The 115,343-nt window shown below is 71.2% G+C and carries 94 protein-coding genes, 3 rRNA genes, 1 pseudogene and 1 riboswitch (2 of these 99 only partly in view); of the genes and pseudogenes, 60 read left to right on the top strand and 38 right to left on the bottom strand.

Features of this window, described 5'->3' with window-relative positions; translation table 11 throughout:
• The 3 genes in view from GSY65_RS05445 to yczE are tightly spaced (at most 43 nt apart) and all read right to left on the bottom strand, a layout consistent with a single transcriptional unit that may run on beyond the window.
• A protein-coding gene (locus GSY65_RS05445) for an MFS transporter (protein WP_159766226.1) crosses the window boundary here: on the bottom strand, window positions 1-676 show its 5' end (the start). It extends 680 nt beyond the left edge of the window; the window shows 676 of its 1,356 coding nt (coding positions 1-676); it begins with the start codon at window positions 674-676; its stop codon lies beyond the left edge, outside the window.
• Window positions 677-719: 43 nt separating this feature from the next.
• Window positions 720-1,487, bottom strand: a complete 768-nt coding sequence (locus GSY65_RS05440) for a glycerophosphodiester phosphodiesterase (RefSeq protein ID WP_159766225.1) — start codon at window positions 1,485-1,487, stop codon at window positions 720-722.
• On the bottom strand, window positions 1,484-2,134 hold the full coding sequence (yczE, locus tag GSY65_RS05435; protein WP_159766224.1) for a membrane protein YczE: 651 nt from the start codon (window positions 2,132-2,134) through the stop codon (window positions 1,484-1,486). The genes GSY65_RS05440 and yczE overlap by 4 nt, the downstream gene beginning before the upstream one ends.
• 101 nt (window positions 2,135-2,235) lie before the next feature.
• On the opposite strand from yczE, the gene GSY65_RS05430 reads away from it, so the two are divergent.
• The gene (locus GSY65_RS05430; RefSeq protein WP_159766223.1) at window positions 2,236-3,735 is read left to right on the top strand and encodes an SCO1417 family MocR-like transcription factor; all 1,500 of its coding nucleotides are present in this window, start codon (window positions 2,236-2,238) and stop codon (window positions 3,733-3,735) included.
• Window positions 3,736-3,834: 99 nt separating this feature from the next.
• Here the strand turns inward: GSY65_RS05430 and GSY65_RS05425 are convergent, their stop codons facing one another.
• On the bottom strand, window positions 3,835-5,385 hold the full coding sequence (locus GSY65_RS05425) for an ATP-binding protein (protein WP_159766222.1): 1,551 nt from the start codon (window positions 5,383-5,385) through the stop codon (window positions 3,835-3,837).
• A 37-nt stretch (window positions 5,386-5,422) separates the two neighbouring features.
• The gene (locus GSY65_RS05420) at window positions 5,423-5,617 is read right to left on the bottom strand and encodes a hypothetical protein (protein ID WP_055540730.1); all 195 of its coding nucleotides are present in this window, start codon (window positions 5,615-5,617) and stop codon (window positions 5,423-5,425) included.
• Between the two features lie 311 nt (window positions 5,618-5,928).
• On the opposite strand from GSY65_RS05420, the gene GSY65_RS05415 reads away from it, so the two are divergent.
• The 5 genes and pseudogenes from GSY65_RS05415 (at window position 5,929) to GSY65_RS05395 (ending at window position 11,339) form a co-directional block, all read left to right on the top strand.
• Window positions 5,929-6,321 (top strand): ankyrin repeat domain-containing protein, encoded by a 393-nt coding sequence (locus GSY65_RS05415; RefSeq protein ID WP_159766221.1) that lies wholly within the window; start codon window positions 5,929-5,931, stop codon window positions 6,319-6,321.
• Between the two features lie 301 nt (window positions 6,322-6,622).
• Window positions 6,623-8,041 (top strand): HEAT repeat domain-containing protein, encoded by a 1,419-nt coding sequence (locus GSY65_RS05410; protein ID WP_159766220.1) that lies wholly within the window; start codon window positions 6,623-6,625, stop codon window positions 8,039-8,041.
• A 139-nt stretch (window positions 8,042-8,180) separates the two neighbouring features.
• Window positions 8,181-9,311, top strand: coding sequence for a glycosyltransferase family 4 protein (locus GSY65_RS05405; protein ID WP_159766219.1), 1,131 nt, complete (start codon window positions 8,181-8,183; stop codon window positions 9,309-9,311).
• On the top strand, window positions 9,308-10,495 hold the full coding sequence (locus GSY65_RS05400; RefSeq protein ID WP_159766218.1) for a glycosyltransferase: 1,188 nt from the start codon (window positions 9,308-9,310) through the stop codon (window positions 10,493-10,495). The genes GSY65_RS05405 and GSY65_RS05400 overlap by 4 nt, the downstream gene beginning before the upstream one ends.
• Window positions 10,492-11,339, top strand: a pseudogene (locus GSY65_RS05395) (SGNH/GDSL hydrolase family protein). Before GSY65_RS05400 ends, GSY65_RS05395 begins: the two are co-directional and overlap by 4 nt.
• A gap of 154 nt (window positions 11,340-11,493) precedes the next feature.
• Here GSY65_RS05395 and GSY65_RS05390 read toward each other — a convergent pair.
• The 5 genes from GSY65_RS05390 to GSY65_RS05370 all read right to left on the bottom strand — a co-directional run bounded on the left by GSY65_RS05390 (window position 11,494) and on the right by GSY65_RS05370 (window position 16,051).
• Complete coding sequence (locus GSY65_RS05390) at window positions 11,494-12,366, bottom strand: biotin-dependent carboxyltransferase family protein (RefSeq protein ID WP_159766216.1); 873 nt, start codon at window positions 12,364-12,366, stop codon at window positions 11,494-11,496.
• The gene (locus GSY65_RS05385) at window positions 12,363-12,977 is read right to left on the bottom strand and encodes a 5-oxoprolinase subunit B family protein (protein WP_159766215.1); all 615 of its coding nucleotides are present in this window, start codon (window positions 12,975-12,977) and stop codon (window positions 12,363-12,365) included. Before GSY65_RS05385 ends, GSY65_RS05390 begins: the two co-directional genes overlap by 4 nt.
• Window positions 12,974-13,732, bottom strand: coding sequence for a LamB/YcsF family protein (locus GSY65_RS05380; RefSeq protein WP_159766214.1), 759 nt, complete (start codon window positions 13,730-13,732; stop codon window positions 12,974-12,976). The genes GSY65_RS05385 and GSY65_RS05380 overlap by 4 nt, the downstream gene beginning before the upstream one ends.
• 169 nt (window positions 13,733-13,901) lie before the next feature.
• The gene (locus GSY65_RS05375; protein ID WP_159766213.1) at window positions 13,902-14,729 is read right to left on the bottom strand and encodes a putative hydro-lyase; all 828 of its coding nucleotides are present in this window, start codon (window positions 14,727-14,729) and stop codon (window positions 13,902-13,904) included.
• Window positions 14,726-16,051, bottom strand: coding sequence for an MFS transporter (locus GSY65_RS05370; RefSeq protein ID WP_159766212.1), 1,326 nt, complete (start codon window positions 16,049-16,051; stop codon window positions 14,726-14,728). Before GSY65_RS05370 ends, GSY65_RS05375 begins: the two co-directional genes overlap by 4 nt.
• Before the next feature lie 241 nt (window positions 16,052-16,292).
• Between GSY65_RS05370 and GSY65_RS05365 the strand changes: the two genes are divergently transcribed.
• The 5 genes from GSY65_RS05365 (at window position 16,293) to GSY65_RS05345 (ending at window position 24,662) form a co-directional block, all read left to right on the top strand.
• Window positions 16,293-16,988 (top strand): GntR family transcriptional regulator, encoded by a 696-nt coding sequence (locus GSY65_RS05365; protein WP_159766211.1) that lies wholly within the window; start codon window positions 16,293-16,295, stop codon window positions 16,986-16,988.
• A gap of 26 nt (window positions 16,989-17,014) precedes the next feature.
• The gene (locus GSY65_RS05360; RefSeq protein WP_159766210.1) at window positions 17,015-17,152 is read left to right on the top strand and encodes a hypothetical protein; all 138 of its coding nucleotides are present in this window, start codon (window positions 17,015-17,017) and stop codon (window positions 17,150-17,152) included.
• Window positions 17,149-18,675, top strand: coding sequence for a hypothetical protein (locus GSY65_RS05355; RefSeq protein WP_159766209.1), 1,527 nt, complete (start codon window positions 17,149-17,151; stop codon window positions 18,673-18,675). The genes GSY65_RS05360 and GSY65_RS05355 overlap by 4 nt, the downstream gene beginning before the upstream one ends.
• A 199-nt stretch (window positions 18,676-18,874) precedes the next feature.
• Window positions 18,875-19,753, top strand: coding sequence for a hypothetical protein (locus GSY65_RS05350; protein WP_159766208.1), 879 nt, complete (start codon window positions 18,875-18,877; stop codon window positions 19,751-19,753).
• A gap of 157 nt (window positions 19,754-19,910) precedes the next feature.
• Window positions 19,911-24,662, top strand: a complete 4,752-nt coding sequence (locus tag GSY65_RS05345; RefSeq protein ID WP_159766207.1) for a hypothetical protein — start codon at window positions 19,911-19,913, stop codon at window positions 24,660-24,662.
• Between the two features lie 94 nt (window positions 24,663-24,756).
• Here the strand turns inward: GSY65_RS05345 and GSY65_RS05340 are convergent, their stop codons facing one another.
• From GSY65_RS05340 to GSY65_RS05325, 4 genes are all read right to left on the bottom strand, one after another.
• Complete coding sequence (locus GSY65_RS05340) at window positions 24,757-26,313, bottom strand: GMC family oxidoreductase (protein WP_159766206.1); 1,557 nt, start codon at window positions 26,311-26,313, stop codon at window positions 24,757-24,759.
• Between the two features lie 130 nt (window positions 26,314-26,443).
• Complete coding sequence (locus GSY65_RS05335; RefSeq protein ID WP_159766205.1) at window positions 26,444-28,048, bottom strand: APC family permease; 1,605 nt, start codon at window positions 28,046-28,048, stop codon at window positions 26,444-26,446.
• A 175-nt stretch (window positions 28,049-28,223) separates the two neighbouring features.
• The gene (locus tag GSY65_RS05330; RefSeq protein WP_159766204.1) at window positions 28,224-29,690 is read right to left on the bottom strand and encodes an aldehyde dehydrogenase family protein; all 1,467 of its coding nucleotides are present in this window, start codon (window positions 29,688-29,690) and stop codon (window positions 28,224-28,226) included.
• 241 nt (window positions 29,691-29,931) lie between these two features.
• Window positions 29,932-30,498: a hypothetical protein gene (locus GSY65_RS05325; protein WP_380967303.1), complete on the bottom strand. Its 567-nt coding sequence runs from the start codon at window positions 30,496-30,498 to the stop codon at window positions 29,932-29,934.
• A 402-nt stretch (window positions 30,499-30,900) separates the two neighbouring features.
• Here GSY65_RS05325 and GSY65_RS05320 point away from each other — a divergent pair, with 402 nt between their 5' ends.
• Genes GSY65_RS05320 through GSY65_RS05305 form a run of 4 tightly spaced genes read left to right on the top strand, consistent with a single transcriptional unit; the run spans window position 30,901 to window position 35,238 of the window.
• A complete protein-coding gene (locus GSY65_RS05320) occupies window positions 30,901-33,741 on the top strand; it encodes a nitrate- and nitrite sensing domain-containing protein (protein ID WP_159766203.1) in 2,841 nt (946 codons plus the stop codon).
• On the top strand, window positions 33,738-34,175 hold the full coding sequence (locus tag GSY65_RS05315) for a roadblock/LC7 domain-containing protein (protein ID WP_159766202.1): 438 nt from the start codon (window positions 33,738-33,740) through the stop codon (window positions 34,173-34,175). The genes GSY65_RS05320 and GSY65_RS05315 overlap by 4 nt, the downstream gene beginning before the upstream one ends.
• Before the next feature lie 9 nt (window positions 34,176-34,184).
• Window positions 34,185-34,580 (top strand): DUF742 domain-containing protein, encoded by a 396-nt coding sequence (locus GSY65_RS05310; protein ID WP_159766201.1) that lies wholly within the window; start codon window positions 34,185-34,187, stop codon window positions 34,578-34,580.
• A gap of 52 nt (window positions 34,581-34,632) precedes the next feature.
• Window positions 34,633-35,238, top strand: a complete 606-nt coding sequence (locus GSY65_RS05305) for a GTP-binding protein (RefSeq protein ID WP_159766200.1) — start codon at window positions 34,633-34,635, stop codon at window positions 35,236-35,238.
• A 55-nt stretch (window positions 35,239-35,293) separates the two neighbouring features.
• Here the strand turns inward: GSY65_RS05305 and glpK are convergent, their stop codons facing one another.
• From glpK to GSY65_RS05285, 4 genes are all read right to left on the bottom strand, one after another.
• Window positions 35,294-36,814 carry a glycerol kinase GlpK gene (gene glpK, locus GSY65_RS05300; protein ID WP_159766199.1) on the bottom strand — a complete coding sequence of 507 codons (1,521 nt, stop codon included), beginning with the start codon at window positions 36,812-36,814 and terminating at the stop codon, window positions 35,294-35,296.
• A 153-nt stretch (window positions 36,815-36,967) separates the two neighbouring features.
• Complete coding sequence (locus GSY65_RS05295) at window positions 36,968-37,753, bottom strand: MIP/aquaporin family protein (protein ID WP_159766198.1); 786 nt, start codon at window positions 37,751-37,753, stop codon at window positions 36,968-36,970.
• A gap of 449 nt (window positions 37,754-38,202) precedes the next feature.
• Complete coding sequence (locus tag GSY65_RS05290) at window positions 38,203-39,393, bottom strand: lipid-transfer protein (RefSeq protein WP_159766197.1); 1,191 nt, start codon at window positions 39,391-39,393, stop codon at window positions 38,203-38,205.
• A complete protein-coding gene (locus GSY65_RS05285; protein ID WP_159775635.1) occupies window positions 39,390-39,815 on the bottom strand; it encodes a Zn-ribbon domain-containing OB-fold protein in 426 nt (141 codons plus the stop codon). The genes GSY65_RS05290 and GSY65_RS05285 overlap by 4 nt, the downstream gene beginning before the upstream one ends.
• A 274-nt stretch (window positions 39,816-40,089) precedes the next feature.
• Between GSY65_RS05285 and GSY65_RS05280 the strand changes: the two genes are divergently transcribed.
• Window positions 40,090-40,626, top strand: coding sequence for an NUDIX domain-containing protein (locus GSY65_RS05280; protein WP_159766196.1), 537 nt, complete (start codon window positions 40,090-40,092; stop codon window positions 40,624-40,626).
• A 9-nt stretch (window positions 40,627-40,635) separates the two neighbouring features.
• Here the strand turns inward: GSY65_RS05280 and GSY65_RS05275 are convergent, their stop codons facing one another.
• Window positions 40,636-43,002, bottom strand: a complete 2,367-nt coding sequence (locus GSY65_RS05275) for a glycoside hydrolase family 31 protein (protein ID WP_159766195.1) — start codon at window positions 43,000-43,002, stop codon at window positions 40,636-40,638.
• A 223-nt stretch (window positions 43,003-43,225) separates the two neighbouring features.
• On the opposite strand from GSY65_RS05275, the gene GSY65_RS05270 reads away from it, so the two are divergent.
• Window positions 43,226-45,193 carry an acetoacetate--CoA ligase gene (locus GSY65_RS05270; protein WP_159766194.1) on the top strand — a complete coding sequence of 656 codons (1,968 nt, stop codon included), beginning with the start codon at window positions 43,226-43,228 and terminating at the stop codon, window positions 45,191-45,193.
• A 104-nt stretch (window positions 45,194-45,297) separates the two neighbouring features.
• Window positions 45,298-46,206 (top strand): hypothetical protein, encoded by a 909-nt coding sequence (locus tag GSY65_RS05265; RefSeq protein WP_159766193.1) that lies wholly within the window; start codon window positions 45,298-45,300, stop codon window positions 46,204-46,206.
• Window positions 46,207-46,267: 61 nt separating this feature from the next.
• On the opposite strand, the gene ptsP is transcribed toward GSY65_RS05265, so the two are convergent.
• Both ptsP and GSY65_RS05255 read right to left on the bottom strand, forming a co-directional pair.
• Window positions 46,268-47,938, bottom strand: coding sequence for a phosphoenolpyruvate--protein phosphotransferase (gene ptsP / locus GSY65_RS05260; protein ID WP_159766192.1), 1,671 nt, complete (start codon window positions 47,936-47,938; stop codon window positions 46,268-46,270).
• Window positions 47,939-48,015: 77 nt separating this feature from the next.
• Complete coding sequence (locus tag GSY65_RS05255; protein ID WP_159766191.1) at window positions 48,016-48,465, bottom strand: PTS sugar transporter subunit IIA; 450 nt, start codon at window positions 48,463-48,465, stop codon at window positions 48,016-48,018.
• Between the two features lie 558 nt (window positions 48,466-49,023).
• Between GSY65_RS05255 and GSY65_RS05250 the strand changes: the two genes are divergently transcribed.
• The 13 genes from GSY65_RS05250 to GSY65_RS05190 all read left to right on the top strand — a co-directional run bounded on the left by GSY65_RS05250 (window position 49,024) and on the right by GSY65_RS05190 (window position 64,704).
• Window positions 49,024-50,550: ribosomal RNA gene (locus GSY65_RS05250) — 16S ribosomal RNA — on the top strand.
• A 305-nt stretch (window positions 50,551-50,855) separates the two neighbouring features.
• A 23S ribosomal RNA gene (locus GSY65_RS05245) occupies window positions 50,856-53,977 on the top strand.
• 89 nt (window positions 53,978-54,066) lie between these two features.
• Window positions 54,067-54,183, top strand: a 5S ribosomal RNA gene (gene rrf, locus GSY65_RS05240).
• Together the 16S, 23S and 5S rRNA genes form the textbook arrangement of a ribosomal RNA operon.
• A 109-nt stretch (window positions 54,184-54,292) precedes the next feature.
• Entirely contained in the window at window positions 54,293-54,901 is a 609-nt protein-coding gene (locus GSY65_RS05235; protein ID WP_055715902.1) for a CDP-alcohol phosphatidyltransferase family protein, read from the top strand.
• 114 nt (window positions 54,902-55,015) lie between these two features.
• Entirely contained in the window at window positions 55,016-57,511 is a 2,496-nt protein-coding gene (locus tag GSY65_RS05230; RefSeq protein ID WP_159766190.1) for a mannose-1-phosphate guanyltransferase, read from the top strand.
• Window positions 57,512-57,609: 98 nt separating this feature from the next.
• The gene (locus GSY65_RS05225) at window positions 57,610-58,509 is read left to right on the top strand and encodes a DUF881 domain-containing protein (protein ID WP_159766189.1); all 900 of its coding nucleotides are present in this window, start codon (window positions 57,610-57,612) and stop codon (window positions 58,507-58,509) included.
• Entirely contained in the window at window positions 58,509-58,841 is a 333-nt protein-coding gene (locus GSY65_RS05220; RefSeq protein ID WP_009343209.1) for a small basic family protein, read from the top strand. The genes GSY65_RS05225 and GSY65_RS05220 overlap by 1 nt, the downstream gene beginning before the upstream one ends.
• 5 nt (window positions 58,842-58,846) lie before the next feature.
• Entirely contained in the window at window positions 58,847-59,716 is an 870-nt protein-coding gene (locus GSY65_RS05215; protein ID WP_159766188.1) for a DUF881 domain-containing protein, read from the top strand.
• 61 nt (window positions 59,717-59,777) lie between these two features.
• Window positions 59,778-60,749, top strand: coding sequence for an FHA domain-containing protein (locus tag GSY65_RS05210; RefSeq protein ID WP_159766187.1), 972 nt, complete (start codon window positions 59,778-59,780; stop codon window positions 60,747-60,749).
• Window positions 60,750-60,793: 44 nt separating this feature from the next.
• Window positions 60,794-61,549 carry a transcriptional regulator FtsR gene (gene ftsR / locus GSY65_RS05205; protein WP_159766186.1) on the top strand — a complete coding sequence of 252 codons (756 nt, stop codon included), beginning with the start codon at window positions 60,794-60,796 and terminating at the stop codon, window positions 61,547-61,549.
• Between the two features lie 84 nt (window positions 61,550-61,633).
• Window positions 61,634-62,107 (top strand): bifunctional nuclease family protein, encoded by a 474-nt coding sequence (locus GSY65_RS05200; RefSeq protein ID WP_028797289.1) that lies wholly within the window; start codon window positions 61,634-61,636, stop codon window positions 62,105-62,107.
• A gap of 364 nt (window positions 62,108-62,471) precedes the next feature.
• Window positions 62,472-63,155: a MerR family transcriptional regulator gene (locus GSY65_RS05195; RefSeq protein WP_201452454.1), complete on the top strand. Its 684-nt coding sequence runs from the start codon at window positions 62,472-62,474 to the stop codon at window positions 63,153-63,155.
• 130 nt (window positions 63,156-63,285) lie between these two features.
• Entirely contained in the window at window positions 63,286-64,704 is a 1,419-nt protein-coding gene (locus tag GSY65_RS05190) for a DNA polymerase IV (RefSeq protein ID WP_159766185.1), read from the top strand.
• A 112-nt stretch (window positions 64,705-64,816) separates the two neighbouring features.
• On the opposite strand, the gene GSY65_RS05185 is transcribed toward GSY65_RS05190, so the two are convergent.
• On the bottom strand, window positions 64,817-65,185 hold the full coding sequence (locus tag GSY65_RS05185) for a PRC-barrel domain-containing protein (RefSeq protein ID WP_159766184.1): 369 nt from the start codon (window positions 65,183-65,185) through the stop codon (window positions 64,817-64,819).
• 125 nt (window positions 65,186-65,310) lie between these two features.
• A riboswitch (glycine riboswitch) is annotated at window positions 65,311-65,407 on the top strand.
• A gap of 172 nt (window positions 65,408-65,579) precedes the next feature.
• Here GSY65_RS05185 and gcvP point away from each other — a divergent pair.
• Window positions 65,580-68,465, top strand: a complete 2,886-nt coding sequence (gcvP, locus tag GSY65_RS05180) for an aminomethyl-transferring glycine dehydrogenase (RefSeq protein ID WP_159766183.1) — start codon at window positions 65,580-65,582, stop codon at window positions 68,463-68,465.
• Window positions 68,466-68,593: 128 nt separating this feature from the next.
• On the opposite strand, the gene GSY65_RS05175 is transcribed toward gcvP, so the two are convergent.
• On the bottom strand, window positions 68,594-68,785 hold the full coding sequence (locus GSY65_RS05175) for a DUF5999 family protein (RefSeq protein WP_159766182.1): 192 nt from the start codon (window positions 68,783-68,785) through the stop codon (window positions 68,594-68,596).
• Between the two features lie 401 nt (window positions 68,786-69,186).
• Complete coding sequence (locus tag GSY65_RS05170) at window positions 69,187-69,771, bottom strand: hypothetical protein (protein WP_159766181.1); 585 nt, start codon at window positions 69,769-69,771, stop codon at window positions 69,187-69,189.
• A gap of 568 nt (window positions 69,772-70,339) precedes the next feature.
• Here GSY65_RS05170 and GSY65_RS05165 point away from each other — a divergent pair.
• Window positions 70,340-71,857, top strand: a complete 1,518-nt coding sequence (locus GSY65_RS05165) for a glutamate--cysteine ligase (protein ID WP_159766180.1) — start codon at window positions 70,340-70,342, stop codon at window positions 71,855-71,857.
• A gap of 123 nt (window positions 71,858-71,980) precedes the next feature.
• Window positions 71,981-72,781, top strand: a complete 801-nt coding sequence (locus GSY65_RS05160; RefSeq protein ID WP_159766179.1) for a CPBP family intramembrane glutamic endopeptidase — start codon at window positions 71,981-71,983, stop codon at window positions 72,779-72,781.
• Window positions 72,782-72,907: 126 nt separating this feature from the next.
• Here the strand turns inward: GSY65_RS05160 and GSY65_RS05155 are convergent, their stop codons facing one another.
• Together GSY65_RS05155 and GSY65_RS05150 are read right to left on the bottom strand one after the other, a co-directional pair.
• A complete protein-coding gene (locus tag GSY65_RS05155) occupies window positions 72,908-73,717 on the bottom strand; it encodes a PhzF family phenazine biosynthesis protein (RefSeq protein WP_159766178.1) in 810 nt (269 codons plus the stop codon).
• Between the two features lie 125 nt (window positions 73,718-73,842).
• Window positions 73,843-74,742 (bottom strand): aminoglycoside phosphotransferase family protein, encoded by a 900-nt coding sequence (locus GSY65_RS05150; RefSeq protein ID WP_159766177.1) that lies wholly within the window; start codon window positions 74,740-74,742, stop codon window positions 73,843-73,845.
• 196 nt (window positions 74,743-74,938) lie between these two features.
• Here GSY65_RS05150 and GSY65_RS05145 point away from each other — a divergent pair, with 196 nt between their 5' ends.
• On the top strand, window positions 74,939-75,589 hold the full coding sequence (locus GSY65_RS05145) for a PadR family transcriptional regulator (RefSeq protein WP_079049566.1): 651 nt from the start codon (window positions 74,939-74,941) through the stop codon (window positions 75,587-75,589).
• 163 nt (window positions 75,590-75,752) lie between these two features.
• On the opposite strand, the gene GSY65_RS05140 is transcribed toward GSY65_RS05145, so the two are convergent.
• Window positions 75,753-76,181 (bottom strand): type II toxin-antitoxin system Rv0910 family toxin, encoded by a 429-nt coding sequence (locus GSY65_RS05140; protein ID WP_159766176.1) that lies wholly within the window; start codon window positions 76,179-76,181, stop codon window positions 75,753-75,755.
• Window positions 76,182-76,410: 229 nt separating this feature from the next.
• Here GSY65_RS05140 and GSY65_RS05135 point away from each other — a divergent pair, with 229 nt between their 5' ends.
• Both GSY65_RS05135 and GSY65_RS05130 read left to right on the top strand, forming a co-directional pair.
• Window positions 76,411-76,935: a Clp protease N-terminal domain-containing protein gene (locus GSY65_RS05135; protein WP_159766175.1), complete on the top strand. Its 525-nt coding sequence runs from the start codon at window positions 76,411-76,413 to the stop codon at window positions 76,933-76,935.
• A 99-nt stretch (window positions 76,936-77,034) separates the two neighbouring features.
• On the top strand, window positions 77,035-78,048 hold the full coding sequence (locus tag GSY65_RS05130) for an EamA family transporter (protein ID WP_159766174.1): 1,014 nt from the start codon (window positions 77,035-77,037) through the stop codon (window positions 78,046-78,048).
• 270 nt (window positions 78,049-78,318) lie between these two features.
• Here the strand turns inward: GSY65_RS05130 and GSY65_RS05125 are convergent, their stop codons facing one another.
• Complete coding sequence (locus GSY65_RS05125; protein WP_159766173.1) at window positions 78,319-78,975, bottom strand: FMN-binding negative transcriptional regulator; 657 nt, start codon at window positions 78,973-78,975, stop codon at window positions 78,319-78,321.
• Window positions 78,975-79,661: a pyridoxamine 5'-phosphate oxidase family protein gene (locus GSY65_RS05120; protein ID WP_159766172.1), complete on the bottom strand. Its 687-nt coding sequence runs from the start codon at window positions 79,659-79,661 to the stop codon at window positions 78,975-78,977. Before GSY65_RS05120 ends, GSY65_RS05125 begins: the two co-directional genes overlap by 1 nt.
• A 35-nt stretch (window positions 79,662-79,696) precedes the next feature.
• Here GSY65_RS05120 and GSY65_RS05115 point away from each other — a divergent pair, with 35 nt between their 5' ends.
• Window positions 79,697-81,028, top strand: a complete 1,332-nt coding sequence (locus GSY65_RS05115) for an aminotransferase class I/II-fold pyridoxal phosphate-dependent enzyme (protein ID WP_159766171.1) — start codon at window positions 79,697-79,699, stop codon at window positions 81,026-81,028.
• A 162-nt stretch (window positions 81,029-81,190) separates the two neighbouring features.
• Here the strand turns inward: GSY65_RS05115 and GSY65_RS05110 are convergent, their stop codons facing one another.
• The gene (locus GSY65_RS05110) at window positions 81,191-82,120 is read right to left on the bottom strand and encodes a DMT family transporter (protein WP_159766170.1); all 930 of its coding nucleotides are present in this window, start codon (window positions 82,118-82,120) and stop codon (window positions 81,191-81,193) included.
• Between the two features lie 75 nt (window positions 82,121-82,195).
• Here GSY65_RS05110 and GSY65_RS05105 point away from each other — a divergent pair, with 75 nt between their 5' ends.
• Window positions 82,196-83,101, top strand: a complete 906-nt coding sequence (locus tag GSY65_RS05105; protein WP_159766169.1) for a LysR family transcriptional regulator — start codon at window positions 82,196-82,198, stop codon at window positions 83,099-83,101.
• A 167-nt stretch (window positions 83,102-83,268) separates the two neighbouring features.
• On the opposite strand, the gene GSY65_RS05100 is transcribed toward GSY65_RS05105, so the two are convergent.
• A complete protein-coding gene (locus GSY65_RS05100) occupies window positions 83,269-83,736 on the bottom strand; it encodes a pyridoxamine 5'-phosphate oxidase family protein (protein WP_159766168.1) in 468 nt (155 codons plus the stop codon).
• Window positions 83,737-83,890: 154 nt separating this feature from the next.
• On the opposite strand from GSY65_RS05100, the gene GSY65_RS05095 reads away from it, so the two are divergent.
• Window positions 83,891-84,556 (top strand): cysteine hydrolase, encoded by a 666-nt coding sequence (locus GSY65_RS05095; RefSeq protein ID WP_159766167.1) that lies wholly within the window; start codon window positions 83,891-83,893, stop codon window positions 84,554-84,556.
• A gap of 14 nt (window positions 84,557-84,570) precedes the next feature.
• Here GSY65_RS05095 and GSY65_RS05090 read toward each other — a convergent pair whose 3' ends face one another.
• The 3 genes from GSY65_RS05090 to GSY65_RS05080 all read right to left on the bottom strand — a co-directional run bounded on the left by GSY65_RS05090 (window position 84,571) and on the right by GSY65_RS05080 (window position 88,227).
• Window positions 84,571-85,071 (bottom strand): Rieske (2Fe-2S) protein, encoded by a 501-nt coding sequence (locus GSY65_RS05090; RefSeq protein WP_159766166.1) that lies wholly within the window; start codon window positions 85,069-85,071, stop codon window positions 84,571-84,573.
• Window positions 85,072-85,603: 532 nt separating this feature from the next.
• Entirely contained in the window at window positions 85,604-86,890 is a 1,287-nt protein-coding gene (locus tag GSY65_RS05085) for a cytochrome P450 (RefSeq protein ID WP_159766165.1), read from the bottom strand.
• Between the two features lie 17 nt (window positions 86,891-86,907).
• On the bottom strand, window positions 86,908-88,227 hold the full coding sequence (locus GSY65_RS05080) for a glutamine synthetase family protein (protein WP_443043286.1): 1,320 nt from the start codon (window positions 88,225-88,227) through the stop codon (window positions 86,908-86,910).
• A gap of 348 nt (window positions 88,228-88,575) precedes the next feature.
• Between GSY65_RS05080 and GSY65_RS05075 the strand changes: the two genes are divergently transcribed.
• The 14 genes from GSY65_RS05075 (at window position 88,576) to GSY65_RS05010 (ending at window position 101,675) form a co-directional block, all read left to right on the top strand.
• Window positions 88,576-88,764, top strand: coding sequence for a ferredoxin (locus GSY65_RS05075; protein WP_126396150.1), 189 nt, complete (start codon window positions 88,576-88,578; stop codon window positions 88,762-88,764).
• A gap of 2 nt (window positions 88,765-88,766) precedes the next feature.
• Window positions 88,767-89,987 carry an NAD(P)/FAD-dependent oxidoreductase gene (locus tag GSY65_RS05070; RefSeq protein WP_159775631.1) on the top strand — a complete coding sequence of 407 codons (1,221 nt, stop codon included), beginning with the start codon at window positions 88,767-88,769 and terminating at the stop codon, window positions 89,985-89,987.
• A 2-nt stretch (window positions 89,988-89,989) separates the two neighbouring features.
• A complete protein-coding gene (locus GSY65_RS05065; RefSeq protein WP_159766163.1) occupies window positions 89,990-90,796 on the top strand; it encodes an acetoacetate decarboxylase family protein in 807 nt (268 codons plus the stop codon).
• Window positions 90,797-90,831: 35 nt separating this feature from the next.
• A complete protein-coding gene (locus GSY65_RS05060) occupies window positions 90,832-92,295 on the top strand; it encodes an aldehyde dehydrogenase (protein WP_159766162.1) in 1,464 nt (487 codons plus the stop codon).
• On the top strand, window positions 92,288-93,211 hold the full coding sequence (locus GSY65_RS05055; protein ID WP_159766161.1) for a 3,4-dihydroxyphenylacetate 2,3-dioxygenase: 924 nt from the start codon (window positions 92,288-92,290) through the stop codon (window positions 93,209-93,211). Before GSY65_RS05060 ends, GSY65_RS05055 begins: the two co-directional genes overlap by 8 nt.
• Window positions 93,204-94,049 (top strand): fumarylacetoacetate hydrolase family protein, encoded by an 846-nt coding sequence (locus tag GSY65_RS05050; RefSeq protein WP_159766160.1) that lies wholly within the window; start codon window positions 93,204-93,206, stop codon window positions 94,047-94,049. Before GSY65_RS05055 ends, GSY65_RS05050 begins: the two co-directional genes overlap by 8 nt.
• A 47-nt stretch (window positions 94,050-94,096) precedes the next feature.
• Entirely contained in the window at window positions 94,097-94,699 is a 603-nt protein-coding gene (locus GSY65_RS05045; protein WP_159766159.1) for a TetR/AcrR family transcriptional regulator, read from the top strand.
• Window positions 94,700-94,937: 238 nt separating this feature from the next.
• A complete protein-coding gene (locus GSY65_RS05040; protein WP_159766158.1) occupies window positions 94,938-96,134 on the top strand; it encodes a cytochrome P450 in 1,197 nt (398 codons plus the stop codon).
• A 31-nt stretch (window positions 96,135-96,165) separates the two neighbouring features.
• Window positions 96,166-96,378, top strand: coding sequence for a ferredoxin (locus GSY65_RS05035; protein ID WP_159766157.1), 213 nt, complete (start codon window positions 96,166-96,168; stop codon window positions 96,376-96,378).
• Between the two features lie 66 nt (window positions 96,379-96,444).
• Window positions 96,445-96,822 carry a hypothetical protein gene (locus GSY65_RS34635; protein ID WP_159766156.1) on the top strand — a complete coding sequence of 126 codons (378 nt, stop codon included), beginning with the start codon at window positions 96,445-96,447 and terminating at the stop codon, window positions 96,820-96,822.
• 195 nt (window positions 96,823-97,017) lie between these two features.
• Window positions 97,018-98,427: an APC family permease gene (locus tag GSY65_RS05025; RefSeq protein WP_159766155.1), complete on the top strand. Its 1,410-nt coding sequence runs from the start codon at window positions 97,018-97,020 to the stop codon at window positions 98,425-98,427.
• Window positions 98,428-98,534: 107 nt separating this feature from the next.
• Window positions 98,535-100,025, top strand: coding sequence for an aldehyde dehydrogenase (locus GSY65_RS05020; protein WP_159766154.1), 1,491 nt, complete (start codon window positions 98,535-98,537; stop codon window positions 100,023-100,025).
• Window positions 100,022-100,762 (top strand): gamma-glutamyl-gamma-aminobutyrate hydrolase family protein, encoded by a 741-nt coding sequence (locus GSY65_RS05015; protein WP_236579704.1) that lies wholly within the window; start codon window positions 100,022-100,024, stop codon window positions 100,760-100,762. The genes GSY65_RS05020 and GSY65_RS05015 overlap by 4 nt, the downstream gene beginning before the upstream one ends.
• A 7-nt stretch (window positions 100,763-100,769) precedes the next feature.
• Window positions 100,770-101,675 (top strand): hypothetical protein, encoded by a 906-nt coding sequence (locus tag GSY65_RS05010; protein WP_159766153.1) that lies wholly within the window; start codon window positions 100,770-100,772, stop codon window positions 101,673-101,675.
• A 223-nt stretch (window positions 101,676-101,898) separates the two neighbouring features.
• On the opposite strand, the gene GSY65_RS05005 is transcribed toward GSY65_RS05010, so the two are convergent.
• The 3 genes from GSY65_RS05005 to GSY65_RS04995 are packed head-to-tail and all read right to left on the bottom strand — an operon-like array spanning window position 101,899 to window position 104,757.
• Window positions 101,899-102,747 carry a bifunctional methylenetetrahydrofolate dehydrogenase/methenyltetrahydrofolate cyclohydrolase gene (locus GSY65_RS05005; RefSeq protein ID WP_159766152.1) on the bottom strand — a complete coding sequence of 283 codons (849 nt, stop codon included), beginning with the start codon at window positions 102,745-102,747 and terminating at the stop codon, window positions 101,899-101,901.
• A 26-nt stretch (window positions 102,748-102,773) separates the two neighbouring features.
• On the bottom strand, window positions 102,774-103,616 hold the full coding sequence (gene purU / locus GSY65_RS05000; protein ID WP_159766151.1) for a formyltetrahydrofolate deformylase: 843 nt from the start codon (window positions 103,614-103,616) through the stop codon (window positions 102,774-102,776).
• 19 nt (window positions 103,617-103,635) lie between these two features.
• Window positions 103,636-104,757, bottom strand: a complete 1,122-nt coding sequence (locus GSY65_RS04995) for an aminomethyltransferase family protein (RefSeq protein ID WP_159766150.1) — start codon at window positions 104,755-104,757, stop codon at window positions 103,636-103,638.
• 113 nt (window positions 104,758-104,870) lie between these two features.
• On the opposite strand from GSY65_RS04995, the gene GSY65_RS04990 reads away from it, so the two are divergent.
• The 6 genes from GSY65_RS04990 to GSY65_RS04965 all read left to right on the top strand — a co-directional run bounded on the left by GSY65_RS04990 (window position 104,871) and on the right by GSY65_RS04965 (window position 112,742).
• Window positions 104,871-105,554 carry a TetR/AcrR family transcriptional regulator gene (locus GSY65_RS04990; RefSeq protein WP_159766149.1) on the top strand — a complete coding sequence of 228 codons (684 nt, stop codon included), beginning with the start codon at window positions 104,871-104,873 and terminating at the stop codon, window positions 105,552-105,554.
• Window positions 105,551-106,237: a SpoIIE family protein phosphatase gene (locus GSY65_RS33630; RefSeq protein WP_236579703.1), complete on the top strand. Its 687-nt coding sequence runs from the start codon at window positions 105,551-105,553 to the stop codon at window positions 106,235-106,237. The genes GSY65_RS04990 and GSY65_RS33630 overlap by 4 nt, the downstream gene beginning before the upstream one ends.
• A 303-nt stretch (window positions 106,238-106,540) precedes the next feature.
• Window positions 106,541-107,608, top strand: coding sequence for a PEP/pyruvate-binding domain-containing protein (locus GSY65_RS04980; RefSeq protein ID WP_159766148.1), 1,068 nt, complete (start codon window positions 106,541-106,543; stop codon window positions 107,606-107,608).
• A gap of 25 nt (window positions 107,609-107,633) precedes the next feature.
• The gene (locus tag GSY65_RS04975) at window positions 107,634-109,454 is read left to right on the top strand and encodes a PEP-utilizing enzyme (protein ID WP_159766147.1); all 1,821 of its coding nucleotides are present in this window, start codon (window positions 107,634-107,636) and stop codon (window positions 109,452-109,454) included.
• 70 nt (window positions 109,455-109,524) lie between these two features.
• Window positions 109,525-110,214, top strand: a complete 690-nt coding sequence (locus GSY65_RS04970; protein WP_159766146.1) for an HD domain-containing protein — start codon at window positions 109,525-109,527, stop codon at window positions 110,212-110,214.
• A gap of 32 nt (window positions 110,215-110,246) precedes the next feature.
• Entirely contained in the window at window positions 110,247-112,742 is a 2,496-nt protein-coding gene (locus GSY65_RS04965; RefSeq protein ID WP_159766145.1) for a SpoIIE family protein phosphatase, read from the top strand.
• A 505-nt stretch (window positions 112,743-113,247) separates the two neighbouring features.
• Here the strand turns inward: GSY65_RS04965 and GSY65_RS04960 are convergent.
• A protein-coding gene (locus tag GSY65_RS04960) for a glycoside hydrolase family 3 C-terminal domain-containing protein (RefSeq protein WP_159766144.1) crosses the window boundary here: on the bottom strand, window positions 113,248-115,343 show its 3' portion. 391 nt of this gene lie beyond the right edge of the window; the window shows 2,096 of its 2,487 coding nt (coding positions 392-2,487); its start codon lies beyond the right edge, outside the window; the stop codon is at window positions 113,248-113,250.

Here is a 115,343-nt window from a genome sequence, read left to right as displayed (position 1 = left end):
CCCGCAGCCGGCGCAGCGGGATCAGGGCGAAGGCGCCCCACCACAGGCCCGCCGAGGCCAGGCAGATACGGACGGCCATGCCCTCCGAGAGACCGAAGCTGTCGTGCGAGGTGAACAGGATCAGGTTGGCGACGAGGACCAGGGAGCCCGACGCGTAGCCGAAGGCCCAGCCCCGCGAGGAGACGGCGTCGCGTTCCTCGGGGGGCGCGATCTGGGGGAGGTAGGAGTTGTAGAGCATCATCGCGACGGACTGCGCCGCGTTCGCGACGACCAGGAGCACCCCGCCGAGGAGGTAGCGGTCGCCGTCCAGGAAGAACATGCCGGCCGTCGCGGTGGCGCCCAGGTAGGCGGCCGCTCCCAGGAGGGGCTTCTTGCGGCCGGTTCGGTCGGCGGCGGCGCCCACCAGGGGCATGACCACCACGGCGACGATCACCGACAGGGACACCGAGTACGCGAAGAACGAGCCGGCGCGGACCGGGATGCCCAGCGGGTGGACGTAACCGTCCGGGTCGGCGGCCGACTTGGCGACCTCGGTCAGATAGGGGCCGAGGAACACGGTCAGGACGCTGGTCGAGTAGACGGAACATGCCCAGTCGTAGAAGTACCAGCCGCGCTGCTCGCGCCGCCGGTCCGCGGCCTCGCCGGCCTCGTCCGTCCGCACGGTGTCGGTGCCCACCCGCGCCCCCCTCGCTTCCCCGGGAAGACGCCGCGCGACGGCCTCAGACCCAGGTCCCCCGGTCTTCGAGCACCATGCGCAGCGTGTCGATGTGATCGGTCATGATGCCATCGACGCCGAGGTCGAGGAGACGGTGCATGCGTTGCGGTTCGTTCACGGTCCACACGTGGACCTGGAGCCCGCGCGCGTGGGCGGCCCGCACGAACCGCTCGTCGACGACCGGCACCCCCGACTGCGACTCCGGCACCTGCGCCGCGATCGCCGAGCGGCGCAGCGGAGCCGGGACCCCCCAGGAGCGCAGCCGCAGCCCGAGGACGCCGCCGGTGCCGAACGAGGTGGCCAGGCGCGGACCGGCCAGACGCTGGGCGCGGGCCACGCGCGGCTCGGAGAAGGAGCCGACGCAGACGCGGTCCCAGGAACCTGTGCGCGCGATCAGGTTGAGCAGGGGGTGGAGCGCGGACTCCGCCTTGACGTCCACGTTCCAGTGGACGCCGGGGAAGGTCTCCAGGAGCTCCTCGAAGAGGGGGACGGGTTCGGCGCCCGCCACGCGCGCGTGCCGCACCTCCTTCCAGGGCAGGTCCGCTATCCGGCCCGCCCCGTCGGTCACCCGGTCCAGCGTGGCGTCGTGGAAGGCGACGAGCTTGCCGTCGCGCGTCGCGTGCACGTCGGTCTCGATGTACCGGTAGCCCGAGTCCACCGCGCGCCGGAACTGGGCGGTGGTGTTCTCCAGGCCGTCCGCCGCCCCGCCCCGGTGGGCGAAGGCGATCGGGCCCGGATGGTCGAGGTAGGGGTGGCGGGTCTGGGCGGTCACCGGGGAAGTATGGCCCGCTCCGATGGACCGGTGGCAACGACCGTGCTGCCGGACGCCGAGGGAACGGCGAACACACGCAGGAACACCTGGGCGAGCGGGCCGATGGACACGGCGTACAGCAGGGTGCCGACGCCGACCGTGCCGCCGAGGACGAAGCCGGTCGCCACCACCGTCAGTTCGATGCCCGTGCGGACGAGACGGATCGACAGGCCGGTCACCCGGTTCAGGCCGGTCATCAGACCGTCGCGGGGACCGGGGCCGAAGCGGGCGGCGATGTAGAGGCCGGTGGCGGCGCCGTTCAGGACGATCCCGACGGCCATCAGGGCGACGCGGGCCGCCCAGGTGCGGGCGTCGGGGGTCAGGGCGAGCGTCGCGTCCATGGCGGCGCCGATCACCAGGACGTTGGAGACCGTGCCGAGGCCCGGGCGCTGGCGCAGCGGTATCCACAGCAGCAGGATCGCGGCGCCCACGAGGGTGAGGACGATCCCCATCGACAGGCCGGTCCGCTCGGAGAGCCCCTGGTGGAGCACGTTCCAGGGCTCCAGCCCGAGACCCGACCGGACGAGGAGGGCAGAGCTCAAGCCGTAGAGGGTGAGGCCGAGGTAGAGCTGAAGCAGGCGCCGCGTGAGATGCCCGGGAGCGGACACGAGAGGTCCCCCTTGTTGGTGGTAGTGGCCCGTCGCATGTCACCCTGTGGCTTGAGGAGTGATGTCCTCCATGGCCAATTCGGGGAAGGTGGACTGGAAAAGTGTCTCAGTGGACCTCCGCGGTCGGGGCCGCGCAGCTCGCTCGTATGCTCAACTCCCAGCAGGACCGCCCCAGCGGGCCCGGCAGCAAGCGTCCGCCCGCCTACCGCGCCCTCGCCGACGGGGTGCGGCTGCTTGTCCTGGAGGGCCGGGTCCCGGTGGCGGCCCGGCTGCCCGCCGAGCGGGAGCTGGCGCTCGCGCTCTCCGTCTCCCGTACGACCGTCGCGGCGGCCTACGAGGCGCTGCGCACCGAGGGGTTCCTGGAGTCCCGGCGCGGGGCGGGCAGCTGGACCGCGGTACCGGCCGGGAAGCCGCTGCCGGCGCGCGGTCTGGAGCCCCTGCCCCCGGAGGCGCTCGGTTCCATGATCGACCTGGGGTGCGCGGCGCTGCCCGCGCCCGAGCCCTGGCTGACCCGGGCCGTGCAGGGTGCCCTGGAGGAGCTTCCGCCGTACGCGCACACGCACGGCGACTACCCCGCCGGGCTGCCCGCGCTCCGCTCGATGCTCGCCGACCGGTACACCGCGCGCGGCATCCCGACGATGCCCGAGCAGATCATGGTGACCACGGGGGCCATGGGCGCCATGGACGCGATCTGCCATCTCTTCGCGGGACGCGGCGAACGGATCGCCGTGGAGTCGCCGTCGTACGCCAACATCCTCCAGCTGATGCGGGAGGCCGGGGCGCGGCTGGTGCCGGTGGCCATGGCCGAGGGGCTCGCCGGATGGGACATGGACCGCTGGCGGCAGGTGCTGCGGGAGGCGGCGCCGCGGCTCGCGTACGTCGTCGCCGACTTCCACAACCCGACGGGGGCGCTCGCCGACGAGGACCGGCGACGGGGGCTCGTCGACGCGGCCAGGGCCGCCGGCACGGTGCTGGTGGTGGACGAGACCATGGCCGAGCTGTACCTCGACCCGCAGGTGCGGATGCCGCGGCCGGTCTGCGGGTTCGATCCGGCGGGGTCCACGGTGATCACGGTGGGGTCGGCCAGCAAGGCGTTCTGGGCGGGCATGCGGATCGGGTGGGTGCGGGCCGCGCCCGAGGTGATCCGCAGTCTCGTGGCGGCACGGGCGTACGCGGATCTGGGGACGCCGGTGCTGGAGCAGCTGGCCGTGAACTGGCTGATGGGGTCGGGCGGCTGGGAGCAGGCCGTGGGGATGCGGCGGGAGCAGGCCCGGGAGAACCGGGACGCGCTCGTCGCCGCCGTGCGCAGGGAGCTGCCGGACTGGGAGTTCACCGAGCCGCGGGGCGGACTCACGCTGTGGGTCCGTACGGGTGGCCTGTCCGGGTCGCGGCTCGCGGAGGTGGGGGAGCGGGTCGGCGTCCGGGTGCCGTCCGGGCCGCGGTTCGGGGTCGACGGGGCGTTCGAGGGGTATGTGCGGCTGCCGTTCACTGTGGGCGGGGCGGTCGCGGAGGAGGCGGCGGTGCGGTTGGCCGCGGCGGCGCGGCTGGTCCGGAACGGGGCGTCCGGGGGGAGCGACGGGCCGCGGACGTTCGTGGCGTGAGGGGACGCGGACGGCCGGGGCGGTAGCGGCGCAGGACGGTGTCGCTGGGGGACGGTGCCGCTGGGGGACGTGGGAGCGCGCGGCGGTCGCCGCGCGCTCTCAGCTGTCCGCTGCCGCCAGGTCCTTCATCGCGTCCGCCGGGGTCGTGAGCGGTGGGAGGAGGGCCAGGACGGACTCCCGGTGCGGCTCGGGGGTGTCGGGGTCGTGGGGGTCGGGCGTTGCGGGGACCTGGAGACGCAGGACGGGCGCGGTGCCCAGGCGGGCGTAGCCGCGGCCCGCGGGGACGTCGGGGGTCGGGGTCGTGGGGGGTGGGGCCCCCAGGACGGACTGCAGCTGCTCGGCGGTGGCGGGGCCGAGGACCACGCGGGCACGGGTGTGACGCAGCACCGCCTCGCCGAGGGCGTCCAGGTGGTCGAACTGCTCGGCCACGACGACCGTGACGTTCGCGGCCCGGCCGTGGCGCAGGGGGACCTGGAGGAGGGACTGCGGGTCGCGCCCGCCGTCCGCCGCCGCCAGATGCGCCAGTACGGTCGGGCGGTCGAGCAGCAGCCAGAGCGGGCGCTGGGTGTCGTCCGGGGCCGGCTGCCCCGCCTGACGGGCGCGGTTCGTGGCGATCAGCCGGCGTTCCGTCTCCTGGGACGCCCACTCCAGACTGGCCAGCGCCCCGGAGAGCCCGCTCTCCACGGCGAGGACGCCGTCCCGGCCGGTCAGACAGGCGTGGTCGCCGCTGCCGGCGCCGTCGACGATGACGACGTCACCGTGCTGCAGCGCCTGGAGGGCGATGGAGCGCAGCAGCGTCGTCGTACCGCTGCCCGGTTCGCCCACGGCCAGCAGATGGGGTTCGGTGGAGCGGGCGCCGGTGCGCCAGACGACCGGCGGTACGTCGCGCCGCTCCTCCCCGAAGGAGAGGGGCAGCGTGCGCTGCACCTGGGCCGCGTCGGTGAAGCCGAGGACCGTCTCGCCCGGAGCCGTCACGAAGCGCTGGGCGGCGATGTCGGTGGCGAGCGGGGGCAGGACGCTGACGGACAGGGTGTTGCCCTCCTCGTCCCAGTCGAAGCGGTACTCGCGGCCGCGGCCGGCCTTGGCGTGCAGCAGGTGCTCGACACGCGCCCGGGACTCGGGCTCGCCGTCGGCGAAGTACGCCGGGTAGTGGATCAGCAGTTGGCTGATCCGTCCGGTGCCGTCGAACGCGTAGGTGGGGAAGGCCTTGTCCCAGGCACCGCCGTGCGCGTAGAGCGGCTCAGGGTCCTCGGCGGCCGAGAAACACGGGACCAGGGCCTCGTAGAGGGAGCGCAGCCGCTGGGTCTGCGACTCGTCGGGACCGGTGGGTTCGGGCGTCGCGCCGTCGCGGCCCGCCCAGGCTGCCGCCGCCATCAGGGCGATGACGGCGAGCAGCGCTCCGTACGGCACGAGGGTCACCACCAGGACCACCGAGGTGGCGAGGAACAGCAGTGACCCGCGCCGGTCCTTCGGTGTCTCCACCCATCTGCGCCGGCCGGCCGCGGCCAGCCGGCGCAGTCCACGGGTGATCGTGATCAGCGGATGGAGGACGTCGGTGGCGCCGTCGGCCGCCGTCCGGGCCAGCTCCCGGCTCTTGGCGAGATGTGCGCCACCGCTGGTCAGAATGCGGGGGAGGGGGACCCGGGCCACGGCTGTCTCCTGGAGGTGCGTACGGATGGGGACGGGGTCAGAACTTGATCCCGCCGAGGAGGCTCGCGAGGCTCTCGCCGCCCGCCGTGATGCTCGGGGCGATACCCGTACTGGCCAGGTAGAAGCCGAACAGCGTGACGACGATGGCGTGCGAGGCCTTGAGGCCGTCCTTGCGGAAGAAGAGGAAGACGATGACGCCGAGCAGGACGACGCCGGAGATGTTCAGGATCATGTGGGTTCTCCTGGTAGGTGGGGACAGTCACCATGAGTTCTTCCAAGGTCACAGCATGTATCCATACGATAAAAGGTGCAAATGAAGGAAATTCCGGCTTTTTCACCTGGGCGGGCGAGTGGGCGTTCGGCCGTCCGAGCTGGGCTGTTGCGCCGCGTCCGACTCGATGTGATCTTTGCCTCGGCCACCACCGCTCATGTGCGCGAGAAGCCAGTACCCTGGCGATTCACCCGTACGGCGGCGCCGCCGTCGTACGCTCCAGAAGCACACGTGCTCGTGGCGGCAACGCGAAGTGAGAGGTGGACCCGGCGATGAGCGAAGCCCCCGACCCCGAGGTCGTGGAGCTGGCGACCAAGGTCTTCGATCTGGCCCGACGGGGCGAGACGGAGGCGCTCGTGGCGTACGTCGACGCCGGCGTCCCGGCCGAACTCACCAATGACCGCGGTGACTCGCTCGTGATGCTGGCCGCCTACCACGGCCACGCCGACGCGGTACGGGAGTTGCTGGCCCGGGGCGCCGAGGCGGGCCGCGTCAACGACCGGGGGCAGACCCCCCTCGCGGGGGCGGTCTTCAAGGGGGAGTCCGATGTCATCCGGGTGCTCCTTGAGGGCGGGGCCGACCCGCTGGAGGGCACGCCGAACGCCGTCGACACGGCCCGCATGTTCGGCAGGACCGAGCTGCTGGAACTGTTCGGCGCACGCTGATCCACATGTTCTGACCAGGTAGAACACAAAAGACGGGGGAGGCGGTACAGGGCCGCCGGAAATATCGGTCGCGGCAGGAAGAACCGCCGGGTCATCATGACGTCGTGATTCACGGACGCGATGGCTGGGCAGGTGTTGCCGCACCACGTGGACCGTGATGCGGTCCGCATGGGCCACTGACGAGAGGCAGAGGAAGATGGTCTACAGCAAGCAGGAAACGGCGGGCGCCCCGACGTGTTGTCACGCGGCCAGGTAGAGCAAGATCCCGGTTGCGTCGACGCTTGATGTGAGGCTGTTTCCCATGTTCGAACCGTTCATAGCGCCCAGCGGTACGCTGCTCGGCCTGCTGCAGCGGGGCCGTGGCGACGGCACCCTGCACGCGCTCACCGCCCCGCGGGCCGAGGCGCTCGCGGCACTGAACACCTGTGTGCTGAGCGACCCCCGCCACGACTGGCAGGTGGAGAACCGCTCGCTCTACTACGCCCGGCTCTACCTCGACCTGCACGGCGAACTCGACGAGATCGAACGGCATCTCTTCGACGCCGACGACGTCCTCGACGCCGAGGAGTCACGCACCGGGCTGGCCCTCGCGGTCCTCGGGCACCTCGCCTCGTACGGCAGGCGGGACGCGCTCGAACTGCTGCGCAGGTACGCCGCCACGGGCACCAACTGGTCCTGGGCCCTGGACGAACTGGCCCTCAGGGACGACGACGAAGGGCTGCGCGCCCTCGCCGAACCCGTCCTCGCCCGCTTCACCACCGACCCTGAGGGCGAGGCGGAACTCGCCGCGACCGTCCGGGACGCCTTCGAACCCAGGCCCTGGCGGCTGTGGGCCGACGACCCCCGCGAAGCCGTCGCCGCACGCGTGCGTGCCGCCCAGGAGGCCGGCTGCTTCGACCGCTGGCAGCGGCAGATGCGGCCCAGCGGACCCCGCCCCGGCTGGAGCGTCGGTGCCGTCTTCGAATGGGCCCGGCAAGGCATCGAACGCGGAGCCGTCCTCCATGTGCCGGCCGCCCGCTGCCTCATGGCCGTCGCCGGCCCCGAGGACCGGCCGGAGATCGTCGAGGCCGCCCGCTCCGGCGACGACGGCGCGCGCTGTACCGCCCTGCGCTATCTCGCCGACGGCAACGATCCCGACGCCCTCGACCTGATCGAGGGCGCGGCCACCGACGGCACGACGATGGTCGTGGAAGCGGCCGTCGACGCCTTCGAACGGATGCGCAGCGTGGCCGCCGTCGACCGGGCGCGCGGCTGGGTGCACCGGCCCGACGCGCTGGGCGCGGCCGCCGGGCGCGTCCTCGCCTGCCGGGGCGGCGCCCAGGACAAGGACCTGGTGCTGGGCGCCCTGCGCGAGGCCGTGCGCGGCGAGGGCCCCGACGCGCTCACCCTGTGGACGCTCGTCGACGGCGCCGGACGCCTCGGCATCGCCTGCGCAGCACCCGTGCTGCGCCACATCTACCGGGAGACCGCCTCCTCCCACCTCCGCGGCCGCGCCGCCCGCGCCCTGGCCGCCACCGATCCCTCCTTCCCGGCGGGCTTCGCCGTCGAGTGCCTCTGGGACTGCGAGGAGACCACCCGCGAGATCGCCGCCCGGCACGCCGAGACGGGCGACACGCGCGTCGTCGACCAACTGCGCCGGCTGGCCGCCGACCCGGCCGAGGAGGCCGAGGTCCAGACAGCCGTACGCAGCCGAATCGGCCCTGACATGCCCGCGATGTGAACACCCCGTGGCCCGGAGGTCAGGAGGGCATGGACACGGTCTGACCTGGACATGTGCGCAGCGCAACGCTCATGGGACGTTCCTCGTCCGGAAAGATCCACGTTGACGTGGCCACGTCCGGTACGACGACAACACCGGTATGCGTGTCGTCATCGTGACCGAGTCCTTTCCCCCCGATGTGAACGGCGTGGCCCACTGCGCCCTGCAGACCGCGCGGCACCTCGTCGCGCGCGGCCACGCGCCGCTCGTCGTGGCCCCGGCCACCGCCCCGGGCACGGCGGCGGGCGCCGACCTCCAGTCGCCGTGCCCCGTCGTCCGTGTCCCCTCCCTCCCGCTCCCGGGCTACCCCCAGGTCCGTGTCGCCCTGCCCAGCCGCCGGGTGGCCGGGGCGATCGTCGAGCACCGGGCCGACATCGTCCACCTGGCCAGCCCCTTCGTCCTCGGGGTGCGCGGCATGGCCGCCGCCGTGCGTCTCGGGGTCCCCGCCGTCGCCGTCTACCAGACCGACCTCGCCGGCTACGCCCGCACCTATGTGCACGCCGGCGAGGCGGCCGCCTGGCGGCGCATCCGCTCCGTGCACGCCGCCGCCGACCTCACCCTCGCCCCGTCCAGTGTCGCCCTGCGTGACCTGGAGGAACACGGGGTGCCCCGGGTGAAGCTGTGGCGGCGCGGCGTGGACACCGTCCGCTTCCGGCCCGCCCTGCGCGACGAGGCGCTGCGCCGCGCACTGGCGCCGAACGGCGAGCTGATCGTCGGCTACGTCGGCCGCCTCGCCCCCGAGAAGCAGGTCGAACTGCTGGCCGGGGTGTGCGGGCTGGACGGCGTACGCGTCGTCGTCGTGGGCGACGGCCCCAGCGAACCGGCACTGCGCGAGGCCCTGCCCGGCGCCGTCCTCCTCGGCCGCCGCACCGGCGACGACCTCGCCCGGATCTTCGCCTCCCTCGACGTCTTCGTCCACACCGGCCCCTTCGAGACGTTCTGCCAGACCGTGCAGGAGGCCATGGCCAGCGGCGTGCCCGTCGTCGCCCCCGCCGCGGGCGGACCGCTGGACCTCGTGGCTCACGGACGCACCGGGCTGCTGGTGCCGCCGCGCGACGCCGTCGCCGTACGGGACGCCGTGGTGTCGCTGGCCGGTGATCCGGCGCTCCGCGCGGCCTACGGGGCCGCCGGGCGGGCCATGGTCGAGGGGCGCACCTGGGCGGCGGTCGGCGACCAGCTCATCGGGCACTACGCCGACGTGCTCGCGGCGCGGACGGCGGTGGCGGCATGAACGCGGCCGCCTCCGGCGGAACACGCGACGACGCCGTCCGCCCGGGACTGCGGATCGTACGGCTCGCCAACTTCGTCGCGCCCGCCTCGGGCGGACTGCGGACCGCCCTGCGGGAACTGGGCCGGGGCTACCGGGCGGCGGGCCACCACCCCGTGCTCCTCGTGCCCGGCGAGCGGTACACCGACCGCGCCACCGGGCAGGGCCGCGTCATCACCCTCCCCGGCCCCCTGCTGCCCGGCACCGGCGGCTACCGCGTCCTCATGGACAGGCGGCGGGTCGCGTCCCTCCTGGAGTCCCTCGGCCCCGACCGGCTGGAGGTCTCCGACCGCACCACCCTGCGCTGGACCGGGGCGTGGGCCCGCCGCGCCCGGGTGCCCGCCGTGATGGTCTCCCACGAGACCGCCGACGGGGTGCTGCGGACCTGGGGGCTGTCCGACGCGATGGCCCGGAGGGCCGCCGACGCCCTCAACGCCCGTACCGCACACACCTACGCGCGCGTGGTGTGCACCACCGAGTTCGCCGAGCGGGAGTTCGTACGGATCGGCGCCCGGAACGTCGTCCGCGCCCCGCTGGGCGTCGACCTCGTCGGACGGCACCCCGCGCTCTTGGACCCGGCGCTGCGCGAGCGGCACGCGCGCGTGGACGAGGTGCTGCTGGTGATGTGCTCCCGGCTCTCGGTGGAGAAACGTCCCGGCACGGCGCTCGACGCGCTGGAGGCGCTGCTCCGGCGCGGACGGCGCGCGGCGCTGGTGGTCGCCGGGGACGGACCGCTGCGAGGCCGCCTCGAACAGCGGGCCCGCGGGCTCCCCGTGACCTTCCTCGGCCATGTCGCCGACCGCCACCTGCTCGGCGCCCTCCAGGCATCCGCCGACGTGTGCCTGGCGCCCGGACCCGCCGAGACGTTCGGGCTGGCCGCGCTGGAGGCGATGGCCTGCGGGACGCCCGTCGTGGCCAGCTCCTCCTCGGCGCTGCCCGAGGTCGTCGGCTCGGCCGGGGCCACGGCGGCGGACAGCGGCGCGTCCTTCGCGGACGCCGTCGAGTCGCTGCTCGACCGACCCGAGCGGGAACGGCGGGACGCGGCACGCGCGCGTGCGGAGCGCTTCGGCTGGCAGACCGCCGTGGACGCCTTCCTCGCCGCCCACGACGCGCACGCCGGCCGCCCGGCACGGGAGGGCGTCGGATGAGACCCGTGCGGTTCACGGCCCTCGGCGACTCCCTCACCGAAGGCGTCGGGGACCCCGTCGCGGGCGGCCGGCGGGGCTGGGCCGCGCTGCTCGCCGACGGCCTCGCCCCCGAAGTGGAGTTCACCAACCTCGCCGTCAGCGGCTCACAGACGCGCGACGTCCAAGAACGCCAGTTGTCCGCCGCGCTCGCGCTCCGCCCGGACATCGCCTCCGTCGTCGTCGGCGTCAACGACACCCTGCGCTGCACCTTCGACATCCACGCCGTGGCCGCCCGCCTCGACGAGGTGTACGGGGCCTTCCGGGACCAGGGCGCCGAGCTGCTCACCGCCTGCCTGCCCGACCCCGGCGCCATGCTCGGCCTGCCCGGGGCCCTCGCCAGGCCGCTCGCCCGGCGGCAGCGAGCCGTCAACACCGTCGTGCACGCCCTGTCCGAGCGCCATGGAGCGGTCCACCTGCACGCCTGCGAGGGCGCCTGGCTGACGGACCGCGCGCTGTGGAGCGCGGACCGGCTGCACCCCGGCGAGCGCGGACATCGGCGGCTCGCGGTCCGCTTCCACGCGCTGCTCACGGAGGCCGGACTCGCGACGGGCCCGGCGCCCTCGCCGGAGCCCGACTCCCCCACGCCGACCCGCGCCGCCGGTCTGTGGTGGCTGGCCACGGCGGGCACGGGATGGGTCGCCCGGCGGTGCACCGACCTGCTGCCGCAGCTCCTCACCCTCGCCGTCGCCGAGATGCGTCACGAGGCACGCGGCACCAGCGCCCGCCTCGACCTGACCGCGTCCCACGCGGTGGCATCGGCCCTCGCGGCGCTGACGGGGCCGAGCAGCGCCCGGAGGTGGCGTGAGGCCACCGCCGACAGAGGTCTGCCGACAGGGTGACCCCGCCGTGGAAGCGGAGTGGAGCGGGAGCGTGCAGCCGACGGCTGACCCGGGTCGTGGAGCCGGCATGGTGGACCCGGGGCGCACACCTGACGTCGTGCAACCGGGCCGTGCAGCCGGTCAGCGGCGGTGTCGTACGGCCGCGAACCGCACCGGTGTGCCCGGTGTTGCCTGGGCCGCGGCCGGGAGGTCCGCCGGGTCGACGACCGCGATCACCGGATAGCCGCCGGTGGTCGGGTGGTCGGCCAGGAAGACGACCGGGCGGCCGTCCGGCGGCACCTGGACGGCTCCCAGCACCATGCCCTCGCTGGGCAGCTCACCCGGCCGCGCGCGCTCCAGCGTGGGCCCCTCCGTGCGCAGCCCGATGCGGTTGCTCGCCGACGACACGACATAGGGGCGGGCGGTGAGCGCGGTGAGCGCCGCGTCCGTGAACCAGTCGTGGCGGGGGCCCAGGGCGACCCGCAGGACCAGCTCCGTCGGCGGCGCCGGATGCGGAACGGCGTCCACGCACGCGTGCGGCCCCGCCGGGCGTCCCAGGGGGAGCACGATGCCGTCCGTCAGCGGGGCAGGGCCCAGACCGGACAGCAGGTCGGTGGAGCGGCTGCCGAGCACCGGCTCGACGGTCACACCGCCGGAGACGGCGAGATAGCTGCGCACCCCCGCGCGTGCCGCCCCGATGTCCAGCAGCGCGCCGCCGGGAACCCGCACGGGCGCCCCCCAGGCCGCCGGGCGGCCGTCCACGGTGACCGCGCAGGGCGCGCCCCCGACGGCGACGGTGACCGTCGCGCGGGGCCGTACGGAGCAGCCGTTGAGGGTGGTCTCCAGGACGGCCGCCTCCGGGGCGTTGCCCACCAGACGGTTGACCAGGGCGGCGGCGGGCGCGTCCAGCGCCCCCGAGCGGGGGACGCCGAGGTGCGCGTGACCGGGGCGGCCCTGGTCCTGGACGGTGGTGAGGGCACCGGCCCGGACGACGGCGAGGGCACGGTCGCTCACGGGGCCGCCGCCGTCGGTGTGAAGCGGACCCGGGTACCCGGAGCCAGCAGCGCGGCCGGCACGCGCGCGGGGTCCCACAGGACGGTGTCGGTCGTGCCGATCAACTGCCAGCCGCCGGGGGAGGAACGCGGATAGACACCGGTGTACGGGCCGGCCAGGGCGACGGAGCCCGCCGGGACGGCCGTGCGGGGCGTCGCCCGGCGCGGCACCTCGCGGGGCAGGCCCGTCAGATAGCCGAAGCCGGGGGCGAACCCGCAGAAGGCGACGCGGAACTCGGCCGCCGCGTGGAGGCGGACCACCTCGGCCTCGTCCACACCCCAGTGGGCGGCGACGTCGGCCAGATCGGGTCCGTCGTACCGGACGGGGATCTCGACGACCTCCTCGGCGCGGGCCGGGGCGGGCGGCACGTCCCAGGAGACGAGGTGCTCGGCGAGACGCAGGGGTGCCTCCAGGCCGTCCAGGAGGACCGTACGGGCCGCCGGGACGATCTCGGCCACCGCGAGGTCGCCCGTGGCGCGGCGGCGCAGCAGTTCGGCGTGCAGTGCCTCGGCCTCCTCGCCCGAGTCCAGTTCGACGAGGAGCGCGTGGGCGCCGACCGGCATGGCCCTCATACGAACGCCTCCACACGGACCCCCGACGCGGTCAGCTCGGCACGCACCCGCCGCGCCAGCTCCACCGCGCCCGGCGTGTCGCCGTGCAGGCACAGGGAGCGGGCGCGCACGGCGACGTGCTCGCCGGAGTGGGAGACGACCGTGCCGGAGCGGGCCAGCGTCACCGACCGCTCGATGACCGCGGCGGCGTCCGTGATCACCGCGCCGTCCTGGCTCCGCGGCACCAGGGTGCCGCGCTCGGTGTACGCGCGGTCGGCGAACGCCTCGGTGACCACGGGCAGTCCGGCCTGCTCCGCCACCTTGAGCAGGTGAGATCCGGGCAGACCGAGCACCGGCAGCGTGGCGTCGGCGAGCACCACCCCCTCGACGACCGCCGCTGCCTGCTCGGCGTCGTGGACGACGCGGTTGTAGAGCGCGCCGTGCGGCTTCACGTACGACACGCGCGTGCCCGCCGCGCGTGCGAAGACCTCCAGGGCACCGACCTGGTAGGCCACCTCGGCCGCCAGCTCGGAGGCCGGCACGTCCATCGCGCGGCGCCCGAAGCCCGCGAGGTCGTGGTACGAGACCTGGGCGCCGATCCGCACCCCGCGTTCCGCCGCCAGCTCGCAGACCCGGCGCATGGTGACCGCGTCCCCGGCGTGGAAGCCGCAGGCCACGTTGGCGCTGGTGACGACGGACAGCAGTTCCTCGTCGTCGGTCAGCTGCCAGCGGCCGAAGCCCTCGCCGAGGTCGGCGTTGAGGTCGATCGACGTCATGGTTCCCATTCTCCTCTTTCAGCGGTGTCCGCCGGACCACGCGGTGCTGCTCGTCCGCACCACGTGGTGCCACTTGTCCGGACGGCGTGGTAGTGCTCGTCCGGACGGCGTGGTAGTGCTCGTCCGGACGGCGTGGTATCGCTCGTCCGGACGGCGACGTGCCGCTCGTCTAGACCACGCGGTACTGCTCGTCGCGGGCGTCGGTCAGGAACATCCGCCCCGGCGCGTGGGTGATCGCGAACGGTGGGCGTGACGCCATCACGGCGGCCTGCGGGGTGACCCCGCAGGCCCAGAACACCGGGATGTCGTCCGGTTCTGCGGTCACGGCCTCGCCGAAGTCCGGGCGGGACAGGTCGGCGATGCCCAGGCCGGCGGCCTCCCCGCAGTGCACCGGGGCGCCGTGCACCGCCGGGAGCAGAGCGCTCTCCCGGATCGCGGTGGCGAGGTGCTCGGGCGGGACCGGGCGCATCGACACCACCATCGGCCCCTGCAGCCGGCCCGCGGGCCGGCACTGCCGGCCGGTGACGTACATGGGGACGTTGCGGCCCTGCTCGATGTGGCGCAGCGGGACGCCCGCCTCGGCGAGCGCCCACTCGAAGGTGAAGCTGCAGCCGATGAGGAACGACACCAGGTCGTCCCGCCAGACGTCGACCACGTCCGTCGGTTCGGCCACCAGCGCGCCGTGCTCCCACACCCGGTAGCGGGGGAGATCGGTGCGCAGGTCGGCGCCCTCGGCGAGCGGGGTGGTCCAGGCGCCCGCGTCCGTCACGTCGAGCACCGGACAGGGCTTCGGGTTGCGCTGGCAGAACAGCAGCATGTCGTACGCCCAGTCGGCGGGCACCGAGATCAGGTTCGCCTGGGTGTGCCCGGCGGCGACCCCGGCGGTGGGACCCGACAGCCCGGCGCGGAACCGGGCACGGGCCTCACCGGGGCTCCACGCGTGCGCGTGCGGCTCGACCAGGGTCACGGGGCGGTCCTGAGCGGTCGCGGGGCTCATACCAGCTCCTTCCCGCGCGTCTCCGGCAGGCCGAGGAGGGCGACGGCCGCCAGGGCGTAGCCGATCGCGCCGAAGACCAGCGCGCCGCCCACACCCCAGCTGTCCGCCAGGAAGCCGACCGTCGTGGGGAAAACGGCGCCCACGGCGCGCCCGGTGTTGTACGTGAAGCCCTGCCCGGTGCCGCGCACGGCCGCCGGGTACAGCTCGCTCAGGTACGACCCGAAGCCGCTGAAGATCGCCGACATGCAGAACCCGAGCGGGAAGCCGAGCACCAGCAGCAGGCCGTTGGCGCCGCTCGGTATGTTCGCGTACGCCAGGATGCACAGCGCCGACAGCACCGCGAACAGCCAGATGTTGCGCCGGCGGCCCAGACGGTCGGTGAGGTACCCGCCGGTGAGGTAGCCGATGAAGGCACCGGAGATCAGGAACGTGAGATAGCCGCCGGTGCCGACGACGGACAGGTCGCGCTCGGTCTTGAGATACGTCGGCACCCAGGTCGCCAGCGTGTAGTAGCCGCCCTGGACGCCCGTGGACAGCAGCACGGCGAAGAGCGTCGTGCGCAGCAGGCCGGGAGCGGCTGCGGTGCCGGGCCGGAAGATCGCGGCGAACGAGCCCTTCTCGGCGCTCCGCTCCCGCGCGGCGGCCGCCTCCGGGGCGTCCTCGACCGAGCGGCGCACCCAGACGACGAGCAGCGCGGGCAGGGCGCCCGTCCAGAACATCACGCGCCAGGCGAGGTCGTCGCCGAAGAGGGAGAAGACCACCGTGTAGACGATCACGGCCAGTCCCCAGCCGACGGCCCAGGAGCTCTGGATCGCGCCGAGCGTGCGCCCCCGGTGCTTGGCGCTCGCGTACTCGGCGACGAGGATCGCGCCGACCGCCCACTCGCCGCCGAAGCCGAGTCCCTGGAGGGCCCGGAAGACCAGCAGGGTCTCGTAGTTGGGGGCGAAGCCGCAGGCCACGGTGAAGACCGCGTAGGTGATCACGGTGATCATCAGGGCCTTCACCCGGCCGATCCGGTCGGCGAGGACGCCCGCGGCGGCGCCGCCGATCGCCGAGACGACCAGCGTGACCGTGGTGAACAGGCCGGTCTGGCCGCTGTCCAGCCCGAAGTAGGCCGCGAGCGCGACCATGCTCAGCGGCAGCGTGAAGTAGTCGTACGAGTCGAGGGCGTAGCCGCCGAACGCGCCGCCGAAGGCGCGGCGGCCGCGCGGACCGAGGGCGCGCAGCCAGCCGAACGCGCCGTCGTCGGCGGCGGCCTGTGCGTCTGCCGGGGGCCGACCGGTGGTCGAGGGGGCCGGGGAGGAGGGAGGGGTCGAGCTCATGAGCACCTCGCAATGAGGGACGGAGGATGCGTGAGGGGTGAGCCATGGCGTCGGACTGGGTCGTCGTGCCGTAGTGCCGTAGTGCCGTGCGGTTGTGCCGTGCCCGCGTGCGGGCGGCCGGCGCCGGGTGGGTCGAACCGTGGCGTGGTGCGGGGCGCCTGTCCAGCAAGGTAGAGGATCGTTGAACGATCCTTCAATACCCATGTTGTCTCGTTCTGATGACTGCGATTGAATGCGGCGCATGGCCGCCGAACTCACGGGACTTGCCGACGACCGGGCCCTGCTGGGTCGCACCAGCACCGCCGAGCGGGTTTCGGACATCCTCCGGAGCCGGATCGCCGAAGGCTTCTTCCCGCCGGGCACCCGCCTGTCCGAGGACAGCATCGGCGGCGCCCTCGGGGTCTCCCGCAACACCCTCCGGGAGGCGTTCCGCCTGCTCACCCATGAACGGCTCCTCGTGCACGAGCTCAACCGCGGGGTGTTCGTGCGGGTCCTCACCGTCCAGGACGTCGAGGACATCTACCGCACCCGCCGGATCGTCGAGTGCGCCGTCGTCCGGGGGCTCGGCGAACCGCCGTACGCCCTGGACGGGCTCGTCGAGGCCGTCGCCGACGGTCAGCGGCTGGCGCGGGAGGGCGACTGGAAGGGCGTCTCCACCGCCAACATCCACTTCCACCGGGAACTGGTCGCCCTCGCCGGCAGCGACCGCACCGACGAACTCATGCGCAGCGTCTTCGCCGAACTGCGGCTCGCGTTCCACGTGGTGGACAACCCGCGCAAGCTCTACGAGCCGTACCTGGCGCGCAACCAGCTGATCCTCCGGACGCTCCAGCGGGGCGAACGCGACCGGGCCGAGGAGATGCTGGCCGAGTACCTCGACGACTCGCTGCAGGGCCTGGTCGAGGTCTACGGCCGCCGGGTGGCCGACGCCCCCTGAGCGGCCTCCGGCCGAGCCGGGCGACCGTGGTGCTGGTGCTGGTGCTGGTGCTGGTGCTGGTGCTGGTGCTGGTGCTGGTGTCGATGCCGGTGCCTGCGCGGGCCCCGGCACGGCGCAGCGATTTGGGTCGCTGTCGGACCCAGGACCTAATCTGTGCACCGTGACTTCACCCGTATCGACGGACAGCGTTCCGCCCCAGCTCAGCGCGGGGTCGCGCCCGGCTCCGGGCCCGGCCGCCGACGAGGGCCTGGCGCGGCGGCTGCGCGCGCTCGCCTGCACAGCGCCGCTGCACGACCTCGACGCGCGCAAGGCCAACCTCGCGGGTGAGTACTCGGTGTACGGCATGGCGGAGGTCGCCCTCGCCGCCATCGACCTGGTCACGCTCAACATGGACTTCGACACCGGCGCCGACCACGACCAGATCGTCGCCCGGCTCGTCCCCCGCATCTCCGCCCAGGCCCCGCAGCGCCCCGTCGAGGAGCACGAGCGGGTCGCCCGCTGGGTCCTGGAGAACCTGATCAACGTCGGCAGCGTCGACCGCGGGTTCCGCGCCGTCTACGGCACCTTCGCCTCCGACGGCACCTATGTGCGCCGCGACTACGACTTCAAGCTGATCGAGGAGGTTCCCGGCTACGGCGGCGGTGTCTACCTCCGCACCACCGACGAGGCCGTCAACGTCCTCGTGGGTGCCCTCGACACCGACGTCACCAGCGCGCAGATCGCCGCCGAGGTCAAGCTGGAGGTCCTCATCAGCCGGGGCCGGCTCGCCGACGCCCAGCTCGCCGCCGAACAGGCGCGCTACCGGACGGTGCAGTACTCGGAGACGCTCCGCAAGGCCCTGGACGCCACCCGGCGCAACGTCCGCGCGGTCGACTGGCTCCAGGCCGTCCCCGACATGATCGCCGAGGCGCTCGACCACGTCGCCGACCGCTACCGCCACGAGAACGCGATCCTCACCAACATCCGCAAGGCCCGCGACGAGTCCGAGGACCCCGAGCACAAGCGGCGCGCCGCCGAACTCGTCGACATCGTCAAGGACTGCATCCGGCGGCACACCCAGTTGCAGTCCCGGCTGCTGGAGGCCGGCCCGTTGTTCCGCGCGGAGCAGGACCGGCAGGCGTTCGCCACCCCCATGACGACCTCGGGGACCGACCTCTACGGCCATCTGCTCGCACCGCTGCTGCCGCTGCCCGTGGAGCAGGCGCGGCGGGTGACCGACGCGTTCTTCGCCCGGGGGACGGGGCTGCGTACGCCCGGGTCCCCGCGCCTCGGCGACCTCGTCGACCTCCTGTTCACGCCGCCGGTGGAGCGGGAGCACCTGGGCGCGGAGATGCCGGAGCCGGACCTGATCGCCACTCCGGACGACAGCCGGTTCAGCGAGGAGCAGCTGGCCGCGGCGATGCGGCTGCTGGACCTGCCCGCGGACGCGCCCCGACGACTGTCGGGACTGCTCGCGGAGGCCCGGCGGTCCGACCCCGAACTGCCCTATCTGGTCGCGCTGCTGGCCGTGCACGCGGCCAGCCCGCCGGTCGGCACGGCCTACCGGCAGGGGGAGGAGAAGCTGCTCTTCGCCGTGGACGACGGGACGGAACTGGACGACCCCGAGTTCGGCGGGGCCGATCTCATCGTGGGGACGGCGCTGCTGGACGCGGCCGGGATGGCGGCGGACCGCTCGGAGGCGGCATGAGAACGCCACCGGGCCACCGGACGGGCCCCGCCCGCGGATGGCTCCCCGCCGGACGCGGCCTCGCCCTCGCCCCCGCTGCCGCTGCTCCCGGTTCCGGGACCTGCTCGGAGACTCGCTCCGTGACCCGGTCCGAGCCATGTTCCGAGCCCAGTCCCGACACCCGTTCCGAGCCCTGTTCCGAGATCGAGGAGTTCCAGCTGTGAGCGAGCACGTCGAGTGGAGTGAGCCGGAGGCCGCCGCCGCTCCGGTGGCAGCCGCCGTCACCCCCGCCGACGCCGCCGACGCGGCGCGGCTCGTCGCCTTCGGGCTCCAGCCCAAGCTCCAGCCCGCCCGTGACCAGGAGTACGGCGATCTGCTGCGCCGCTACCGCGAGGACCCCGCCTTCGCCCGGCTCGCCGACGCCGTCGCCACCGGGCTCGGACTGGTCGTGCTGGAGGTGTCACCGAGAGCCGGGATGGCGGTGACGGCCGCCGAGGACTCCGTGTTCGCCGTGCGGATGGGGGACTACGCGCGGCGCACCTCGGCCGACTCCGTGGACCGCTTCCTGCACGGGCTCGCCCACCTCGCGGTCGCCGCGATGGCGTTCCCCCGCCCCGAGGACCTCGCGGACGACGGATACATCGGGCGCGTGTCGGTCAACGGGGTCGACTCGTTCGTACGGCAGGCCTGCCGGCGGCTGGAGGAGCGCGCCGAGGAGCAGGGAGAGAACACCGACCCGGCGACCGACGCGCCCGGACTGGAGGCCGCCTGGCGGATCTGGGCCAGACGCAGCTCCACCGGGGCCACCAAGGACGCCCGCCGGCTCGCCGGTTCCACCACCGGAATCGTCGGCAAGGCGGTGGGCTTCCTCACCGACTCCGGGTTCCTCCAGCGCACGGGCGACGACAACGGCGGTACGTACCGCACGACGGCCCGTTACCAGCTCCAGGTGCGGGACATGGCGGGCAGCGCCGCGATGGCCGAGCTGCTCGACCTGGGGATCGTCCCGGTCACCGACGGCACGGCCACCCTGCTGCCCCCCGACGACACCGACGACCTGGAACTGGTGGCCGACGCCGGGCTGCCGTTCCACTCCTGACCGCCCGCACCTGCCCCGCCGCCTGCCTCGCCGACACCGCACCACCCGCCTCTCCGACACCCCACCCACCCCGCCGCGTCGGCACCGCCCGCACCCGCCCCCGACCCGCACCACGTCTCCGCACGAACCACCCTCACGACCGCGAAAGTCCCCCACCATGTACGAGCTGTCCCGGGTCCGCCTCTACTCCATCGGGCCGGCCGGTGCGCGCTACGCCGACACCGTGCTGGACCTGAGGGGTGTCGGCGAGCCCGTGCCCGACCCCGCGCCGCAGCAGGCGGAGTTCTTCGAGGAGGAGCCGACCGGGCCGCCCCGCCGGCCGGCGCCCGCGGGCGTGCTCTTCCTGGAGAACGGCGGCGGCAAGTCGGTCCTGCTCAAGCTGATCTTCTCGGTGATGCTGCCGGGACACCGCAACACCCTCGGCGGCGCCAGCTCCGGCGTGCTGCGCAAGTTCCTGCTCGCCGACGACTGCGGGCACGTCGCGCTGGAGTGGCAGCACACCCTCACCGGTGAGTGCGTCGTCGTGGGCAAGGTGAGCGAGTGGCGCGGACGCCAGGTCTCCAACGACCCCCGCAAGTTCGCCGAGGCCTGGTACTCCTTCCGGCCCGGCCCCGGCCTCAGCCTCGACAACCTCCCCGTCGCCGAGTCCACCGCCGTACGGCCGCCCGTCGAGGGCGCCTCCGGCGCACAGGGGCGGCGGCGGACCATGAAGGGGTTCCGGGACGCCCTCACCGAGGCGGGCAAGGCGTACCCGCACCTCGAAGTGCACTGGGAGGAGATCCACGACCGCTGGAACGAGCATCTGACGGACCTCGGACTCGACCCCGAACTCTTCCGCTACCAGCGGGAGATGAACGCCGACGAGGGCGAGGCAGCCGGCCTCTTCGCCGTGAAGAAGGACTCCGACTTCACCGACCTGCTGCTCCGCGCGGTCACGGACACCCGGGACACCGACGGGCTCGCCGACCTCGTCGGCGGTTTCGGCAACAAGCTCGGACGCCGGGCCGAACTGATCGCCGAACGCGACTTCACCGCCGGTTCCGTGGACCTCCTCGGCCGGATCGTGGAGGCCGCAGAGGCACGGTCGCGGGCACGTGACATCCACACGGCCGCCGAGCGGCGGACCCGCATCCTCGCCCGGCGGCTCTCCGCCCGGGCCACCCGGGAACGGGTCAGGGGCACCGATCTCGCCCAGCGGGTCACGGCCGCCGCGTACGCGGTCACCCACGCCGAGGGCGCACGCGAGCGCAGCGCGCTGATCGCGGCCGAACTCGCCTACCGGCACGCCTCGCTCGCGCTGGCCGCCGCCGAGAAGTCCGCCGCCGCCCAGAAACGGGAACTGGCTGACGCCCGCACCCTGCACTCCGCCTGGCAGGCCGCCGAGGCCGTGCTCAGGCACCGCGCCGCCGCCGACCGCGTCGCGCGCGTGGCCGTCGCGATCCAGGAGGCCGAGCGGGACGCGGCCCCCGCGCTCGCCGCCCGCGCCAGGGCCGCCGTCGATCTCGTACGGGCCCTGCACGCGGCCGCCCAGAGCGCCGAGAACCTCGCCAACGAGGGCGAGGAACGCTCGGCGGCCCTGCAGGAGGTCGGCGAGACCGCCCACCGGGACTCCACGGCCGCCGCCACCGAGGCGCAGCGGGCCCGCAGCGAGATCGGACACCTGAAGCAGCGGCTCGCCGAGGTCGAGCAGGAGACCGCCGAGGCGGTCCGGGCCGGCTGGCTCGACGACAGCGCGCCCGACGCCGACCCGGCCCGCGCCGCCCTCGCCGCGAGTGACGCCGAGAAGACCGCCGTCGCCGCCTGGGACACCGCCCGCGAGGCCGCACGGCGCGCCTCCGAGCATGCCAGGGAGGCGGCCTCCGCCGAGTCCCGCGCCGAGCTGACCGCGGCCCGCGCGGCCGACGCCGCCGTCGCGGCCGAGCGCGCGTACGACGGGGAACGGCGCACCGCGGAAGCCCTCGCGGCGGAGGAACGCCTCGCCGAACTGCTGAGCCTGCCGGGCGCCGCCCGCAGGAGCCGGGCCGGGGTGCCCGTACCCCGTGCCGCCGGTGACGGCCCCGGCGGCATCCCGACCGAGAGGTCCACCCAGCCGCAGCGGACGGGCCCGGCGGCCGGCGCCGCCGACGGCCCCGGCGCAGACGCCTCCGGTTCCCCCGGCGACGGCCCCCTCACCCCCGAGGAACTGGACCGCTTCGCGGACGAACTGCGTGAGTTGCTCGACGAGAACGTGTCCTCCGCGGAGCGCACCCTCTTCGAACTGCGCACCGCCGCGGCCGACGACTCCCGCATCCTCGGCGCCCTCGGCGACGGCGGACTGCTGCCGCCGGGCCCTGACGTCCTGGCCACCGTCGAGTTCCTCGGCGAGCACGGCATCCCCGCGCTGCCCGGCTGGCGCTACCTCGCCCAGGCGGTGGACCCCGCCGACCACGCGCGCGTGCTCGCCGCGCGCCCCGAGCTGGTCGACGGCGTCATCATCACCGACCCCGACTCCCACGTCCGCGCCCGTGCGGCGCTGAGCGACGCGGCCCTGCTCCCCCGGTCCGCCGTCGCCGTCGGCACGGCGGCCGCGCTGCTCGCGCCGACACCGCCCCTGGACGCGGCCGACGGCGCCCTGTCCGAGGTGTTCCTCGTCCCGCCGAACCCGGCCATGCACGACGAGGGCGCCGCCGACGAGGAGCGCCAGGCACTGCGCGCCCGCGCGACCGCGCGCGACGAGGAGATCCGCGCGCTCGCGGCACGGCTCGGCAAGGACCGGGAGCTCGCGGCGCGGCTCGCCTCCTGGCGCACCGGCTGCCCGGCGGGCCGGCTCACCGAGCTGGCCCTGTCGGCGGCGGAGACCCGCGCGTTCGCGGAGGAGGCCGAGGCGGAACTCGCCGAGGCCCGGACCGTGCGGGCGGAGGCCGAGGAGGCGGCGGCCGAGGCCGCCCAGGTGCGGGACGAACGGCAGGAGGCCGCGCAGAAGGCCCGGCGCGCCGCCGACGCCCTCGCCGGACTCGCCTTCCGGCTGCGGGAACGCGCCGGCTGGCAGGCCAAGCTCCGTGAACTCGCCGACGAGGCCGCCGAGTCCGAGGCCCGCGCCCAGGTGTGTCTGGAGCGGGCCCGCGCCGCCGACGAGGACCGCCGCGCCACCCAGCGCGCCGCCGACGACGCCCGCCGCACCGCACGCGCGCTGCGCGCCGAACGCGCGGAGATCGCGGGCGCCCCCGACGACGTACCCGAAGCGGACAGCGACACGCCCAGGCAGCCCCTCGCGGCCCTCCGCGAGGCCTACCGCGCGGCCTCCCAGGTGTACGAGAAGGTCGGCGTGGGCGCCGACCTGCGCGCCGAACAGGCCCGGGCCGAGAGCGACGAGAGCGCCGCCCGCGCGGAACTGGACCGGCTCAGCAACAAGGTCCGCAACCGTGCCGAGCAGCTCCTGCAGTCGCCCGACGGCTCCGACGGCCCCTCCCGGCAGGCCGCGTCGGCCCGTGCCGAGGAGCTGGTGCAGCTCCTGGAGACCCGTATGTCGACCGCGAGCGAACAGCTCGGACGGCTGCGCGGCGAGGCCGAACGGCACGCCCCCGAGGACGGCGAGACCCACACCGAGCTGCCCGAGGAAAGGGTCCCGCGCGACGCCGAGCACGCCCAGGCCCTGCTGCGCACCGCCACCACCGAACTCGCCTCCCGCACCGAGGCGCTGGCCCAGGCGCGAGAGGCCCACGCCGAGCTGCTGGCGGCCCACCGCGCCGCCGAGGACGCGGCCGGCGGCTTCGACGAGACGGCCGCCCTGCTCAGGGACCTCCTGCGCGACCACACCCCGGACGACGACCAGGAGGAGCCCGACCCCTACCCGGGCGGCCTGGAGGAGTCCCGCAAGGCCGCCGCCGAGGCCCGCCGCTCCCTGCGCGGCTGCGCCGCCGACCTCTCCGCCGCCGAGGGCGCGGTGCGCGAGGCCTGCGACATCCTCGTACGGCACGCCAACTCCACCCGCTACGAGCAGGTGCGCACCCCGGCCCGCCAGCAGATCCGTGAGCTGCCCGCCTCCGCGCTGCCCGAGCACGCCCAGAAGTGGGCGGACGCCTTCGCGCCCCGGCTTCGGGTCCTCACCGACGAGCTGGCCCAGCTGGAGCGCAACCGCGACTCGATCGTGGACCGGCTGCGGGGACTCGTGGAGTCCGCGCTCGCCACCCTGCGCTCGGCGCAGCGGCTGTCCAGGCTTCCCGAGGGCCTGGGGGAGTGGTCCGGCCAGGAGTTCCTCCGCATCCGCTTCGAGGAACCCGACCAGGCCACGCTCACCGAGCGACTCGGCGAGGTCATCGACGAGGCGACCCGCGCGGCCGTGAAGAAGAACTCCGACATGCGGCGCGACGGCATGTCCCTGCTGCTGCGCGGCGTCAGCGCCGCCCTCCAGCCCAAGGGGGTCGCCGTCGAGATCCTCAAGCCCGACGCCGTGCTCCGCGCCGAGCGCGTCCCCGTGGGCCAGATGGGCGACGTCTTCTCCGGCGGCCAGCTGCTCACCGCGGCCATCGCCCTGTACTGCACCATGGCGGCGCTGCGCAGCAACGACCGGGGCCGCGACAGGCACCGCCACGCCGGCACCCTCTTCCTCGACAACCCCATCGGCCGGGCCAACGCGACCTACCTGCTGGAGTTGCAGCGGGCCGTGTCGGACGCCCTCGGCGTCCAGCTCCTCTACACCACCGGACTCTTCGACACGACCGCCCTGGCCGAGTTCCCCCTGGTCATCCGCCTCCGCAATGACGCCGACCTGCGCGCCGGCCTGAAGTACATCAGCGTCGAGGAACACCTCCGCCCGGGACTGCCGCAGCAGCCCCGGGCGGGAGAGGCGGTGCACAGCGAGATCACCGCGACGAGGATGTACAAGCGCCCGACATCGACCCCCGCCCGAGAAGGGGCCGCGCCCCGGTGAGGGGCGCCGGTGAGGGGCGCGGCCCCCTCACCGGGGCGCGGGCAACGGCGTGGGCGGCCACGACGGACGCGCGGTCGCCCCGCGCCCCCGGCGGCTACCCCTCGGCGTCGGCCTTCAGCAGGTCCGCGCACTTCTCGCCGATCATCATCGTCGTGATGCACGGATTGACCGTCACCAGGTCCGGCATCACCGACCCGTCGGCCACCCGCACCCCCTCGACGCCCTTGACCCGCAGCCGCGCGTCCAGCGGTGCCATGGGGTCGTCGTCCGCGCCCATCTTCACGGTGCAGGCCGGGTGGTAGACGGTGTTGTGCGTCTTGCGGATGTAGTCGAACAGCTCGTCGTCGGTCTGCACGTCGGGGCCCGGCGCCAGTTCCGCCCCCGCCCAGCCGCTCAGCGCCGGCTGCGCGGCGATCCGCCGGGCCAGCCGCAGACCGTACGTCATCACCCGCACGTCGTGCTCGTGGGTGAAGTACCGCGGGTCGACCTTCGGCTTGTCCCGGTAGTCGCGGGTGCGCAGCCGCACCGTGCCGCGGGACTTCGCCCGGGTCACGTTCGGCGTGAGGCAGAACGCGTTCTCGGCCGTGGGGTAGCCGTGCCGGGCGGTGTTCATGTCGAACGGCACGGACCCGTAGTGGAACATCAGGTCGGGGCGGTCCAGACCGGGCTCGGTGTCGTAGAAGATGCCCGCCTCCCACCACTGGCTGGACGTGGTGGTCATCGGCTGCGCGGCCTCCCACATGATGACGCCCTCGGGGTGGTCCTGGAGGTTCTCGCCGACGCCCGCCGAGTCCACGACCACGTCCACGCCCACCTCGCGCAGGTGCTCGGCGGGGCCGATGCCGGAGAGCATCAGGAGCTTCGGCGTGTCGATGGACCCGCAGGAGACGATGACCTCGCGCCGGGCCCGGACGGTACGGGTGTGGATCTGGTCCGGGTCGAGGTACTCGGCGCCGACGCAGCGCCGCCCCTCCAGCACCAGCTTCTTCGCGCGGACGCCCGTGCGGACCTCCAGGTTGGGCCGCCTGCCCATGATCGGGTGTAGATAGGCCACCGAGGAGGACTGCCGGATGTTGTTCTCGTCGGAGTTGATCTGGAACCAGTTGGCGCCCCGGATCACCGTCGTACCGGAGTTGAAGGGCGTCGTCGGTATACCGGCCTGGGCGCACGCCTCCAGCAGGGCCGTCCCGCACGGGTCGTCGCTCTTCAGGGTGCGGAGCTTGACCGGGCCGCTGCGGCCGTGGTGGTCACCGGGGGCGTCGTTGTTCTCGAGCCGCTGGTAGAGCGGGAAGAGGTCGGCCGCGGACCAGCCCGTGCAGCCGGCCGCCGCCCAGTCGTCCAGGTCCTCCGCGGGGGCCCAGAAGGCGATGCAGGAGTTGTGGGAGGAGCAGCCGCCGAGGACCTTGGCGCGGGCGTGCCGCATGAAGCTGTTGCCGCTGGTCTGCGGTTCGACGGGGTAGTCCCAGTCGTAGCCGGACTCCAGCAGGCCCATCCAGCGCTCCAGCTTCAGGACGGCGTCGTCGCCGACGTCACTGGGTCCCGCCTCCAGGACGCACACGGTGACCGACGGGTCCTCGGACAGCCGGGCCGCGACCACGTTTCCCGCGGTGCCGCCGCCGACCACGACGTAATCGAACTCTTCTGCGCTCATGGGGAGTTGTCCTCCTTGCGTTGCATGCGTCCCCGGCGGATCGGCGCCGGGGGACCGCGCGGTGCGTGCTGTGCCCGGTCCCGGTGGCCGGGCCCCGTCGAGGGCCCGGTGCCTCCGTGACCGGGTCCGGTCAGTCGGCCGCCTGGGAGGCGACGCGCGAGGCGGGGGGAGTCGTCGGGCCGGACGGCTCGGTGCCGGTCCGGGGGGCCGTCATCGCGTGCTCGGCGAGCACCCCGGTCTTGTGCCGCTGGACGAACCAGTAGTAGGCGAAGCCGCCGCCCGCGATGAGCCCGACGAAGAGGACCGCGCCCCAGCGCAGGTACCAGTGGAACGGCTCGGTCGCGTTGTAGACGGAGGCCCGCGGCCAGATCAGGTTGAGGGTCATGCCGGCGCCCCACAGGACGGCCAGGGCGTTGACCAGGACGCCCCAGCGGCCCAGGGAGAACCTGCCGTCACCGGCCGGCTGCCACTTCCCGCGCAGCCGGGCCACCAGCATCGGCACGGTGACGCCGAGGTAGGCGAGGTAGATCATGATGATGCCGATGCTGGTCACCACGGTGAAGATCTGCGGCTGGCGGATGTTGACGACCAGGATCGAGAGGGCCAGCACGCCGATGATCACGGCGGGCAGGACCGGGGTCTGGAAGCGCGGGCTGACCTTGGCCAGCAGCGAGGACGCGGGCAGGTTGTTGTCGCGGGCCATCGCGAAGGCCAGGCGGATCGCCGCCGTGTGGACGGCGAGCGCGCACACCGTGACCGCGATCAGCACGCACCAGAGCATCGCCTTGCCGGCTGTCGGGCCGAGGACGTCGAGCACCACGTACTGCAGACCGTCCGTGGACAGCTTCTCGCCCTTCAGGCTGGAGACGCTCATCAGCGCCAGCAGCAGGATCAGACCGCCGAGGACGAAGGAGGCGACGATGGCCCGGATGATGGCGCGCGGCGCGTTCCGCGACGGGTCCAGCGACTCCTCGCCGAGCGAGGCGGCCGTGTCGAAGCCGTACATGACGTAGGCCGACGCCAGCGAGGCCACGAGGAACGCGCCCAGGTACCCGGCGCCGCCGTACCCCTCGCCCGTGCCGTTCGTCTCCAGCACGACCTGCGGGCCACGCGTGATGTGCACCGCGAACAGGACGATCAGCACGACGGTGGCGATCAGCTCGATGAACACGCCCGCCGTGTTGATCGTGGCCATCAGCTTCACGCCGAAGGCGTTCACCAGCGTGGTGAACAGGATCAGCACCCCGGCCAGGATGACGGCGTTGGTCGCCACGTCGTACGTGCCGGTGCCGTCCCCGACGAACTGGAACACGTCGGAGATCTGCGGCAGCGTCAGCTGGTAGGCGAGCGACACCGCCGCGATCGACACGATCGACGCGGTCAGCATCATCCAGCCGGCGAGCCAGCCCAGATGCGGATTTCCTATCTTCTTCGACCAGTTGTAGACGGAGCCCGCCACCGGGTAGCGCGCCGCCAGCTCGGCGAAGCAGAGCGCGACCATGAACTGGCCGACGAACACCATGGGCCACGACCACCAGTAGGCGGGCCCGCCGCTGCTGTAGCCGAAGTAGAACAGCTGGAAGGTGCCGGTGAGGATCGAGATGTAGCTGATCCCGGCGGCGAAGGTGTGGAAGTTGCCGAGGGTGCGCTTGAGTTCGGGCTTGTAGCCGAACTCGGCGAGTCCGGCGTCGTCGTTCGGTTTCTGTGGTCCGGTCGGTTGCTCGATGGTCGTCATGAGCGGACTCCTGGTGGCCTCGGGGAAAGGGGGAGCGGCTCTCACGGGTGCCGGGACGAGGTGCCGGGACGAGGTGCCCGTGGGCACGTGCGGGGAGGGGGACCGCGTCCGCCGTCCGCAGGAAACGGCAGAAGGATCAGGTCCCGCGCCTCAACTGCTGTACCTCACAGGAGGGTTACGCGAACCAGCCCTGCGGTGCGGGATCCGTGTTGCGCCAGATGTGCTTCGCCTCGCGGTACTCGGCGAGCCCTGCGGGCCCCAGCTCACGGCCGAAGCCGGACTGCTTGTAACCGCCCCACTCCGCCTGCGGGACGTACGGGTGGTAGTCGTTGATCCACACCGTGCCGAGCCGTAGCCGGGCGGCCACCCGCCGGGCCCTGGCCTCGTCCGTCGTCCAGACGGCGCCGGCCAGGCCGTAGATCGTGTCGTTGGCGAGCCGCACGGCCTCCGCCTCGTCGCTGAACCGCTCCACGGTCAGCACGGGCCCGAACGACTCGTCCTGGACGACGGACATCGTGCTCGCACACTCGTCCAGGACGGTCGGCAGATAGTAGAAGCCCTGGTCGTACGCCTCGCCCGTCGGCCGTTCACCCCCGCAGCGCAGGACCGCGCCCTCCGCGAGGCCCTTGGCGACGTACTCCTCGACCTTCGCGCGGTGCGCCGCCGAGATCAGCGGTCCTGTCTGCGCCCGCTCGTCGAAGGGGCCGCCCAGCCGGATCCGCTCCGCCCGGCGCACGAGCTCGTCGACGAACCGGTCGTGCAGCGTGTCCTCGACGAGCAGCCGGGCGCCTGCGGAGCACACCTGGCCGGAGTGCAGGAAGACGGCAGTGAGAGCCATGTCGACGGCGGCGTCGAAGTCGGCGTCGGCGAAGACGATGTTCGGGTTCTTGCCGCCGAGCTCCAGCGCGACCTTCTTCACGCTCGCGGCGGCGTTGGCCATCAACCGCCGACCGGTCTGGAGCCCGCCGGTGAACGAGACGAGGTCGACGTCCGGGTGCTCGGAGAGCGGGGCGCCCGCCTCGGGACCGGCGCCGAGGATCAGGTTCGCCGTGCCCGGCGGCAGCCCGGCCTCCTCCAGCAGCCGCATCAGATGGATCGCGGTGTGCGGGGTCAGCTCGCTGGGCTTCAGCACGAAGGTGTTGCCCGCCGCGAGCGCCGGGGCGACCTTCCAGGCCGTCTGCAGGAGCGGATAGTTCCACGGGGTGACCAGCGCGCACACCCCGACCGGCTCGTACACGACCCGGCTGTCGACGCCCTCCCGCCCTGTGTCCACGACCCGGCCCGTCTCGGCGGTGGCCGCGTGAGCGAAGTAGCGGAAGCAGTTCGCGATGTCGTCCATGTCGTACTCGCTCTCCACCAGCCGCTTGCCGGTGTCGAGCGACTCGGCGCGGGCGAGCGCGTCCTTGTCGCGTACGAGCAGGTCGGCGACCCGCAGCAGCAGGGCGCCCCGCTCGGCGGCCGGCGTGGTGGGCCACGGGCCCTCGTCGAAGGCGCGGCGCGCGGCGGCGATCGCCTCCACGGTGTCCTCGGGGCCGGCCTCGTCGACGACGGCGACCAGGCTGCCGTCGGCGGGACAGCGGATTTCACGGGTGCGCCCATCGAGCGCGCCACGCCACGCTCCGCCGATGAAAAGTTCGGGCATGTCTCTCGTTCCTCCTGGTCAGCGCCGTGCTGCAGGCGCCCTTGCGGCTGAGCGCCTAACCGGAAGGCCGCGTTCTATGCACGCCGACCGGTCACATGTGACGGTTGACACGCTCAGCCGGAAAGAACGCCAGGAGGAACCCGCGCGGGAGCACCGAAAGGAACCCGGAAGAGGCCCGGAAGGGGCCCCGCCCGGGGCGCGCGAAGGGCGCCAGGAGGAACGAGGCGGCAGGTCGCCTGCCTTACGAGTGGGAGAGCTGGCCCGCGCCGCCCCGGCGGCGTATTCGCGCCTGCGTACGCTCCGCCGCGCGCGCCTCACGACGGGCCCGCCGCCGCTCGCGCCGCAGCGCGCGCGCCGTGCTGCTCGGAGCCGACACCACGCCGTTGCGCTGGCTCCACACCTGCCGGGTCACCCACACGTCCAGCACGCCCCAGGTCGCCGCGACCGTACTGGCGACGCTGCTCAGGACCATGGGGAAGGCCAGCCAGGAGCCCGCCAGGGTGCACAGGACGGCCACCATCGCCTGAATCAGCGTCACCGCGATGATGAGGACCGCCCGCACCGCCGCCGTCCGCACCGGATCGGGCAGTCGGCGCCTGCGCGCCGGCTCCTCGACCCACAACGGTCGGTGATATGTACGCTCCTCGTCCTTGGCGACGGGCTTCCGCTCTGTCACCGTGACACCCCCACCTGCTCCGGGGCCCCGCTCGGGTGCCCGAACGGCCGCTGCCGCCGCCCGTGGTGTCACCGTGTCGTTCCCGGGCGCCACTTGCCGCTCCGCCGTGCCCATCACCTTGTCACTCCCCACCGCCGGTGGACCAAGAGCTCCGGGATCACGAGATCCCGGCCCCCCTCTGGTGCCCGACTTCCTCCGAATTACGCCACCCGGGGGCGGCTCGCGGGGCCTGACGCCCCATCCGCACCCCGTTCCCATACAGAAAGACGATCGAGGAGCGCCGAAAGATTCCCAAGGAACGCAAAAATCCGGCCAACCGGCCAACTTCCCCGACGGGATGTCATGGGTCCAACTGCCCCACAGGGGGCGGCAATCTCCCCCAATGAACGGACAACTCCCCATGTCTGGTTCGTCATGGGCGGTAGGTGCGTACCGACGGCTCTTCGAGATACCCCCGTGACGGTAGTAGGCTCACGCCGTTTGTTGACGCACGTGTGTGCCCCCGGACCAGCGGGGGTTGAGCTGGGGGAGGCCATGCGCTTTCGCGGGAAATCGATCCGCCGGAAGATCGTGGCGCTGTTGCTCGTGCCCCTGATCGCCCTGACCAGCGTCTGGGCCTTCGCCACGGTGCTGACGGGGCGTGCGGCGAGCGACCTCTTCCGGGTGGCCGACATCGTCGAGGAGATCGGCTTCCCCACCGAGGACACCATCCGTGTCCTCCAGCAGGAACGCCGCCAGACCCTCGTCCTCCTCGCCGATCCACGCGGCTCCGACGCCGCAGCAGCCCTCGAACGCAGCCGCGAAGCCACCGACAAGGCCGTCAAGCAGTTCCGCACCCACGCCACCGACGCGGAACTGCGCGACGAGATGGGCGAGTCCACCGCGCTGCGGCTCACCACCATCCTCAACGCACTGGACGGCCTCCCGGCCCTGCGTACCGGCGTCGACGACGGCACCGTCACCGTCACCCAGGGCCTGAACTTCTACAACGAGTTGGTCGACCCCTGCTTCGCCCTCCTGTCCAACCTCCCCGCGCTGGACAACGTGGAGATGGACAAGCAGGGCCGCGCCCTCGTCAACATCGGGCGCGCCCGCGAGCTCCTCTCCCGCGAGGACGCCCTGTTCAGCTCCGTCCTCGTCGCCGGACGGATCAGCCGCGACGAGATCCGCGACTTCTCCGACCTCGTGGCCCAGCGGAACCTGCTGTACGACATCACCCTGCCGCTGCTGCCCTCTTCCGAGCGCAACCGCCTCGCCGGCTACTGGCGCAGCGCCAACACCGCGCCCCTGCGCTCGGTCGAGCAGGACGTCATCGCCTCCGTCGCCGGACAGCGGGCCGGTGTCAGCGCCAAGAGCTGGGACAGCGCGGTCGAACCGGTGCTCTCCGACCTCCGCGACCTCAGCATCGAGGCGGGCGACCGCTACCAGGACCGGGTGCGCCCCCTGGCCACCAACGTCATCCTCCGGGCCGTCGTCGCCGGAGTCCTCGGTCTCTTCGCCCTCCTGGTCTCGCTGTTCATGTCCGTCCGCATCGGCCGCGTCCTCATCCGCGACCTGCGCCGACTGCGCCAGGAGGCCCACGAGACGGCCGATGTGCGGCTGCCCAGCGTGATGCGCCGGCTCGCCGCGGGCGAACAGGTCGACGTCGAGACCGAAGTGCCCCGCCTGGAGTACGACAAGAACGAGATCGGCGAGGTCAGCCAGGCCCTCAACACCCTCCAGCGGGCCGCCGTCGAGGCCGCCGTCAAGCAGTCCGAGCTCCGCAGCGGCATCTCCGAGGTCTTCGTCAACCTCGCCCGCCGCAGCCAGGTCCTGCTCCACAAACAGCTCACCCTCCTCGACACGATGGAGCGGCGGACCGACGACACCGAGGAACTCGCGGACCTGTTCCGCCTCGACCACCTGACCACTCGTATGCGCCGGCACGCCGAGGGCCTGGTCATCCTCTCCGGCGCCGCTCCGTCGCGGCAGTGGCGCAAGCCCATCCAGCTCATGGACGTCGTCCGCGCCGCCGTCGCCGAGGTAGAGGACTACGAACGCATCGAGGTCCGCCGGCTGCCCCGGGTCGCCGTCACCGGCCCCGCCGTCGCCGACCTCACCCATCTCGTCGCCGAACTCCTCGAGAACGCCACGGTGTTCTCGCCGCCCCACACCGCGGTGCAGGTCCTCGGCGAGCGCGTCGCCAACGGCTTCACCCTGGAGATCCACGACCGTGGCCTCGGCATGGCCGCCGAGGCGCTCCTCGACGCCAACCTGAAGCTCGCCGAGACCCCCGACTTCGAACTGTCCGACACCGACCGGCTCGGCCTGTTCGTGGTCAGCCGGCTCGCGCAGCGGCAGAAGGTCCGCGTCTCCCTGCAGCCCTCGCCGTACGGCGGCACCACCGCCGTGGTCTTCATCCCCGACGCGCTCCTCACCGACGACGTCCCCGACACCAACGGCATCGGCTTCCGCCTCGACCGCGCCCACCCCAGCCGTGAGGCCCAGCTGGAGGAGGAGCGCAACGCCGCCCTCTCCCAGGTGCCGGTCCGGCTGCCCGGCATCTCAGCCACCATCCTCGACGGTCCGGTCGAGCTGGAGGCACCGGTCGAGCTGGACCCCCTGGGCGGCTTCCCGGCCACCCTCGGCGACGACGGCGAGGGCGGCGAGCTGTTCCGGCCGCGCCGCCCCCTCACCGGCGTCGACGGCGACCCGCGGCCGGCCCACGACACCGAGGCGCAGCGGACACCGCTCACCGACCCCGACCCCACGGTCGGCCCCGTGGCGCTGCCGCCGCGCCGGACGCCGCACCTGGTCAGCTCGCACGGCCGCCCGGTGACGGGCCATAAGCCGCGCCGCCCGGAGGACGACCCCCCGCAGGGACGCGAGGCGGGCGTCGGAGACGCGCGGCCGTTCACCGCCCTGCGAGGCGACCGCGCCGAACCCCCCGTACGCCCCGCACCCGCCCCGTTCGGCGACGGGTACCGCCCGGGGGCCCCGACCGGTGGGGACGAGCCACCGGCGCTGCCCCAGCGGCGGCGCACGACCGCGGGCGACGACCCGGCCACCCGCGCACCGAGGCCGGTTCCGGGCATGCCCACCCCGCGTACGGACCCGACGGCCGACCAGGCAGAATCAGCTCCGAGCCCGCTGCCGCGTCGCGTCCGACAGGCCAATCTGGCACCGCAGTTGAAGGACGGCCTGGCCCGGCGGATCGAGCGCGAGAGGGCTCGCGCCGACCGGTCGGACACGGCCGAACGTGACGCCGACGAAGTACGCAGCCGTATGGCCTCGCTCCAGCGGGGCTGGCAGCGAGGCCGCGAGGAGAACGCCGAGGGCGACGACGCCCGAGACGTCTCAGCACCACGAGGAACGACAGAGGGGGACGGTCGATGACCGCACCGAAGGCCGAAGGGCCCACCGCGATCGGCACGTCCGGCGAGCTGAACTGGCTCCTGGACGACCTGGTGGAGCGCGTCGCCAGCATCCGCAAGGCGCTCGTGCTCTCCGGCGACGGACTGCCCACGGGCGTCTCCAAGGAGCTCACCCGGGAGGACAGCGAGCACCTTGCCGCCGTCTCCTCCGGTTTCCACAGCCTCGCCAAGGGCGTCGGCCGCCACTTCGAGGCGGGCAACGTCCGTCAGACCGTCGTCGAACTCGACGAGGCATTCCTCTTCGTCACGGCCGCCGGCGACGGCAGCGCCCTCGCCGTCCTCGCCGACGCGGAGGCCGACATCGGTCAGGTCGCCTACGAGATGACGCTGCTGGTCAAGCGGGTCGGCGTACATCTGGGTTCCGCCCCACGCACCGATCTGCCCCAGGGCGGGTAGTGGGATGGCATGAGCCGAGACGGTCAGGGAAGAAGTCACTGGTTCGACGACGAGGCCGGACCGGTGGTCCGTCCTTACGCCATGACGCGCGGCCGGACCAGCCATGCGGTGCAGCACCGCCTCGATCTGATCGCCGTGGTCGTCACGGAGCCCCACGTCGACGATCCGGAGGACGACCACTCGCTGTCCCCGGAGCACGTCCGCATCGTGGAGATGTGCCGTGACACCCCGCAGTCGGTGGCCGAACTCGGCGCCGAACTGGACCTACCCGTCGGAGTGGTCCGGGTCCTCGTCGGCGACCTCGTCGACGAGGAACTGGTCCATGTGAATCGTCCAGTTCCGCCTGCCGAACTGGTGGACGAGAGTATTCTGCGCGACGTGATCAACGGCCTCCGGGCGCTGTGAGCAGGCCGCGGTCCGCCGTCGCGCGACAACCATCCAGCAGGAGAAGAGACCGATGATCCTCGGGCGCACTGAGCGCGGCACACCTCCGGTCGAGCCCGTCACGCTCAAGATCCTCGTGGCCGGCGGCTTCGGCGTGGGCAAGACGACCCTCGTCGGCGCGGTCAGCGAGATCAAGCCGCTGCGCACCGAGGAGGTGCTGACCGAGGCGGGCCGCCCGGTCGACGACACCACCGGTGTGGAGGGCAAGCACACCACCACCGTGGCCATGGACTTCGGGCGCATCACCCTGCGCGAGGACCTGGTCCTGTACCTCTTCGGCACGCCCGGCCAGGACCGCTTCTGGTTCCTGTGGGACGAGCTGGCGTCCGGCGCACTGGGGGCCGTGGTGCTCGCCGACACCCGTCGCCTGGAGGACTGCTTCGCCGCCGTCGACTACTTCGAGCGCCGCTCCATCCCCTTCGTCATCGGCGTCAACTGCTTCGACACGGCGGCCCACTACCCGGCGGAGACCGTCCGCCAGGCCCTCGACCTCGACCCGGACGTCCCGGTCGTGCTGTGCGACGCGCGTCGGCGGGAGTCCGTCAAGGACGTCCTCGTCGCCGTCGTCCGGCACGCGATGGCGTACACGGCGGAGCACCGCCACAGCGTCACGACCTGAGCACGGCTCGTACCCCCGCCGACCGGGGTACGAGCCGTGGCCTGTGGGTCCCCCCTCAGTCGGCGTCGTCCTCGTGCCAGCCGAAGCTCTTCTCCACCGCCTTGCGCCAGTTGTGGTACTCGCGGTCGCGGACGGAGTCCGCCATGGACGGTGTCCACTCGGCGTCCTTGCTCCAGTGCGACTTCAGCTCGTCCAGGTCGTGCCACACCCCGGTCGCGAGCCCGGCCGCGTAGGCGGCTCCCAGACAGGTCGTCTCGGAGACCCGCGGCCGGATCACCGGGACGCCCAGCACGTCCGCCTGGTGCTGCATCAGCAGGTTGTTGCGGGTCATGCCGCCGTCCACCTTGAGGGTCGTGATGCGCACCCCCGAGTCCTGGAACATGGCGTCCACGACCTCCCGCGTCTGCCAGCTCGTCGCCTCCAGTACCGCCCGCGCCAGATGCGCCTTGGTGACGTACCGCGTCAACCCGGTGACGACCCCGCGGGCGTCGGAGCGCCAGTACGGCGCGAACAGCCCGGAGAACGCCGGCACGATGTACGCCCCGCCGTTGTCGTCGACGCTCGCGGCCAGCGGTTCGATCTCGTCGGCGGTACGGATGATGCCGAGCTGGTCGCGGAACCACTGCACCAGGGCGCCCGTGATGGCGATCGACCCCTCCAGGCAGTACACCGGCGCCTCGTGACCGATCTTGTACCCCATGGTCGTGAGCAGTCCGCTCTTCGACGCCACGGGCCGGTTGCCGGTGTTGAGCAGCAGGAAACTGCCCGTGCCGTACGTGTTCTTCGCGGCGCCCACGTCGTAGCACGCCTGCCCGAACACGGCCGCCTGCTGGTCGCCGAGCGCCGACGCCACCGGCACACCCGCGAGTTGGCCCACGGCGGTGCCGTACACCTCGGCGGAGGACCTGATCTCCGGGAGGACGGCCTCCGGCACGTCCATCGCGGACAGGATGGTCGGGTCCCACTGGAGGGTCTCCAGGTTCATCAGCATGGTGCGCCCGGCGTTGGTGACGTCGGTGACGTGCCGGCCGCCGTCCGTCCCGCCGGTGAGGTTCCAGATCAGCCAGGAGTCGATCGTGCCGAAGGCGATCTCGCCGCGTTCCGCGCGGGTCCGCAGGCCCGGCACGTTGTCGAGCAGCCAGGCCGCCTTCGGACCGGAGAGGTAGCTGGCCAGCGGCAGACCCGTCCGCCCGCGGAACCTGTCCTGCCCGTCGGGGCCGCCGAGTTCGCTGCAGAGCGCGGAGGTCCGCGTGTCCTGCCACACGATCGCGTTGTGCACGGGCTTGCCCGTGGCCCGGTCCCACAGGACGGTCGTCTCGCGCTGGTTGGTGATGCCGAGCGCGCTGATCTGGTCCGGGCGCAGCCCCGCCCTGGCGATCGCCCCGGCGACCACCGCCTGCACCTTCGACCAGATCTCGGTGGCGTCGTGCTCCACCCAGCCCGGCTTGGGGAAGATCTGGCGGTGTTCACGCTGGTCCACGGCGACGACGGCGCCGTCCCGGTCGAAGATGATGCAACGGCTGGAGGTGGTGCCCTGGTCGATGGCGGCGACGTACTTCTGGGCGTTGTCCGGCATGACATCCCCTTACGTCCTGCGTCGATACACGTGTTGCGTCACCACGCGCCCTGCGTGTCGGTGGGTCTCCGCGCGGCTGCGTCTCTGCGTGTTCCTGTGTCTCTGCTCGGCCCTGCGCCGCTGTGTGCTCCTGCGCCCCCGCGTGGTCCCGGGTCAGAAGGCCGCGTGGTAGACGAGGCCCGCGAGGAGACCGCCGGCCAGCGGGCCGACGACCGGGATCCATGCGTAGCCCCAGTCGGAGGTGCCCTTGTTCGGGATCGGCAGGAAGGTGTGCACGATGCGCGGGCCGAGGTCACGCGCCGGGTTGATCGCGTAGCCGGTGGGCCCGCCGAGGGAGAGGCCGATGCCCACGACCAGGAACGACACCAGCAGCACCGATATCCCGGAGCCGTAGACGCCGGCCTCCTCGCCGGGGATCCGGCCGATGCCGATCCCCGTGTTGCGGCCGAAGGCGAGGATCGGGAGCACCAGCGCGATCGTCGCGACGATCTCGGTGATCAGGTTGGCAACGGGGTTCCGGATCTCGGGGATGGTGGAGAAGATCCCGAGGGTCGGTGTCGGTTCGTCCGCCGTGCCCTCCCTGGTGCCCCCCTCACGGACGTTCGCCTGGAACTGCGCCAGGTAGACCAGGTAGGCGAGGACCGCGCCGAGCATCGCGCCCACCATCTGGCCCAGCAGATACACCCAGACCTTGTCCCACGTCCCGGTGTCGACCGCGATCCCCACGGTCACCGCCGGGTTCAGGTGCCCGCCCGAGAGGGGAGCGGCGGTGTAGGCACCGGCCAGGACGGCGAAGCCCCAGCCGAACGCGATGACGATCCAGCCCGATGCCCTCGCCTTCGAGAACCGGAGGGTGACGGCGGCGCACACACCGGCGTCGAACAGGATCAGGATCGCCGTACCGATGACCCCGCCGAGGAATATGTCTCCGTAGCTCATGGCGGCTCCTAGGCCCCGGCCCGGGGTGATCGACCCCGGACCATCCGTGCAGGGTGCGTTCCCATGGCCACGTCAGCCGAAGGCAGGAAGAGTCCCGCGCCCCGCCCGGCGTCCGTGACGAGCGTGCCGTAGCAGCCGAATCGCCCGTGGGGGACGGCCCGAGAGGCAGGCGGGAGACCCGAGCGGCGCAGTGCACAAAGACGCCCGAATGCGGCGATGCCGACTGACACCGGAAGTGTTCACCGGCACCCAGGGGGCGTCAAGAACGGCGTCAAGAACAAGGACGAACAATCCTGACGGAGGACCGCGCGCTCACCGCCGGCGTTCGTCGGTGGGGCGGGCACCCGGCCGACCCGCAGCGAGCCGCCACCGGGCGAGCCACGACCGAGCGAGCCGCCATCCCACTGAGTGGGCCACCGCGCCCGAACGCCACACTGGCCCCCTACGCCTCACCGCACCACGATCACCGCCGAACCGTGCCCGAACAACCCCTGGTTCGCGCTCAGCCCCACACACGCCCCCGCGACCTGACGGTCCCCGGCCTCACCCCTCAACTGCCGGACCAGCTCGCACACCTGGGCGATCGCCTGCGCCGGAACCGCCTCACCGAACGACGCGAGACCCCCGCTCGTGTTCACCGGTGTACGACCGCCGAGAGCCGTCACCCCGTCCCGCAGCAGCTTCGCCCCCTCGCCCTCGCCGCACAGTCCCAGGTCCTCGTACCACTGCAACTCCAGTGCCGTGGAGAGGTCGTAGACCTCGGCGAGCGACAGGTCGTCCGGGCCGATGCCGGCCTCCTCGTACGCCGCCCGCGCGATCGACGCCCGGAACGTCTCCGGAACCGGAGCCACGGCCACCGCGGAGTCCGTCGCGATGTCCGGCAGATCCAGCACCGTGCTGGGATAGCGCGGTGTCACCGTGGACACCGCTCGGATCCGCACCGGCCGGGCCACGCCGTGCCGCCGCGCGAAATCCACGCTGGACAGCACGAGAGCCGCACCGCCGTCCGAGGTCGCACAGATGTCCAGCAGCCGCAACGGGTCCGCGACGACGGCGGAGGCCGCGACCTCCTCGGCGGTCACCCGCCTGCGGTAACGCGCGTACGGATTGAGCGCCCCCAGCGCCGCGTTCTTCACCTTGACGCGGGCGAAGTCCTCCGGGGTGTCACCGTGCACCGCCATCCGGCGCCGCGCGTACAGCCCGAAGTACGTCGGATTGGTCGCGCCGAGCACCCGGAACCGCAGCCAGTCCGGGTCGTCCGGGCGGTCCCCGCCCGCCGGCCGGAAGAACCCCTTCGGCGCCGCGTCCGCACCCACGACGAGCACGACGTCCGCGAGGCCGCCGAGGATCTGGGCCCGGGCGGCGGCCACCGCCTGCGCCCCCGACGCGCAGGCCGCGTACACACTCGTGGCCCGCGCACCCTGCCAGCCCAGCGCCTTCGCGAAGGTCGCCCCGGCCACGTACCCCGGATAGCCGCCGCGCACCGTGTCGGCCCCGACGATCGAACCGACGTCCCGCCAGTCGATCCCGGCGTCGTCCAGCGCGGTTCGCGCGGCCACCGTGCCGTACTCGACGAAACTCCTTCCCCATTTGCCCCACGGGTGCATGCCCGTGCCGAGCACCGCCACGTCACCCGTCACGCCGTCACCCCCGTCGGCCGCCAGTGCCACGTCGTCCAGGTCGTCCCCGCGTCCTCGTTCAGCACGCCGGGGACGACCTCCACCTCCATGCCCACCGCCAGATCGGCGACGGTGACCCCGGGAACCGCCTGCCCCAGCACCACGAGACGCTCGGCGGCCAGTTCCACCGCGATCAACGCATACGGCTCCCATGGAAGTTCCGGATCGGACACGTAGGGTGACGGAGGCCGGTACCGGGCGTCGGTGTACGACCACACGCGCCCCCGTCGGGACAGCGGCACCTCCCGCAGCTCGCCCCCACCGCACCCCGGATTGCGGCAGAAGACGTCCTCGCGCGGGAAGAACACCGAACCGCACGCCGAGCAGCGCGTGCCGAGAAGACGGAACTCCTCCCCCTCCCCGGTGAACCAGCCGGTGACCACAGGTGTGCGACCGCGCGACAAAGCGCCTCCCCGGCAACAGATCTGATGAACCGTCAGAAGGTTTCGCCGGAAGTCTGTCACGGGCGATTCGAATTGAGCAGGTCCCGGAGCGAACCAACCGGCCCCTCCCGGCGTCGCAGTACCCGTGAGGGGCGGCCGGGGCCCACGGGGGTGGTTCCGGCCGCCCCTCACGCGTACCGGTCCCCGCCCGCGCGGTGGCGCACAGCGTCGCCCCGACAGGACGACCAGCAGATGATCGGATACAGTCCGCCGCGTGTCCGCAAATCAACACCCAACCGCCAACTCCGCACCGGACTCGCATTGTTCCAGTTGCGGAGCGCCCTACGGTGAGGGCGTTTCCGGCTGGCCCCGCACCTGCGAGTCCTGCCACACCGTGGCCTACCGCAATCCGCTCCCCGTCGCGGTGGCCCTCCAGCCCGTGTACGACACCAAGGGCACAGCCCTCGTCGTGATCACACGGACCGTCGCCCCCGCGCGCGGGGGCACCGCCCTGCCCGGCGGCTTCATCGACCACCGGGAGGACTGGCGGCACGCCGTCGTCCGCGAGCTCAAGGAGGAGACGGGCATCTGCGCGGCCGACCGCGACGTCCGCCTCGCCGACGCCATGAGCTCACCCGACGGCCACCTGCTCCTGTTCGGCCTGCTCCCCGAACGCCCGGCAGCCAACCTCCCGCCGCCCGAGGCCACCGACGAGACGGAGGGCTGGCACCTGCTGCGCAGACCGACCGAACTCGCCTTCCCGCTGCACACCCTGGCGGTACAGGCGTTCTTCGACGGCCGCTACATCTGAACCGAACGCTCAGTCCCGGTCGAGCCCCCGCACCCGCACCGGGTACGCGGGCTCGACCGGCCCCTCGTCCCCGTCCCGCTCCACCACCACACGCCGCCCCTCCCAGCGCGTCGTGTACCGCTCGACCTCCGGCTCGTCCCAGCCGTCGCCCGCGTCCGGCACCACGAGCCCGCCCCCCGTCCGCCCGCGCGCGGGTGCCCACACCTCCAGCTCCAGGCCGCCGTCGGCGCCCCGGACCGGCAGCACGGCACCCGCGCGCGCGAGAACCGGGATCCGCGACAAGGGCGCGTCGACCACCACCTGCCCGGGCCCCTGATACGCCTTCCCGGTCACCGTGTCGTACCAGCACCCCCGCGGCAGCCGCACCGCACGCCGGTCCACACCCGGCTCCAGCACCGGCGCCACCAGCAGACAGCCACCCAGCAGGAACGCGTCCTCACAGTCCCGCAGCGCCCTGTCCTCCGGCGCACCCCACCACACCGGCCGCACATACGGCGCCCCGGTACGCCGCGCCCAATGGGCCAGCGTCATGAAGTACGGCAGCAGCCGCCGCCGCTCGACGAGCGCCACGCGCGCGTGCTCGACGACCTCGTCCCCGAACTCCCACGGCTCCCTGCGTCCCGCCCGCATGCTCGCGTGCGTACGGAACAACGGCAGATACGCCCCCAGCTGGAACCATCGCAGGAACAGCTCCGCCGACGGGCTCCCGTCGAAACCGCCCACATCCGGACCCGAGTACGGCACCCCGCACAGTCCGAGCCCCAGCACCAGCGACAGCGACGCCCGCAGCCCCGGCCAGCCCGTCGCCACGTCCCCGGACCACGCGCCCCCGTACCGCTGCATCCCGGCCCACCCGGAACGCGAGAACACGAACGGCCGCTCCTCGGGCACCAGCTCACGCAGCCCCTCGTAACCCGCCCTCGCCATGCACAGCGCGTACACGTTGTGCGCCTGCCGATGGTCGCCGCCCCGGCCCTCCAGATCGTGCCGGGCCGACCGCGGCAGCGTGTTCTCCCCGAACGCCACGAACGACGTCGGCTCGTTCATGTCGTGCCAGAACCCGGCGAAACCCTGCGTCAGCCTCTCCTCGTACAGACCGCCCCACCACGCGCGCGTACGCGCCCGCGTGAAGTCCGGGAAGACCGACTTCCCGGGCCACACCAGCCCCTCCACGACGCGCCCCGCGGCGTCCCGCACGAACGCGTCCTGCGCCGTCCCGCTGTCGTAGACCGCGTTGCCCGGCTCCGCCTTGACCGCCGCGTCGACGATCGACACCAGCCGGACGCCCTGCCCCCGCAACTCCTCGGCGAGGTCCGGCAGCTTCGGGAAGCGCTCCTCGTCCACCGTGAACACCCGGTGGCCGGCGTAGTGGTCGATGTCCAGATGGATCGCGTCGAGCGGCAGCCCGTGCTCCCGGTACCCCGCGACCACCCGCCGCACCTCCTGCGCGCTGCCGAACCCCCACCGCGCGTGATGGTGCCCGAGCGCCCACGCCGGCGGCAGCGCCGGAGCGCCCGTGAGCGCCGCCCACGCGTGCAGCACGCGCGCGGGAGTACCGACGATCACCCAGCAGCGCAGCGGCCCCCCGGACATCCGCAGCTCCGACGTGCCGACCCGGTCGTGCCCCGACCCCGCGCCCTCCTCGCCCCCGCGCAACGTCACTGTGCCGTCCCACGTGGAGTCGTGGAACACCAGATGCGTCCCCGCGTCGGCCACCACCATCTGCACCGGCATCGTGACGTACAGCGGATCATCACCCGGCCCGAACGCGTGCCCGGGATCCGTGTTCCACAGCCGATACGTTCCGTCACGCAGCCGGGGCCCGGCCGCGCGCCCACCCAGACCGAAGAACCGGGCATCGGCCGCGACCTCCGAGCGCTGCGTCCACCGCGCCTCGCCCCCACCCACCGGCTCCCACCACCGGGGCGGCAGATCACGCCGCAACGTCACCCCACCGGGCGTACACACCTCCACCGCCCCGAGCCGCGACACCACGACCGTCACCCGCTCGGCCACGACCCGCCAGCCGCCGTCCTTGTCCGGCTCCAGCCCGGCCCGCGGGTCCGGCTCCGGGCACCGGCCCGCCAGGGCGTACGACGGCTCCTGCACGGCCCCGTCCCAGCCCCAGAACACGGCCCCGTTCACATCGACGGTGATCCGCAGCTCCGCCCGGTCGAACCGCACGACCCCACCGCCCGGCCCCGGCTCCACCTCCCGCACCGGCCCCGGCACCCGCGCCCGCTCGGCACCCCGCGCCACCAACCCGGTGGCGTCGGAGCGCCTCCTGCGCCACGCGGCCCGGACGGTGCGCAGCCCTTGCACCGCCCCCGCCGAACCGATCGCCTTCACCGAACGCACCAGGTCACGACCGTCCATGCGGCTCACCCTGCCATTGACCGGCCCGTTTGTGTGAGTCGTTCAACTTCCGTTCACCCATGGTGACGGCACACTTCATGTCACCGCCCGACCCGCCGCCCGACCACGGCACACCCTGGTGCCGAAGTCGATCACATGGCATCGTCCGTGGTGGCCGCGTCACGCGCACACCCCGCTCGTGCGCGCCCGACGCACACGACGCGCACAGTCCGGGAGCCGACCCATGACCTCAGCGAACCCCTCGCCGCTCTGGCAGCCCGACGCGGCCCGCATCGCCCGGGCCCGGATCACCCAGTTCCACACCTGGGCGGCCGAGCACCACGGAGCCCCAGCCGACGGCGGGTACGCAGCCCTGCACCGCTGGTCCGTCGACGAACTCGAGACCTTCTGGAAAGCCGTCACCGAATGGTTCGACGTACGCTTCTCCACCCCCTACGCGCGCGTGCTCGGTGACCGCGCCATGCCCGGCGCCCAGTGGTTCCCCGGAGCCACCCTCAACTACGCCGAACACGCCCTGCGCGCCGCCGCCACCCGCGCCGACGAACCGGCCCTCCTCCACGTCGACGAGACCCACGAACCCCACCCCGTGACCTGGGCCGAACTACGCCGCCAGGTCGGCTCCCTCGCCGACGCCCTGCGCGCCCTCGGCGTACGCCCCGGAGACGGCGTCAGCGGCTACCTCCCGAACATCCCCCAGGCCGTCGTCGCCCTCCTCGCCACGGCCGCCGTCGGCGGCGTCTGGACCTCCTGCGCCCCCGACTTCGGAGCCCGCAGCGTCCTCGACCGCTTCCAGCAGGTCGAACCCGTCGTCCTGTTCACCGTCGACGGCTACCGCTACGGCGGCAAGGAACACGACCGCCGCGACACCGTCGCCGAACTCCGCCGCGAACTGCCCAGCCTGCGCGCCGTCGTCCACATCCCCCTTCTCGGCACCGACGCCCCCGACAGGGCCCTGGAATGGTCCGCCCTCACCGCCGCGGACACCGAACCGACCTTCGAACAGGTCCCCTTCGACCACCCCCTGTGGGTGCTCTACTCCTCCGGCACCACCGGCCTGCCCAAGGCCCTCGTCCAGTCCCAGGGAGGCATCCTGGTCGAACACCTCAAACAGCTCGGCCTGCACTGCGACCTCGGCCCCGAGGACCGCTTCTTCTGGTACACCTCCACCGGCTGGATGATGTGGAACTTCCTCGTCTCCGGCCTCCTCACGGGTACCACCGTCGTCCTCTACGACGGCAGCCCCGGATACCCCGACACCGGCGCCCAGTGGAGCGTCGCCGAACGTACCGGCGCCACCCTCTTCGGCACCTCCGCCGCCTATGTCATGGCGTGCGCCAAGGCCGGCGTCCACCCCGGCCGCGACTACGACCTCTCCCGCGTCCAGTGCGTCGGCACCACCGGCTCCCCGCTCCCGCCCGACGGCTTCCGCTGGCTCCACGACGAGGTCCGCGAGGACCTGTGGATCGCCTCCGTCAGCGGCGGCACCGACGTCTGCTCCTGCTTCGCCGGCGCCGTCCCCACCCTCCCCGTCCACATCGGCGAACTCCAGGCACCCTGCCTCGGCACCGACCTGCAGTCCTGGGACCCCAGCGGCAAACCCCTCACCGACGAGGTCGGCGAACTCGTCGTCACCAACCCCATGCCGTCCATGCCGATCCACTTCTGGAACGACCCCGACGGCACCCGGTACCACGACAGCTACTTCGACACCTACCCCGGCGTCTGGCGCCACGGCGACTGGATCACCGTCACCTCACGGGGCTCCGTCGTCATCCACGGCCGCTCCGACTCCACGCTCAACCGCCAGGGCGTGCGCATGGGCTCCGCCGACATCTACGAAGCGGTCGAACGACTCCCGGAGATCAAGGAATCCCTCGTCATCGGCATCGAACAGCCCGACGGCGGCTACTGGATGCCCCTCTTCGTACACCTCGCCCCGGGCGCGACCCTCGACGAAGCCCTCCTCGATCGCATCAAGCGCACCATCCGCGAACAGCTCTCCCCCCGCCATGTGCCCGACGAGATCATCGAGGTCCCCGGCATCCCACACACCCTCACCGGCAAACGCATCGAGGTCCCCGTCAAACGCCTCCTCCAGGGCACCCCCATGGAGAAGGCGGTCAACCCCGGCTCCATCGACAACGTCGACCTGCTGCGCTTCTACGAGGGCCTGGCCCGCGAACGAGCCTGACGGACACCTTGCGCAGCGGGGCCGCACACCGGCCCCGCGCCCGTTGTCAGTGGCCCCGGTTACTGTGAGTGAGCATTGATCGACTGCTCGCACAGGGGGAGACCATGGCACACACCGGCCGGCCGAGCATGCGAAGCGTCCTGCGCCGAGAGATCGCGGGCACCATCGGCCTGCTCGCGGACGAGCACGACTTCACCGCCATGCGGCGCTACCGCAGCTTCACCTTCGACGACCACACGACCTACCTCGACCAAGTGGAAGCCCTGCTCCGCACCCGCGCCGAGCAGGGCAACCACACCACCGTCGCCCTCTTCGACCCCGAGGAGTACGCGGAGTTCTGCACCGACACGGGCCTCGAACCGGACATCCCCTCCAGCCGCACCCGCTTCACCGCCGAACTGGCCGCGACGGGCGCCGCCGTCCCCTACGAGGGACAACCCCTCACCGAACTCGTCCCCGTCCTGATCGACGAAGCGGTCCGCAGGGCCACCTGGGAGTACGCCACCACACTGCTCGCCCAGATCGGCACCTGCGCCTGCTGCGGCGAGGACATCGGACGCACGTCCTTCGCCCGGGCCATGGACCTCCTCACCCGCATCCTCGACACGGCCGCCCCGGGCGAACGACACCTCGTGTGCAGCGTCTCCTCCAAGCCCCAGGCACTCGTCGCCGTCGTCCGCGCCGAACAGGACCCTGACGGAGCGACCCGCCTGGACGAGACCGAGGCCCTGGAGTTCGCCACCGTCCTCGCCCTCGGGATCGCCACCCGAAGCCCCGGCGGACTCGTCATGCGCACCAGCTCGCCCGACACCACCGACCGCGTCTACGGCTGGCGCCTGCGTGGCGACGGCCTCGAACCCCTCACCGCGGGAGAGGTCTTCGACGCCTACTGCACCGACGTGGAGTCCGGAGACCTCGTCTCCCCGGAGTCCGGCGTCGACTACTGCACCCCGCCCGACCTGGGAGACGACCTCGGAAGCGGCGGCACCGCCAAGGACGGACACCTCCACTGACCGCGCGAGGGGCGCCCCACCCGCGGGTGGAGCGCCCCTCGACCAACCGGTCGACGCGAGGTCATTCGCCCGACAGCACCGCCTGGGCCGCGCCGCGCGCCTCCTCGGCCGTGTCCGCGGCCCGAGCGGCGGCCGCGGCACGCTCGCACTGAGCCAGCGTGTACTTCGCCAGCGTCGCCCGCACATAGGGGATCGACGCCGCACCCATCGAAAGGGAGGTGACGCCCAGACCCGTCAGCACACACGCGAGCAGCGGATCCGAAGCCGCCTCACCGCACACACCGCAACTCTTGCCCTCGGCCTTCGCCGCCTCCGCGGACAGCGCGACCAGGTCGAGCAGCGCGGGCTGCCACGGATCCTGCAGCCTCGACACCGCACCCACCTGCCGGTCGGCCGCGAACGTGTACTGCGCGAGGTCATTGGTCCCCAGCGACAGGAACTCCACCTCCTGCAGGATCGACCGCGCCCGCAGAGCCGCCGAGGGGATCTCGACCATGGCCCCGAACTTGGCCCGCAGCCCGGCCTCACGGCACGCGTCGGCGAACGCCTTCGCGTCCGTGCGGTCGGCGACCATCGGCGCCATGACCTCCAGGTACACCGGCAGCCCCTCGGCGGCCCTGGCGAGCGCCGTCAGCTGCGTGCGCAGCACCTCGGGGTGGTCCAGCAGCGTCCGCAGCCCCCGCACACCGAGCGCGGGGTTCGGCTCGTCGGCCGGCGTCAGGAAGTCCAGCGGCTTGTCGGCGCCCGCGTCGAGCACGCGGACGACCACGCGCCCCTCGGGGAACGCCTCCAGCACCTTCCGGTATGCCTCGACCTGCTTTTCCTCCGACGGCGCCTGCTTGCTGTCGTCCAGGAAGAGGAACTCGGTACGGAACAGTCCGACGCCCTCGGCCCCGGCCTCCACGGCCGCCGGCACGTCGGCGGGGCCGCCTACATTGGCGAGCAGCGGCACCTTGTGACCGTCGGAGGTGGCTCCCGGCCCACTGGACGCGGCGAGCGCGGCCCTGCGCTCCGCGGCCGCGGCCTCCAGTTCGGCCTTCTTGGCCGTGCTCGGGTTCACGAAGATCTCCCCGGTGCTTCCGTCCACGGCGATCACGGTGCCCTCGGCGATCTCCCCGGCGCCCGGCAGCGCCACGACCGCCGGGACACCGAGCGCCCGCGCCAGGATCGCGCTGTGACTGGTCGGCCCGCCTTCCTCGGTGACGAACCCGAGGACGAGCGTCGGGTCGAGCAGCGCGGTGTCAGCGGGCGCCAGGTCGCGGGCGATGAGGACGTACGGCTCGTCACTGTCCGGCACACCGGGCATCGGCACCCCGAGCAACCGGGCGACGATGCGGTTCCGCACGTCGTCGAGGTCGGCGACCCGGCCCGCGAGGTACTCACCGGCGCCGGCCAGCAGGGCCCGGTACGCGGCGAACGCGTCGTAGACCGCCCGCTCCGCCGTGCTCCCCACGGCGATGCGACGCTCCACGTCCGCCATCAGTTCCGGGTCCTGGGCCATCAGCGCCTGGGCCTCGAGCACCGCCTGGGCCTCGCCGCCCGCCAGATTGCCCCGCGCCATCAGGTCGGCCGCGACGGCGTCCACGGCCTTGCGGGCCCGTCCCTGCTCGCGCTCCGCGTCCTCTGCCGGTATCTGCTTGGCCGGCGGCTCCAGTACCGCCGTGCCCATGTGCCGAACCTCGCCGATCGCCACACCGTGGCTTACACCGACGCCTCGCAGCGTTGTCTCCATCTCACCCGTCTCCGGTTGTGCGGCGGGCCCCGCCGCCGCGGTGGTTGTGGAACTTGCCGTGCGGTACGGACCTGGCGTCACTGCCAGCCGAAGAGCGCGTCACCGGTCTTCACGTCGCCGTCGAGGCGGAGATCGGAGAGGGCGTCGGCCGTGGCCTCCAGGGCCACGACAGGACAGATCGGCGACTTGCCGGCGGCCACGACGGCGGCCGGGTCCCAGCGGACCACGGCCTGTCCGCGCTGCACGGTGTCGCCCTTGTTCACGAGCAGCTCGAAGCCCTCGCCGTTCAGTTGCACGGTGTCGATCCCGAGGTGCGTCAGCACACCGTGGCCCTCGCTGTCGACCACGACGAACGCGTGGGGGTGAAGCGAGACGATGACTCCGTCCACAGGGGAGACGGCCTCGGTCACGTCATCCGCCGGCTCGATCGCCGTTCCGGGGCCGACCATGGCTCCCGCGAAGACGGGGTCCGGTACTGCGGCCAGTCCGATGGCGCGTCCTGCGAGCGGGGACGTCACGGTGGTCATGGGAAGCCTCCCGGGGGTGGAGCTGCGCGTACGAGCCGGCACCGCCGGTCACGGTCGGCTCTGCCCAGCAGCGTATGTCAGATGCGGGGTTCCCCACGGAACATACCGCCTAGTGGTCTAGACCACCAGTCCCATCGATTTGCAGGGCTCCGGAGCCCGCTGTACAGTCGTAGACCTGCTTGGGGCCGGGCGGCGCCACTGAGCGTCCCACTCCAAGCGGCAACCAACGTGTCAGAACCTATCCCGGGGTCCGCTTTCGCATGTCTGCGAGAGGGTGGTCAGGGGGACGGAAAAACGCTGATAGTGTTGGAAACACCGAAGGGAAGCGCCCGGAGGAAAGCCTGAGAAGTTGCTCGGGTGAGTACAAAGGAAGCGTCCGTTCCTTGAGAACTCAACAGCGTGCCAAAAATCAACGCCAGATATGTTGATACCCCGTCTCCGGCCGGTTGGTCGGGGCGAGGTTCCTTTGAAATAAACACAGCGAGGACGCTGTGAACCATCGGATCATTCCTCCGGTGGTTCCGCTCTCGTGTGTGTGCACCGGATAACCGGTAAACATTCACGGAGAGTTTGATCCTGGCTCAGGACGAACGCTGGCGGCGTGCTTAACACATGCAAGTCGAACGATGAAGCCCTTCGGGGTGGATTAGTGGCGAACGGGTGAGTAACACGTGGGCAATCTGCCCTTCACTCTGGGACAAGCCCTGGAAACGGGGTCTAATACCGGATACGACGCGCTCGGGCATCCGATGTGCGTGGAAAGCTCCGGCGGTGAAGGATAAGCCCGCGGCCTATCAGCTTGTTGGTGAGGTAACGGCTCACCAAGGCGACGACGGGTAGCCGGCCTGAGAGGGCGACCGGCCACACTGGGACTGAGACACGGCCCAGACTCCTACGGGAGGCAGCAGTGGGGAATATTGCACAATGGGCGAAAGCCTGATGCAGCGACGCCGCGTGAGGGATGACGGCCTTCGGGTTGTAAACCTCTTTCAGCAGGGAAGAAGCGAGAGTGACGGTACCTGCAGAAGAAGCGCCGGCTAACTACGTGCCAGCAGCCGCGGTAATACGTAGGGCGCGAGCGTTGTCCGGAATTATTGGGCGTAAAGAGCTCGTAGGCGGTCTGTCGCGTCGGATGTGAAAGCCCGGGGCTTAACCCCGGGTCTGCATTCGATACGGGCAGACTAGAGTGTGGTAGGGGAGATCGGAATTCCTGGTGTAGCGGTGAAATGCGCAGATATCAGGAGGAACACCGGTGGCGAAGGCGGATCTCTGGGCCATTACTGACGCTGAGGAGCGAAAGCGTGGGGAGCGAACAGGATTAGATACCCTGGTAGTCCACGCCGTAAACGGTGGGAACTAGGTGTTGGCGACATTCCACGTCGTCGGTGCCGCAGCTAACGCATTAAGTTCCCCGCCTGGGGAGTACGGCCGCAAGGCTAAAACTCAAAGGAATTGACGGGGGCCCGCACAAGCAGCGGAGCATGTGGCTTAATTCGACGCAACGCGAAGAACCTTACCAAGGCTTGACATACACCGGAAACATCCAGAGATGGGTGCCCCCTTGTGGTCGGTGTACAGGTGGTGCATGGCTGTCGTCAGCTCGTGTCGTGAGATGTTGGGTTAAGTCCCGCAACGAGCGCAACCCTTGTTCTGTGTTGCCAGCATGCCTTTCGGGGTGATGGGGACTCACAGGAGACTGCCGGGGTCAACTCGGAGGAAGGTGGGGACGACGTCAAGTCATCATGCCCCTTATGTCTTGGGCTGCACACGTGCTACAATGGCAGGTACAATGAGCTGCGAAGCCGTGAGGCGGAGCGAATCTCAAAAAGCCTGTCTCAGTTCGGATTGGGGTCTGCAACTCGACCCCATGAAGTCGGAGTTGCTAGTAATCGCAGATCAGCAGTGCTGCGGTGAATACGTTCCCGGGCCTTGTACACACCGCCCGTCACGTCACGAAAGTCGGTAACACCCGAAGCCGGTGGCCCAACCCCTTGTGGGAGGGAGCTGTCGAAGGTGGGACTGGCGATTGGGACGAAGTCGTAACAAGGTAGCCGTACCGGAAGGTGCGGCTGGATCACCTCCTTTCTAAGGAGCACCTGGCCTCTTTCGGGGGGTCCAGACGCCAGAACATCAGCGAATGTCTGATGCTGGTCGCTCATGGGTGGAACGTTGATTATTCGGCACGGTCGGGATGGATGAGAGCGCTAGTACTGCTTCGGCGTGGAACGCGAAGCTCATCGACTGATCGTGTCGGGCACGCTGTTGGGTGTCTGAGGGTGCGAGCGTTGCTCGTCCTTCGGTGCCGGCCCCAGTGAACTCGAACCGGGTGGTTCGGGGTGGTGGGTGGTTGGTCGTTGTTTGAGAACTGCACAGTGGACGCGAGCATCTGTGGCCAAGTTTTTAAGGGCGCACGGTGGATGCCTTGGCACCAGGAACCGATGAAGGACGTGGGAGGCCACGATAGGCCCCGGGGAGTCGTCAACCAGGCTTTGATCCGGGGGTGTCCGAATGGGGAAACCCGGCAGTCGTCATGGGCTGTCACCCTTGCCTGAACACATAGGGCAAGTGGAGGGAACGCGGGGAAGTGAAACATCTCAGTACCCGCAGGAAGAGAAAACAACCGTGATTCCGGGAGTAGTGGCGAGCGAAACTGGATGAGGCCAAACCGTATGCGTGTGAGACCCGGCAGGGGTTGCGTATACGGGGTTGTGGGATCTCTCTTTCACAGTCTGCCGGCTGTGAGGCGAGTCAGAAACCGTTGATGTAGGCGAAGGACATGCGAAAGGTCCGGCGTAGAGGGTAAGACCCCCGTAGCTGAAACATCAGCGGCTCGTTTGAGAGACACCCAAGTAGCACGGGGCCCGAGAAATCCCGTGTGAATCTGGCGGGACCACCCGCTAAGCCTAAATATTCCCTGGTGACCGATAGCGGATAGTACCGTGAGGGAATGGTGAAAAGTACCCCGGGAGGGGAGTGAAATAGTACCTGAAACCGTGTGCCTACAAGCCGTGGGAGCGTCGGATGTCAGCTTGCTGGCATCTCGTGACTGCGTGCCTTTTGAAGAATGAGCCTGCGAGTTTGCGGTGTGTTGCGAGGTTAACCCGGGTGGGGTAGCCGTAGCGAAAGCGAGTCCGAACAGGGCGTTTGAGTAGCACGCTCAAGACCCGAAGCGGAGTGATCTAGCCATGGGCAGGTTGAAGCGGAGGTAAGACTTCGTGGAGGACCGAACCCACCAGGGTTGAAAACCTGGGGGATGACCTGTGGTTAGGGGTGAAAGGCCAATCAAACTCCGTGATAGCTGGTTCTCCCCGAAATGCATTTAGGTGCAGCGTCGTGTGTTTCTTGCCGGAGGTAGAGCACTGGATAGGCGATGGGCCCTACCGGGTTACTGACCTTAGCCAAACTCCGAATGCCGGTAAGTGAGAGCGCGGCAGTGAGACTGTGGGGGATAAGCTCCATGGTCGAGAGGGAAACAGCCCAGAGCATCGACTAAGGCCCCTAAGCGTACGCTAAGTGGGAAAGGATGTGGAGTCGCAGAGACAACCAGGAGGTTGGCTTAGAAGCAGCCACCCTTGAAAGAGTGCGTAATAGCTCACTGGTCTAGTGATTCCGCGCCGACAATGTAGCGGGGCTCAAGCGTACCGCCGAAGTCGTGTCATTGCGATATGTACCCCCAACGGGGATCGTGATGGGTAGGGGAGCGTCGTCTGCCGGGTGAAGCAGCCGTGTAAGCGAGTTGTGGACGGTTGACGAGTGAGAATGCAGGCATGAGTAGCGATACAAACGTGAGAAACGTTTGCGCCGATTGACCAAGGGTTCCTGGGTCAAGCTGATCTGCCCAGGGTAAGTCGGGACCTAAGGCGAGGCCGACAGGCGTAGTCGATGGATAACCGGTTGATATTCCGGTACCCGCTGTGAAGCGTCAAACATCGAACCAGGCGATGCTAAGTCCGTGAAGCCGCCCCGGAGCCTTCGGGTGAAGGGGAGTGGTGGAGCCGACGAACCAGACTTGTAGTAGGTGAGTGATGGGGTGACGCAGGAAGGTAGTCCATCCCGGGCGGTGGTTGTCCCGGGGTAAGGGTGTAGGACGTCGGGTAGGTAAATCCGCCTGGCATGTAGTCTGAGACCTGATGCCGAGCCGATTGTGGTGAAGTGGATGATCCTATGCTGTCGAGAAAAGCCTCTAGCGAGTTTCATGGCGGCCCGTACCCTAAACCGACTCAGGTGGTCTGGTAGAGAATACCGAGGCGTTCGGGTAAACTATGGTTAAGGAACTCGGCAAAATGCCCCCGTAACTTCGGGAGAAGGGGGGCCACGCCTGGTGAGAGCACGTGCTGCTTGAGCTGGGGGTGGCCGCAGAGACCAGCGAGAAGCGACTGTTTACTAAAAACACAGGTCCGTGCGAAGCCGTAAGGCGATGTATACGGACTGACGCCTGCCCGGTGCTGGAACGTTAAGGGGACCGGTTAGCTCACTTTCGGGTGGGCGAAGCTGAGAACTTAAGCGCCAGTAAACGGCGGTGGTAACTATAACCATCCTAAGGTAGCGAAATTCCTTGTCGGGTAAGTTCCGACCTGCACGAATGGCGTAACGACTTCTCGACTGTCTCAACCATAGGCCCGGTGAAATTGCACTACGAGTAAAGATGCTCGTTTCGCGCAGCAGGACGGAAAGACCCCGGGACCTTTACTACAGTTTGATATTGGTGTTCGGTTCGGCTTGTGTAGGATAGCTGGGAGACTGTGAACTCTGGACGCCAGTTCAGGGGGAGTCGTCGTTGAAATACCAGTCTGGTCGTGCTGGATGTCTAACCCGGGTCCGTGATCCGGATCGGGGACAGTGTCTGATGGGTAGTTTAACTGGGGCGGTTGCCTCCTAAAGGGTAACGGAGGCGCCCAAAGGTTCCCTCAGCCTGGTTGGCAATCAGGTGGTGAGTGTAAGTGCACAAGGGAGCTTGACTGTGAGACCGACGGGTCGAGCAGGGACGAAAGTCGGGACTAGTGATCCGGCGGTGGCTTGTGGAAGCGCCGTCGCTCAACGGATAAAAGGTACCCCGGGGATAACAGGCTGATCTTCCCCAAGAGTCCATATCGACGGGATGGTTTGGCACCTCGATGTCGGCTCGTCGCATCCTGGGGCTGGAGTCGGTCCCAAGGGTTGGGCTGTTCGCCCATTAAAGCGGTACGCGAGCTGGGTTTAGAACGTCGTGAGACAGTTCGGTCCCTATCCGCTGTGCGCGTAGGAGTCTTGAGAAGGGCTGTCCCTAGTACGAGAGGACCGGGACGGACGAACCTCTGGTGTGCCAGTTGTTCTGCCAAGGGCATGGCTGGTTGGCTACGTTCGGGAGGGATAACCGCTGAAAGCATCTAAGCGGGAAGCCTGCTTCGAGATGAGGACTCCCACCCACTTGATGGGGTAAGGCTCCCAGTAGACGACTGGGTTGATAGGCCGGATCTGGAAGCACGGTAACGTGTGGAGGTGACCGGTACTAATAGGCCGAGGGCTTGTCCTCAGTTGCTCGCGTCCACTGTGTTGGTTCTGAAACCACGAACAACCCCGCGTTTGTCACAGAGCGTGGTGCGGTTGATTGTTTCATAGTGTTTCGGTGGTCATAGCGTGAGGGAAACGCCCGGTTACATTCCGAACCCGGAAGCTAAGCCTCACAGCGCCGATGGTACTGCAGGGGGGACCCTGTGGGAGAGTAGGACGCCGCCGAACTCCTTTTACAGCTCTGGCTCTTGGGCACTGCGCCCAGGAGCCAGAGCTTTCTTGCGTTGAGGTAGGGTCGGGGAGCATCATTGGCTCGTTTTGCACAGGAGGCCCCCGGGTGGAGGTCCAGGAGACCCGAGTCCAGACGGACCGGGTGCTCACCATCCCGAACATCCTCAGCATGGCGCGGCTCCTCGGAGTCCCCGTCTTCCTGTGGCTGATTCTCTGGCCCGAGTTCGGCGGCCCCCAGGTCGACGGCTGGGCGCTCCTCGTGCTCGCCCTGAGCGGCGTCAGCGACTATCTGGACGGCAAACTGGCGCGACGCTGGAACCAGATCAGCAGCCTCGGACGGCTCCTCGACCCCGCGGCGGACCGGCTCTACATTCTGTCGACATTGGTGGGTCTCACCTGGCGCGAGATTCTCCCCCTTTGGTTGACGGCTGTACTTCTCTTGCGTGAGCTGGTTCTGCTGGTGATGGTGGGCATCCTCCGTCGGCACGGCTATCCTCCGCCGCAGGTGAACTTCCTCGGGAAGGCAGCCACCTTCAACCTGATGTACGCCTTCCCCTTGCTGTTGCTCAGTGACGGAACCGGGTGGATCTCGTCACTCGCTGCTATTTTCGGATGGGCGTTCGCCGGATGGGGTACAACTCTGTATTGGTGGGCAGGGATCCTCTACGTGGTTCAGGTCCGCCGACTTGTCGCGGCGGACGCCATGGCCGATTGAGCCCGTCCGAAGGGACGGCCGTAGTGGCTCGATGGCCCGCTTCGGAAAAGTGCGGGACAATCAGGACGGGTGAAGTCGGCTAGACCGTGTCTCTTCAAGGAGGACGCTTCCGACATGAAGGCCGTCGTGATGGCCGGAGGCGAGGGCACACGCCTTCGCCCCATGACCTCGAGCATGCCCAAGCCGCTCCTGCCCGTGGCGAACCGCCCGATCATGGAGCACGTACTTCGGCTGCTCAAAAGGCATGGGCTCAACGAGACCGTCGTTACCGTCCAGTTCCTGGCGTCACTCGTCAAGAACTACTTCGGCGATGGTGAAGAGCTCGGGATGGAGCTCACCTATGCCAACGAGGAGAAGCCACTCGGTACTGCCGGGAGCGTGAAGAACGCCGAGGAAGCACTGAAGGACGACGCCTTCCTCGTCATCTCCGGCGATGCCCTGACCGACTTCGACCTCACCGAGCTCGTCAATTTCCACAAGGAAAAGGGTGCGCTCGTCACCGTCTGCCTGACGAGGGTGCCGAACCCCCTGGAATTCGGCATCACGATCGTCGACGAGGAAGGCAAGGTCGAGCGGTTCCTGGAGAAGCCCACCTGGGGGCAGGTCTTCTCGGACACCGTGAACACCGGCATCTACGTGATGGAACCCGAGGTCTTCGACTACGTCGAGGCCGATGTTCCCGTCGACTGGTCCGGCGACGTCTTCCCGCAGCTCATGAAGGAAGGCAAGCCGATCTACGGCTATGTCGCCGAGGGCTACTGGGAGGACGTCGGCACGCACGAGAGCTATGTGAAGGCCCAGGCCGACGTCCTCGAAGGCAAGGTCGACGTCGAGATCGACGGGTTCGAGCTCTCACCCGGTGTGTGGATCGCCGAGGGCGCCGAAGTGCATCCCGACGCCGTCCTGCGCGGGCCGCTGTACATCGGGGACTACGCCAAGGTCGAGGCCGGCGCCGAGATCCGCGAGCACACCGTGGTCGGCTCGAACGTCGTCGTGAAGAGCGGGGCCTTCCTGCACAAGGCCGTCGTCCACGACAACGTCTACATCGGGCAGCACAGCAACCTCCGCGGCTGCGTCGTCGGAAAGAACACCGACATCATGCGGGCCGCACGGATCGAGGACGGCGCCGTCATCGGTGACGAGTGCCTCGTCGGGGAAGAATCGATCATCCAGGGGAACGTACGCGTCTACCCCTTCAAGACGATCGAGGCCGGTGCGTTCGTCAACACGTCGGTGATCTGGGAGTCCCGCGGGCAGGCGCACCTCTTCGGTGCCCGAGGCGTGTCCGGAATCCTGAACGTGGAGATCACCCCTGAGCTGGCCGTGCGGCTGGCCGGGGCCTACGCGACGACGCTCAAGAAGGGGTCGACGGTCACCACCGCACGTGACCACTCCCGAGGAGCGCGCGCCCTCAAGCGGGCGGTCATCTCGGCGCTGCAGGCCAGCGCCATCGACGTACGGGACCTGGAGAACGTGCCGCTGCCGGTGGCGCGGCAGCAGACCGCTCGGGGCAGCGCCGGCGGGATCATGATCCGGACCACCCCCGGCGTTCCGGACTCCGTCGACATCATGTTCTTCGACAGTCAGGGCGCGGACCTGTCGCAGGCCAGCCAGCGGAAGCTGGACCGGGTGTTCGCGCGGCAGGAGTACCGGCGCGCGTTCCCGGGCGAGATCGGCGACCTGCACTTCCCGGCCAGCGTCTTCGACTCGTACACCGGGTCACTGCTGCGGAACGTCGACACCACGGGGATCGCCGAGTCCGGGCTCAAGGTCGTCGTCGACGCGTCCAACGGCAGCGCCGGCCTCGTGCTGCCGAGCCTGCTCGGCAAGCTGGGCGTCGACTCGCTGACGATCAACCCCGGCCTCGACGAGTCGAGGCCGACGGAGACCGGCGACATGCGGCGGTCCGGGCTCGTGCGACTCGGCGAGATCGTGGCGTCCTCGCGGGCCGCGTTCGGCGTGCGGTTCGACCCCGTCGGCGAGCGACTGTCCCTGGTCGACGAGAAGGGGCGGATCGTCGAGGACGACCGGGCCCTGCTGGTGATGCTCGACCTGGTGGCCGCGGAGCGGCGGAGCGGGCGCGTGGCGCTGCCGGTGACCACCACCAGGATCGCCGAACAGGTCGCCGCGTACCACGGCACGCAGGTCGAGTGGACGACCACCTCGCCGGACGACCTGACCCGGGTCGGCGGGGACGAGACGACCATCTTCGGCGGCGACGGACGTGGCGGCTTCATCGTCCCCGAGTTCAGCAGCGTCTTCGACGGCACGGCGGCGTTCGTACGGCTCATCGGCCTGGTGGCGCGGACGCAGCTCACGCTGAGCCAGATCGACGCGCGCATTCCGCGGGCGCATGTCCTCAAGAAGGATCTCGCCACTCCGTGGGCCGTCAAGGGGCTCGTGATGCGCCGGGTCGTGGAGGCCGCAGGCGATCGCTTCGTCGACACCACCGACGGGGTGCGGGTCGTGGAGACCGACGGGCGGTGGGTGATGGTCCTGCCGGACCCGGCGGAGGCCGTCACCCACCTGTGGGCCGAGGGGCCCGACGACGCCTCGGCGCAGGCCCTGCTCGACGAATGGTCTTCCGTGGTCGACAGCGCCGGACGCTGAAGGACCCGCCGCACTCGCGTGCCGGACAACTGCCCCCAACGGGGCCTGTCCGGCACGTGGGTGGGGCCATTCGGAGGTAGCGGGCGCGACGTGCGACGATGTGCGGCATGCCGCAGCACCCCCCCGTTCGGAGCACACCCACGCGCCCGTCGCGTCCGGACGCCTCCATGTCGCTGCTCAACAACGTCATGGACCACAGCCTCGACGACGGATACGCCGAGGCCGCCGCCCGGAAGAAGGCCGACGGCACCGGGGGCATGCCCAAAACCGTACGGGCGAAGCTGGGCCTCGCCGTCGGGCTGGTGCTCGCCGCCCTGGTCGTGACCGTGGGCGCGGCGCAGGCGCGGATCAGCGCCCCCGTCATGGCCAAGGAGCGCGAAGAGCTCATCGACCGCATCCAGCAGCAGACCGCGGCCGCGGACAAGCTGGAGGACTCCGTCGACGACCTCCGCGACGACGTGAGCGCGCGCCAGCGCGAGGCCCTCAAGGACGGCGGCAGCCGCCAGGACGACCTCGTGGGCATCCTGTCGGGCGCCGTCGAGGTGCACGGCCCCGGCGTGAAACTCGTCGTCAACGACTCCAAGGACGCCAGCCAGGGCGGTGACGGCGGTCCGCGCGAGACCTCGGGGTTCTCCGACACCGGGCGCGTACGCGACCGGGACATGCAGCGCGTCGTCAACGGGCTGTGGGAGTCGGGCGCCGAGGCCGTCTCGATCAACGGACAGCGGCTCACGGCACTGTCGGCGATCAGGGCCGCGGGTGAAGCCATACTGGTCGACAACAAGCCGCTGGTGCCGCCGTACACGGTCCTGGCGGTGGGCGACGGGCAGCGGCTGAGCACCAGGTTCCAGAACAGCCCCGACGGGCTGTATCTGCATGCCCTGCAAGAGAACTTCGGGATCCGGACGAGCATCTCCGCCGAGAGCGATGTCAAGGTGCCGGCCGCGCCGAGCGTGATCGTACGAACAGCAGAACCGAGCATTAGGAAGGGCACATAGTGATCGCCGTACTGGGCCTCGTCCTCGGAGTCGTGGCCGGACTGTTGGTCCGGCCCGAGGTACCCGCGGTGGTCGAGCCGTACCTCCCCATCGCCGTCGTCGCTGCCCTGGACGCCGTGTTCGGCGGGCTGCGCGCCATGCTGGACGGGATCTTCGACGACAAGGTCTTCGTGGTGTCGTTCCTGTCGAACGTGGTCGTGGCCGCCCTGATCGTCTTCCTCGGCGACAAGTTGGGCGTGGGCGCCCAGCTCTCCACGGGTGTCGTGGTCGTTCTCGGCATCCGCATCTTCTCCAACGCCGCGGCGATCCGCCGGCACGTGTTCCGGGCGTGAGGCCGATGAGCGAGAGGGACGAGAACCCGAGGCCCGCGGCGGGCGGGGCGGACGACGACGAGCCGACGACCCGGTTGCGCCGCGAACTCCCGCAGGAGGTCCCGGTCACGGCCGCCGAAGGGCCCGGAAAGGCCGTGCCCGAGGAGAAGAACCGGCTGACCGGTCGGCAGCGGCTGGCCCAGGGGCTGTGGCCGCCGCGCTTCACCCGGGCCCAACTCATCGTGGCTCTCCTGCTGTTCGGCCTCGGCTTCGGTCTGGCCGTCCAGGTGGCCTCCACCAACGACGACAGCGCCCTGCGCGGCGCGCGCCAGGAAGATCTCGTACGCATCCTCGATGAACTGGATGACCGTACTCAGCGTCTGGAGGAGGAGAAGCAGGGTCTCGAGGATCAGCGCACCGAGTTGGAGAACAGCTCGGACCAGGCCGAGGAGGCACGCAAGCAGACGGTCGAGAAGGAAAGACAACTCGGCGTGCTGGCGGGCACCGTGGCCGCGCAGGGACCCGGCATCACGCTGACGATCAACGACACGAAGGGGACGGTCGAGGCGGACATGTTGCTCGACGCGATCCAGGAGCTGCGCGCCGCCGGCGCGGAGGCGATCCAGGTGAACGGCGTGCGCGTGGTCGCCAGCACCTATCTCACCGATTCCGGCAAGGGAATCAGTGTCGACGGGAACAAGATCACCCAGCCCTTTCGTTTCAAGGTCATCGGCAACCCGCAGGACCTCGAGCCCGCGTTGAACATCCCCGGAGGCGTGGTGCAGACACTGGAGAAGGAGCAGGCCACCGTGACCGTGGAGCGGGCTGACAAGATCGTCGTGGACGCCTTGCGAGCGGCGAAGCGGCCTGACTACGCTCGGTCGTCCTCCCGGTGAACCGCAGGTGCATAGGGGTCGTCCGGCGAGGGCATGAGGTTGCGGGGGGTCGGCGCACCGAATGGGTGGTGCGTGGTGGAAACTGTCTGGTGGAAACGGACGTTGTGAGGATGTCCGGGTCGGCCGGTGTGTTCAGTCAGGGTTCGTCCTGCCCCACGGGCGGGTCTGTTTCGGTCAAGGGGAATCGCCCGTGAAGTTGTTTGCGAAGTTGTTCGGCAAGAGCGCGCGAGAGGACAGCGGCAACGCGACCTCCCGCCATCGCGCGCAGCCTTCGGAGGCGGAGGGCCAGGGGGGCGAGCGCCCCCTGTTCCGGGACCAGGTCGCTGGTCCGGGCGGTGACATTTCCGGAGGTCAGGGCGCGCCGTCTGTTGACCCTTCCCAGTCGGGCCGCATAGGTTTCGGGGACCCGTCAGCCTCAGGTACGGGTGGAGGGTTCGCCACCGACCCGTATGCGTCCCATGCCCCGGCGGGGCAGCCGCGGCAGGAGGATCCGTCGATGTCGGCCCTGGTGTGTACGAGGTGCGGTAACCGCAACGCGGAGAACAGCCGCTTCTGCTCCAACTGCGGCGCGCCGCTGCGCCCCGGCGCGGTTCCGGAGCGTCCGTCGGAGACGACCTCCACGATCTCGATCTCCGGCCTGGAGGCCTACGACTCCGAGACGACGGGGCAGACACAGCTGCCGGCGCTCTCGCCGGAGGCCCAGGCCGCCGTAGACGCGCTGCCGCTCGGCTCGGCACTCCTCGTGGTGCGCCGCGGACCGAACGCGGGCAGCCGCTTCCTGCTCGACAGTGACCTGACGACGGCGGGCCGTCACCCGCAGAGCGACATCTTCCTGGACGACGTCACCGTCTCGCGTCGCCACGTGGAGTTCCGCCGGGCCCAGGACGGCTCGTTCACGGTCGCCGACGTCGGCAGCCTGAACGGCACGTACGTCAACCGTGAGCGGATCGACCAGGTCGCCCTGCACAACGGTGACGAGGTGCAGATCGGCAAGTACCGGCTGGTCTTCTACGCGAGCCAGCGGGGTTACTGACCCGCCCCCGGACTCGTTCCGGGGGGAATCCCCAGGGAAGGTCCATGCTTCGAACATCGAGCGGTGGTGCCGATCACGGCACCACCGCCGCGGACAGTGGGCTGATGAGCATCGGCTCGGTGCTGAACCTGCTCCGCGAGGAGTTCCCCGAGGTCACGATCTCCAAGATCCGTTTCCTGGAGTCGGAGGGGCTCATCGAGCCGCAGCGGACCCCCTCGGGGTACCGCAAGTTCAGCGCCGGGGACGTCGACCGCCTCGGACATGTCCTGCGGATGCAGCGGGACCACTATCTGCCGCTCAAGGTCATCCGTGAGCACCTGGCGGCCCTGGAGCGGGGCGAGGACGTCCGGCTGCCGTCCGTGGGCCGCCAGCGGGACATCGGCGACGGAGAGCGCCTGCGCGAGCTCTTCGGGGAGCCAGAGGAGCCCACCGCCGCCCGGATCGGGCGGGCCGAGCTGCTCGCCGGTGCCGGGATCGGCGAGGAGCAGCTGGCCGAGTGGGAGTCGTACGGGCTGGTGGCGGCGCTGCCGGACGGCTCGTACGACGCCGAGGCCCTGACGGTCGCCACGCTGGTGGTGGAACTGGGGCGCTTCGGTATCGAGCCGCGCCATCTGCGGGTGATGCGGGCCGCCGCCGACCGTGAGGCGGGCCTCGTGGAGCAGGTCGTCGCGCCGCTGCGCCGCCACCGCAACCCCCAGACCAGGGCGCATGCGGAGGACCGTACGAGGGAGCTCGCGGGGCTCACGGTGAAGCTCCACGCCGCGCTGGTGCAGAGCGCGCTGGGTGTCCGGCTCCGCTGAGGACGTGTGTTCGCCCGTGGCGGATCGTCCGCCCTATCCGTGCTCGACTACCCAAACATCCCGAGCACGGCCTAGGGTTGCTGTGTGAACGAGCTCGATGTCGTAGGTGTCCGGGTCGAAATGCCCTCCAACCAACCGATCGTGCTCCTGCGCGAAGTGGGAGGCGACCGCTACCTCCCCATCTGGATCGGCCCCGGGGAGGCCACCGCGATCGCCTTCGCCCAGCAGGGCATGGCCCCCGCGCGGCCGCTGACGCACGACCTGTTCAAGGACGTGCTGGAGGCCGTCGGCCAGGAACTCACGGAAGTGCGCATCACGGATCTGCGTGAGGGCGTCTTCTACGCCGAGCTGGTCTTCGCCAGCGGTGTCGAGGTGAGCGCCCGGCCGTCCGACGCCATAGCGCTGGCGCTGCGCACCGGAACGCCGATCTTCGGCAGTGACGGGGTGCTCGACGACGCGGGCATCGCGATCCCGGACGAGCAGGAGGACGAGGTGGAGAAGTTCCGCGAGTTCCTCGACCAGATCTCGCCGGAGGACTTCGGTACCAGCAGCCAGTGAGGCCGCGCCGTGGTGGTGTCGGTTGTCAGGCCAGCCGGTCGGTCGGTCCGTGGCGTGGGGCCGTGCTGCCGTCGCCTTGTCGAGGACCGGTGGACCACCAGGCCCCGCCGTCGTCCGGCGGTGCGGTCATCACCGGTGGGAGTGGCCGGCCCGGAGAGCGGCATCACGAGAGTGCAACACCTGGCACGTGCCCGTGCGGCGTGCCGGGGTTCCGCTTAGCACATTCGGCTAGCCTTTCCCCGCGGAAGGGCACGGGAAACCACTCTCAGGGTGATTATCACTCGGCGTGCCGAGTGTGGCGGTCGTTGACGCACCCCTGGTGGCTGCCTACCGTCGAGAAGGCAGGTCAAGGACGGAGGTCGGCGTGAGGAACAGCGGCGACGGTACGGCTGGGGGTGCCCCCGGACGCAGCCTGGGGGAGAGCGGCTCGTACCCTCCCCCGAGCGCTCGGCTCCGCTCGAGCAGGGGGTATCCCCATCCCGGCGGCGCGGCCGGTCCCGTTCCCCAGCTGCCGACGGCTGTCCAGGACAGTACGGAGGCCGGGCCCGAGCCCCATGAGAACGTCGGGTACCGCGGCCCCACCGCGTGTGCGGCCGCCGGCATCACCTACCGCCAGCTCGACTACTGGGCCCGCACCGGCCTGGTGGAGCCCAGCGTGCGGCCCGCACACGGCTCCGGGACACAGCGGCTCTACAGCTTCCGGGACGTCGTCGTCCTCAAGATCGTGAAACGGTTCCTCGACACCGGGGTCTCCCTGCAGAACATCCGCACCGCCGTCCAGCACCTGCGGGAGCGGGGCTTCAGCGATCTCGAGCGGATGACGCTGATGAGCGACGGGGCCACGGTCTACGAATGCACCTCGCCGGACGAGGTCCACGCCCTCCTCCAAGGCGGCCAGGGGATCTTCGGGATTGCCGTCGGGGTGGTCTGGCGTGATGTGGAAAGCGCTCTCTCCCAGTTGCACGGCGAGCGGATCGACACGGGCGAGACCCTCGTCCGTCCCAACCCCGCGGACGAACTGGCGCGCAGGCGCAATCGCGCGGTCTGAGCGGAGTGCGACGGCGGGCCACGGCTGAGGGCCCGTGCCCCTCGGGGCGGGGTGCGAGGCAGCCCGCGACCGGGGCGTCATCGTCGCGGGTGGCGGGGCATTGTCAGTGGCGTAGGGCAGCATCGGAGACGTGAGAACCGCGCCCACGATCCTGCATCTCGACATGGATGCCTTCTACGCCTCGGTGGAGCAGGCGTCCAAGCCGAGTCTGCGCGGGAAGGCCGTCATCGTGGGCGGGCTGGGTCCCCGCGGCGTGGTCGCCACCGCCTCGTACGAGGCGAGGGCCCTCGGTGTGCACTCGGCGATGCCCACGGCGCAGGCCCGTCGGCTCGCGCCGAACGCCGCGTACCTCACGCCCCGCTTCACGTTCTACCGGGCGATCAGCCAGCAGGTCATGGGGCTCCTGCACGCCCTGTCGCCCCTGGTGGAGCCCCTCAGCCTGGACGAGGCGTTCGTGGACCTGGAGTCCGGGGGAGCGGCTTGGGACGAGGCCTCCGCGCGGGCGACCGGGGTACGGCTGCGGCAGGAGATACGCGAGGTGACCGGACTGACCGGCTCCGTGGGGCTCGCCGCGTCCAAGATGCTCGCGAAGATCGCCTCCGAGCAGGCCAAGCCGGACGGCCTGGTGCTCATCGAGCCCGGCACCGAGCGGGCCCTCCTCGGGCCGATGTCCGTGCGGATCCTCCCGGGGGTCGGGCCGGCCACCGGCGACCATCTGCGGCGCGCCGGGATCACCACCGTCGAGGAGATCGTGGAAGCGGGCGAGGACGAGGTCGTACGGCTGCTCGGGAAGGCGCACGGGCACGGCCTGTACGCGATGGCGCTGGCGCGCGACGACCGGGCCGTGGTCGCCGAGCGGGACACGAAGTCCGTGTCCGTGGAGGACACCTACGACGTGGACATCCACGACCGGGTGCGGGTGCGGCTGGAGGTGCAGCGGCTCGCCGACCGGTGTGTGCGGCGGCTCAGGGCGGCCGGTCTGTCGGGGCGGACGATCGTGCTGAAGGTACGCCGGTACGACTTCTCGACGCTGACCCGGTCCGAGACGCTGCGGGGGCCGACCGACGACCCGGCCGTGGTGCGGGAGGCCGCGGCGCGGCTGCTGGAGGCCGTCGACACCACCGGCGGGGTGCGGCTGCTGGGGGTGGGCGTCAGCGGGCTCGCCGACTACACGCAGGAGGACCTGTTCGCGCAGGCCGCCGGGGAGCAGGAACTGTCGGAGGAAGAGACGGTGGAGGAGGCCGTTCCGGAGGAGAGCGCGGGCCAGGCCGCCGAACGTCGCTGGTCGGCTGGACACGACGTCCGGCACGCCGCGTACGGGCACGGCTGGGTGCAGGGCAGCGGGCTCGGGCGGGTCACCGTGCGGTTCGAGGCGCCCGAGGACGAGGAGCCGGGGCGGGTGCGGACGTTCCGCACGGACGATCCCGGTCTCGAAGCGGTGGATCCGCTGCCGCTGGTGCCGGGCGGGCCGGTGCGACCGTCGGAGACGGTGCCCGTGCCGGGGCCGGAGCACGAGGGAGGGGCGGGGAGGGCGCCGGCGCCGGGATGAGGCGGGCCGGTGGCCGCGCGGGAGCGCCGCAGTCGTGGGTCGGCGGTCGGCGGGGTGCTGGGACCAGTCCGGGACCGGGTCAGGATGGGCCTGGGGGCTCGGGGGTCTGGGGTCAGGGGTCCTCCTGGCTCGCCACGTTGCCGAAGTCGCGGTCCAGCGGGGGCGGCGGGGCTATGTCCAGGCCGTAGTGGTGGTAGAGCTGGAGTTCCTGCTCGGGGGAGAGATGGCGGCCGACGCCGAAGTCGGGGGCGTCCTTGATGAGGGCCCGGTCGAAGGGGACGCGGAGCGAGCCCTCGACGAGTTCGCTGGGCTCCAGAGGGATGAAGGCGTCGCGGCCGAACAGACCCATGCGTATCGCGGCCCACTCCGGGATGCCGGTCGCGTCGTCGAGGTAGACCTCGTCCACGGTGCCGATCTTGGTGCCCTTACGGTCGAACGCCTTGCGGCCGATCAGGTTGCGCGGATCGATGTCGGTCTGCACGGGCCCTCCAAGTGGTAGCCATGGGGGTTGCAAATCCTTCCTCACCACTACGAAAAGGCACATCGGGGAAGGTGGCCACTCGAAGACACGTGCGGCGACCGCGCTGATACGCTTGCAGCGGCTGTTGAACCCGTGCGGGAGAGTCCTCCGGACACCATCCGGAGGCGCCGAAGGAGCAAATCCTCCCCGGAATCTCTCAGGCTCACGTACCGCACGGACGAGGTCACTCTGGAAAGCAGAGCGGGTGTCGACGGTTTCCGCTCTCACCGACGGTGAAAGCCGGTCCGCACCCGGACCGGTGAAGCTCTCAGGTCGAGATGACAGAGGGGGAGGCCGTCCGGGCACCCCTGCCGTGGTGCCCTCGAAGGTCGCGTCAGACCAGGAGGCCTCCGCCATGACCGCCCACCGCATTCCGCTCGCAGAGCTCGAACAGGGAATCCCGTTCGAGCGGCGTCACATCGGACCCGACGCCGAGGCCCGGGCCAAGATGCTCGCCCACGTCGGATACGGCTCGCTCGACGAGCTGACGGCCGCCGCGGTCCCCGATGTGATCAAGAACGCCGAGGCCCTGAAGCTGCCGGGTGCCCGCACCGAGGCCGAGGTACTTGCCGAGCTGCGCACGCTCGCCGACCGCAACCAGGTGCTGGGCTCCATGATCGGGCTCGGCTACTACGGGACCTTCACCCCGCCGGTCATCCTGCGGAACGTCATGGAGAACCCCGCCTGGTACACGGCCTACACGCCGTACCAGCCCGAGATCTCCCAGGGCCGGCTCGAAGCGCTGCTCAACTTCCAGACCATGGTCGCCGAGCTCACCGGGCTGCCCACCTCCGGCGCCTCCCTGCTCGACGAGGGCACCGCCGCCGCCGAGGCCATGGCCCTGTCCCGGCGCATGGGCAGGAACAAGAAGGGCCTCTTCCTGGTCGACGCGGACACGCTGCCGCAGACCATCGCCGTGATCGAGACCCGCGCCGAGCCCACCGGGGTCGAGGTCGTCGTCGCCGACCTCCGCGACGGCATCCCCGCCGACCTCGCCGCCCGCGAGATCAACGGCGTCCTCCTGCAGTACCCGGGCGCCTCCGGTGCCGTACGCGACCTCAAGCCCGTCATCGAGCAGGCCCACGGACTCGGGGCCCTCGTCACCGTCGCCGCCGACCTGCTCGCCCTCACCCTGCTGACCCCGCCCGGCGAGCTGGGCGCCGACATCGCGGTCGGCACCACGCAGCGGTTCGGTGTGCCGATGGGCTTCGGCGGGCCGCACGCGGGCTACATGGCCGTGCACGAGAAGTTCGCGCGCAGCCTGCCCGGACGGCTCGTGGGTGTCTCCGTGGACGCGGACGGGCACAAGGCGTACCGGCTCGCCCTCCAGACCCGTGAGCAGCACATCCGCCGTGAGAAGGCGACCAGCAACATCTGCACCGCCCAGGTGCTGCTCGCCGTGATGGCCGGCATGTACGCCGTCTACCACGGCCCCGAGGGGCTGCGGACCATCGCCCGGCGCACCCACCGCTACGCCACCGTGCTCGCCGCGGGGCTCGCCTCGGGCGGCGTCGAGATCGTGCACGGCGCGTACTTCGACACGCTCACCGCGCGGGTGCCGGGACGTGCCGCGGAGGTCGTCGAGGCCGCGCGCCGGCACGGTGTGAACCTGCACCTCGTGGACGCCGACCACGTGTCCGTGGCCTGCGACGAGACCACCACGCGGGCGCAGCTGGGCGCCGTGTGGACGGCGTTCGGGGTGGAGGGCGACGTCGAGGTCCTCGACGCGGTCGCCGAGGACACGCTGCCCGAGGCGCTGCTGCGCTCCGACGACTACCTCACCCACCCCGTGTTCCACGAGCACCGGTCCGAGACCGCGATGCTGCGCTACCTGCGCCGTCTCGCCGACCGCGACTACGCGCTCGACCGGGGCATGATCCCGCTGGGCTCCTGCACGATGAAGCTCAACGCGACCACCGAGATGGAACCGGTGACCTGGCCCGAGTTCGGGCAGCTGCACCCCTTCGCGCCCGCCGCGCAGGCGCAGGGCTATCTGACGCTGATCCGCGAGCTGGAGGAGCGGCTCGCCGAGGTCACCGGGTACGACAAGGTGTCCCTCCAGCCGAACGCCGGCTCGCAGGGTGAGCTGGCGGGGCTGCTCGCCGTGCGCGGCTACCACCGGGCCAACGGCGACGACCAGCGCACCGTGTGCCTGATCCCGTCCTCCGCGCACGGCACCAACGCCGCGAGCGCCGTGATGGCCGGCATGAAGGTCGTCGTCGTGAAGACCGCCGGGGACGGCGAGATCGACGTCGAGGACCTGCGGGCCAAGATCGAGCAGTACCGCGACCAGTTGTCCGTGCTGATGATCACCTACCCCTCGACGCACGGTGTGTTCGAGGAGCACGTCGCCGACATCTGCGCCCAGGTGCACGACGCCGGCGGCCAGGTGTACGTCGACGGCGCGAACCTCAACGCGCTCGTGGGCCTCGCCAAGCCGGGCCACTTCGGTGGTGACGTCTCGCACCTGAACCTGCACAAGACGTTCTGCATCCCGCACGGCGGCGGCGGTCCCGGTGTCGGCCCCGTGGCGGTCAGGGAGCACCTGGCGCCGTATCTGCCGAACCACCCGATGCAGCCCGCGGCAGGCCCGGAGACGGGTGTGGGCCCGATCTCGGCGGCCCCGTGGGGCTCGGCGGGCATCCTGCCGATCTCGTGGTCCTACGTCCGGCTGATGGGCGGCGAGGGCCTGAAGCGGGCGACGCAGGTCGCCGTGCTCAGCGCCAACTACATCGCCAAGCGGCTGGAGCCGCACTACCCGGTGCTGTACACCGGTCCTGGCGGGCTCGTCGCGCACGAGTGCATCGTCGACCTGCGGCCGCTCGCGAAGACGACCGGGGTGAGCGTCGACGACATCGCCAAGCGGCTGATCGACTACGGCTTCCACGCGCCGACGATGTCGTTCCCTGTGGCGGGGACGCTGATGATCGAGCCGACCGAGTCGGAGGACCTCGCCGAACTGGACCGGTTCTGCGACGCGATGATCGCGATCCGCGCCGAGATCGAGAAGGTCGGTTCGGGCGAGTGGCCCGCCGAGGACAACCCGCTGCGCAACGCGCCGCACACCGCGGCCGCGCTCGGCGGCGAGTGGGACCACGCGTACACCCGTGAGGAGGCCGTGTTCCCGGCCGGGGTCAAGCCCGCCGACAAGTACTGGCCGCCGGTGCGCCGGATCGACCAGGCCTTCGGCGACCGGAACCTGGTCTGCTCCTGCCCGCCGCTGGACGCCTACGAGGAGTAGTCGCCCGCGGATACGCGTCGGGGCCGGTTCGGAGAGTGGTTCTCCGGCCGGCCCCTCTGTGTCCGGGCGGGTGTCCGCTGCGCGGCCGCCCGCCCTGTGCGCACCTCGTGCGGCTCAGGCCACCGTCGTCACCGTGCCGCTGCCAGCGGGCGGTGCGGGGCGATGATCTGGCCGTCGGGAAGGAGCTCACCGGTGTCCTCGAAGAGCAGAACGCCGTTGCAGAGCAGGCTCCATCCCTGCTCCGGGTGGTGCGCCACGAGGCGGGCGCCTTCCCGGTCGGCGGATTCGGCGGTCGGGCACGGTGGCTGGTGCTGGCACATGGTTGTGGGGATCTTTCGCTCTGTCGTCAGTGGTGAGATGGCTGTCGTGTCTGTGTCGCGGCGTGAAGCCTCGCTCATGGCCGCCCCCCGTTGTGATAATTCGGTCCGGTCCCAGTGTTGCCCCACGGACGTCAATCCGCAGGCATTTCGCAGCACGGTTTTCTCACAGGTTGATGACGCGTCCTCCATGCGCACGGTTCATCGCAACTGCCCTGTCCGTTCGGGTGGTTCGCCATGGTCGGATGGGGCTAGTCCGGCGTAGGACAAGGACTATGAAGGGCTCGTACGAGCGTATTGCCGCGCGTCAGAGCGGAATGCGGTGCCGAGGGCAATCGCGTACCCCGCGGCCCGGATGTCGGCGGCGGGGTACGCGATGGTGCGCGTGAGGAGGCGGCCCCGGTTCAGGCGGGTGACCCCATGAGAGGTGCGGGGGGCAGGCGCGTCGTCAGGACCGGGAGGAGGTCCGCGACCCGGTGCGGACGATGGGCCGCGATCCCGGGTGGGGCGGGCGCCAGCGGGACGAGGAGGTCGGTCGGCGCCGGGACGCCGGTGGCGCCGTCGGTGGTGATGTCCGCGTGCAGCCAGAGAGTGAGCATGTACAGCTCGGGCACCGACAGCAGGCGGGGCTGGTAGGGCTGTTGCATCACATCGGCCTGGCGCAGGGCGAGTTCGGTGGAGGTGATGTAGGGGCCTTCGAAGAAGTGCGAGAAGGCCCAGCCGTCCGGGGTGAGGCGGGTCTCGGCGGCGGCCAGGGCGCGGTCGCCGGAGCGGATCAGGAAGCGCCAGCCCGCGAGCCGGGTGCTGCCGGCGCCCTCGGGGGTGATGCGGTCGAGGACGTGGACGGGCAGCGGGAGTTCGGGTGCGGCGGGACCTTGGGCGCTTCGCAGGGAGGGAGTTCGGGCCTCGCTGACGGCGGTGGGAGATCCGAGTGCCGTGAGGACGGTGCGCAGTGCGGGCGCGGGAGCCGGGGGGACAAGCAGCGGCATGGTGGGTCGCCTCTCATTCGACAGGCACGGTGGCGCGAGGGCGGGGGCGGACGGCGCTGTCAGCTCTCGGGGATCGGAGAGACGGGTGCCCGGGGTCCGGTTGCGTGGGTTGGGGGTCCGCCGTGCGAGCTCCGACGGCAGGACCGGGGACCGCGAGAGCCGACTCTCAGCCTCGTTCGCGGAGTTTATACGACGTGTGTTCAATGAGTGTTTCGGCTAGCTGTCTTCGATATGAAGAGCAAGGCGGTATCCGGTCGCTGAATCGCGGAAATCATCCCGATTTTCTCTATGGAGCGAGAGGATGACCTCGGATTACCGTCGCGTAGCGGTAGGCCGGTTCTCATCGGCGCTTTTCACGAATGTCCCGGCGGGGAAAGCGTGTGCTCTTTCGTGCCGTGTGAATGTGCCAGAAGCACGCCGAGTCCCTTACGTGGAGGGCGAACGCGCTCAGCCTAGCGGGCGCAGGTCTCCGGCGGGACGTTATCGGCGGCTCTGCCTGGGCATCATCATCCGTGAACCGCAGTCGTGGCCGGCTCGTCGGCCTGCCCATCCGAGGAGGGACGCTTCGATGGGGGAGAAGGTCGTGGCGGGGTCGTTCGGCCTGTCCGACCGTCAGCTCTACCGTGACAAACTGCGGCAGTGCCTGGCGGGACTGGAGCGCCTGCTGGAGGAGAAGCGGTTCGACCGCCCCAAGAACCTGATGGGCGTGGAGATCGAGCTGAACCTCGTCGGGGCGGACGGTCTGCCGAGAATGATGAATGCGCAAGTACTCGAAAGGATTGCGAGCCGAGATTTCCAAACAGAACTCGCCATGTTCAATCTGGAAGTGAACATCGCTCCACACCGGCTGGGTGGCCGGGTATTCGACCAGCTTTCCGAGGAGCTGCGGACGTCCCTGGCGTACGCCGAACGGAAGGCCGGGGAGGTGGACGCCGGCATCGTGATGATCGGTATTCTGCCCACCCTCGACCGTGACGATCTGGTGTCGTCCAATCTCTCCGCGGGCGACCGCTACACCCTGCTCAACGATCAGATCGTCGCCGCGCGGGGTGAGGAGTTCACCCTCGACATCGAGGGGGTGGAGCGGCTCGTGTGCACCTCGAAGTCGATCGCGCCCGAGGCCGCCTGCACCTCAGTGCAGTTGCACCTCCAGGTCACCCCCGAGCGCTTCGCGGACGTGTGGAACGCGGCCCAGGCGGTGACGGCGGCGCAGGTCGCGATCGGCGCCAACGCGCCGTTCCTCTTCGGGCGCGAGCTGTGGCGTGAGTCGCGGCCGCCGCTGTTCCAGCAGTCCACGGACACCAGGCCCCCGGAGCTCCAGGCCCAGGGGGTGCGGCCGCGCACCTGGTTCGGGGAGCGGTGGATCACCTCGGCGTACGACCTCTTCGAGGAGAACCTGCGCTTTTTCCCGGCGCTGCTGCCGATCTGTGACGACGAGGATCCGCTCGGTGTCCTCGACGCGGGCGGCGTTCCCAAACTCGCGGAACTGACCCTGCACAACGGCACGGTCTACCGCTGGAACCGGCCCGTGTACGGCATCGCCGACGGGGTCCCGCACCTGCGGGTCGAGAACCGGGTGCTGCCCGCGGGGCCGACCGTCACCGACGTCATCGCCAACGCCGCCTTCTTCTACGGGGTCGTGCGCGCCCTCGCCGAGGAGTCGCGGACGGTGTGGACGCGGATGCCGTTCGAGGCGGCGGCCGCCAACTTCGACGAGGCGTGCCGGCACGGCATCGACGCGCGGTTGCAGTGGCCGCGTCGGGGCCGGTACGGCGGGGTGGGGTCGGTGGACGCCGTCAACCTCGTACGGGAGGAACTGCTGCCGCTGGCCGAGGCGGGGCTGGACGCGTGGGGTGTCGAGCCGGTCGACCGGGACTTCTACCTCGGGGTGATCGAGGAGCGCTGCCGGCGGCGGGTCAACGGAGCCTCCTGGCAGGTCGACACGTTCCACCAGGCGTTGGCCAAGGGCCTTGGACGGGATGCGGCGCTGGCCGCCACCACACGGCGGTACTGCGAGCTGATGCACGTCGGGGAGCCGGTCCACACCTGGCCGGTGGGGTTGCCGGAGCCGGTGCCGACGGGCTGACGGGACGGGTCCCCGGGGCCGGCTCGGCTCGTGGCTCGCGCTCTGGACGTACGCCCCCGGAAAGTTCCGTGGCGCCGCAGGCGATGATGGTCCTTCGGTGGGAACGGACCAGTGGAGGCGTGGGTGCAGGGGCAGGCGGAGCCGGTGGACGGTGCGTTGCCGTGGGAGCGGCCGACCCGGCGGATACTCAGGGACGAGACCCTGCTGGTGCTGGGCCTCTCGCTCGGCGCGAGCGGGGTGTCCGCGCTCATCAGTTTCATCGGTTCGGTCACCAGGCCGGGCGGGCTGAAGGACCAGGCGGCCACCATGAACGCCTCGGCGGCGCCCGGCCGCCCGTGGCTGGACCTCGCATGGCAGCTGTTCGGGATCACGACCGCCCTGGTGCCGGTGGCGCTGGTCGCGCACCTGCTGATGAGGGAGGGCGCGGGGCTGCGGACGCTCGGCTTCGACCGTACGAAGCCGTGGTTCGACCTCGGCAGGGGTGCGGTGATCGCCGCCGTGATCGGCAGCACGGGCATCGCCTTCTATCTGGCGGCCCGCGGCCTCGGTTTCAACCTCACCGTGGTGCCGGAGGCGCTGCCGGAGGTGTGGTGGAAGTACCCGGTGCTGATCCTCTCCGCGATCCAGAACGCGGTCCTCGAAGAGGTGATCGTGGTCGGGTACCTGCTGCGCCGGCTCCAGCAACTGGGCTGGTCCCCGGGCGGCGCGCTGGCCGCCAGCTCGGTGCTGCGCGGTTCGTACCACCTCTACCAGGGCATCGGCGGGTTCGTCGGCAACGTGGTGATGGGTGTGGTGTTCGTCTTCCTGTACCGGCGGTGGGGACGGGTCGGTCCGCTGGTCGTGGCCCACTCGCTGCTCGACATCGGGGCGTTCGTCGGATACGGGCTGCTCGCCGGCAAGGTGGGGTGGCTGCCGACGGCGTGACGGGGGCGAGCGCGCCATGACGGGGACGAGGGCTCCGTGACCAGGGCGCGGGCAGGGGCGTACGGCGGGTCGCGTACGCCCCTGTGGTGTTCGTACGTGGTTTCCGTACGGCCTTGGCGGGTGCTGTCAGGCCAGCAGTTCGCCGTCGATCACCGTGACCGCTCGGCCGCTCAGGAGGGTGCGGTCGCCGTGGAGTTCCGTGCGGACGTGGCCCGAGCGGGCGGAGGCCTGGAGACCGGTGAGGACGGGGGTGCCGAGGCGCTCGGACCAGAACGGGGCGAGGGCGGTGTGCGCGCTCCCGGTGACCGGGTCCTCGTCGATGCCGAGGTTGGGGAAGAAGCAGCGCGAGACGTAGTCGTGGCCGGCGGAGGGGTCCTCGGCGCGGGCGGTGGCGATGACACCGCGTCGGGAGTGGCGGCCGAGGGCCCGCAGATCGGGGGTGAGACCGCGGACCGTCTTCTCGTCCGCCAGTTCCACCAGCAGGTCCCCGACGTGAGGGCCGGTGTCGAGCACGGTGAGCGGCGCGGCGCCCAGGGACTCGGCGAGGCCGTCCGGGGCGGTGACCGGGGTGAGGGGCGCGGTCGGGAAGTCGAGGGTGAGGGAGCCGTCCGGCCGGGGCGTCGCGGTGAGGACGCCGCTGCGGGTGACGAACCGTACCGGGCCCTCGTGCGAGCCCGTGGAGGCCAGCACGTGTGCGGTGGCCAGGGTGGCGTGGCCGCACATGTCCACCTCCGCGACGGGGGTGAACCAGCGCAGCGCCCAGTCCGCCTCGCCTCCCTCGGGGAGCGGGTGGGCGAAGGCGGTCTCGGCGTGGTTGACCTCGCGGGCGACGTTCTGGAGCCAGGCGTCGTCAGGGAAGGAGTCGAGGAGGAGGACACCGGCCGGGTTGCCGTGGAAGGGGCGGTCGGTGAAGGCGTCGACGATACGAATGCGCATGGGACGACGCTAGGGGGCCGGTGACGGCGCGGGCCAAGGCCAATCGCCGGGCACTGGACCGGTCGTTGGATCCGGTGATCGGGGCACCGTCACTCCGGTGGTTCCGGTGGTTCGGGTGGCTCCGGTTACTGCTGCGACTCCAGTGACTCCAGGACACGGTCGAGGGTGCGGCGCCCCAGCTCGCTCATCGCGGGGTTGCTGTCGACGTAGTACCAGACCAGGCCCATCGCCTGGTGGAACGCCCACGCCTTGCCGCGTTCCCACTGCAGGTCGTCGCAGCTCAGTGTCCGCCGGAGCACGTCCCGCGGGCCTCGCCGCAACAGGTGCCAGGCACTCACCAGATCCAGTGCGGGGTCGGCGGGGCCGAAGCCACCCGTGTCGAGTACGCCGGCCAGTCGGTCTCCGGCGACCAGGACGTTGCCGGGGATCAGGTCGCCATGGCTCATCACGTCGGCATCCGAACGGGGCAGTTCCCGGAAACGACTCCACGCCCGGCGCAGCCGGGGCACGTCGAGCAGGCCCTCGCTCTCCGCGAGGCATTTCGCCATCCAGTCGTCGTGGTCGGCGAGTACACCGCCACGCCCCTCGCCGCTGAAGGGCCGCCCCCGCGTGTCCGCCTTCCGGAGGGGCGCGATGAAGGCCGCGAGGTCCTCGGCGAACGCCTCCGACCCGCTCGGGTCGGCGTCGAAGGCGACCGTTCCCGGTATCCATGTCTGGACCGACCACGGCATCGGGTAACCCGCTCCGGGCTGTCCCAGAGCGACGGGTTCCGGGACGGGGAAGCGGGACACCCGGGCCAGCTCCGCGCTCGCCCGGGCCTCCCGTTCCAGGACGTCCCACGCCCCGGCCGCCTCCGCCGGACGCAGGGGGAGACGCGCGGAGAGGTCGTTCCCGAGCCGGAAGATCGCGTTGACCGTCCCGGTCGACGCCACAGGGCGGATCGCCCTGTCGCTCCACCGAGGGAACTGGTCGCGGATCAGGGTCGCGACGGTGTCGGTCGTCACGTCCAGTTGGTCGTCGTGCATCGGCCGTCTCTCTCGAGGGCTGGGGTGACGGCCAGTATTCCGGGACCGTGCCCGCAACGACCGGGATTTTCCGGCCGCCCCGCCGACTCCACTGGGCGCTGGACGGGTCCGCTCGGTGAAGGGGGTTGTCCCACGACAGGTTCCGATATATCGTTGAAGCATCGCGACAGATCAACGATGGAATGGAGTGATCGTGATGCGTTCCCGTGGACAGGACTACGGACAGGGCTTCGGATTCGAGCGGGGGCATGGGCGCCGCGGTGGTGGCCATCCGTTCGGCCGGGGTGACGGTGAGGCGCCGCGTGCCGCGTTCGGACCCTTCGGTCCGGGCCATGGCGGCCCCGGACCCTTCGGACCCTTCGGTCCGGGACCCTGGGGTGGGCGAGGCCGGGGCGGTCCCCGGGGGAGGGCGCGGCGCGGAGACGTACGCGCGTCGATCCTCGCCCTCCTCAAGGACCGGCCCATGCACGGCTACGAGATGATCCAGGAGATCGCCGAGCGCAGCGGCGGGGCGTGGAAGCCCAGCCCCGGCTCGGTGTACCCCACCCTCCAACTGCTGGAGGACGAGGGGCTGATCGCCAGCGCGACCGAGGGCGGCAAGAAGCTGTTCTCGCTCACGGAGGCAGGCCGAACCGCGGCCGAGGACGGGCCCGAAGCTCCCTGGGAAGAGGCTTCGCGTGGCGTCGACTGGGAGGCGCTGAGCGAGATCCGGCAGGCCGGGTTCGGTCTGATGGAGGCGTTCGGCCAGGTCTGGAAGACCGGCGACAAGGACCAGCGCGACAAGGCGCTGGCAGTGATCAACGAGGCCCGCAAGAAGCTGTATCTGATCCTCGCCGACGAGGACTGAGGCGGCGCGGGTCCCGGTTCGGGTCCTCCGAGGCGAGGGCCCGGGTGAGGTCCTCCTCGGTGTGGCTGGGGGTGCCCCGCGGAGTGGTTCCGCGGGGCGCTTTCCGTGTCCGGGTCTGCGGGGCGTGCGCGCGTCGTGTGGGGGCGGGAGTCGTGCGGCGGTCTCACTTCACCAGTGCGTCCAGTTTGCGCAGGGACTCGTTGAGGGCGGCCGTCGCGGAGTCCCTGAGCTTGCCCGCCATGAGGGAGACGGCCGCTCCGGTGAAGCTCCCGTCGATGCGGACCGTGGTGGTGTCGCCGTCAGGCGTGAGGGTGTAGCGGGTGGCGAGGTCGACGGCCATGGGTCCCTTGCCGCGGATGGCCAGCACCCTGGCCGGTTCCAGCTCGGCGATGGTCCACACGACCTCTGCCGGGAAGCCCATGAGTTTCAGGTTCTCCTGAAAGGTGCCGCCCACCGCGAGCGTCCGCGGGCCGCCCTTGGGAAAGCCGGTGTGGGTCGTGTTCCACTCGCCGTGCGACGGCCAGTCCACGAGGCGGGCCCAGACCTGCTCGGCGGGTGCCTCGATGCGTGCCTCCGCGCTGACATCGGCCATGCGACAACCCCTTCGTCTCGGACGGTGGTGTCGCGGAACGTAGCGGCGAGGGCCGGAACATTCAATACTGATGAACTGTCAGAAAGCCTCCGTGGGTCAGTGCGTGGTCAGTGTCGCGTCTCATCCGTAGGGAGGAGGCGGGGGTCGGTCGTACGCAACCTGTGTGGGACTCGAAGATGGTTCCTTTCGTGGATGCCGTCCGCCCCCCGTGGCTGATGGGGTGGAAGGCGTGCGATCCCGTATTCCCCGGCAAGAGGCCGTCGGTGACGGCCTGTGTCACGCGGAGCTCGAGAGCGGGCTCACGGACGAGTTGGCCTCGGTGGTCGGTGGCGCGCGCAGACGGGCGCTGCGGGACGGGGACCGGCAGATCGACACGGCTCATCTGCTGCACTCCCTCCTGGAGGCCGACCCGCAGGTGCGGGCCGCCTTCGAGCCCGCGCAGATCGCCCGGCTGCTCGGTTATCTCGTGCAGCGCAGCATCGGATACGGGCTGCGCTGGCAGACCGGCGTCGAGGACTCGGGGGCGGGGCCCGTCGCACCGGGTGTGTCGGGCTGGTCGCCGGTTGCGGCCCGGGCCATGGCGGAGGCGTACGAGCGGGCCGCGCGGCGCGGTGCCGACCGGGCCCACGGGATCGATCTGCTCGCCGCGGTCGTCTCGGCGCCGGCGTCACGGGCGGTGGAGGTCCTCGGGTATGCCGGTGTCGATGTCAGGGGCACGGGACTGTGGAGTGCGGGGACCCGGAGCGACCTCTGACGGGTGCGGGCGGAGAGGGGAGCGCTGAGGGTTCGTCGGGCGTCCGAGCGATGAGACAGGAGCATCGGGGGTGACGCTCCTGTTGTCGCCTGTCATCATGTGCCGGTGCATACGTCTCAGAGCAGCAAGGTGCAGGGTGGGCGCGTCGGACTGGGGCTCGCGCTCGTGTCCGCGTTCGCCTTCGGCGGGTCCGGGCCCGCGGCCAAACCACTCATCGAGGCGGGGCTCGACCCGCTGCACGTGGTGTGGCTGCGGGTCGCGGGCGCCACGCTGGTCATGCTGCCGCTGGCCGTGCGGCACCGGGATCTGGTGCGGCGGCGGCCCGCGCTGCTCGCCGGGTTCGGGCTGCTCGCCGTGGCCGGTGTGCAGGCCTTCTACTTCGCGTCCATATCCCGGATCCCCGTCGGGGTCGCCCTCCTCGTCGAGTATCTCGCCCCGGCGATGGTGCTCGGCTGGGTCCGGTTCGTGCAGCGGCGGCCGGTGACCCGGACCGCCGCCGCCGGGGTCGTCCTCGCGGTCGGGGGACTCGCCTGCGTCGTCGAGGTGTGGGCGGGGCTGAGCTTCGACCTGCTGGGCCTGCTGCTCGCGCTCGGCGCCGCCTGCTGCCAGGTCGGCTACTTCGTCCTCTCGGACCAGGGGGGTGACGAGGGCGACGAGGCGCCGGACCCTCTCGGTGTCATCGCCTACGGACTGCTCGTCGGCACGGCGGTGCTCACCGTGGTGGCCCGGCCCTGGGGCATGGACTGGCCGGTGCTCGCGGGGAACGCCCAGATGGACGGACGGCCGGTGCCGGCCTGGCTGCTGCTGGGGTGGGTCGTGCTGATCGCCACGGTTCTCGCCTACGTCACCGGGGTGGTGAGTGTACGGCGGTTGTCCCCGCAGGTCGCCGGCGTCGTCGCGTGTCTGGAGGCGGTCATCGCGACCGTGCTCGCCTGGGTGCTGCTCGGCGAGCATCTGTCGGCGCCGCAGGTCATCGGCGGGGTGGTCGTCCTGGTGGGGGCGTTCGTGGCGCAGCGGTCCGTGCCGCAGAAGGGGTCGGTCGGAGCGGCCGACGTGGTGGCGTCCGGCGGGGAGAGCGTCCAGCGGGACGAGGTGGCCGCCGGTCGGCGTTGACGGGGACGGGGACGGGGACGGGGACGGGGAGAGGAGAGCGGGGAGCGGGTCGAGGGGGCTGAGCGGGCTGAGCGGGCTGAGCGGGCTGAGCGGGCCGAGCGGCGATGGCGGCCTCAGGGCCTTGATCCGACCGTCGGTCCTGACCTGCCCTTCAGCCCTGAACCGCCCCCGGCCCTTGCTCGCCCCCTCGGCTTTGCTCGTCCCCCCGGCTTTGCTCGTCCTTCAGACGCGGCATGCACCCTTCGGCCTTCACTCGCCCTCCGGGCCGGTTCAACTCGACGGTGGCCAGATGCCCCTGCGGTTCAGCTGGTGGTTGCGTGCGGCCTCGTCGTGCGGGCCGCCTCGGGTCGAGAGGCCGGCCACGACGCGGTCCTGAACCGGTTCGGGGCGGTGGGCGGCGTACTTGAACTTGGCGCGTACGGAGGTCACTTCGAGGCGCAGGCCCCGGATGCCGGGGAGGAGACGGCCGTAGGGCGCCTCGTCGGCGGCCGCGGTGGCGGAGCCGCCCTCCGGCTGGAAGTGGGCCAGCTGGCGGTTGAGGAGAGAGGCCTTCTCCGCCGGGTCGTCGACGACGTGGGCCGTGCAACGGAGCTGGACGGCCGCGTAGAAGCTGGTCGGAGTGCCGTGTTCCGGTGGGGCGTCCGGTGGTGCCTGCCAGGGGCCGGGGATGTAGACGTAGTCGTCCACCACGCTCAGGACGACGTCGGGCGCGGCCTCCAGCGCCGGCCACAGCGGGTTGAGACGGGCCAGATGGGCGAGGGCGACACCGTGTTCGCCCACGTCGGGGTCGTAGGAGAAGTGCAGCGGCTGGACGTGGGGCGGCTCGCCGGGCAGGCCGTTGACGGCGAGCTGGCCGAAGTCGCGGGCGGCGAGCCAGAGCCTCCATTCGCTGTCGTCGCGTGGGGCGTCCCAGGGGTGGATCAGCATCACAGACCCTTGAGGTACGCGGGGAGTTCGATGCCGGGCGCCAGGTCGGGCGACGGGATCGGGGCCTCGTAGCCCTTCCGCAGGGGGACGACGCCGGCCCAGTGGGGGAGGGAGAGGTCCTCGGGTTCGTCGTTGACGCCTCCGGTGCGGGTCTTGGCGGAGACCTCGTTCAGGTCGAGCCTGATCACGGACGTCGCGGCGAACTCCTTGGCGTTGGCGGGCCGCGAGTCCCGGGAACGGCCGGGGACGACGTGGTCCACCAGGGCGTCCAGGGCGATCCGCCGCTCCTCGGGGTCGGTGACCTGGTGGGCTGTGCCGTGCACGACCACGGAGCGGTAGTTGATCGAGTGGTGGAAGCCGGAGCGGGCCAGGATCAGGGCGTCCACGTGGGTGACCGTCAGGCACACCCGGAGGCCGGGGTCCGCCTGCCCCGTCATCCGCAGCGGACGCGACCCGGTCGAACCGTGCACGTACAGGGTCTCGCCGACCCGGCCGTACAGCGTGGGCAGCACCACCGGCGCGCCGTCGCGGACGAAGCCCAGGTGGCAGACGTACCCCTCGTCGAGTATCGCGTGCACCACCTCCTTGTCGTACGAGGCCCGCTGCGGGGCCCGGGTGGGGACCGTGCGGTCGGTGGCGGCGTAGGCGGCCGGTGTCGGTGTCGTCGACTGCGGGGTCCCCGTCATTGCGCTCTCCATTGCACTAGTGCATACTTGGCTTTGTGCTAGGAGAATATACGATCGTTGGTCGGGGCGCAGCCGAGATCGCGGCCAGCGTCGAACGCGCGGTGGGGGCCGGGGAGTTGAATCCGGGACAACTGCTGCCTCCTCTGCGGGAGTTGGCGGCTCGGCTGGGGGTCAACCCGAACACGGTCGCGGCCGCCTATCGCACCCTGCGTGAGCGCGGGGTCATCGAGACCGCCGGGCGGCGGGGCAGCCGGGTGCGGCCGAGGCCCGCCACCACCGGGCGCGAGTGCATCCGGGTCGAGGTGCCGGAAGGCGTGCGGGACCTCGCCGACGGCAATCCGGACCCCGCGCTGCTCCCGCCCCTCGCTGGCGCGTTCGGGGCCGCCGCCGAGCAGGGCGACCGCGAGCCCGTGCTGTACGGGGCCGGGCCCGTCGAGCCCGAGCTGGCGCGGATCGCCCGGGCCGATCTCGACGCCGACGGGGTGCCGGACGGGCCCGTCGCCGTCACCTCCGGTTCGCTGGACGCCATCGAGCGGGTGCTCGCCGTGCACCTCAAACCCGGGGACGCCGTGGCCGTGGAGGACCCCGGGTGGGGGAGCGTCCTCGACCTCGTTCCGGCGTTGGGGCTGCGGATCGTGCCGGTCGGCGTCGACGACGACGGGCCGCTCCCCGAGGACGTACGCCAGGCGCTCGAAGGCGGGGCACGCGCCCTCATCGTCACCGACCGGGCGCAGAACCCGACCGGCGCTGCCGTCGGCGCCGAACGCGCGCGTGCCCTGCGTGCCGTGCTGGGGGAGTACCCGGAGACCCTCCTCGTCGAGGACGACCACGGGTACCGGATCGTCGACCAGCCCCTCCGTCCCCTGGCCGGTGTCACGCGCAGTTGGGCCTTCGTGCGGTCGGTCGCCAAGGCGTACGGCCCCGATCTGCGGCTCGCCGTACTCACCGGGGACGCCGCCACCCTCGACCGGGTCCGGGGGCGGCAGCGGCTCGGACCCGGCTGGGTGAGCCGGTTGGTGCAGCGTGCCGTCGTCCGGCTGTGGGCCGACGGGGTGGTGGACGCGCCGGTCGTCGCGGCGGCGTACGGGCGCCGCCGGGACGCGCTGATCGCCGCGCTCGCCCGGCGCGGGGTCCAGGCGTGCGGCTCCAGCGGGATGAACGTGTGGATCCGCGTCCCGGACGAGACCGGCGCGGTCGCCCGCCTCCTGCACGCCGGCTGGGCCGTGGCCCCCGGCGCCCGCTTCCGGATGAACGCGCCGCAAGGGATCAGGATCACCGTCTCCACACTCACGGAGGAGGAGATCGAGGAAGTGGCGGACGCGGTGGCCTCCGCGGTGGAGCCGGGGGTGGCGGGCGGGTACGCGTGACGGGTCCGGTGCGCGGGACGGGACGGGACGGGTGCGCGGGTGAGGTGCGTGGGTGAGGTGCGCGGGTGACGTCCGTGGGGGGAGAGGGGCGTGAAGGCGCGGGCGTCAGCACCGGACCGCGAGTGCCGTCCGCGGGCCCGGGTACCGTCGGCCGTGGTCGTCTCAGGTGCGGGGTCTCGCCTGGGTCAGGGCCGCGCCCGCCAGGACGATCGCCGCGCCCACCGGGGTCGACCAGGTCAGGGATTCACCGAGGAGCACCACGCCGGCGGCCGTGGCGATGACCGGGATGAAGTAGGTGACCATCTGCGCGGTCGTCGGGCCGACCTCGGAGACCAGTCCGTACTGGACAAGCATGGCGACTCCCGTGCCGAGGGCGCCCAGCGCGATCACGGCCAGCAGGGGAACAACCGGGAAGTGGCTCGGCAGATTCGTGAACAGCGGTGTGACCACGGCGAGTTGGACGGTGGCCAGGAGGAGCTGGGCACCCGTGAGGGAGAGCGGGGAGTGGTCGGTGCCGGCCAGGGTGCGGCGGACGTAGATCCAGCCGATCGGGTAGCTGAGGGAAGCCAGCAGGGCCATCGCGGTGCCCCTCGGGTCGAGGCCGTCGAAGCCCTGCCAGGCGCCGAGGACGGTGAGTACACCGAGGAAGCCGAGGCCCAGACCGGCGACCCGCACCCGCGTCGGCCGGTCCTCGGAGAGCGCCACCAGCGACAGGGCCATGCCCCACAACGGGGAGGTCGCGTTGCAGATGCCGGCGAGCGTCGACGGGATCGTCAGCTCGGCGTAGGCGAAGAGCGAGAACGGCAGGGCGTTGAGGAGGAGCGCCGCCACCGTCAGATGCCCCCATGTGCGGGCGCCGCGCGGCAGCCGCTGACGCTTCACCGCCATCGCCGCCGCCAGGACCAGCGTGCCGAAGACCAGCCGCCCGAAGGTCACCTGGAACGGCGCGTAGGCCGCCGTGCTCACCTTGATCAGCAGGAAGCTGAAGCCCCAGATCAGGGAGAGAAAGCCGAAACGCAGGCGCCAGTCGACGGTGGTGCGGCGCTCCGCGGAGACAGGGGAAGGGGCTCGGGTGGGCGTCGCCGTGGTCATGCTTGACACCATGCTCCGCAAGGATCTCGTAGCACAAGCGAGATTTCATGAGCTGATTCTCGTAGCATCACTTACATGTTGAACCTGGAGCGCCTGCGCACCCTCGACGCCCTCGCCCGGCACGGCTCGGTCAGCGGTGCGGCGGACGGCCTGCACGTGACCACGTCCGCCGTCTCCCAGCAGATGGCGAAGCTGGAGCGGGAGGTGGGGCAGCGACTGCTCGCCAAGAACGGCCGCGGAGTGCGGCTCACCGACGCAGGACGGCTCCTCGCCGACCACGCGGCGCGGATCCTCTCCCAGGTCGAGCTGGCCCAGTCCGACCTGGAGGCCCAGCGGGGCCAGGTCGTCGGGGAGCTGCGGCTCGCCGCGTTCCCGACGGCGGTGCGGGGGCTGTTCCCCGCCGTCTTCCGCGCGCTCGGGGCCGATCATCCGGCGCTGCGGGTGCGGTCGCGGGAGCTGGAGCCGGAACTCGCGATCCACGCGGTGGTGCGGGGCGACGCCGACCTGGCCGTCGTCCTCGACTGGTACAACAAACCGCTGCCCGTGCCCGAGGGACTCGCCCGCGCCTCGATCCTCGACGACCCGGTGGAGGTCGCCCTGCCCGAGGACCACCCGCTCGCCGGGCGGGACGACATCGACCTGGAGGAGCTGGCGGACGAGGCGTGGGTGGCGTGGCCCGAGGGCGAGTTCTGCCACGAATGGCTGCTCTACACCCTGCGCGCGAACGGCATCGAGCCCCACATCGCCCACCGGGCCGGTGAGCACCACACCCAACTCGCGCTGGTGGCAGCCGGGTTGGGCGTGTGCATCGCGCCTCGGCTGGGACGGGACCCGATGCCTGCCGGGGTGCGCACCGTGCCCGTACGGCACCGGGTCCACCGCAGCGTCTACGCCGTATGGCGCGCCGACGCGGACCGCAGGCCGTCCATCAGGGCGGCCGTCGAGGCACTCAGGGCGGCCGGGGCCGCGTACGGGACGTAGGACGGTCTTCCGCTCTCATGCCGGGCGCTCGTCATGCCGGGCGCTCTTCATCCGTCCTGTTCGTCATCCGTCCTGCTCCTCGTGCTTCCCGCGTGGATGTGCCAGCGGCGGAGTGTGTCCGCCGGGTGCTCGGCTGGTCGGTCGGCGTCCCGGTGAGCACGCCCCGGTCACTGCGCAGCGAGCTTGCGGAAGTCCCAGGACGTGATCGCGTCCGGGGTCAGGCGCAGCCAGGCGTGCCGGCCGTCGTGCGGCATGTCGTCGATGTCGAAGTTCTTGCGGGCGAACAGGCGCTCCACCTCCACCAGTTCGGCGAGCGGCTCGCCCGTGCGGGGAACCTCGCCGACCACCTCGACGGTGCCGGACAGCTCGACCCCCCGCAGCTCGCCGTAGTCCTCGCCCGCGTCGACCACGACGGCGACGCGCGGATCGCGGCGCAGCTCCGACCAGCGCTTGCTGCGGGTGATCGAGTACAGCCAGAGCGAGGTGCCGTCCCAGACGAACCACAGCGGGCTGACGTGCGGCGCGCCGTCGGCCGAGACCGTCGCGACCCGGCAGGTGCGCTGCGCGCCCAGGAACGCGTCCAGCTCGCCGGGCTCCATCATGATCTTCCGGCCCCTGCGCTGAGTGACGGCCATGGAATTCCTCTCCTCTGACGTGGGATCAGATGAGCATGGGTCGTCTTCCGTCCCCGCGCAAGAGGCGTTACGCTCGCCCGCCCCGGTCACCGGCACCCGTTGCCGCCGGTCGCCCGCCCGGCTCTCGACCTCGCTCGAAACCCTGGGGGACACCATGCCGTCGAACGCGCACGAGCCGAAGAGGCAGCGGGAGCTGGACGGACTCCTCGACCCCGGCACCACCGCGCTGCTCACCGTGGAGTGCCAACAGGGCGTCGTGGGACCGGACGGCGCCCTCCCCGAACTCGCCGAGGCGGCCCGCTCCTCGGGGGCGCTCGCGAACGTGGCCCGGCTCGTCGCCGCCGCCCACGCGAGCGGGGTCCAGGTCCTGCACGCGGTCGCCGAGCGACGGCCCGACGGGCGGGGCGCCAACCACAACGCCCGCCTCTTCCGGGCCGCGGCGCGGCTGCCCGTACGGCAGCTCACGGGAACCGCGGCCGTACGTGTCGCACCGCCCATCGAGGTCGCCGCGGAGGACCTGGTCGTCCGGCGGCTGCACGGGCTGTCCCCGCTGGCCGGCACCGACGTCGACGCGTTGCTGCGCAACCTCGGCTGCCGCACCCTGATCGTCGTCGGCGTCTCCGCCAACGTGGCCGTGCCCAACGCCGTGTTCGACGCGGTGAACCTCGGCTACCGCGTCGTCGTACCCGGGGACGCCATCGCGGGGGTGCCTGCCGACTACACCCCCGCGATGATCCGCCACACCCTCGCGCTGGTCGCCACGGTCGCGACCACCGCCGAGGTCCTGGCCTGCGTCGAACGGGCCGGGCGGCGGACCTGAGCGTCCCGGGGGCGTCAGGCCAGCGTGATCGACGTCCCGCTGACCTTGATCTCCTTGGCCGGCAGTGCCTCCGTCGCCGGGCCGCTCTTCACGCTGCCGTCGACGATCGAGAAGTTGCTCTGGTGGCACGGACAGTTGATCACCCCGTCGGCGACCGTCTTCACGGCGCAGCCACGGTGGGTGCAGGTCGAGGAGAACGCCTTGAACTCGCCCGCCTTCGGCTGGGTGACCACCACGTTCTCGTCCTCGAAGATCTTGCCGCCGCCCTCCGGGATGTCGCTGGTCTTGGCCAGCTCGGTGCCGCCCGACGCCGCGTCGTCGCCTCCGGTGCCGCCCCCGCTCGTGCTGCCGCCGCTCGCGGAACCGCTCGCGTCGCTGCCGGAGCCCGACGAGCCGGACGAGTCGTCGCCCGACCCGCACGCGGTCAGCGCGACGGCGAGCCCCGCCACACCGGCCGCCGCCATCATCGTGCGACGGGCAGGTTCCGAAGCGGGTGTGATCGTTTCGCTGCTCATGCGGACGAATCCCTCCGAGATCGCTTTGCACTTTCGCCCATGGATACGGCCACGGCGTGCTTGAACGTTCAGACAGGGGCCCATCTTGGTCTGTCCGGCATCACGATCGCGTCAAGTGAAGCTGTCTCGGACCTGTCGATCCCGAGGTCGGCGCGCCCCGGCGTAACGCTGCTTGGGCCGCGGACCAGGAGAGCGCCGTACCCGTCGGCACGCGCCCGGGCCGCGGAGCGGCTACGACGCGTGGACGCCTCCGACGCGTGGACGCCTCCGACCGGTGCCCTCGCGTCCGCCACCACCGTTTCGCCGATCGAGGAACTGATCCGTCGCCACGTGCTGCAACCGCTCGGGGGCGAGGACGTGACCGTCGAACCGCCCGCCGAACGACGTCCTGTCTTCAGGGGTCTGCTCCGCCGGGCGCGTCCGCCGACGAGGGCCGAGCGTCTGCGAAGGCGGACGTGAGGGAGCGCTCGTCCGGACGGGGTGCCTCGCCTGCCGCAGTCGTGCGGGCGGGTGCGGCAGGCGAGGCGGGTGATCAGGCGAGGGTCACCTCCACCGGCAGCTTCTTGATGCCGTTGACGAAGTTGGAGCGCACGCGCGGGACTTCGCCCGACAGACGGATGTCCGCGATCCTCGGGATCAGCTCCTCGAACATGATGCGGATCTCGGTGCGGGCCAGCAGGTTGCCCAGGCACAGGTGAGGGCTGCCCTTGCCGAAGGTCACATGGTCGTTGTCGGCGCGGGTGACGTCGAAGTCGTACGGGTTGCCGAAGACCTCCTCGTCACGGTTGCCGGAGGCGTACCACATGACGACCTTCTCGCCCTCCTTGATGTGCTTGCCGCCCAGTTCCACGTCGCGCGTCGCGGTGCGGCGGAAGTGGTAGACGGGCGAGGCCCAGCGCAGGAACTCCTCGACCGCGACCGGGATCAGCGACGGGTCCTCCTGGAGGCGGGCCAGCTGCTCGGGGTGCTGGAGGAGGGCCAGCATGGAGTGGGTGATGGTGTGGCGGGTGGTCTCGTTGCCGGCCACGACGAGGAGCAGGAAGTAGTTGTCGAAGTCCTGCGCGGAGAGCGGCACCCCGTCCCGGGGGGTGGTGTTGACCAGGCGGGACACCAGGTCGGTGCCGTCGCCGCCGCGCCGCTGCCGGGCCAGTTCGCGGCCGTACTCGAAGACCTCCAGCGAGGCGGGGGAGCGGAAGGGCAGGTGCCGGTACTGCTCGCTCTCCGCGCTGTCCAGCAGGACGTCGGCGTAGTCGGGGTCGGTGTTGCCGATGATGCGGTTGCCCCAGTCGATGAGCTGCTGGTTGTCCTCCGGCGGTACGTCGAGGAGCCGGGCGAGGACGTTGATGGGGAAGTCGGCGGAGACCTCCTTGACGAAGTCGAAGGTCCCCTTGGCCAGCGCCGCGTCCAGCGTGGTGGCGGTCAGGCCGCGCAGGAAGTTGGTGTAGCTGTTGATGACGGTCGCGCCGAACTGGCGCTGGAGCAGACTGCGCAGCGCGCGGTGGCGTATGCCGTCCAGTTCCAGGATGGAGGCACGCGTCTTGATCTGGTCCTCGTCGACCTCTTCGAGGTTCACGAACTTCGTCGAGGTGAAGGTCTCCGCGTCGCGGTCGACGCGGGCGATGTCGGCGTGCCGGGTCACCGCCCAGAAGCCGGAGTTGGGGGCCTCCTCGGGCTGCCAGTGCACCGGGTCCTCGTGGCGCAGGGTGTGGAACATGCGCCACGGGGTGATCCCGTCGGTGAAGTTGTCCAGGTCGGCGAGGTTGACGTCCGCCAGCGGCAGGGGTTCGTGCACGGCGGCGGTCGGGGTCTCGGTCGTCATCGGATGGCTCCCAGTCGTCACAGGTGGTAGGCGTACTCGGTGAACTCCCAGTCGGTGACGTGCCGGTGGAAGCGTTCGGTCTCGTTGCGCTTGTAGGAGAGGAAGGACGCGGTGAACTCCTTGCCGAGGACGTCGGTCAGTTCGGTGTCCGCCTCCAGGGCGTCCAGCGCGGTCGGCAGGCTCATGGGCAGCACGGCGGCCCTGCTGGTGTCGTAGCCGTACCCCTCCAATGGGGAGGGCGGCTCCTCGCCGGCCAGCACCCCGAGCAGCGCGGCGGCGATCGTGCCCGCGATCAGCAGATAGGGGTTGGCGCTCGCGTCACCGAGGCGCAGTTCGAGCCGGGCGCCGGAGCCGCGCTCGGGCGGGATGCGGACCATGGCGCTGCGGTTGTCCAGGCCCCAGTCGATGAGCCACGGGGCGAGGGTGTCCGGGCCGAAACGCTTGTAGGAGTTCACGGTCGGGTTCGCCAGCGCGGCCAGTGCCGGGGCATGGGCGAGGATGCCGGCGACGGCGTGCCGGGCGGTGGACGACAGCCCGTACGGCCCGGCGGGATCGTCGAAGGCGTTGCCGCCCTCGTCGTTGTCGCAGGACAGGTGGAGGTGGAAACCGGAGCCTCCCGCGTCGTTGAACGGCTTGGCCATGAAGGTGGCGAGTCTCCCCTCCTTCCGGGCCAGCTCCTTGACCGCGGCCTTGAAGAGAAAGGCGCGGTCCGCGGCGGAGAGTGCCTCGGAGTGGGTGAGGTTGATCTCGAACTGGCCGCCGTCGAACTCGTGGTTGCCGCTGGTCGCGCCGATGTTCATGTCCCGCAGCAGGCGCAGCGTGCGCAGCAGGTGGTTGTCGCCGTCGGCGCGCAGACCGGCGGTGTAGACGACGCCGGCGGCGCCGGAGTAACGCTGCCAGCCGCTCGGGGAGGCAGGGGCCTCGTCGCAGAGGAAGTATTCGAGTTCGGGGCCGACCACCGGACGCAGCCCGTGTTCGGCACACCGGTCGAGCACGGTGCGCAGCAGATCGCGGGGTGACTCGGGCGCGTTCGTACCGGTGGCCGGGTCGGTGACTTCGGCGAGGCAGGCGGCGACCCCCGGTTCCCAGGGGAGGGGAACCAGGCTGTCCAGGTCGGGGCGCACGGTGATGTCGGGCAGACCCGCGTCCAGACCTCCGGAGACGGGGACCACGTCGCCCACGGGGCTGGTGTGGTAGACCGCCCGGCAGAAGGCCAGGCCGTGGTCGCAGGCCGACGGCAGGTGGTCCAGCAGGATGTCGCGAGCGCGGTCGGTGCCGATGAGGTCGGGATAGGTCACGCGCACCACGTCGATGCCCTCGGCGGCGAGCCGCTGCATGTGCTGACGGAGGCTGGGGGTTGGGGTTGCGCTCACCGATGTCTCCTCGGGCGCTTGGGGTGGATGGCGAGGGAAGTCAGAGGCCGGTGCGGAGTGGGGACCCACGGGCAATTTGTTTGGTGCCAAACGGTATGGGTGCTGCGGGCGCCTCGCAAGGGGGGTCGGAAAAAAATTATCCGCATGGATAGGTATTGACCAGGGGTGGGTGGCTTCCTATGTTGTTTGAAGCCAAATGAGTAAGGGTCCGGTCAGTCACCGGACCCTTGGCCGGGGCCCGGCAGACAGCGGCCGGGCCCCTCTTCTTCCCTCGCCCCCGCCCCGACGCCCGCACATTCAGGAGGACCGGCCATGAAGGTCGTCGTCGACATGAACAAGTGCCAGGACCACGGCCAGTGCGTCTTCGCCGCCCCCGATGTCTTCTCCATGGACGACAGCGGCCACCTGGCCTATGTGTCCGACCCCGACGACGCGCTGCGTGACGAGGTCGAGGAAGCCGCCGACGTGTGTCCGCTCCAGGCCATCCGCATCGAGGACTGATGATGAACGCACGCATCGTCGTGGTCGGCGCCTCCATGGCCGGCCTGCGCGCGGCCGAGCAGGTGCGGGCCGCCGGCTGGACCGGAGCCATCACGCTCGTCGGTGACGAGCCGCACATGCCCTACAACCGGCCGCCCCTGTCGAAGGAGGTCCTGGCCGGCAAGGCCCCCTTCGAGTCCCTCGCCTTCCGCCCGCGGGCGAGCGTGGCCGACGCGGAGTGGCGCCTGGGCACCCGGGTCGTCGCCGCGCGGCTCGCGGAGAACACCGTCGAGTTCGACGACGGCGAGGCGCTCTCGTACGACGGCCTGGTCGTCGCCACCGGAATGCGGCCCCGGCGCCTGCGCTGCCCCGGCCCGCTCGTCGGCCGGCACACGGTCCGCACCATCGACGATGCGCAGGGCCTGCGACAGGCCCTCACCAGGCCCGGAGCCCGCGTGGTCGTCGTCGGGGGCGGCTTCATCGGCTGCGAGGTGGCCGCCACCGCCCTCGCCCTGGGCGCCCGTGAGGTGACCGTCGTCGACCCGCTGCCCCTGCCGATGGTCGGTCCCCTCGGCGAGCTCCTCGCCAAGGCCCTGCTCAGGCGCCACGAGGAACGCGCCGTGCGCTTCGCCCTCGGCACGGGCGTGACGGGCTTCACCGGCGACGACCACGTCACCGGCGTCGCGCTCGGCGACGGCACCGTCCTGCCCGCCGACGTGGTGGTCGAGTCGGTCGGCTCGGTCGCCAACACCGAGTGGCTGGACGGCAACGGTCTCGACCTGAGCGACGGCGTGCTCACCGACGAGCACCTGCGCGTCGGCGGCCGGCCCGACGTGGTGGCCGTCGGTGACGTCGCCCGCTTCCCCAACGCCCGCTACGACGGTCTGCCGCGCCGGGTGGAGCACTGGTGCATCCCCACGGACACCGCCAAGCACGCGGCGAAGACCCTCGTCGCCGGCCTGACCGGTGCCGACCACGTCCTCTCCCCGTTCGCGCCGCTGCCCACCTTCTGGAGCGACCAGCACGACTTCCGCCTGCAGTCCTTCGGGGCGCCCGTCCTCGGCAAGGAAGACGTGCGCGTGCTCGAAGGCGATCTCGACGGTGACGTCGTCGTCGGCTACCACTCCGGTGGCCGGCTGGCCGGTGTCGTCGCCCTCGGCGGCCAGGCCGCGGCGGCCGCCGCGGCCCGATACCGCGCCGAACTGCTCAAGCAGCCCGCCCTCACCGCCCAAGGATCTCGCTGATCATGACCCCTGTTCGTGGATTCTTCTCCCCCAAGACGGCGAGCGGAGCCTCGTCGCTGATCCCCTCGCCGCCCTGGCGCTACTCCGGGGACCTGCTCACCGTCGAGTACCGCACCGACCCGGCGCGCGTGCGTGAGCTGCTTCCCGAGCCCCTGGAACTCGCCGACGAGGACCCCGGCGCGGTGGCGCTGATCTGGGCCGACTGGCAGTCCTGCTCGGCGTCCGGCGCGGAACTGCTCGACCCGGTGCTCTCCCAGTACAAGGAGGCCTTCGCGGTCGTCCGCTGCAGGTACCGGGGACAGACCTACTCGCGCTGCGTCTACATCTGGGTCGACAAGGACTTCGCCATCGCCCGCGGACTGCACCAGGGCTACCCGAAGAAGCTCGGCTCGATCCACCAGACCCGCCCCCACCCGTACGGTCCCGCGCCGCGCATCGAGGCGGGGGCCCGTTTCGGCGCGACGCTCGCCGCCGCCGACCGGCGCCTCGCCCACACCGTGGTCACCCTGCGCGAGCCGTCGGAGACGAACGGCTTCGTCAACGCCCATCCGATGGCCCACCACCGCTGGCTGCCCTCCATCGAGAAGGGCAAGGGCCTGGCCCTGGACGAGCTGATCGAGTCCGGTGCCGCGTCGTTCGAGGCGGGACAGGCATGGCGCGGCGACGCCGAGCTGGAACTGTTCGAAGCACCCACCGAGGAGCTGGCCCGCCTGGAGATCCGCGAGCCGATCGCCGCCTACTACCGCCAGGTCGGCGTCGTCTGGGACGGCGGCCGGCTGCTGGAATCCGGCACCTCCGGCGCCGAGTAGACCCCCACCACCTCGCGAGACCGGAGGAACAGAGCATGAGCCAACACACCATCACCGTGGCCGGGGTCGCCGTCGACGCCCGGCACTGGATCGGCGGCGAACGCGTCGCCTCGACCCGGACGTTCCCGGACGTCTCGCCCATCGACGGCAGCACGATCGGCGAGATCTCCCGGGGCACGGCCACGGAGGCGGCCGCCGCCGTGGCCGCCGCGAAGGCCGCGTTCCCCGCCTGGGCCGCCACCTCCCGCGCGGAACGCGCCCGCATCCTGCACGCGATCGCCGGCGGGGTCGAGAAGCGGATCGAAGAGCTCGCCATCGTCGAGACCACCGACAACGGGGCCCTGCTGCGCTCCCACCGCCGCGGCGTGATGCCGCGCGTGGCGCACAACTTCCGCTTCTTCGCCGACTGGCTGCTCCAGCTGGACCACGAGGACTTCGACACCCGCGGGCACACCAACCACGTCAGCTGGGACCCGGCCGGCCCCTGCGTGCTGATCACCCCGTGGAACGCCCCGCTCATGCTGGCCACCTGGAAGGTCGCGCCGGCCCTCGCCGCCGGGAACACGGTCGTCCTCAAGCCCGCCGAGTGGTCGCCGCTGACGGCCTCCCTGCTGGCCGACATCGCCGCCGAGGCCGGGCTGCCGGCAGGTGTCCTCAACGTCGTCCAGGGGTACGGCTCCGAGATCGGCGACGCGCTGACCTCGCACCCCGACGTGCGCCGCATCAGCTTCACCGGTTCGGTGCCCACGGCCAAGCGCATCGCGGAGTCGGCTGCCGCGCACCTCACGCCCCTGAGCCTCGAACTGGGCGGCAAGTCGCCGCTGCTGGTGTTCGCCGACGGGGACCTGGACCTCGCCGTCGACCTGGCGGTGGAGCAGTACGACAACGCCGGCCAGGTGTGCCTGGCGGGCACCCGGCTGCTGGTCGAGGAGCCGGTCGCGGAGGAGTTCACGCGCCGGTTCGTCGAGAGGGCGAGCGCGCTGAAGCAGGGGGATCCGCGCGACGAGGCCACCGACATCGGGCCCAACATCCACCCCCGGCAGCTGGAGAAGATCGACGGGTTCGTGCAGCGGGCGCTCGCCGCCGGGGCCCGTGCGGTGATCGGCGGCCACCGCAAGGAGGACCAGTACTACGCGCCGACCCTGCTCACCGACGTCGCCCCGGACGCGGAGATCGTGCAGGAGGAGGTCTTCGGACCGGTCCTCACCCTCCAGACCTTCACCGACGAGGAGGAGGCGGTCCGGCTCGCCAACGGCACCCGGTTCGGACTGGCCGCCACCGTGGTCACCGGCGACCCGGAGCGCGCCGAGCGGGTCACCGCGCGGCTGGTCGCGGGCACGGTGTGGGTGAACTGCTTCTTCGTCCGCGACCTCCAGGCCCCCTTCGGCGGCTCCCGGCTCTCCGGGGTCGGCCGCGAGGGCGGCACCTGGAGCTTCGACTTCTACTGCGACGTCAAGAACACCGTCACCGCCCCGAAGGGATGGAAGGACCATGGGTGAGATCGTCGGGGCGGGCCTGCTCGCCCACGTCCCCACCATCGTGCTGCCCGAGGAGGCCCGGCTGGAGCTCAACGGGGGCAAGGAGATCACCCTCGTCACCGGCCTGCACCAGCTCCGCGAGGACGTCTTCGCCCGCGACGACTACGACACCGTCGTCGTCCTGGACTCCCACTGGGCCACCACCGTCGAGTTCGTCGTCACCGCGCAAGCCCGCCGGGCCGGCCTGTTCACCTCCGAGGAACTGCCGCGCGGGATGTGCCGGATGCCGTACGACTTCCCCGGCGACCCCGAACTCGCCGCCAACATCGAGAAGTTCGCGGACAAGCACGGTACCTGGATCACCGCGATCGACGACGAGTACCTGCCGATCTACTACGCCACCATCAACCTGTGGAAGTTCCTCGGCGAGGGCCTGCCCGACAAGCGGTGGGTGACCACCGGCGTCTGCCAGACCGGTGACATGGAGGACCACCTGCGGCTCGGCCGCGCCCTGGCGGACGGTATCGCCGCCACCCCGGGCCGGCGCGTGCTGCTGATCGCCTCCGGCGCACTGTCGCACACCTTCTGGCCCCTGCGCGAGCTGCGCGACCACGAGGCCAGCGACCCCGTGCACATCTTCACGCCCGAGGCCCGCGCGGCGGACTTCGAGCGGATCGCCTGGTTCAAGGAGGGCCGTCACGACAAGGTCCTCGACACCATGGACGCGTTCTGGAAGTACAAGCCGGAGGCGAAGTTCTTCCACTACCTGATGATGGCCGGAGCCCTCGGCGAGCGCGCCTGCGTCGCCAGGGCCCGACAGTACGGCGAGTACGAGAACTCGATCGGCACCGGCCAGGTTCACCTCTGGTTCGACCGCCCGGAGGGCGGCTGGACCGGCAGCCCCACCACCACCTCCCTGGAGTCCACCCATGCCTGAGTACCGCCGCATCCTGCTGGACGGCGCCGCCGTCCAGGTCACCGTCGACGGGGAAGAACTCGTCGCCGGGGACGGCCGCCGCGTCAAGACCCAGGACGCACAGCACCTGCCTCCGGTGGTGCCGTCCAAGGTGATCGCCGTCCACCTCAACCACCGTAGCCGGGTCGACGAGTTCGGCATCGAACTGCCGGACACGCCCACGTACTTCCACAAGCCGACCTCGGCCCTCAACTCCCACCGGGGCGCGATCGTCCGCCCCGAGGGCTGCAAGTGGCTCAACTACGAGGGCGAGGTCGCCATCGTCATCGGCAGAACCGCGCGGAACATCTCCCCGGCCGAGGCGGGCGAGTACATCGCCGGCTACACCGTCGCCAACGACTACGGCCTGCACGACTTCCGTGACACCGACGCGGGCTCCATGCTCCGGGTGAAGGGCTCCGACACCCTCTGCCCGCTCGGTCCGGGACTGGTCACCGACTGGGACTTCCGCGGCAAGAGCCTGAGGACCTACGTCAACGGCAAGGTCGTCCAGGACGGTACGACCGACGAGATGCAGTGGGACATGCACTACCTCGTCGCCGACATCGCCCGCACCATCACCCTGTACCCGGGCGACGTACTGCTGTCGGGCACACCGGCCAACTCCCGGCCCGTGCAGCCCGGCGACGTCGTCGAGGTCGAGGTGGAGGGCCTCGGCCGGCTCACCAACCACATCGTCACCGGCCCCACCCTGATCCGCGGCGACGTCGGCGCGCAGCCCACCGAGTCCGAGGAGGTGCTGTCCACCGCGCTCGGCGGCGACTGGGAGTTCCGCGGCATCCGCCCCCCGAAGCGGTGACCCCTGCGGCGCTCTGCCGGCCCCGGCGTACGGGTAGGGTCGCGTGCATGAGCGATTCCGTCCAGAAGCCGCCCGCCAGGCCCCGCAAGCGTGTGGACTACGGGACCGGCCGTGAGGCCCTGCTCAACGCGGCCGTGCGCGTGGTGGCCCGTGGCGGGCTGCGCAAGCTCACCTATCGTGCCGTCGCGGAGGAGGCGGGTGTCACGCACGGGCTCGTGGTCCACCACTTCGGTTCGCGCGACGCGCTGATCGAGGCAGCCCTCGAACACGCGGTGCGCACCAGCGCGAGCACGAGTTCCCTGGAACCGGGCACGGGCGACATCGCTGACTTCGCGGCGGGGCTGGCGGACATGGTCACCCGTGAGCCGGCCCTGCAGACCTTCCAGTACGAGCTGATGCTCGAATCCCGGCGCCGGCCCGAGCTGCTGCCGCAGATCCGCGCACTGTACGACGAGTACTTCCAGGCCACGGAGAGGGAGTTGTCCCGCAGCCTGCCCGAAGGGACCAGCCCTGCCCTGACCCGGCTCGTCTTCGCGGCCCTGGAGGGCCTCGTGCTGCACCAGCTGGTGCTCGACGAACCGGACGTCACGGAGGCCGCGTTGAAGGAGCTGCGGTCCCTGCTGACCCGGCCGCCCGTGTGCGCAGAGTAGTCACCTCCTCACCATCCCTGCCGTCACGGCAGGTCAGGACGAGCCCCCGTCGCCATGCGACGGGGGCTCGTCCGCTTCCGGCTGCGTGAAGAGTCGATATGCGGGCCGCGAGGTATTGACGAAACTATCCGAGTGGATAATTCTCGACCGGAGCGGGGCCCCGATCGCCCCTCCCTGTCTCTTCCTCCCCTCCCGAGCTCCCCCTCCGCCTCGCGCCCGATACGAGGAGTGCCACACCATGACCGTCACCACCGCCGGACCCGCGTCCGCCACCGAGGACCTGCTGCCTTTCCGTGACCCCGGCTTCCGCGCGGACCCGTACCCGTACTACGCGCGGCTGCGGGAGGAGCACCCCGTCTACCGGCATCCGCTCGGCCTGTACGTCGTCTCCCGCTACGAGGACATCGCCCGGCTGATCCGCAACCCCACCCTGAGCGTGCAGCGGCTCGACTTCGGGCCGGCCGCCCCGATCCACCACACCATGCTCGGCAAGGACGCCCCCGACCACACGCGGCTGCGGAGGATCACCAACCGCTGGTTCACGCCCAAGGCCGTCGAGGAGTGGTCCACGGTGATGCGTGCCTCCGTGGAGGCCGTGCTCGACGAGGTCGAGAAGGGCGACGGCACCCTGGACGCGGCCGACGGCCTCTCCCTGAAGTGCGCCTTCGACACCACCTGCCACATCTTCGGCATCGAGCCGACCGAGATGGACACCATCCAGCGCAGGACCTACGAGATCGGGCTGAGCCTGGGCCCCGGCGGCAACGACGAGGAGGCCCGCGCCACCACGGAGGCGTTCGGCTGGTTCGCCGAGCACATCCGCCGGCTCGTGGCCGACAAGCGGGCCCACCCCGGCGAGGGACTGATCGACGCCTTCATCGCCGCGCAGGACGAGGGCAGGATGACCGAGGAAGAGGTCGTCCACACGATCTTCCTGTTCTTCGCCGTGGGCCACCTCGACGTCAAGCACCTGATCAACCACGGCATCTGGCTGATGACCCAGCGCCCCGAGCTGTTCGCCGCCTACCGGGACGAGCCGGAGGCGCGGCCCGGCATCATCAACGAGATCCTGCGCATCGACACGCCGGAGTCGATGGTGGTGCGCCTGACCACGCAGGACACCGTCATCGGCGACACCACCGTCCCGGCCGGAGAGGCGCTGGCCCTGCTCATCGCCTCCGCCAACCGCGACCCCGAGGTCTTCGCCGACCCCGACACCTTCGACCACACCCGCCCCCTCGCCGCCGGCCAGCACCTGGCCTTCGGCTCCGGCATGCACGGCTGCGCCGGCCAGGTCCTGGCCCGCGCGGAGGCCGACATCGTCTTCAGCTCGATCGTCAACCGGTTCTCCGGTGTCGAGCTCGCGGGCCGGCCCGCCTACGCGCACACCGAGTTCCTGCGCACCATCACCCACCTCCCCGTCCGTTTCCGCTGATCCCCGACCCTTTCGAGAGGCAGGAGCCGTCATGAAGGTCGAAGTCGACCTCAGGAAGTGCCAGGACCACGGCCAGTGCGTGTACGCGGCCCCCCACCTGTTCGCGCTGGACGACGAGGGGCGTCTGTCCCTGCGCTCGGAGGCCACCGACGTCTACGTGGCCGACGTGGCCGAGGAGAGCGCCGAGGAACTGTACGAGGCCGCCGAGGTCTGCCCGCTGCAGGCCGTCACGGTGCACGAGTAGACGGGAACGCGGCATGCCACCGATGGCGTCCGGCCCCCGGAGAACGCCGGCGACAGCGGTCTGAGCGTGGGCCCGCCCCAGGAGTGCGCGGCCTGCGTCCCGCCGTCCTCCCGTCGCGGCGGCACGGCGGCCGCCCAACAGGTGCCGGACCGACCCTGTCGGCCGTCGTTCCACCCCGACGACCTCGCCGCTCTCCGGCCGGCCGACGCCGACCGGGTCGACCGGGTCGGCGAGTGCCCCGACGGCGCCGTCCGCGTGGCGCCCGACTTCCGGGTGGTGTCCCACCCGACCGCCCGCGGCTGCCGGGCCGCGTACTTCGCCGGGACCGACGTCCCGGTACGCCTGGACAGGACCGCCGACCTCAGCAACACCCCCACGTCGTCGGTCGTCGTACGGCTCGTACGGCTCGTACGCCGGGACGCGGCCGACCGGCCGGCCGCCTGAGTCGCGGTCCTGCGAAAAAGAGCCCCGCGTCCGCGAAAGGATCTTCCACAGCCCCTTGCCAAACGGATAGTTCCGGCCCACTATGGGGCAACTCGTTTGGCTCGAAACAAGTTCTCATCCCTCCCCGTCCCCGGCAGGTGCATTCGAGTGGACAGTCAGACCGTGATTCCCAGACAAACTGGTCATGATGTCTCCATGGCAGGCAGGCTCAAGCCCGATTCTCTCGGTGTCCTGGGCATCCTCTTCTTCGTTCTCTCCGCACAGGCGCCGCTGACGGGCATCGCGGGGGCCGTGCCCATCGCGGTCGCCATCGGCACCGGCGCGGGCACTCCCGCCGCCTACCTCGCCGCCGGCGTCATCATCCTGCTGTTCTCCGTCGGATTCGTCGCCATGGGCCGCCATGTCGTGGACGCCGGAGCCTTCTACACCTACATCGGCAAGGGGCTCGGCCGCCCGACCGGCTCCGGCAGCGCCGGAGTCGCCCTGTTCGCGTACTGCGCCGTCCAGGCCGCCATGTACGGGCTGTACGGCGCCACGGTGAGCGGCCTGGTCGAGCACTACTCGGGAGTCCACGTGGCCTGGTGGGTCTGGGCACTGGTCACCATGGTGGTCGTGCAGGTCCTCGGCGCCTCCGGCATCGAGATGGGCGCCAAGATCCTCGCTGTCTTCGTCCTGGCGGAGTTCAGCATCCTGATCGCCTTCGCCCTCGTGACGTTCTTCAAGGGCGGTGGGCCCGAAGGGCTCGGCCTCACCGACAGCTTCTCGCCGTCCGCCGCGCTCAAGGGCGCTCCCGGTGTGGCGCTGATGTTCGCCGTGGCGTCGATGTTCGGCTTCGAGGCCACCGCCATCTACGGCGAGGAGGCCCGCGAACCCCGCAAGACCGTCCCCCGGGCCACCTACCTGTCGGTCGCGGTGATCACCGGTTTCTTCGCCTTCACCTCGTGGATGCTGGTCTCCGCGCACGGCGCTTCCCGGGCTGCGGGCGAGGCGGGCAAGGCGCTGCAGAGCGGCGACGCGGCAGGCTTCGTCTTCGGGCCGATCGCCGCCCTGTTCGGCGGCTGGACGGCCGACGTGCTGCCGATCCTGCTGGCCACCTCCCTCTTCGCGGGCATCCTGGCCTTCCACAACTCCGCCAACCGCTACCTGTTCTCCCTCGGCCGGGAGGGCCTTCTGCCCCACGGCCTGACCGTGATCAACGGGCGCCACTCACCCTGGGTCGCCGGCGCGGTGCAGACCGGGATCGCCCTGCTGCTGGTCATGCCCTTCGCGATCCTCGGCAAGGATCCCGTGCTGACCCTCTTCTCCTGGTTCAGCGGGGTCGCCGTCCTCGGCATCATGCTGCTGTACTTCCTGACCTCGGTCTCGGTCGTCGTGTTCTTCCGCCGCTCGCGCGCCGACAACCGTCCCTGGAACACCGTGATCGCCCCTGTGCTGGGTGCGCTCGGCATAGCCGGCGCCATCTGGCTCATCATCGCCAACTTCACGACGCTCATCGGCGGTGACCGGACGACGGCCCTATGGCTGCAGGTCACCGTTCCGGCGGTGCTGGTCCTCGGCGTCGTCGGCGCCCGGCTGACACGGGCCCGGGCGGAGACCACCGGCTGAACACCGCCACCCCCGCCGATACGGCCGGAGCCCACGCCCCGGCCGTATCCGGTCTTTCACCGAACCGCGTGAGTCGTTTGTCATCGCATGAGAGGGAGAAGGAGCGCGTGCTGAACGCCACCCATGAGGAACTGCTGCGCCGCGCCAAGGATCTCGATCCGCCCACGCAGCACCACATCGACGGCAGGAGCGAAGCCGGTGACGGCGGATCGTTCGCCGTGGTCTCCCCGCGCGACGGTCAGCACCTGGTCCGGGTGGCCGACGCGCGGGAGGCCGAGGTCGATCTCGCCGTCGCCGCGGCCCGTCGCGCCTTCGACACAGGACCGTGGCCACGCCTGGCGCCCGCCGAGCGCGGCCGGGTCCTGCAGCGGATCGCCGACCTGCTGGAGGAGCGGCGCGAGGAACTGGCGCTGACCGTCAGCCTGGAGATGGGCAAGCCGATCACCGACGCGTACGCCATCGAGTTGCGCGCCGCGATCAACACCTTCCGCTGGTACGGGCAGTTGGCCGACAAACTCACCGACGAGTCCCCCCACACCGCCCCGGACTCCCTCGCCCTGATCACCCGCGAGCCCGCCGGCGTCGTCGGCGCCGTCGTGCCGTGGAACTTCCCCTTGACGCTTGCCGGTTGGAAGGTCGCCCCGGCGCTCGCCACCGGCTGCACCGTCGTCCTGAAGCCGTCGGAGAACTCGCCCCTGTCCGCGCTGCTCCTCGGCCGGATCGCCACCGAGGCCGGACTGCCGCCCGGTGTTCTCAACGTCGTCACCGGCGACGGGCCGGTGGCCGGGCGGGCCCTCGGGCTCCACCCCGACGTGGACGTGCTGGCGTTCACCGGCTCCACCGCGGTCGGCCGCCACTTCCTGCGCTACGCCGCCGACTCCAACCTCAAGCGCGTCTGGCTGGAACTGGGCGGCAAGTCGCCGAACATCATCCTCCCCGACGCCCCCGAGCTGGAGAAGGCCGCCGCCACCGCCGCCTGGGGCATCTTCTTCAACCAGGGCGAGATGTGCACAGCGCCCTCCCGGCTGCTGGTGCACTCCTCCATCGCCGAACAGGTCACGGAGGCCGTCGTGGCGCGGGCGCGCGAACTGCGGGTGGGCGACCCGCTCGACCCGGCCACCGAGATGGGCGCACTGGTCGGCGACAGCCACCTCGCCAGGGTCCTGGAACACGTCGCCTCCGGTCTGGAGGAGGGCGCCCGACTGCGCGCGGGAGGGGGCCGGACCCTGCCCGAGACCGGCGGCAGCTACCTGCGGCCCACCGTGTTCGACCGGGTCGACCCGGGCATGCGCCTGGCCCGCGAGGAGATCTTCGGCCCGGTCCTGTCCGTCCTCGCCTTCGACGACCTGGACGAGGCGGTACGGCTCGCCAACGCCACCGAGTACGGCCTCGCAGCCGGCCTGTGGACCTCCGACCTGTCCACCGCCCACCAGGTCTCCCGCGCGCTCAAGGCCGGAACCGTCTGGGTCAACTGCTACGAGGAGGGCGACCTCACCGTCCCCTTCGGCGGCATGAAGCAGTCCGGCAACGGCCGCGACAAGTCCGCGCACGCCATCGACAAGTACACCGAACTGAAGACCACCTGGATCCAGCTGTGACCCGCACCTCCACACGACCCCTGACGCCCGCGCGCCCCCTGATCGCGATTCCGGCCCGGTTCGCCGCCACCACCTCCGCGCTCCGCTACGCCGCCGAGGTCAACGCCCGCGCCCTGGTCGAGGCCGTGTGGCGGGCCGGGGGCGAGCCGGTGAGCGTTCACCCCGCCGACCCGGCCGCAGCCGACGTCGCCGACCGGCTCGCCCGCTTCGACGGCGTCCTGCTGCCGGGCGGGGGAGACCTGGCCCCGCACCGCTACGGAGCCACCGACACCCATGACAGCGTCTACGACGTCGACGACCTCCAGGACGCGTTCGACCTCGAAGTCGCCCGCCGGACACTGGACCTGGGGCTGCCCCTGCTGGCGATCTGCCGCGGTCTGCAGGTGGTGAACGTCGCCCTCGGCGGCAGCCTGGAACAGGACATGGGGGGCGCCGACCGCGAACACCGGCACGTCGTGCACCCGGTCGCGATCCGGCGCGGCACCCTGCTCGAACAGGCCACCGGCGCGGAGAAGACGGAGGCCTCCTGCTACCACCACCAGCGGGTCGACCGCATCGGCGACGGGCTCGAACCGACCGCGCGGGCCGCCGACGGCACGGTGGAGGGACTCGAACTCCCCGGACGCCCCGGCTGGTTCACGGCGGTGCAGTGGCACCCCGAGGACACCGCGGACCAGGACCCGGCCCAACAGGCCCTGTTCGACGCCCTGGTGCACGCCGCCCGCCACAGACGGTGAAAGGGACATGGCTCTCTTCGGCCACAAGCGACAGGCACCCCGCCTCGCCCCCGAACTCGACGACGTCGCCCTGGGCCGGGTACTGAGAGGCATCGCCGCCGCCCGGGGGCCGGGGCCGCAGGACCTTGCCATCGCCCAGGTGGAACGGCTCCTGCGGGGCACCGGGGACGACTGGGACCGCCGATGCCACCGGATCGGCGTCCTCGCGCAGGCCGCGCCCGCGCTGGCCCGGGGCTGGCGTGAACGCCGGCCCCGCGACCCGGACGCCCTGGCGCTGGCCGGCTGGTGCGAACTGGCGACCGATCCGCGCGGTTCCCTGGCGCTCTGCCGCGCCGCCGCCGACGCCCGGCCGGCTGATCCGACCCCGTGGGTGGCCGCGCTGGCGGCGCTGCGGCTGCTGGGGCGGCCGAGCCGCGAGCTTTCTCCCGTCTGGCAGGAGATACGGGCGCGTGATCCATGGCATCGGGAGGCGCACCTGCAGATCCTGGGCTACCTCTCCCCGGAGGAGCAGGGCAGTCAGGCCGCGCTGCGGGACTTCCTCGACGACGTCGTCGCGGTCATGCCGGGGGACGCGCCGACGGCATGCCTGCCCCTGACGGCGGCCGTGCGGCAGTACCACCGCGCGAGGAGCGGCGGGGGGATCGAGGCACTGGGGGTGAGCCAGTACTGGTCGCAGCCGCACACCGCGCGGCTGCTGGACCAGGGGGCCGCCCTGTGGCCGCAGCCCGGCCACCTGCGTCACGCGGCGGCCGTCACGGATCTGGGAACACTCGCCTACGCCCTGGTCCGGGCGGGCCGCAGAGGCGACGCCGGCCCGGTCTTCTCCGCGGTCGGCGGGCTGGTGTCGCCGTGGCCGTGGGCCTACGAGGGGGACCCGGTGGAGTGCTACACGGACTACTCCGGTCGCGGGTAGGTGTGCGCGCGGTCCTCACGGACCCGTGCGCCCAGCTGCACGACGCCGGCGACCTCGGGCCGCCGCTCGTCGACGCGGGAACAGGGCGACCAGGACGCCGGAGCAGGGCGACCAGTACGGGTCCACGGACGGCGTCGGGACGTCGTCCGTGCCGAGGACGCCCGCGACAGGGCTGTCCGGAGGGCGGGGCCGCAGTGTCCGCGCGGTGCGGCCCCGTGCCTTCTCAGTCCCGCTCGGCCGCCTCGACGATGTTGGCCAGCAGCATGGCGCGGGTCATGGGTCCCACTCCGCCGACGGGCGGGGCGAGGGAGCCGGCGACCTGGTCGACGTCGGGGTGGACGTCGCCGAGGATGCCTTCGACGGTCCGGGTGATGCCCACGGACAGGACGGTGGCGCCCGGTTTGATCCAGTCGGGCCTGACCAGGTGCGCCACACCGGCCGCGGCCACGACGACGTCCGCGACGCGGGCATGGGCGGCGGTGTCCTGGGTGGCTTCGTGGCACAGGGTCACGGTGGCGTGTTCGGTGCTGCGGGTCAGCATCAGGCCGAGCGGGCGGCCGACGGTGATCCCGCAGCCGATGACGCAGAACTGCTGCCCGCTGATGGGCACGTGGTTGCGGCGCAGCAGGTCGATGATGCCCCGGGGGGTGCAGGGCAGCGGCGCCGGGATGCCCAGCACGAGCCGGCCCAGGTTGGCGGGGTGGAGCCCGTCGGCGTCCTTGGCGGGGTCGATGAGCTCCAGCACGGCGTGGGTGTCGATGTGGGTCGGCAGCGGCAGCTGGACGATGAAGCCGGTGCAGGCAGGGTCGGCGTTGAGCCTCCGCACGGCGTCCTCGACCTCGCCCTGGGACGCTGTTCGGGGCAGCTCCACCCGGATCGAGGCGATGCCGACCTGGGCGCAGTCGCGGTGCTTGCCGCCGACATAGGAGTGGCTGGCGGGATCGTCGCCGACGAGGATGGTGCCCAGGCCGGGAGCGACGCCCCGGCGCTTGAGCACCTCCACCCGCTCGGCGAGTTCACGTTTGGTCTCGGCTGCCGCGGCCTTGCCGTCGAGCAGCGTGGCGGTGGTCATGTCGTACCGGCCTCTCGGTGCGGTCGTCAGGCGAAGACGACGGTGCGGGAGCCGGTGAGGACGACGCGGTCCTCCGCGTGCAGCCGGACCGCCCGGGCCAGTACGACCCGTTCGACGTCGCGGCCGATCGCGACGAGTTCGGGCGCGGTGTGGCGGTGTCCGACGCGGACGACGTCCTGTTCGATGATCGGGCCCTCGTCGAGGTCGGCGGTGACGAAGTGGGCGGTGGCGCCGATGAGTTTGACGCCCCGGTCGTGGGCCTGGTGGTAGGGCTTGGCTCCCTTGAAACCCGGCAGGAACGAGTGGTGGATGTTGATGACCCGCCCGGACAGCCTGCGGCACAGGTTGTCGGAGAGGACCTGCATGTAGCGGGCGAGCACCACGAAGTCGACCTGGTGCTCGGCCACCAGCCGCAGCAGTTCGGCCTCCGCCTCGGGCTTGGTGTCGCGGCTGACGGGGAGGTGGACGAAGGGGATGCCGTACCGCTTGGCGACCGGCTCCAGGTCGGGGTGGTTGGAGACGATCAGCGGGATGTCGACGGGCAGTTCGCCGAGGTCCCAGCGGTAGAGCAGGTCGACCAGACAGTGGTCGAACTTCGACACCATCAGCAGCACCCGACGGCGCTGCTCCTCCGGGCGGACGGTCAGGACCGGGTCGAAGCGGGCGAGGCGCAGGGTGAGTTCGTCCCGCAGCCTCTCGGTGTCGGCCTCGGGTGTCTCCAGACACACACGGAGGGTGAAGACGCCGGTGCCGGGGTCGGAGAACTGGGCGCTCTCCAGGATGTTGCCCTCGGCGGCGACGCCCGCGGCGAGTGCGTGGACGATGCCGGGCTGGTCGGGGCAGCGGAGCGTGAGGATGGTGCGTTGCACGGTAGGGGTCTCCGTCGGGTCAGGCCCGCACGCGGGCGCGCTCGGGGTCGTACACGGGGGTGGGCCGCACGGTGGCGTCGGCCTTGGAGCCGTCGGAGGCGACGGCGGTGAGCGCGGTCCCGGACTTCACGGCGTCACGGTGGACGCGGGCCAGGCCGAGGGTGGCGCCGTCGAGCGCGGGGGAGGGCAACGCCGTCGTCACGTAGCCGATGTCCCGGCCGTCCAGCTCCAGCCGGGCGCCCTCGGCGGCCTCCGGCGCGGCGTCCACGACGACGCTGACGACCCGTCCGGTCGCGCTGTCCTTCTTGGCGAGCAGCGCGTCGCGGCCCTGGAAGGGGCCCTTGTCGAAGTCGATCGCCCAGCCCATCCGGCACTCGAACGGGGTGACGGTGTGGTCGTACTCCAGCTCACCCATGATCATCCCCGCCTCGGTGCGGCAGGTCAGCAGCGCGATCGCTCCGAAGGCCCTGATGCCCAGGTCGGCACCGGCCTCGAAGACCGCGTCCCACAGCTCCAGCGCCCGCTGCCGTGGCACCTGGATCTCGTAGCCGAGTTCGGCGGTGAACCCCAGGCGGCTCACCTGGGCGGGGATGCCGGCGACGAGCGCGTCGTCCAGGAAGGTGTAGTACGGGAACGCCGCGTTGGACACGTCGACATGGGTGAGGCGCTGGAGGACGTCCCGGCTGCGCGGGCCCTGCAGGGTGAGCACGGCGGACTCTTCACGGCGTTCGGTGACCGTGCTCCCGGCGGGGGTGTGCGCGGCCAGCGCGTCCATGGTGGCCGGGTTGCCGCCGGTGACGACCACGTGGTCGGGCGCGAGGACGGCCACGGTCACGTCGTCGAGCATCATCCCGTCGGCGTCGACCACGACGCCGTAGGCGATGCGGCCGGCACCCAGCCCCTTGACGCTGCGCGAGAAGACGGCGTCGACGACGGCGACCGCGGCCTCACCCTCGACATGCCACTTGTGGAGCATCGAGTACTCCGAGGCCCCGACGGAGGTCCGGATGGCCAGGTACTCCTCGGCCGGGTCGCTGATGGCCAGCGGTACGGCGTTGCCGTAGATGTCGATCCACTCCTCGACGCGGTCCGCGTAGCGGGGAGCGAACGGGGTGGTGCTCAGTCCTTCGGGGACGGCCATGGAGACTCCAGGGAAGAGAGGAAGGGCGTGCGCCGCAGCGAGAATCTATCCATCTGGATAACTTGTCAATAGGATAGATTGAGTCGAGGGGACGGCAGACAGAGGGAGGGCACGTGACCGCCGCGGTGGAGACGGACGGTGAGGCCGGCGAGGAGGCCCGGCCCGGTTACGGCGAAGGGCGAGGGGCGCTCCTGGCCGCGGCCGTGAGGGTGGTGGCCCGGGGCGGCCTGCGGAAGCTGACCTACCGCGCCGTCGCCGCCGAGGCCGGCGTCACGCACGGCCTGGTCGCCCACCACTTCGGTTCCCGTGACGCCCTGCTGGAGGAGGCGCTGCGGTGGTGCGTCACCCGCAGTATCGAGACGTCGTCGCTGGTGCCCGCCAGCGGAAGGCTGGAGGACTTCGCCGCGACCCTGGCCGACGTCATCGAGGCCGACCCCGACCTCCAGGCGTTCCAGTACGAGCTGAAGCTCGAAGCCAGCCGCCGGCCCGAGCTGGGCCACCACGTCGACCTGCTCTACGAGGCGTACCGCGCTGCCGTGCGCGAGGCACTGGCCTGCTTCGGCGTGTCCCCGGACCTGACGGAGATCGTCTTCGCGGCCCTGGAGGGCCTGGTCTTCCACCAGGTCACCTCCGGCGCACCGGAGCGCACCGAGAAGGGCGTCGACGCCCTGCGCCGACTCCTCGCGGCCCACCGCGCGCAGGCGTCACCGACGACGGCCGGCGTTGCGTCGAACGAGCCGAAGGACTCCTGCACCAACCCCAGGAGCGCCGATGACGAGCCTGCGCGAAGGGCATGACCAGCCAGTCCCGCCGCGCGGTACGACGCCCCCGGCCACACCTGCGCAGGTCGGCGCGACCGCGGAACTGGACCAGCACGGCGCGACCGCGGTGCTGGACCAGCACCCGTGGTTCACCGGCTGGAGCCGGGAAGCCGAGGAACCGTTCGGTCTGGCGCCCGATCGGGCTGGTGGTGGGCGATGTCGTCGGACACGGCACGAGTGCGGCCGCCACCACGGGCGGGGTGCGCACCACCACCGCCGCGGCGCTCGCGGCGCTCGACCTCGCGCCGACGGACTGCTCGCAATCGACGGTGAGGGGGCGAAAGCGGCGCCGTGGCCGGGCACGATCAGGGTCTGGTTCAGGGCCGCGCCCTCGCCGTCGTCGGCGGCCGGATCAGCGCCCTGGGGGCGGCTGCACCGGCCGCTCGTGGCCCTCTCGCCACCGCCGTCGGCGGCGCACTGCTCTCTGCCTTTCGAAGACAGTCATGTCCATCCGGTTATGGCGGGACTGGGGCTGCACGGGGTCCCGGTCCCGGACCGCCAAAGCGCCGAGGACATCGCCGAGGCCGTGCGGCACCGGGCCGAAGAGCACCCCGATGCCGAGTGCCGCACGGCGGGGCGGTTCCCGCCGGACGGCACAGACGGCTCGGACCACTGCCGGGAACCGGCCGACCCGCGTGGTTCCGACTCCGGGGGCATGACACGGAACTCAGCCGCGCACAGTGCCCGAGGCATTGCCGTCTTCGGCGTGTACGCGCTCCACGACATCACCGGTCGCGATCTCGGCGGCGAGGTGGCCTGCGGCGGAACCCGCATCGTGGCCGACGCCGGCTCTTCATCAGCCGAGTGTGGTGAGCGGCCCTGCTCCGGCCGCGTTCAGGCGCTCCACCCGGGCGGGAGGAGCGGGCCCGCTGCCCGTCCTGGACCGGGCAGCTCCGGAGGGCCGGGCGCGCACGCCGTTACTCCCGCTTTCTCGTGGCCACGGGAGATGTTTAGCTTGGTGTATGTCCAGCCGGTACACCGTCCCGCTGCGATCCGGGGCGGAAGGCCCACCAGCGGACCTGGTGGGTGGCAAGTGCGCCGGTCTGCTGGAGCTCGCCCGCGCCGGACAGCCGGTGCCGCGGGCGTTCGCGGTGACGGTGGACGCCTTTCGGACCCTGTTCGCCGATCCGGCACTGCGCGCGGCGGTCGGCGCGGTCCTCTCCGAGCTGGATCCCGTTGATCTCGCAGTGGCCGAGACCGTCAGCTCCGAGATCCGCCGCCTGGTGTCCGGCCACCCGGTGCCGGCGGAGCTGGAGGAGGACATCTCCGCCGGATACCGCGCGTTGTGCGCGGAGCTCGGGCAGCCGGACGTGCCGGTGGCCGTGCGCTCCAGCGCCACTTCGGAGGACCTGACGCAGGCCAGCTTCGCCGGGCAGTACGACACCTGCCTGTGGATCCGGGGCGTCGAGGCCGTCCTGGACGCCGTACGGCACTGCTGGTCGAGTCTGTGGACCGCCCGTGCCCTCGTCTACCGGGCCGCCCACGGTGTGCCCGACGAAGGGCTGGGCATGGCCGTATGCGTGCAGGAGATGGTGGACGCGCGCACGGCGGGCGTCGCCATGACACTGAATCCGGTCAACGGAGACCGCTCGAAGGTCGTCGTCGAGGCCGGCTGGGGCCTGGGTGAGCCGGTGCTCTCCGGCGAGGTGACCCCGGACCACTACCTCGTGGACAAGGTGCTGCTCGTCCCGGTACGGACCGTGGTGGGCTCCAAGTTCCACGAGTTGGTGCCCGCCCCGGACGGCCAGGGGCTGCTTCGCCGCCCCGTGGACGACGAGCGCCGCGCCGCCCCCTGCCTCACGGCGGCCGAAGTCGTGGAGATAGCCCGTCTCGCCAAGCAGAGCGAGCGATGCGGTGGGGCTCCCCAGGAGATCGAGTGGGCGCTCGCCCGCGACCTCCCCGCGCCGAGCGGACTCCGGTTGCTCCAGAGCCGCGCCGAGACCGTGTGGAGCCGAAGGCGGGGAACGGCCGCCGAGGTCACCGCGGAATCGGGCGCCGCCGGGATAGCCAGGGCCCTGACAGGCTTGTGAGCCGCGACGAGGAACGGACCGCACCATGGCGACCGACACCCGAACCGCGTTCCCCAGCCCCTACGAGCTGCCGGACCCACCGGGCGCCGAGGGATGGCGACACCTGTACCCGTACCACCTGCTGTTCCAGGAGGACCGGCGTGAGGCGGACGAGTCCGCGTTCTGGTTCTGCGACAGTCAGCACTGGCCCAGCGTCATCAAGCCGTTCGAGACGATCGGCGCGGAGTTCGCGGTGAAATGCCTCGGCGAGTACAACACCAGGTACTTCCTGGTACCGACCTCGTACGGGTTGGAACGACGCATCCACCAGGGCTACTGCTACCTGAGCCCGGTTCCCGCGCCCGCCGACCGTGTCGCGGAGCGCGTACCGGAGTTCGAAAGGCGAGCCGGGCACTACTTCGGTCACTGGGAACAGCTGCTGGCCCACTGGAAGCGCAAGGTCCTGGAGACGGTACGTGAACTGGAGGCGATCAGGTTCGCCCCCTTGCCCGAGACCCAGCCCGCCGAGGAGGTCGAGGCCGGAGCCGGGACCGGCGCCAGTGACGCACTGCTGACCCGATACGACCGGCTCATCGCGCTCTGCCACCGCGGCTGGCAGCACCACTTCGAGTTCCTCAACCTCGGCTACGCCGCCTACCTGGACTTCTTCCTGGCGTGCAGGCGTTGGTTCCCCGACATCCCGGACCTCGGGGTCGCCAGAGTGGTCCAGGGCGTGGAGATGGAACTGTTCCGTCCCGACGAGGAGCTGAAGCGGCTGGCCAAGCTCGCTGTCGAACTGAATGTCGAGAACAGGCTGATGCCTGCGGACCCCGGCGCGCACACACTCAGGGCCCTGGCCGTCTCCGGCCGGCCGGGCAGGGAGTGGCTCGACGCCTGGGACGCCGCACGCGACCCGTGGTTCAACTTCACTTCGGGCAACGGCTTCTACGCGAGTGACGTCTACTGGCGGGACGACCCCTCGCTGCCCCTGGGGTACATCCGCGACTACGTTCTGAGGCTGCTCCGAGGCGAGACGATCGACCGGGACCTCCCGGGGCTGGTCGCCGACCGCGAGCGGATCACCGGCGAGTACAGGGAACTCCTCGATCCCGCGCAGCGGCCGGTCTTCGACGCGAAACTGAGCGTCGCACGACAGGCGTACCCGTACGTGGAGAATCACAACTTCTACATCGAGCACTGGACCATGGGCGTGTTCTGGCGCAAAGCGAGGGAACTGTCCCGGCTGCTGCGGAGCGCCGGATTCTGGCCCGCCGACGGGGACATGTTCCACCTCACCCGTGACGAGGTCCGGGAGGCGCTGTTCGACCACGTCAACGGCTGGGCCTCGGGCAGCCGGCCCGTGGGCTGCGACTACTGGCCACCGGAGATCGCGCGGCGCCGTCGGATCATGGCCGCCCTCGCCCGACGGCGACCCCAGCCCGCGCTCGGCGTCCCCCCGCCGTCGGTCACCGAGCCGTTCACCATCATGCTGTGGGGGATCGACGAGGAGCGGATCCGCTCCTGGCTGGGCGGGGGCTCGGCCACCGGCGGGCTGACCGGCGTACCGGCCTCACCCGGCACTGCCGAGGGACCGGCCCGCGTGGTCCGCGGTCCGCGTGATCTGTCCCTCGTCCAGGAGGGCGAGATCATCGTCGCGTCGGTCACCGCACCCAGCTGGGCCCCGGTGTTCGGCAAGGTGCGGGCGGCGGTCACCGACATCGGAGGGGTGATGTCCCACGCCGCCATCGTGTGCCGTGAGTACACGGTGCCGGCCGTCACCGGCACCGGAGACGCGTCCACCCTCATCCCGACCGGCCGACGGATCCGTGTCGACGGAACCACCGGCACGGTCACCGTCCTGGACTGACAGTGGGGATGTGTGGCGGCTTCTCCGCCGACACGTGTCCGTCGGCCCATCCGTGCGCCAGGAGGTCGTCATGCCCCACGATCCCGTGGCCGACCGGCCGCCCCCACCTGCCGGGCTCCCCGCGGAGCACTGGCCGCGGCGCACGGCCCGCCTCACCGGCACCTTCGAGAAGGTCTGGGAACAGGCCCTGCCCCATCTCGACGTACGCAGCAACGACGTGCATTCCCTGTACACCTTCGGCCTGGCCTCGGCCCTGCTCGACGAGGTACCCCAGGCCCGGCCCGACGTCGTCCTGCCGGCAGCCCTGCTGCACGACACCGGCTGGAAGGCGGTGTCCCCGGACCAGATCCTCGCGGCGGTCGCCGACCCGGTGTCGAACCGGGAGACGGTGCGTGCCCACGAGAGGGAAGGGGCGCGCATCGCCGTCCGCATCCTGCGCGACCTCGGCTACCCGCCGGAACTGACCGCCGACGTCGCGGCCATCGTCGACGGCCATGACACCCGGGACCACTCACTCGGCCCGGACGACGCGGTGGTCAGGGACGCCGACAAACTGTGGCGGCTCACTCCGCACGGACTCCGGACGATCGCCTCGTGGTTCGGGCTCGACGCGACGCAGGCCCTGCGCCTGGTCTCGGAGCGCGTCGACGGTCAGCTGCTCACCTCGGCGGCACGTGCCATGGCCGGCGCGCTCGGCGCCGTGGCCACGATCGACGTCAGCCCTCAGCGGCTGACCCTGGACCGGCGTGGGTCCGGTTGATTGTGCGGCGAATCAGGACGACGCTTGGAGCCATGGCGACCTTCGGCCCGTCCGTGAACGAGGGCGATCCCGCCGGCCCGGCGGACCGGCCGACCGGGCTGGTCGTGATCGATGCGCAGGGCGTTGTGCTGGCCTGGAGCCGGAGCGCGGAGCACCTCGTGGGGTACACATCCGCCCAGGCCGCCGGCCGGTCACTGAAGGAACTGGTGGACCTGCCGCCCCCGGCCGCCGCCGGGTCGGGCGCCGTCGAGGAGAGCCACCGGGTACTCCCGGTCCGGTGCCGGGACGGCCGGCTGCTGACCCTGCCGGTGTCCGGCTATCCCCTGCTTTCCGATCACGCCCCGCAGGGCTGGGTGCTGCTGCTCGGGCCGCCTCCCGGTCCTCTCGGGGGCGAAGAACGAGAGGCGCTCGTGGAGTGGCTCCTGAACCGCTCCGGTACGGCCCTCACGGTGTACGACGCCGACCTGCGCTGTGTCTGCCAGAGTGCCGCGATGCGAGGGATCACTGGTGTGCCGGACGACCTGCGCCGGGGGCGAACCCTCGGCGAAGTCGTCCAGGGCGCGAGCGTCGCCGGGTGGGAACAGCGCATGCGCCGTGTCCTGGAGACCGGCGAGGAAGAGATCTGCTTCGACTTCCGCGCCACACCACCCACCGTGTCGCGCACACACGTGTACACCGTGACCACCGCTCCGCTCCGGGACGCCCTGGGGCGGACACTCGGGGTGTGCACCACGGTCGGCGATGTCACGGAGGAACGGCTGGCCCGGGAGCGCCTATCGCTGCTCAACGAGGCAGGCGCCCGCATCGGCAGCACACTGGATCTGGTCCGCACCGCCCAGGAGCTGACGGAGGTGGCCGTCCCGGGGTTCGCCGACTTCGCCCGGGTGGACCTGCTGGAGGGGCTGCTCAGAGGGGACGAACCCGCTCCCGGCCCCATTCCCGGCGCGGTGCGGCTGCGGCGGATCGCCGAGAGAGTGTGGTTCGAAGGCGCCTTCGAGGAGGTCGCCGTCGCCGGCGACGCCGATGTCTACCTGGCCAGCTCCCCGGCGGCACTGTGCCTGGCCTCCGGCCGATCGGCGCTGTACCGGACCTCGGATCCGGCGGTCAGCGCCTGGATCGCGGCGAGCCCGGCCCGCCAGGCCAAGGTCAGCAGGTACGGCACCCATTCCTGGATCCTCGTACCGGTCAGAGCACGCGGCACGACCCTTGGCGTGGTGATGTGCACCCGCACCCGGGACACTCCGGACCCCTTCGAGCCGGAGGATCTGGCGCTGGCCGAGGAACTGGTGTCCCGAGCCGCCGTGTGCCTGGACAACGCCAGGCGCTTCACCCGTGAGCGCACCGCCGCGCTGGCGCTGCAACGCAGCCTGCTGCCGCAGGGGCTGCTCCAGCCGTCCGCCGCCGTGGTCGCCTCCCGCTACCTCCCGGCCAGCCATCGCACGGGCGTGGGCGGTGACTGGTTCGACGTGATCGAGCTCTCCGGGGCCCGAGTGGGCCTGGTGGTCGGCGACGTGGTCGGCCATGGCATCCACGCCGCCGCGGCCATGGGCCGGCTGCGCACGGCCGTGCGCGCCCTCGCCGATGTCGACCCCACTCCGGAGGAACTGCTCACGCGCCTGGACGACCTGGTCATCCGGCTGTCGGCGGAATCCGCCGGCTCGGTCTCTGCCGACCTGGCCCATGACAGTGACGCCGACGCCGGAGCGGGGATCGAAGCCACCTGTCTCTACGCCGTCTACGACCCGGTGTCAGGGCACTGTTCCATGGCCAGGGCCGGCCATCCGGCGCCCGTCCTCGTCGGTTCCGACGGTGCCGTGTCCTTCGTGGACCTCCCTGCCGGGCCGCCGCTCGGCCTCGGGGGCCTGCCGTTCGAGTCGGCGGATCTGGACTTGCCAGAGCAGAGTGTGCTCGCCCTCTACACCGACGGCCTGGTGGAATCGCGACAACGCGACATCGGCCAGGGCCTGGACACCCTGTGCCGGACGTTGAGGGCCCCCGCCGACTCACTGGAGGAGCTGTGCGACCGTGTGGTGGAGACGCTGCTCCCCGTGCGCCCCTCCGACGATGCCGCCCTGCTTCTGGTGCGTCCCCGTCCCCTGGGTCCCGAACAGGTCGCCGTGTGGAACATCTCCCCGGATCCCGCCGCCGTGGCCCGAGCACGAGCAGAGACCCTCCGCAAGCTCGGCTCATGGGGTCTTGAAGAGGCCTCTTTCGTCACCGAGCTTGTGGTGAGCGAACTGGTCACGAATGCCATCCGCTACGCAGACACGCCCATCGAGCTCCGGCTGATCACCCCGCAGTCCTCCGCCACTCCAGGAAGCGCCTCCCCCCGGGTGCTGATCTGCGAAGTGTCGGACAGCAGCAGCACCGCTCCCCACCTGAGGCGGGCGCGGGCCTTCGACGAAGGAGGCCGCGGTCTCCTGCTGGTCGCCCATCTGACCGACCGCTGGGGCACCCGCCAGACCACGACCGGGAAGACCATCTGGTGCGAGCAGGTGCTCCCGGCCGCCACGCTCTCCTCGCACTGACAGGACAGCGAGGGCACGTCACCCCTCGGCGGTGCCGATGACGGGCATGCTCGACCCGGCGCCGGCGGCTGAGGTCGTTGCCGCCAGTCGTGGGTGATGACTGGGGGACTTCTTCGTGGTCGCGGTCGACACCGGCCTGGACGCCCCGCCGCAGGCGTCCCTGGCCGTCCACCGGTCCGCACGGGTGTCCGGGATTCGCGCCTACAGGGTGCACTTGCCGGGCGCAGTCGTCCGGACTTCCTTGACCTGTCGAAGCGACACCGGTCCCGACGGATGGACCAGGAGCGGCCGATGTCGTCACCCACCGGGGGCGAGCCGCGGCTGCGGCGGGAGCCCTCACCTGTCCGCACTGCACCGCCGTCGTGTTGCGCCGGCGGCGCGCGGTCTCGGTGTTCAAAGAACAGGCGGGCCCTGGCACGAAGAACACTTCCTCGTGCCAGGGCCCTTGACTCCGGCGCCGGGGATCCAGGCGGGGCGGGTCGGGAAGGCCCCCGGGCCGGAGTCGTCAGGAGGAGAGCACCGTGATCGGCGTGTCCAGGCGCAGATCCACGCAGCTTCGGCCGGTACGCAGCCAGTGCTCACCGGTCACTGTGCGCCAGGTTCCTGTAGCGGTGTCCCAGGCTTCCACGGCGCGGCGCGGCACGGTGATCTCGACGGAGGCGGACTGCCCCGGCTCGGCCTGGGCGGTGGCGAATCCGGTCAGGCGCCGCAACGGGGTCGGGGACGACGTGGATGCTTCGGCCTCCATCGACTCGATGTAGGTCTGCACGACCTCCCGGCCTGTGCGGGAACCCACGTTGCGGACCCGGACACGGAGTGTGCCGAGGACATCGGACCCGGGAGTGCCTGGGGTGAACTCGGCCTTCTCGTAAGCCCATTCGGTGTATCCGAGGCCGTGTCCGAACCAGTAGGCAGGCTCTGTTCGCCCACGCTGCCAGGCGGCATAGCCGATGAGGAGTTGCTCCTCGTAGCGCAGCACTCCGCCGGTCGGCCGAACATCCAGTACCGGGCAGTCCTCCGCCTCCGCGGGCCATGTGGTGGGCAGTCGGCCGCCGGGCTCGGCCTCGCCGAGGAGTACGTCGGCGAGCGCGTGACCGGCTTCCTGGCCGGGAAACCAGGTGAGCAGGATCGCGGACACGTCGTCACGCCACGGCATCTCCACCGGGGAACCGGTGTTCACCACCACGACCGTCCGGGGGTTGACGGCGGCCACGCGGGCAACCAGTTCGTCCTGGCGCCCGGGCAGCTTCAGATCCGTACGGTCGAACCCCTCGCTCTCGACCTCCTCGGTGGTTGCCACGACGACCACAGCGACGTCCGCGCGGGCCGCGGCTTCCACGGCCTCCCTGAGCAGTTCCTCGTCCGGCCGTGTCGGCGGCCGGTGTCCCAGACCGAAGGACAGCGCCGGAATTCCCTCTCCCACGTCACGGCCGGTCGGGACGTGGTCCAGCGTCACATCGACCGTTCTGCCCGCCTCCAGGTGCACGGTGAGGCGCTCTTCCGACGGCGACATGACGGCCAGGAAGGGATCGTCGCTTTCCGGCGCGAGGTGGGCGTCGTAGAGCACGCGTCCGCCGAGGGTGAACCGCAGACGGCCGTGACCGCTGACGGCGAAGGTGTGTTCACCGGTGCGGTCAGGGGTGAACGTTCCGCTGATCCGTGCGGAGCGGAGCCGGTCGGAGTTGACGCCGGTGGGCATGCTCCCGAACATCTGGACCTTGCCGTCCGGCTGCGGGAGGTCGGCCAGGACGGTGCCCTCGCCGTCGTGGAACTGCGCGCGCAGGGTGAAGCCGTGGAGAGCGGGGGCGAGGTGGGCGCGCGGGTCGGCGCCTTGGGCGTGGACGATCTCCACCTCACGGGGCAGGGCGGCGCGCAGTCCCGCGAGCGGGGTCACGACATGGGGCGGGAACACGGTGGCGGTGCCGCCGCCCATCACCCGGGCGTCCTTCGCCGCGTCACCTATGATCGCGATCCTGCGCAGCCCGTCCGGCTGCCGCAGGGGAAGCACCGCATCGTCGTTCTTGAGCAGGACGAAGGACCGCCGGGCGATCTCGCGAGCCAGGTCGCCTCCGTGTGTGGCAGGGCTGCCCTTGCCCTGCCTGCGGGAAACCTCCGCACCATCGAGCGCGCCCACCCGCAGGGCGAGTCGCAGCACGCGCCGCACCGCCTCGTCGACGGCCTCCTCCGGGACCCTGCCGTCGCGGACGGCAGTGGCCAGAGCCTGCCCGTACACCGTCTTGGGGCCGGGCATGGCCACGTCCAGTCCGGCGGTGATCGCACGCGCCGTGTCCCGTGCCGCACCCCAGTCGGACAATGTGATCCCGTCGAACCCCCACTCGCCGCGCAGCACCTCGCGCTGAAGTTGGTGGTTCTCCGTCATGCTCGAACCGTTCACACCGTTGTACGAGGACATCACCGCCCACACGCCGCCTTGCGTGACCACATGCTCGAACGGGGCCAGGTACAGCTCCCGCAGCGTGCGCTCATCGACTTGGACGTCGAGGGAGAACCGCTCCGTCTCGCTGTCGTTGGCGACGAAGTGCTTCACGGCCACCGCTACTCCTCCGCCCTGGACGCCGCGTACGTAACCCGTCGCCATCC

This window comes from Streptomyces sp. HM190 (genome assembly GCF_009857135.1).
Classification (GTDB): domain Bacteria; phylum Actinomycetota; class Actinomycetes; order Streptomycetales; family Streptomycetaceae; genus Streptomyces; species Streptomyces heilongjiangensis.
This window is presented reverse-complemented; position numbering and strand designations above follow the sequence as displayed.

What these genes read in the sequence shown, in the direction of transcription:
- GSY65_RS05060 (WP_159766162.1), top strand. Translation starts at nt 90,832, where the DNA reads ATGAGCCAACACACCATCACCGTGGCCGGGGTCGCCGTCGACGCCCGG.
- gcvP (WP_159766183.1), top strand. Translation starts at nt 65,580, where the DNA reads ATGACCGCCCACCGCATTCCGCTCGCAGAGCTCGAACAGGGAATCCCG.
- GSY65_RS05270 (WP_159766194.1), top strand. Translation starts at nt 43,226, where the DNA reads ATGACCTCAGCGAACCCCTCGCCGCTCTGGCAGCCCGACGCGGCCCGC.
- ptsP (WP_159766192.1), bottom strand. Translation starts at nt 47,938, where the DNA reads ATGGAGACAACGCTGCGAGGCGTCGGTGTAAGCCACGGTGTGGCGATC.
- GSY65_RS05225 (WP_159766189.1), top strand. Translation starts at nt 57,610, where the DNA reads ATGTGCGGCATGCCGCAGCACCCCCCCGTTCGGAGCACACCCACGCGC.
- GSY65_RS05335 (WP_159766205.1), bottom strand. Translation starts at nt 28,048, where the DNA reads ATGACGACCATCGAGCAACCGACCGGACCACAGAAACCGAACGACGAC.
- GSY65_RS05145 (WP_079049566.1), top strand. Translation starts at nt 74,939, where the DNA reads ATGCGTTCCCGTGGACAGGACTACGGACAGGGCTTCGGATTCGAGCGG.
- GSY65_RS05365 (WP_159766211.1), top strand. Translation starts at nt 16,293, where the DNA reads ATGGCCGCCGAACTCACGGGACTTGCCGACGACCGGGCCCTGCTGGGT.
- GSY65_RS05400 (WP_159766218.1), top strand. Translation starts at nt 9,308, where the DNA reads ATGAACGCGGCCGCCTCCGGCGGAACACGCGACGACGCCGTCCGCCCG.
- GSY65_RS05050 (WP_159766160.1), top strand. Translation starts at nt 93,204, where the DNA reads ATGCCTGAGTACCGCCGCATCCTGCTGGACGGCGCCGCCGTCCAGGTC.
- GSY65_RS05305 (WP_159766200.1), top strand. Translation starts at nt 34,633, where the DNA reads ATGATCCTCGGGCGCACTGAGCGCGGCACACCTCCGGTCGAGCCCGTC.
- ftsR (WP_159766186.1), top strand. Translation starts at nt 60,794, where the DNA reads ATGCTTCGAACATCGAGCGGTGGTGCCGATCACGGCACCACCGCCGCG.
- GSY65_RS05025 (WP_159766155.1), top strand. Translation starts at nt 97,018, where the DNA reads ATGGCAGGCAGGCTCAAGCCCGATTCTCTCGGTGTCCTGGGCATCCTC.
- GSY65_RS05255 (WP_159766191.1), bottom strand. Translation starts at nt 48,465, where the DNA reads ATGACCACCGTGACGTCCCCGCTCGCAGGACGCGCCATCGGACTGGCC.
- GSY65_RS05370 (WP_159766212.1), bottom strand. Translation starts at nt 16,051, where the DNA reads ATGAGCTCGACCCCTCCCTCCTCCCCGGCCCCCTCGACCACCGGTCGG.
- GSY65_RS05070 (WP_159775631.1), top strand. Translation starts at nt 88,767, where the DNA reads ATGAACGCACGCATCGTCGTGGTCGGCGCCTCCATGGCCGGCCTGCGC.
- GSY65_RS05035 (WP_159766157.1), top strand. Translation starts at nt 96,166, where the DNA reads ATGAAGGTCGAAGTCGACCTCAGGAAGTGCCAGGACCACGGCCAGTGC.
- glpK (WP_159766199.1), bottom strand. Translation starts at nt 36,814, where the DNA reads ATGCCGGACAACGCCCAGAAGTACGTCGCCGCCATCGACCAGGGCACC.
- GSY65_RS05045 (WP_159766159.1), top strand. Translation starts at nt 94,097, where the DNA reads ATGAGCGATTCCGTCCAGAAGCCGCCCGCCAGGCCCCGCAAGCGTGTG.
- GSY65_RS05215 (WP_159766188.1), top strand. Translation starts at nt 58,847, where the DNA reads ATGAGCGAGAGGGACGAGAACCCGAGGCCCGCGGCGGGCGGGGCGGAC.
- GSY65_RS05265 (WP_159766193.1), top strand. Translation starts at nt 45,298, where the DNA reads ATGGCACACACCGGCCGGCCGAGCATGCGAAGCGTCCTGCGCCGAGAG.
- GSY65_RS05125 (WP_159766173.1), bottom strand. Translation starts at nt 78,975, where the DNA reads ATGCTGATCCACCCCTGGGACGCCCCACGCGACGACAGCGAATGGAGG.
- GSY65_RS05320 (WP_159766203.1), top strand. Translation starts at nt 30,901, where the DNA reads ATGCGCTTTCGCGGGAAATCGATCCGCCGGAAGATCGTGGCGCTGTTG.
- GSY65_RS04980 (WP_159766148.1), top strand. Translation starts at nt 106,541, where the DNA reads ATGTCCAGCCGGTACACCGTCCCGCTGCGATCCGGGGCGGAAGGCCCA.
- GSY65_RS05075 (WP_126396150.1), top strand. Translation starts at nt 88,576, where the DNA reads ATGAAGGTCGTCGTCGACATGAACAAGTGCCAGGACCACGGCCAGTGC.
- GSY65_RS04970 (WP_159766146.1), top strand. Translation starts at nt 109,525, where the DNA reads ATGCCCCACGATCCCGTGGCCGACCGGCCGCCCCCACCTGCCGGGCTC.
- GSY65_RS05095 (WP_159766167.1), top strand. Translation starts at nt 83,891, where the DNA reads ATGCCGTCGAACGCGCACGAGCCGAAGAGGCAGCGGGAGCTGGACGGA.
- GSY65_RS04975 (WP_159766147.1), top strand. Translation starts at nt 107,634, where the DNA reads ATGGCGACCGACACCCGAACCGCGTTCCCCAGCCCCTACGAGCTGCCG.
- GSY65_RS04965 (WP_159766145.1), top strand. Translation starts at nt 110,247, where the DNA reads ATGGCGACCTTCGGCCCGTCCGTGAACGAGGGCGATCCCGCCGGCCCG.
- GSY65_RS05380 (WP_159766214.1), bottom strand. Translation starts at nt 13,732, where the DNA reads ATGACGTCGATCGACCTCAACGCCGACCTCGGCGAGGGCTTCGGCCGC.
- GSY65_RS05415 (WP_159766221.1), top strand. Translation starts at nt 5,929, where the DNA reads ATGAGCGAAGCCCCCGACCCCGAGGTCGTGGAGCTGGCGACCAAGGTC.
- GSY65_RS05405 (WP_159766219.1), top strand. Translation starts at nt 8,181, where the DNA reads ATGCGTGTCGTCATCGTGACCGAGTCCTTTCCCCCCGATGTGAACGGC.
- GSY65_RS05055 (WP_159766161.1), top strand. Translation starts at nt 92,288, where the DNA reads ATGGGTGAGATCGTCGGGGCGGGCCTGCTCGCCCACGTCCCCACCATC.
- GSY65_RS05170 (WP_159766181.1), bottom strand. Translation starts at nt 69,771, where the DNA reads ATGCCGCTGCTTGTCCCCCCGGCTCCCGCGCCCGCACTGCGCACCGTC.
- GSY65_RS05315 (WP_159766202.1), top strand. Translation starts at nt 33,738, where the DNA reads ATGACCGCACCGAAGGCCGAAGGGCCCACCGCGATCGGCACGTCCGGC.
- GSY65_RS05140 (WP_159766176.1), bottom strand. Translation starts at nt 76,181, where the DNA reads ATGGCCGATGTCAGCGCGGAGGCACGCATCGAGGCACCCGCCGAGCAG.
- GSY65_RS05230 (WP_159766190.1), top strand. Translation starts at nt 55,016, where the DNA reads ATGAAGGCCGTCGTGATGGCCGGAGGCGAGGGCACACGCCTTCGCCCC.
- GSY65_RS05385 (WP_159766215.1), bottom strand. Translation starts at nt 12,977, where the DNA reads ATGAGGGCCATGCCGGTCGGCGCCCACGCGCTCCTCGTCGAACTGGAC.
- GSY65_RS05410 (WP_159766220.1), top strand. Translation starts at nt 6,623, where the DNA reads ATGTTCGAACCGTTCATAGCGCCCAGCGGTACGCTGCTCGGCCTGCTG.
- GSY65_RS05345 (WP_159766207.1), top strand. Translation starts at nt 19,911, where the DNA reads ATGTACGAGCTGTCCCGGGTCCGCCTCTACTCCATCGGGCCGGCCGGT.
- GSY65_RS05150 (WP_159766177.1), bottom strand. Translation starts at nt 74,742, where the DNA reads ATGCACGACGACCAACTGGACGTGACGACCGACACCGTCGCGACCCTG.
- GSY65_RS05040 (WP_159766158.1), top strand. Translation starts at nt 94,938, where the DNA reads ATGACCGTCACCACCGCCGGACCCGCGTCCGCCACCGAGGACCTGCTG.
- GSY65_RS05420 (WP_055540730.1), bottom strand. Translation starts at nt 5,617, where the DNA reads ATGATCCTGAACATCTCCGGCGTCGTCCTGCTCGGCGTCATCGTCTTC.
- GSY65_RS05165 (WP_159766180.1), top strand. Translation starts at nt 70,340, where the DNA reads ATGGGGGAGAAGGTCGTGGCGGGGTCGTTCGGCCTGTCCGACCGTCAG.
- GSY65_RS05100 (WP_159766168.1), bottom strand. Translation starts at nt 83,736, where the DNA reads ATGGCCGTCACTCAGCGCAGGGGCCGGAAGATCATGATGGAGCCCGGC.
- GSY65_RS05065 (WP_159766163.1), top strand. Translation starts at nt 89,990, where the DNA reads ATGACCCCTGTTCGTGGATTCTTCTCCCCCAAGACGGCGAGCGGAGCC.
- GSY65_RS05275 (WP_159766195.1), bottom strand. Translation starts at nt 43,002, where the DNA reads ATGGACGGTCGTGACCTGGTGCGTTCGGTGAAGGCGATCGGTTCGGCG.
- GSY65_RS05340 (WP_159766206.1), bottom strand. Translation starts at nt 26,313, where the DNA reads ATGAGCGCAGAAGAGTTCGATTACGTCGTGGTCGGCGGCGGCACCGCG.
- GSY65_RS05120 (WP_159766172.1), bottom strand. Translation starts at nt 79,661, where the DNA reads ATGACGGGGACCCCGCAGTCGACGACACCGACACCGGCCGCCTACGCC.
- GSY65_RS05110 (WP_159766170.1), bottom strand. Translation starts at nt 82,120, where the DNA reads ATGACCACGGCGACGCCCACCCGAGCCCCTTCCCCTGTCTCCGCGGAG.
- GSY65_RS05080 (WP_443043286.1), bottom strand. Translation starts at nt 88,227, where the DNA reads ATGCAGCGGCTCGCCGCCGAGGGCATCGACGTGGTGCGCGTGACCTAT.
- GSY65_RS05175 (WP_159766182.1), bottom strand. Translation starts at nt 68,785, where the DNA reads ATGTGCCAGCACCAGCCACCGTGCCCGACCGCCGAATCCGCCGACCGG.
- GSY65_RS05155 (WP_159766178.1), bottom strand. Translation starts at nt 73,717, where the DNA reads ATGCGCATTCGTATCGTCGACGCCTTCACCGACCGCCCCTTCCACGGC.
- GSY65_RS05090 (WP_159766166.1), bottom strand. Translation starts at nt 85,071, where the DNA reads ATGAGCAGCGAAACGATCACACCCGCTTCGGAACCTGCCCGTCGCACG.
- GSY65_RS05330 (WP_159766204.1), bottom strand. Translation starts at nt 29,690, where the DNA reads ATGCCCGAACTTTTCATCGGCGGAGCGTGGCGTGGCGCGCTCGATGGG.
- GSY65_RS05295 (WP_159766198.1), bottom strand. Translation starts at nt 37,753, where the DNA reads ATGAGCTACGGAGACATATTCCTCGGCGGGGTCATCGGTACGGCGATC.
- GSY65_RS05310 (WP_159766201.1), top strand. Translation starts at nt 34,185, where the DNA reads ATGAGCCGAGACGGTCAGGGAAGAAGTCACTGGTTCGACGACGAGGCC.
- GSY65_RS05210 (WP_159766187.1), top strand. Translation starts at nt 59,778, where the DNA reads ATGGGTGGTGCGTGGTGGAAACTGTCTGGTGGAAACGGACGTTGTGAG.
- GSY65_RS05005 (WP_159766152.1), bottom strand. Translation starts at nt 102,747, where the DNA reads ATGACCACCGCCACGCTGCTCGACGGCAAGGCCGCGGCAGCCGAGACC.
- GSY65_RS05105 (WP_159766169.1), top strand. Translation starts at nt 82,196, where the DNA reads ATGTTGAACCTGGAGCGCCTGCGCACCCTCGACGCCCTCGCCCGGCAC.
- GSY65_RS05010 (WP_159766153.1), top strand. Translation starts at nt 100,770, where the DNA reads ATGGCTCTCTTCGGCCACAAGCGACAGGCACCCCGCCTCGCCCCCGAA.
- GSY65_RS33630 (WP_236579703.1), top strand. Translation starts at nt 105,551, where the DNA reads ATGACCAGCCAGTCCCGCCGCGCGGTACGACGCCCCCGGCCACACCTG.
- GSY65_RS05085 (WP_159766165.1), bottom strand. Translation starts at nt 86,890, where the DNA reads ATGACGACCGAGACCCCGACCGCCGCCGTGCACGAACCCCTGCCGCTG.
- GSY65_RS04995 (WP_159766150.1), bottom strand. Translation starts at nt 104,757, where the DNA reads ATGGCCGTCCCCGAAGGACTGAGCACCACCCCGTTCGCTCCCCGCTAC.
- GSY65_RS05375 (WP_159766213.1), bottom strand. Translation starts at nt 14,729, where the DNA reads ATGAGCCCCGCGACCGCTCAGGACCGCCCCGTGACCCTGGTCGAGCCG.